This is a genomic window from Escherichia sp. KTE114 (assembly GCF_000407765.1).
Taxonomy (GTDB): domain Bacteria; phylum Pseudomonadota; class Gammaproteobacteria; order Enterobacterales; family Enterobacteriaceae; genus Escherichia; species Escherichia ruysiae.
Map to the genome: position 1 here is coordinate 2,809,215 of NZ_KE136626.1, position 115,343 is coordinate 2,924,557.

Sequence of the window (115,343 nt, forward strand, 5' to 3'; positions counted from 1 at the left end):
ATTTTATTCGTAAAAAAATAAAGTGTGCAGCAGGTTATAATTTTGCATTCCGCTATTTCCGCACGTCTTGTTTGCCGCGCATAATTCCTCGTTTTCTAAATATCCATTAAATATTGGCGAAGGATCGATCTATGGCTGGGAACGTTCAGGAAAAACAGTTGCGATGGTACAACATTGCTTTGATGTCATTTATTACCGTTTGGGGCTTTGGCAACGTTGTAAATAACTATGCCAACCAGGGACTGGTGGTTGTTTTTTCATGGGTATTTATTTTTGCGCTCTATTTCACACCTTATGCCCTGATTGTCGGCCAGTTAGGTTCGACCTTTAAAGACGGGAGAGGGGGCGTTAGTACCTGGATTAAACATACCATGGGGCCAGGGCTGGCTTACCTTGCAGCATGGACCTACTGGGTGGTGCATATTCCTTATTTGGCACAAAAACCGCAGGCAATACTGATCGCGCTCGGTTGGGCGATGAAAGGCGATGGTTCGTTAATCAAAGAATATTCGGTCGTAGCGTTACAGGGGTTAACGCTGGTGCTGTTTATCTTCTTTATGTGGGTTGCCTCCCGAGGCATGAAGTCACTGAAAATTGTTGGTTCTGTGGCAGGGATTGCAATGTTTGTCATGTCGCTCCTTTATGTGGCGATGGCGGTAACCGCGCCTGCGATTACTGAAGTGCATATTGCGACTACTAACATTACCTGGGAAACATTCATACCACATATCGATTTCACCTACATTACCACCATTTCAATGCTGGTTTTTGCGGTTGGTGGTGCTGAGAAGATTTCTCCTTACGTTAACCAAACACGCAACCCAGGAAAAGAATTTCCAAAAGGGATGTTGTGTCTGGCGGGGATGGTAGCAGTATGTGCGATTCTCGGCTCACTGGCGATGGGGATGATGTTTGACTCGCGTAATATTCCCGATGATTTGATGACTAACGGTCAGTATTACGCCTTCCAGAAGCTGGGGGAGTATTACAATATGGGTAATACCTTAATGGTGATTTATGCCATTGCGAACACTCTGGGGCAAGTTGCCGCACTGGTATTTTCGATTGATGCACCGCTTAAAGTGTTATTAGGCGATGCCGACAGCAAATATATTCCTGCCAGTTTATGTCGTACCAACGCTTCCGGTACGCCCGTGAATGGCTATTTTCTGACTCTGGTGCTGGTGGCGATCCTGATTATGCTCCCGACTCTCGGCATCGGTGATATGAACAATCTCTATAAATGGCTGTTGAATCTTAACTCGGTAGTGATGCCACTGCGTTATTTGTGGGTATTTGTTGCGTTTATTGCTGTCGTTCGCCTGGCGCAGAAATATAAACCAGAGTATGTCTTTATTCGTAATAAGTCGCTGGCAATGACCGTTGGGATTTGGTGTTTTGCCTTTACCGCGTTTGCCTGCCTGACAGGAATCTTCCCGAAAATGGAAGCCTTCACTGCAGAGTGGACATTCCAACTGGCACTGAACATTACTACGCCATTTGTCCTCGTTGGACTGGGGCTGATATTCCCGCTGCTCGCACGTAAAGCGAATATAAAATAGTCATCATGCCCCGGTTCTCCGGGGCTATGATATTAAATAGATTAAAATTAGAGCAGGTCTGCCAAGGCAAAAGTTAAGTTTTTCTTAAGGGATGAAAGAATATAAACGCTGCCGTGATAATACAAATTTTAGTTATCGGAGACCTTTATTTTTAGATATGGTGATAGTTTTAATTATTGGTTATTTTGCAAGTTATTATTTGGAGCTCTGGAGTAAACTCTTGCGCATCGTAATAACATGATTTTTACGGCTAAATTTTCAACAAAGAGTGGTAATGTAAACTCGGATTTTTTGATCTGTATCAATAAATTTGCACGTTGCTAATTATGGTTAAATTTTCTGAGAATGATTGCAATTATTGTTTGGTTATGCAGATGGTATATTGATTTCTTGGTGCAATATTCTGGTAAAGCTATATTTTATAGGATTTTAATCCAACAAGAATCATCTTCCGACAGAATCTTCTCATACCTGGTGTAGTTCACAGTCTTTTGTTTTAAAAATAAAATAGTGCTCTAATGTTGCATCTATTGTTTTATCGAACGTGTACTCCTGAAAATATTTATCTGTTAGGTTGATGGACAAATTACAGCCCTGGCAGTGAAATTTTCGCGATCACTTTCTGACTAAATTTTACTTTAAGGTTACTGATTAATATATTTTGGGCTAAGAGAGTCGTATTACACATGTCTTGAATAAGATAAATAAACAGAATGGATTACTGATAATAGATGCTAATACCTCTTTTGGATAATTATAGAGTAGATGTCACAACTCGGCAGGATGTGCTAGTTGTGTTGTTATAGGGTAATTTTTTCATATCTAAATTATTTCGTTGCAAATTTAACGAAAGGCGGTAGCGTGGATGAAAGATACAAAAATGAGCATTACATATAACAATATTGTTCTGGTTAAAATAAGAAGCATGATAATCACTTGTGGAAATTAAGAAAAAATCAATCTTCTCATCATGACATATTTGTTATATGGGAATAATGAAATTAAGAAAGTCATAAAGAGAAGGGTAACATCGTCTAATATACAGAACTTTATACGATATTATATTAAAGCAATTGATAACATTTTAGTCAGAACACCAGTATGTATAGCATTACCGAAAAATTAAACTCAAGATTTAACACTGCGGTTATATTAGCTGTTACTGTCTATATTGTCTTGTCATTTATTACCGCAATTGATTTCCATAAAAAAATAGCAGAAAACTCTTCACGGATTAACCTTATACTCATCAATAACAATTTGAATAATTTTTTTTCTAAAGTTGAAAAAGAGGCTGATGCATTAAAAGATGCAATTTATCTGTTAAATGATGAAGATGAGATAAAGCGAGCAGTCCTTCATCGCATGAAAAAAATAGACGCGGTTAATTTAGTGGGGATAATGCTCAATAATGGAAGCTATCTTAGCTTTATTCGAGCGGAGAATGGTGAGGTAAAATTCCTGGGAAAATCAGAACCCGGTAAACCTTTTATTGGGGACGATGGTAATATTAGCGATAACTACTTTAACCCGGAATCACGTCCCTGGAATAAATTACCGGCAGGGACTTATTCAAAATGGTCACCATGGTATAATTGTTATGGTATTGCCGGAAAAAAATGTTTTTCATTTTCTCTACGACCATCCGAAGAAGAAAAAGATTCATTTGCTCTGAAGTTAATACATCTGGATCTTGATGAAAGATATTTCAGTAATTTTTTAAATAAACTAGGTGGTGATGCTGATATTCTATTCATGGAACAAAATAAAAGGATTATGGTAGGTAATGAAAAATCAATGTTACATCTTATTGTCCGCGAGTCATCGGGAAGTTATAACATAAGTAATAATAGTGGCAACTATATAGACAATATTATCTCACTCCCCAGGCTTCCTGATGTCAGATTCCATTACTTTTACTATCAAAAAGCAGAAGATGCAAACATCAATAAATATTTTACATTGATGTTTTTATGTGGCTTGGTTTGTTTTTGTTTATTATGGTATATCGTTGAAAAAATAACAAAAAAAATTAAAGGCGAATCCAGCAAACTAATAGAACATCTGAAAAAATTAGCTAATTCAGTATATCGCAACGACACAATTGATATTGTGCAAAATGATAGTAGCGAGATTGTTGAACTCAAAAAAATCATTAATAATATCAGTTATAAATACAAGGAGCGTATGGATCGTTTACTTAATCTTGTGTCCTATGAACAAGGAAGTAGCTTCTATATAAATAAGGCTGTTATTGAAACTAATAATAAAACCTATTTGGCAGTTGGTATGCTTTGCATCTATGGATTAGAGTTTGTTGAGGCGATATATGGAAGTCAGAAATTTTATGAAATTGTTAATGATATAAAATCGAAGATATCACAAAAATATTCAAAATATTGTGATATCGTAAAAGTCTCAACTGAAACATACTTGTTGCTGTGCCACACTCACTGCGAAGAGTTCATCGAAAGATTATCTGTTTTAAACTTCCCTGAACATATATTTTGCATAAGAAATATTTATATTCATAAGATTGCCATTTGTGAAACTTTTTCAGGGGAAAATGTTTCGATTTATGAAGGGAAGCTGAAACTGGCATTAACAGCTATGCGGGAAAATAAAGAATCTGAATTTATGTTTTATGATGACATCAAAGTTCATGAACTTGATCAGAAGGTCTGGGTGGCAGGAAATATAAAAAAAGCGATTTCGAGTAGTGAAGTTTATTTAGTATATCAACCGATTGTTGATATGGATAATAATAGGGTTGTAGGCGCTGAGGCGTTATGCCGCTGGTTATCCGTCGAAAATGGGGCAATACCGCCATCAATTTTTGTACCTGTTGCTGAAGAAATAGGATTAATTAAAGAACTGGGTGATTTTGTTCTCGAAACGGCTATTAGCGAATTTGGTGTCTTTAGTCGTGAATATGAGGTTGCTAATGATTTTCTCCTGCATATCAATGTTTCTCCATGGCAATTAAATGAATTTGACTTCCACACTCGTGTTCTTACTTTAATTAATGCATTTGATGTAAATGCTGAACAAATCTGTCTGGAGATCACCGAGTCAGCAGTAAAAGATATAAATGATAGCTTTTACAATAATATAAAAATTTTAAAAGAAAACGGTATCAAGATTTCTCTTGATGATTTCGGTAGTGGATTAGCTGACCTGAAAAAACTTTATAAAGTAAGACCTGATAGTATTAAAATTGATTCAGAGTTTACCTCTGGTATTTTCAATGAAACTAACAAAATTGTGTATTTTATATCCAGTCTTGCTCGTGAAGAAAATATGCCGGTAATAGCAGAAGGTGTTGAAACTGAAAGTCAGGCCAGAGAATTGCAAAAATTAGGGTTCTCTCATGTTCAGGGATACTTATACCAGAAACCGTTACCGTTTTCAGAATGGCATATAGACAGCAAACCGAAAAAAAGAAAATAAAGCAATGTTCAAGTATAAGAAAAAGGCGGCAGTAATCTGTTTTTTGTATTTTTTGTTCGTCGCTGTAGTAACTTGTTATTTATACACCATTTATGTTAAGGGCCGCATTAATTCGGTGAAGGTATCTATTGTAGATAGTGGGCTTGCAATAGCTAATGTTTCTGAGTATCGCCGCTCAGTATCTAATAATATATTTTATGAACTAGATATTGCTCCAGAAGAATTGGTGAAAAAAATACGCAATGGCTTTGCTGGCTATGAAAATCCTGGATATTTGTATGATCTCGGTCCTTATATTATTAGCGATGGTAAATGTATCAAAGTTACAACGAAAGGGGATGATTTTTGTGGCGACATACTTTCCTCTATTCGGGTAATGAACGAATTTGAGAGAGGCGTTATTGGTTTAAAAGATAAGTACTATGTTTATTATGCTCATCCCATTGCCAAACGAACAAGTCTGATATCAGTGGTAGATCCTGAACGTTATTTATCTTTGATTAGAAATCAGTCAGGGGAACGAGAAGATATCTATATCTCATTTTATGATATTAATGATAATGAAAAGAAAATCGCAGGTGATGATTTTTTGATAAATGATGCTGTATTTGAGATGTCAGCTATCACTCTGTCGTATTCTTACCTTCCAGAAATGATGTTTATTGTTGCCTATAAAAAAAGTAAATATCTCTATATATGTATGCTATTCGTTTTTGCATCGGCAATATCTGCAATCATACTGTATATTAATTATATTAAATTACTACGGAATATTATAAATAAGGGTAGATTGGAAAAAGAATCTATATTGTCGAATCATCAATATGATTTACGTGGAGAAAATCTATTCTTTAATGCGGAAGAGATTAATGCAATTCGAGAGATATATGACTTTGGCACTTGTGATGCATTAACTCGGGCTTCTGGTCGCCGGAGTTTTGATAAGGAAATCAAGATGCTGAGCAAGAATTTTGGCTACCTGTGTCTATTTGATGTGGATAAATTTAAAACCATTAATGATAAGTTTGGTCATCTGTTTGGTGATGAAGTACTCATCAAACTTGTTAACCTTATTAAAGATGAGTTACCCCGTCGTGAAGGGGAAATATACCGGTTTGGCGGTGATGAATTTGCTATTATTTATTATGAGAAGGATAAAAATAAACTATCAAGAATTTTGCACAGAGTTGTTCATTTCGCAATCGGTGGGTTAAATTGTAGTTGCAGCATAGGGGTTGCCAGTACAGATGAGTGCATGAATAACATTGAACGGTTGAAATTGCTGGCAGATGAACGGTTATACAAAAGTAAGCAAAATGGTCGAGCGCAGATAACGTGGTGTTGATATTTTAATTTGCATAGCAATGGTCGTCTATGTTTATAAAACTCACACTGTTTAAGTTATAGTATTAATGAATCGTTAAGTGCAATGATCTTAAAAAATAAAGAAGTGTCAAACAAAATCCTTTTGGTTGTTGCTATATTGCTATGTTTTGTTTTTTTATCAATTGTTGAGCAGCCACTTGGATTTTATCAACAAACATTATTTTCAATTATTATTTGCATCGCTGTCATTTTCCTTAATTTGTTCAAGGGAAGGATGATTACCCTGATTTTAATGGGTGTTGGAATACTCATCTCATCCCGATATCTATGGTGGCGGTACTCTTCTTCAGTCATCCTGAATGAATTTCCAGACTGCTTATTTTCAGTCACGTTATTAGCTGCTGAAACGTATGCCTGGTTTGTTTTATTACTTGGTTACTTTCAGGTTTGCTTCCCGCTGAACAGAGAAAGTATACCCTTACCAGAGAATAAAGAAGAATGGCCCATCGTAGATATATTAATACCCACATATAACGAACCCTTTACAGTCGTGAAGAATACAGTTTATGGTGCGTTGGCTTTAGACTGGCCAAAGGATAAATTACATATCTGGATCCTTGATGATGGCGCCAGGGACGAGTTCAGGAAATTCGCGAACGAGTCAGGAATTTACTATGTCGCAAGAGAAACACATGAACATGCTAAGGCCGGAAATATAAATAATGCGCTTAAAATAGCTAATGGCGAATTTGTTGCTATTTTCGATTGCGATCATATACCGTCGGTATCTTTTTTAAAGAAAACGATGGGCTGGTTTATTGCCGATAAAAAATTATCGATGTTGCAAACACCACATCATTTTTTTTCCCCCGATCCTTTTGAGCGAAATTTGGGGCAGTTTCGGCAAAAGCCAAATGAAGGACACCTCTTTTATGGGTTAATCCAGAATGGTACGGATACATGGAATGCTTCATTTTTTTGCGGTTCATGTGCAATCATCCGTAGATCGGCTCTGGATGAGGTTGGAGGCATTGCAGTCGAAACAGTAACTGAAGATGCGCATACGTCGTTACGCTTGCATCGTGCAGGTTATAGCTCTGCATATCTTCGCTATCCTCTGGCTGCCGGGCTAGCCACAGAAACATTGTCTGCTCATATTGGGCAACGGATTCGATGGGCTCGAGGCATGATTCAAATCTTGCGTATTGACAATCCATTATTGGGCAAGGGGCTGACATTATCACAGCGCCTTTGCTATCTCAGCAGCATGATGCATTTTTTATCAGGTGTGCCACGACTGATTTTCTTGTTCGCACCTTTATGTCCTATTTTCTTTTCAGTCAACCTGATCGATGCATCAGTTGCAGATATTATGTCTTATGTTTTACCTTATCTATTTGTTATTATTTTAACTAATTCAAGAGTACAAGGTAAATACAGACATTCATTCTGGAATGAGATTTATGAAATGGTTCTGGCCTGGTATATTACGCTACCAACGCTTGTAGCTTTACTTGCGCCAGCAAAAGGGCGTTTCAACGTTACGGCCAAAGGAGGGCTGATAAAAAATAAGTTTGTTGACTGGCGAATTTCCTACCCCTATCTTATTTTTGCCATTTTAAATGTAATTGGACTGATAATAGGTATTGTTAATGTTTATAGTTTGCAAGGGCATATCGCCATCCTGAATTTGTTTTGTTTGATTTGGCTGTTTTATAATATAATTATTATTGGCGCAACTTTGGCTGTTTCTATTGAACAAAAGCAGGTGCGTTTTTCTCCCCGTATCGATGTTTCTTTCAAGGGCGTTTTACAACTGAAAGATGGACGGAACTATCCTTGTTCTGTTCTTGATTTTTCCGAAGGAGGATTAGGCGTTATCCTTGATAATATCTCCGACGTAAAAACTATTGTTAAAACACAGCGGTTGTCTCTTTATCTGGATGATAGTAACGAAAAGTGTGATATACCGGTAGAAATAGTTCATGCCTACAATAATAAAATTGGTCTGAAGATTATGCCAATGAGTCATGAACAAAATGTTAATTATGTAAGAGCAACGTTTTCTCGTGATTCACTATGGCAAGAGTGGAATGATAAAATTAAACGAGACAATATTCTAAAGAGTTTTATTGAAATATGTTTTATTTCTCTGAAAGGTTATTGCAATATGGTTTTTTATATTCTCAAGACACTGAAAGGCAGTTCCAAAAGTTAGTTCTAATTTCTAATTAAATATATTGTTTGTATTTATTATGGTTGTTGAATTTTTTAAAATGGAAAGAAAATTTTTGAGATTAAGTGCTGCAATAATTGGCTTGGGGTTATTATGTTTTTACCAGGCAAATACAGCATCGGCTACAGTAATTCATAAGCCTTCCTCAGGAGGAGTATTACCCGCTATCCAGAAGGAAAATATCTCTGCTTATGCGAAAGAACCATCTCGCCATTTTAAACTCCCATTTACACAAATCGCACCAACGCCAGGAAACATAGTCCTGAATGGAGTTAACCCACAGGGGCAAATTGAGTTTGGTATGCGTAGCGATGAAATAGTGTCAGAAGCGAAACTAAAACTTGAATACACTCCATCACCGTCGCTGATCCCTGTCCAGTCACAGCTTAAGGTCTATCTTAATGACGAGTTGATGGGGGTATTGCCGATTACCAAAGAACAACTGGGAAAGAAAACGCTGGCGGAAATAACTCTTAACCCATTGTATTTTTCGGATTTTAATCGCTTGCGCCTCGAATTAATTAGTCACAACCAGAGCGCCTGCGAAAACCCGACCAGCAGCAATTTGTGGCTTGATATTGGACGTACCAGTGAACTTGAACTGGTAGTTCAGAGACTCAATTTGAAAAATGATCTTTCATATCTTCCTGTACCGTTCTTTGATCCGCGAGATAACCGCCCTAATACATTGCCGATGGTTTTTGCCGGTACTCCTGGGACTGGTTTGCAGCAGGCATCAGCTATTGTCGCTTCGTGGTTTGGTTCGCAATCTGGCTGGCGTGGTCACCGATTTCCGGTTTTCTATAACCAGTTACCGGAAAGTAATGCAGTAGTCTTTGCCACTAACAATAGACGCCCAGACTTTCTGCGCGAGCATCCGTTGGTGAATGCGCCTGTTATTAAAATGATCAGTCATCCACAAAATCCCTTTGTCAAATTGCTGGTGCTTTTTGGCCGCGATGATAAAGATTTATTACAGGCGGCAAAAGGTCTTGCACAGGGAAATATACTATTTCGCGGCGATAGCGTGGTCGTAAATGACGTGAAGCCGTTACTGCCGCGTAAACCTTATGATGCGCCCAACTGGGTACGCACTGATCGTCCTGTAACTTTCGCAGAGCTTAAAAATTATGAAGGGCAGTTACAGGCAAGTGCCCTGGAGTCTGCGGCAATTAATGTTTCATTTAATTTGCCACCTGATCTCTTTCTATTGCGTAATCGTGGGGGTGAGATGAAGATTAACTATCGTTATACCACGCCAACGACAGGTGGTTCACGCATGGATGTCAGTCTTAATAACCAGTACCTTGAATCTTTCCGGCTAAGTCCGAAATCTGCTACCGATAGATTGTTGTTACGTTTACCGTTATTGCAAGAATTGTTGGATGGTAATAATGAAATTAACATTCCTGCCCTGACGTTAGGGGCGCTTAATCAATTGCGATTTAATTTCGAGTACGTTAATACTATGCCGCGCTCTGATGCCGATAGCTGTATTATTTCCCGGCCTCTAAAAAATCATGCGGTTATTGCAGATGATTCCACTATCGATTTTTCAAAGTACCATCACTTTATCGCAATGCCAGATTTACGCGCTTTTGCCAGCTCAGGCTTTCCATTTAGCCGCATGGCCGATCTATCAGAAACGGTTGTGGTTATGCCTGAAAATCCTGGCACAACGCAAGTTGAAACATTATTAAATACCCTTGGACTGATTGGTGCTCAAACTGGATTCCCGGCAATTAATCTGACAATTACTAATGATATAGGTTCTGTTCAGGGCAAGGATTCAGATATCCTGTTAATAGGAAGACTTCCGCAAGAATTTGCAGACAATCAGCAAATTAATCTGCTCATTGAGGCAACAACAAGTTGGGTAAAAAGCCCAATACGGCACTCTGATTACGCCAAAATTATGACAGATAACGACGATCAAAAACCTGAAATACAAACAACCATAAATTCTCCATTGCCAATGGCGGCGATAGTTGGTTTTCAGTCTCCATATCATACCCAACGTAGCGTAATTGCTTTAATGTCAGAGGGATCACGCGGCGATGCGCTACTTAACAATGCATTAGTTAATAGTACAAAACGCGGCAATATCTTTGGTTCAGTCGCGGTTATTCGTGAATCTGGCGTCAATAGTTTACGAGTTGGAGATACTTATTACGTTGGGCATCTCCCCTGGATTGAACGAGTGCAATATGTGTTAGCCAGACACCCCATTCTACTGGCAGTGCTGGCAACTCTCAGTGTGGTGCTATTGGCGTGGGTAGTATGGCGTCTGCTACGTATCATTAGTCGCCGTCGTTTGAACCCTCATCAACAGTAATTCATCGTCATTTCTATTTTGCGGCTCCATTCTGTCCTGACTTTATACAGGCAGGGAGCTGCGCCCGTTCAGTTTTTAATAAAAAGTGAGTTAACACCTGATTGAGGCAGGCATGTACAAATTCACCTTAAATTTACTCACAATATCCCTTGGTTTGGCGGTAATGTCGATGGCGAAAGCCACACCAACTGCACATAAGCTGTTAATGGCGCAGATTCGGTTGGGCGAAGACATTCACCGTGAAGATCTGGTCGAACAGTCGCTTTATCGCCTTGAATTGGCGGAACCTGATAATCCAGATGTCGTTGCGGCGCGTTTTCGCTATCTGATGCGTAAGGGGGATATTGAAGGCGCGCAAAAACAACTTGCCAGACTTTCCCTGCTCGCCCCTGATTCAAAAATATATAAAGCATCGCGCACGGCCATGCGACTTTCTTCGCCTGAGGGGCGTCAGGCACTGCAAATGGCACGCTTACAAGCTATCTCCGGGCGACATAAAGAGGCTATCGACAGTTACGACAAGCTATTTAACGGGGCACCGCCAGATATCGAAATGGCGCTGGAATACTGGGGGGCAATGACGCAAATTGCCTCCCGTCGCAACGAAGCGATTCGTCAGTTGAACATACTTAATATTGATAACCCTGACTCTGGTGCCATATTTGGGGCGCTGGGGCAGGCGTATTCCCAGAATGGCGATCGCGCTAATGCGGTGGCGAATCTGGAAAAAGCCCTCGCGCTGGATCCGAACAGCAGCAACAACGACAAATGGAACAGTCTGCTGAAGGTGAACCGCTACTGGCTGGCGATCCAGCAGGGCGATGCTGCGCTGAAAGCCAATAATCCCGACCGGGCAGAACGCCTGTTCCAGCAGGCGCGCAATGTCGATAACGCCGACAGCTATGCGGTACTGGGGCTGGGTGATGTGGCGATGGCACGTAAAGATTACCCCGCTGCCGAACGCTATTATCAGCAGACCTTGCGTATGGACAGCAGCAACACCAACGCCGTGCGCGGGCTGGCGAATCTTTATCGCCAGCAGTCGCCGGAAAAAGCCGAAGCGTTTATTGCCTCGCTTTCTGCCAGCCAGCGGCGCAGCGTTGATGACATCGAACGCAGCCTGCAAAACGACCGCTTATCACAGCAGGCGGAGGCACTGGAAAATCAGGGTAAATGGGCGCAGGCGGCAGCACTTCAGCGTCAGCGACTGGCGCTCGATCCCGGCAGTGTGTGGATTACTTACCGGCTTTCGCAGGATCTCTGGCAGGCCGGGCAACGCAGCCAGGCCGATACGTTAATGCGCAGCCTGGCGCAACAGAAGCCGAACGACCCGGAGCAGGTTTACGCTTACGGACTGTATCTTTCCGGTCACGACCAGGACAGAGCCGCGCTGGCGCATATCAACAGCCTGCCGCGCGCGCAGTGGAACAGCAATATTCAGGAACTGGCAAACCGCCTGCAAAGCGATCAGGTACTGGAAACCGCCAGCCGCCTGCGTGAAAGCGGTAAAGAGGCAGAAGCGGAAGCGATGCTGCGCCAGCAGCCGCCGTCCACGCGCATTGACCTCACCCTGGCAGACTGGGCACAGCAGCGACGTGATGACACCGCTGCCCGCGCGGCGTATCAGAATGTCCTGACGCGGGAGCCAGCTAACGTTGATGCCATTCTTGGCCTGACAGAAGTGGATATCGCTGCCGGCGACAAAGCGGCGGCACGCAGCCAGCTGGCGAAACTGCCCGCCACTGACAATACCTCACTGAATACACAGCGGCGCGTGGCGCTGGTACAGGCGCAGCTTGGCGATACCGCAGCGGCGCAGCAGACGTTTAACAAGCTGATCCCGCAGGCAAAATCTCAGCCACCGTCGATGGAAAGTGCGATGGTACTGCGTGATGGTGCAAGGTTTGAAGCGCAGGCGGGCGAGCCAAAGCAGGCGCTGGAAACCTACAAAGACGCGATGGTCGCATCCGGTGTGACGCCGACGCGTCCGCAGGATAACGACACCTTTACCCGTCTGACCCGTAACGACGAGAAAGATGACTGGCTGAAGCGCGGCGTGCGCAGCGATGCGGCAGATCTCTATCGCCAGCAGGATCTTAACGTCACCCTTGAGCATGATTACTGGGGCTCGAGCGGCACCGGTGGTTACTCCGACCTGAAAGCGCACACCACCATGTTGCAGGTGGATGCACCGTATTCTGACGGACGGATGTTCTTTCGCAGTGATTTCGTCAATATGAACGTCGGCAGTTTCTCCACTAATGCCGATGGCAAATGGGATGACAACTGGGGCACCTGTACATTACAGGACTGTAGTGGCAACCGCAGCCAGTCGGACTCCGGTGCCAGCGTGGCGGTCGGCTGGCGAAATGACGTCTGGAGCTGGGATATCGGTACCACGCCGATGGGCTTCAACGTGGTGGATGTGGTCGGCGGCATCAGTTACAGCGATGATATCGGGCCGCTTGGTTACACCGTTAACGCCCACCGTCGGCCTATCTCCAGTTCTTTGCTGGCCTTTGGCGGGCAAAAAGACTCCCCGGGTAATACCGGGAAAAAATGGGGCGGCGTGCGTGCCGACGGTGTGGGGCTAAGTCTGAGCTACGATAAAGGTGAAGCAAACGGTGTCTGGGCATCGCTTAGTGGCGACCAGTTAACAGGTAAAAATGTCGAAGATAACTGGCGTGTGCGCTGGATGACGGGCTATTACTATAAGGTCATCAACCAGAACAATCGCCGCGTCACAATCGGTCTGAACAATATGATCTGGCATTATGACAAAGACCTGAGTGGCTACTCACTCGGTCAGGGCGGTTACTACAGCCCGCAGGAATACCTGTCGTTTGCCATACCGGTGATGTGGCGTGAGCGGACGGAAAACTGGTCGTGGGAGCTGGGCGCGTCTGGCTCGTGGTCGCATTCACGCACCAAAACCATGCCGCGTTATCCGCTGATGAACCTGATCCCGACGGACTGGAAAGAGGATGCCGCCAGCCAGACCAACGCCGGCGGCAGCAGTCAGGGCTTTGGCTACACGGCGCGGGCGTTACTTGAGCGTCGCGTCACGTCCAACTGGTTTGTCGGCACGGCGATTGATATCCAGCAGGCGAAAGATTATGCGCCCAGCCATTTCCTGCTCTACGTGCGGTATTCCGCCGCCGGATGGCAGGGCGACATGGATTTACCGCCGCAGCCGCTGATACCTTACGCCGACTGGTAACGAGGTAGAATCAGAAGGTTAAAACTCGGAAATTATATCCAGTAAATCAGCGTCGAGCATGTTCTCAACGCTGATTTACTGATTACTACTAAAGGAAGGGGTGGCAGGTCGGAATTCAGCCTGCACATGATGTTTTAGAACATCACTTTATGACCATATTGCTCAAGAATCCCTTTCACTCGCTCCATGGTTTCTTTTTTCGGTGGTTTCACACCGTCGAGTTTGTACTCTTCGCCCATCGCCACCCACTTATGTTTGCCTAACTCATGGTAGGGGAGGAGCTCGATTTTTTCGACGTTACCCATATCGCGAGTAAATTCACCGAGGCGATGAGCTGAATCGTCATCGTCAGACCAGCCAGGTACTACGACATAACGTATCCAGACTTTCACATTTTTGTTCGCCAGATATTTAGCAAACTCGAGTGTACGATGGTTGGAAACGCCTACCAGATTCTGGTGGATTTCGTCGTTCATCTGTTTGAGATCGAGCATTACCAGGTCGGTCACTTCCAGAAGTTCATCAATTACTGGATCGTAACGACGAACAAAACCGTTAGTGTCCAGACAGGTATGAATGCCTTCTTTTTTGCAGGCGCGGAACCAGTCGCGAACGAACTCGGCTTGCAGGATTGCTTCACCACCGGATGCGGTAACGCCGCCGCCGGAAGCGTTCATAAAGTGGCGATAGGTCACCACTTCCTTCATTAAATCTTCAACGGTAACTTCTTTACCGCCATGCGTATCCCAGGTGTCGCGGTTATGACAATACAGGCAGCGCATCAGGCAGCCCTGGAAAAAGGTGATAAAGCGAATACCCGGGCCGTCTACGGTTCCACAGGATTCAAAGGAGTGAATGCGACCAATAACTGACATTGCGGTGTTTCTCCAGATGTGGCCCATCTGAGGCCGTGTTGGTGCGCAGCTCGAAGGCTACGTCGAGTCTGTTTTGGCAGTTACCTTAAAGTATAGATAGCTGACAAAAAAGGCTCTCTTGCTAAAAAAGGCCCCACTTTCGTGGAGCCTTTATTGTACGCTTTTTACTGTACGATTTCAGTCAAATCTAATTACATAGACTGAGTGAAGGTACGAGTAATAACGTCCTGCTGCTGTTCTTTAGTCAGCGAGTTGAAACGTACTGCGTAGCCAGATACACGGATGGTCAGCTGCGGATATTTTTCCGGGTTTTCCATCGCGTCGAGCAGCATTTCACGGTTCATCACGTTCACGTTCAGGTGTTGACCACCTTCGATGGACGCTTCGTGGTGGAAGTAACCATCCATCAGACCTGCCAGGTTGGTCTTACGAACTTCGTCGTCTTTACCCAGTGCGTTCGGAACGATAGAGAAGGTGTAGGAGATACCATCTTTAGCGTAGGCGAACGGCAGTTTAGCAACGGAAGTCAGAGACGCTACAGCACCTTTCTGGTCACGACCGTGCATCGGGTTAGCACCCGGTCCGAACGGCGCGCCAGCACGACGACCGTCTGGGGTGTTACCGGTTTTCTTACCATACACAACGTTAGAAGTGATGGTCAGAACAGACTGAGTCGGGATAGCGTCACGGTAGGTGTGCAGTTTCTGAATTTTCTTCATGAAACGTTCTACCAGATCAACAGCCAGGTCATCTACACGCGGATCGTTGTTACCAAACTGCGGGTATTCGCCTTCGATTTCGAAGTCGATAGCCAGACCGTCTTCGTCACGAATCGGTTTAACTTTCGCATATTTGATTGCAGACAGGGAGTCAGCAGCAACGGACAGACCAGCGATACCACACGCCATGGTGCGGATAACGTCACGGTCGTGCAGCGCCATCAGAGAGGCTTCGTAGCTGTACTTGTCGTGCATGTAGTGGATGATGTTCAGTGCAGTGATGTACTGTTTAGCCAGCCAGTCCATGAAGTGATCCATGCGTTCCATCACTTCATCGTAGTTCAGGAGATCGCCTTTGATCGGTTCAGATTTCGGACCAACCTGCATTTTCAGTTTTTCATCAACACCGCCGTTGATTGCGTACAGCATGGTTTTCGCCAGGTTTGCACGCGCACCGAAGAACTGCATTTGCTTACCAACGATCATCGGGCTTACGCAGCAAGCGATAGCGTAGTCATCGTTGTTGAAGTCCGGACGCATCAGGTCATCGTTCTCATACTGCAGAGAAGAGGTGTCGATGGACACTTTAGCGGCGAATTTCTTGAAGTTCAGCGGCAGTTTTTCAGACCACAGAATGGTCATGTTCGGTTCCGGAGACGGACCCATGGTGTACAGGGTGTTCAGGAAACGGAAGCTGTTTTTGGTAACCAGGGTACGACCGTCGAGGCCCATACCACCGATAGATTCGGTTGCCCAGATCGGGTCGCCAGAGAACAGTTCATCGTACTCCGGAGTACGCAGGAAGCGAACCATACGCAGTTTCATGACCAGGTGGTCAACCATTTCCTGCGCTTCTTGTTCGGTGATCTTGCCAGCTTTCAGGTCGCGTTCGATGTACACATCCAGGAAGGTGGAAGTACGACCGAAGGACATTGCAGCACCGTTTTGAGACTTAACAGCAGCCAGGTAGCCGAAGTAAGTCCACTGGATAGCTTCCTGAGCGTTGGTAGCCGGACCAGAGATGTCGTAGCCGTATTTAGCAGCCATTTCTTTCATCTGACCCAGAGCGCGGTGCTGTTCAGCGATTTCTTCGCGCAGACGGATGGTCTGTTCCAGGTTTACGCCGTTTTCCAGATCAGCCTGCAGAGAGGTGAACTGTGCCAGTTTGTCTTTCATCAGGTAGTCGATACCGTACAGCGCAACGCGACGGTAGTCACCGATGATACGACCACGGCCATAAGCATCTGGCAGACCGGTCAGAACACCAGATTTACGGCAACGCAGGATGTCCGGAGTGTAAACGTCGAACACGCCCTGGTTGTGAGTTTTACGGTATTCAGTGAAGATTTTTTTGATCATCGGATCCAGTTCGCGGTTGTACGCTTTGCAGGAACCTTCGATCATTTTGATACCACCGAACGGGATAAGAGCACGTTTCAGCGGAGCTTCAGTCTGCAGACCAACGATTTTCTCAAGCTGCTTGTTGATGTAGCCAGCGTCGTGAGAAGTGATGGTGGAAGCAACAGCGGTGTCAAAGTCAACTGGCGCGTGAGTGCGGTTTTCCAGTTTAACGCCTTCCATTACTTTGTCCCACAGGGAAGTGGTCGCTTCAGTAGCGCCAGCCAGGAAGGACTCGTCACCCTCATACGGAGTGTAGTTTTTCTGAATGAAGTCACGGACGTTTACTTCATTCTGCCAGTCACCTTTGGTAAAACCTTCCCAGGCTGTGGCTAACTTTTCATTAAGCTCGGACATGTAACACCTACCTTCTTAAGTGGATTTTTTATTTACTGCGTACTTCGACAACCATTAATGGTGATCGTTTTCACGCAGGTAAATGACCCAGTATGTCAACCCAACCAACAAACCACCGCCGATAATATTACCGATCGTAACCGGAATCAGGTTATCAGTGATGAAGTTCATCACGGTCAGGTGAGAAAAATTTTCCGGTGCTGAACCGACAGCGGTCCAGAATTCCGGAGATGCGAAGTCGCGGATTACAATACCCATCGGGATCATAAACATGTTTGCGATACTGTGCTCAAAACCGCTGGCAACAAACATCGCGACCGGCAGCACCATGATAAACGCTTTGTCCATCAGGCTGCGGCCAGAATAGCTCATCCATACCGCCAGGCATACCATCAGGTTAGCCAGGATACCGAGGCAAACCGCCTCAATAAAAGTATGGTGCACTTTGTGGTCGGCGGTTTGTAGGACGTTAAGTCCCCATTGACCATTGGCGGTCATATACTCGCCGGAAAGCCACATTAAAAGCACAAATAACAACGCGCCGACCAGGTTGCCAAAATAGACGTTCAGCCAGTTTTTCGCCAACTGGCCCCAGGTGATGCGCCCACTCGCCTTGGCAACAACAATCAACACTGTGGAAGTAAAGAGATCGGCTCCGCAGACAACACAAAGAATCAGCCCCAGAGAGAAGCAAATGCCGCCAACCAGTTTGGCCATGCCAAAGGGCATTGTGCCTGTGCCAGTAGTTGCTGTGATATAGAAGACGAATGCGATTGAGATGAAAACACCGGCGGTAATCGCCAGATAGAAAGTCTTAAGCGGATGTTTCGTTGCTTTATAGACACCTGCCTCTTCGGCCACTTTGGCCATTGCTGCAGGAAGTAAAAGATCAAAAGGGTTGTCAGCTTTCACACTAACTCTCTCTTTATTAAGTCGGCGACGAGATACTAACAAAGCATTATAGATGAGAAATTGATATAGATCATATCTCGCCTGGCTTATAGGCCCGTAACTCGCATGGTTTTTATGCAAATACGGAGTAAGTATTTGATTATCCAAATAAAAATAAATTTTAAAAATTAACAAATGAGTTGAATTTTTTCCGCATCCTCCGCTAAAACAGTTAATTAAAAGGGAGCAACAGGCAAATAAACTAACAATATCGATCGTATTTATTAAATATAAATTACCGATATTTAACCTTGTAATTACAATTATTTTATTAATGCAAATATATGTAAAGCGGGGCATTAAAAAAACGCCCCGTAATATAACTCAGCCAAATCATTAAGCCTACATTGCGTAGGCTATTTGATTTTATTTTGCCCAGAATGCCGCTTTGGCGCGCTGCAGCTTTTCGTAGGCTTTTAACAACGACTGATGCGCCGCAAATGCGTGCAGATCGCTATCTACCGGTTGCAAGCCATAAAACGCCGCTTCGCCACTCATTGCCGCACTGGCTGCTTCTACCGCATCTGCGCCGTACATACGAACGAAGGCATTCAGATATTGCAGCGGCTGGCGATCTTCTTCCTGCGCCAGCAATAACAATGTTTGCAGGCAGCGATAATAGTTGGCGCGTTCCGGACTGAACACCGATGAGTTAAACTCCATCGTCCATTCAGTCCAGATCAGAGCTTGTTCCATATCGCCGCCAGCCAGTGCTAGCATTGCTTTTAATTCACCGATACGCAGAGTGTACCAGCCGTTATCTGGTCCGGTCGCCAGACCTAACAGCTCACGCACGCGGGTAAAGTCGTCAAAACCTTCTTCATCCAGTTGCTCGATGAGGTTCAGGTAATCTTCTTTTTCCCACTCACTGCCTGGTAACGAAAGGATCGTTTCACGTAAATGGCTGCCCATACTGTTATTTGCCAGCCACAGATCTTCCGCCGGATAAATATCGGACATACCCGGCACGATAATGCGGCAAGCATAAACGCCCAGATGCTCGTAATCGGCAATATAAACTTCTTTATCCTCTTTGTTGAAGATAGCCATCAGCGTGGCAAACTCTTCTTCAGTGGTGCCAGAGAAATTCCAGTCCACAAACGGATAATCGGCATCTTGTTTGAAAAGATCCCAGGAGATCAAACCGCTGGAATCGATAAAGTGCGTTTCGAGGTTAGTATGTTCGGCGACTTCTTCATCATCGAAGGTCGGCGGAGTAAACACATCCAGATCCTTCAGGCTACGACCTTGCAGCAGCTCGGTCACGGTACGTTCCAGTGCAACGCCAAAATCAGGATGCGCGCCGAAGGAGGCAAAACAAGTACCATTGGTCGGGTTGAACAGTACGACGCAGATCACGGGATACTGACCGCCAAGCGAGCCGTCATAAGCAAAGATTGGGAAACCTTCCGCTTCCAGTGTTTCGATCGCTTCAACTACAGCCGGATAACGTGCAAGCACATCTGCCGGGATCTCCGGCAAGCTGATGCTTTCAGCAATAATGCGGTTTTTCACGTAGCGTTCGAAAACTTCGGACAATCCCTGAACGCGCGCTTCGTTGCGGGTATTACCGGCGGACATACCGTTGGAAACGTACAGGTTACCGATAATATTCATCGGAATATAAACGGTCTGATTGTCAGACTGGCGCGTAAACGGCAGGCCACATATACCGCGATCTTCATTACCGGATTGCAGATCAATCAGCATACTGCCGGTCAGTTCATTTTCCGGGTCGTAAAATGCACGCAGACGTTCATCCAGCAAACCTTCCGGCACATCGTCGTTTTCAGTCAGTGGAAACCATTTTTCGTTGGGATAATGGACGAACGGACCATTGGCGATAGTTTCGCCCAGCCAGAAATCAGCAAAAAAGTAGTTGGTTGAGAGACGCTCGAAATATTCGCCCAGGGCAGAAGCCAGCGCCGCTTTTTTGGTTGCGCCTTTACCGTTGGTAAAACACAGTGCGCACTCTTTGTCGCGAATATGTACAGACCAGACGTTAGGCACTGGATTCAGCCAGGAAGCTTCTTCAATCTGAAAACCGAGGTCGGAGAGTTTTTGCTGGAAGCGAGCGATGGAATCTTCCAGGGCGGCATCTTTGCCGGGGATAAATGTTTGTGTCATGAAAATCACTTTAGTCGTACGGAAAGCGCGCAATAATACGGGTTTTATCTCAAAGGCGCTATCACCGCCGCCACGCCGGTGAACTGTTGACTATGCTTTTAGCGGATAAATTACGATAAGAGCATAAAAATGAAGGCGTTCGATCTCCACCGTATGGCATTCGATAAAGTGCCGCTGGATTTTCTTGGCGAAGTCGCTCTACGGAGCCTCTATACCTTTGTTCTGGTCTTTCTGTTTCTTAAAATGACAGGAAGGCGTGGAGTGCGGCAAATGTCGCTATTTGAAGTGTTAATCATTCTGACGCTGGGGTCAGCTGCAGGGGATGTGGCGTTTTACGACGATGTGCCGATGATTCCGGTGCTTATCGTCTTCATTACCCTGGCGTTGTTATACCGCCTGGTGATGTGGCTGATGGCGCACAGTGAGAAACTGGAAGATCTGCTGGAAGGCAAGCCGGTTGTCATTATTGAAGATGGCGAACTGGCCTGGTCGAAACTCAATAACTCCAACATGACGGAATTTGAGTTTTTTATGGAGCTGCGACTGCGTGGTGTGGAACAACTTGGACAGGTACGCCTGGCTATTCTTGAAACCAACGGTGAAATCAGCGTCTATTTCTTTGAAGATGACAAGGTGAAGCCGGGGTTGCTTATTTTACCCAGTGATTGTACCCAACGTTATAAAGTGGTGCCGGAGTCGGCGGACTATGCCTGCATCCGTTGCAGTGAAATCATTCACATGAACGCGGGTGAAAAACAATTATGTCCGCGCTGTGCAAATCCAGAATGGACGAAGGCAAGTCGGGTAAAACGGGTGACCTGACAGCAAAAACATCGGTTTTTTGATAATGATTCGATATTTTATATTGTGTGACGCGTGCCGCATTTTTGCGCGCAACGGTTTTACCCATTGCGATGCGTGTCACTGAATGATAAAACCGATAGCCACAGGAATAACGTATTACCTGCGGTCGCAATCGATTGACCGGGGGTTAATAGCAACGCAACGTGGTGAGGGGAAATGGCTCAAATCTTCAATTTTAGTTCTGGTCCGGCAATGTTACCGGCAGAGGTGCTTAAACAGGCTCAACAGGAACTGCGCGACTGGAACGGTCTTGGCACGTCGGTGATGGAAGTGAGCCACCGTGGCAAAGAGTTCATTCAGGTTGCAGAGGAAGCCGAGAAGGATTTTCGCGATCTTCTTAACGTCCCCTCCAACTACAAAGTATTATTCTGCCACGGCGGCGGTCGCGGTCAGTTTGCTGCTGTACCTCTGAATATTCTTGGTGATAAAACCACAGCAGATTATGTTGATGCAGGCTACTGGGCGGCAAGCGCCATCAAAGAAGCGAAAAAATACTGCACGCCAAATGTGTTTGACGCCAAAGTGACTGTTGATGGCCTGCGCGCGGTTAAGCCAATGCGTGAATGGCAACTCTCTGATAATGCTGCTTATATGCATTACTGCCCGAATGAAACCATCGACGGTATCGCCATCGACGAAACGCCAGACTTCGGTAAAGATGTGGTGGTCGCTGCCGACTTCTCTTCAACGATTCTTTCCCGTCCGATTGATGTCAGCCGTTACGGCGTGATTTACGCTGGTGCGCAGAAAAATATCGGCCCGGCTGGCCTGACGATCGTTATTGTTCGCGAAGACTTGCTGGGTAAAGCAAATATCGCCTGCCCGTCGATTCTGGATTATTCCATCCTCAACGATAACGACTCCATGTTTAACACACCGCCTACGTTTGCCTGGTACTTATCTGGCCTGGTCTTCAAATGGCTAAAAGCGAACGGTGGTGTGGCTGCAATGGATAATATCAATCAGCAAAAAGCAGAACTGCTGTATGGCGTGATTGATAACAGCGATTTCTACCGTAATGATGTGGCGAAAGCTAACCGTTCGCGGATGAACGTGCCGTTCCAGTTGGCGGACAGTGCGCTCGACAAATTGTTCCTTGAAGAGTCTTTTGCGGCTGGCCTTCATGCGCTGAAAGGTCATCGTGTGGTCGGCGGAATGCGCGCGTCTATTTATAACGCGATGCCGCTGGAAGGCGTTAAAGCTCTGACAGACTTCATGGTTGAGTTCGAACGCCGTCACGGCTAATGCCGAAATTTTGCTTAATCCCCACAGCCAGCCTGTGGGGTTTTTATTTCTGTTGTAGAGAGTTGAGTTCATGGAATCCCTGACGTTACACCCCATCGCCCGTGTCGATGGCACTATTAATCTGCCTGGTTCCAAGAGCGTTTCTAACCGCGCTTTATTGCTGGCGGCATTAGCACACGGCAAAACAGTATTAACCAATCTGCTGGATAGCGATGATGTTCGTCATATGCTGAATGCGTTGCAGGCATTGGGGGTGAGCTATACGCTTTCTGCCGATCGTACGCGCTGCGAAATCATCGGTAACGGCGGTCCATTAGACGCAGAAAATGCGCTGGAGTTGTTCCTTGGTAATGCGGGCACTGCGATGCGCCCGCTGGCGGCAGCACTTTGTCTGGGAAGTAATGATATTGTCCTGACTGGTGAGCCGCGTATGAAAGAGCGCCCGATCGGTCATCTGGTGGATGCGCTGCTCCAGGGCGGGGCGAAAATTACTTACCTGGAACAAGAAAACTACCCACCGCTGCGTTTACAGGGTGGTTTTGTGGGGGGCAACGTAGAAGTTGATGGCTCCGTTTCCAGCCAGTTCCTTACCGCACTGTTAATGACCGCGCCGCTTGCGCCGGAAGATACGGTTATTCGTATTAAAGGTGAACTGGTTTCTAAACCTTATATCGACATCACGCTCAACCTGATGAAGACGTTTGGTGTTGAAATTGAAAATCAGCACTATCAAAAATTTGTCGTAAAAGGCGGGCAGTCTTATCAGTCACCGGGGACTTATTTGGTAGAAGGCGATGCCTCCTCTGCGTCTTACTTCCTTGCCGCAGCAGCGATCAAAGGTGGCACTGTAAAAGTGACCGGCATTGGACGCAACAGTATGCAGGGTGATATTCGCTTTGCTGATGTGCTGGAAAAAATGGGGGCGGCCATTAGCTGGGGCGATGATTATATTTCCTGCACTCGTGGTGAACTGAACGCTATCGATATGGATATGAACCATATTCCCGATGCGGCGATGACTATCGCGACGGCGGCGCTGTTTGCGAAAGGCACCACAACGCTGCGTAATATTTATAACTGGCGCGTTAAAGAGACGGATCGTCTTTTTGCGATGGCGACTGAACTGCGAAAAGTGGGGGCTGAAGTGGAAGAGGGGCATGACTTCATTCGCATTACGCCGCCGGAAAAACTGAACTTTGCCGAGATCGCCACTTATAACGATCACCGCATGGCGATGTGTTTCTCGCTGGTGGCCTTGTCAGATACGCCGGTGACGATTCTTGACCCAAAATGTACGGCCAAAACATTTCCGGATTATTTCGAGCAACTGGCGCGGATTAGCCAGGCAGCCTGAATGAAGAACGGGCAATAAATAGCCAAATCTTTCTTTATCAAAACGTCGGCGCATTGTCGGCGTTTTTTTTCGGACATTGTGAACCATTTTTATTGATGGTAGCGTTAACTGTCAATGTAAGTTGTTGATACATAATATTTATATATGATTAATCAACGGATGATTCACATGAAGAATACTAAATTACTGCTGGCGATTGCGACCTCTGCAGCATTACTGACAGGGTGTCAAAATACCCACGGTATTGATACCAATATGGCTATCAGCTCCGGTTTAAATGCATATAAAGCAGCAACGTTAAGCGATGCCGATGCAAAAGCGATTGCCAATCAGGGCTGTGCCGAAATGGACAGCGGCAATCAAGTCGCAAGTAAATCCAGCAAGTACGGTAAACGTCTGGCAAAAATCGCCAAAGCATTGGGTAACAATATTAACGGCACGCCGGTCAACTATAAGGTTTATATGACCAGCGACGTCAACGCATGGGCGATGGCGAACGGCTGTGTACGTGTCTACAGTGGCTTGATGGACATGATGAACGACAACGAAATTGAAGGGGTTCTGGGTCATGAACTGGGGCACGTTGCGTTGGGTCACTCGCTGGCTGAAATGAAAGCCTCTTATGCGATCGTTGCCGCACGTGATGCTATTTCCGCCACCAGCGGTGTTGCTTCCCAGCTTTCCCGTTCACAATTAGGTGATATCGCAGAAGGCGCTATCAATGCTAAATACTCCCGCGATAAAGAGTCTGAAGCAGATGATTTCTCCTTTGATCTGCTGAAGAAACGTGGCATCAGCACCCAGGGACTGGTCGGTAGCTTTGAAAAACTGGCTAGCCTGGATGGCGGTCGTACCCAGTCCATGTTTGACTCTCACCCACCATCAACAGAGCGTGCGCAACATATCCGTGATCGTATCGCCTCTGGTAAGTAAATCATTGTCATCTTTCGGGCTGGTCTTCTGCCAGCCCGCTATAATTGCGCAATAAATCCCCATCTGAATACAGACAAAACTGGTTTTTGCACACAACGTTAACGATTTGTGGCGCCGACGCGTATAATGCGCGCGGTTATGTTAACGGTACGCCTGTTTTAAGGAGATAAAGATGACGGCAATTGCCCCGGTTATTACCATTGATGGCCCAAGCGGTGCAGGGAAAGGCACCTTGTGTAAGGCTATGGCGGAAGCGTTGCAATGGCATCTGCTGGACTCGGGTGCAATTTATCGCGTACTGGCGCTGGCGGCATTACATCACCATGTTGATGTGGCGTCAGAAGACGCTCTGGTGCCGCTAGCATCCCACCTGGATGTACGTTTTGTGTCGACCAATGGCAATCTGGAAGTGATCCTCGAAGGGGAAGATGTCAGCGGTGAAATTCGTACTCAGGAAGTGGCGAATGCCGCTTCACAAGTCGCCGCATTTCCTCGTGTTCGTGAAGCATTATTGCGTCGCCAACGTGCGTTTCGTGAATTGCCAGGCCTGATTGCCGATGGCCGCGACATGGGAACAGTGGTATTCCCTGATGCGCCAGTGAAAATTTTCCTTGACGCCTCTTCGGAAGAACGTGCGCATCGCCGAATGCTACAGTTGCAGGAGAAGGGCTTTAGTGTTAACTTTGAACGCCTTTTGGCCGAGATCAAAGAACGCGATGACCGCGATCGTAATCGTGCGGTAGCGCCTCTGGTTCCGGCAGCCGATGCTTTAGTGTTGGATTCCACCACCTTAAGCATTGAGCAAGTAATTGAAAAAGCGTTACACTACGCGCGCCAAAAATTGGCTCTCGCATAAGCGACCGAATTTGCAGTACCCCCGTTGCAATGGAATGACAGCGGGTATGTTAAACAACCCCATCCGGCACGGAGCCAGGTGGACGTTAAATATAAACCTGAAGATTAAACATGACTGAATCTTTTGCTCAACTCTTTGAAGAGTCCTTAAAAGAAATCGAAACCCGCCCGGGTTCTATCGTTCGTGGCGTTGTTGTTGCTATCGACAAAGACGTAGTACTGGTTGACGCTGGTCTGAAATCTGAGTCTGCCATCCCGGCTGAGCAGTTCAAAAACGCCCAGGGCGAGCTGGAAATCCAGGTAGGTGACGAAGTTGACGTTGCTCTGGACGCAGTAGAAGACGGCTTCGGTGAAACTCTGCTGTCCCGTGAGAAAGCTAAACGTCACGAAGCCTGGATCACGCTGGAAAAAGCTTACGAAGATGCTGAAACTGTTACCGGTGTTATCAACGGCAAAGTTAAGGGCGGCTTCACTGTTGAGCTGAACGGTATTCGTGCGTTCCTGCCAGGTTCTCTGGTAGACGTTCGTCCGGTGCGTGACACTCTGCACCTGGAAGGCAAAGAGCTTGAATTCAAAGTAATCAAGCTGGATCAGAAGCGCAACAACGTTGTTGTTTCTCGTCGTGCCGTTATCGAATCCGAAAACAGCGCAGAGCGCGATCAGCTGCTGGAAAACCTGCAGGAAGGCATGGAAGTTAAAGGTATCGTTAAGAACCTCACTGACTACGGTGCATTCGTTGATCTGGGCGGCGTTGACGGCCTGCTGCACATCACTGACATGGCCTGGAAACGCGTTAAGCATCCGAGCGAAATCGTCAACGTGGGCGACGAAATCACTGTTAAAGTGCTGAAGTTCGACCGCGAACGTACCCGTGTATCCCTGGGCCTGAAACAGCTGGGCGAAGATCCGTGGGTAGCTATCGCTAAACGTTATCCGGAAGGTACTAAACTGACTGGTCGCGTGACCAACCTGACCGACTACGGCTGCTTCGTTGAAATCGAAGAAGGCGTTGAAGGCCTGGTACACGTTTCCGAAATGGATTGGACCAACAAAAACATCCACCCGTCTAAAGTTGTTAACGTTGGCGATGTAGTGGAAGTTATGGTTCTGGATATCGACGAAGAACGTCGTCGTATCTCCCTGGGTCTGAAACAGTGCAAAGCTAACCCGTGGCAGCAGTTCGCGGAAACCCACAACAAGGGCGACCGTGTTGAAGGTAAAATCAAGTCTATCACTGACTTCGGTATCTTCATCGGCCTGGACGGCGGCATCGACGGCCTGGTTCACCTGTCTGACATCTCCTGGAACGTTGCAGGCGAAGAAGCAGTTCGTGAATACAAAAAAGGCGACGAAATCGCTGCAGTTGTTCTGCAAGTTGACGCAGAACGTGAACGTATCTCCCTGGGCGTTAAACAGCTCGCAGAAGATCCGTTCAACAACTGGGTTGCTCTGAACAAGAAAGGCGCTATCGTAACTGGTAAAGTAACTGCAGTTGACGCTAAAGGCGCAACCGTAGAACTGGCTGACGGCGTTGAAGGTTACCTGCGTGCTTCTGAAGCATCCCGTGACCGCGTTGAAGACGCTACCCTGGTTCTGAGCGTTGGCGACGAAGTTGAAGCTAAATTCACCGGCGTTGATCGTAAAAACCGCGCAATCAGCCTGTCTGTTCGTGCGAAAGACGAAGCTGACGAGAAAGATGCAATCGCAACTGTTAACAAACAGGAAGATGCAAACTTCTCCAACAACGCAATGGCTGAAGCTTTCAAAGCAGCTAAAGGCGAGTAATTCTCTGACTCTTCGGGATTTTTATTCCGAAGTTTGTTGAGTTTACTTGACAGATTGCAGGTTTCGTCCTGTAATCAAGCACTAAGGGCGGCTACGGCCGCCCTTAATCAATGCAGCAACAGCAGCCGCTTAATTTGCCTTTAAGGAACCGGAGGAATCATGACCAAGTCAGAATTGATAGAAAGACTTGCCACCCAGCAATCGCACATTCCCGCTAAGACGGTTGAAGATGCAGTAAAAGAGATGCTGGAGCATATGGCCTCGACTCTTGCGCAGGGCGAGCGTATTGAAATCCGCGGTTTCGGCAGTTTCTCTTTGCACTACCGCGCACCACGTACCGGACGTAATCCGAAGACTGGCGATAAAGTAGAACTGGAAGGAAAATACGTTCCTCACTTTAAACCAGGAAAAGAACTGCGCGATCGCGCCAATATTTACGGTTAAGTTTTCACTCAAACTTGAACGCGAGAAAAGCACCTGTCGGGTGCTTTTTTCATTTCTGTAATCTGGAACTGGAAGCTGCCTCGCAGCGTTTTGTGTAGTTTTCACATTCCCGTTAAATTCTTCTGAACCTGTCTCGGGGAACGCAAAACTCCCGCCAGACAACCGTTCAACAAAGTTGCACACTTTCCGAAAACAGGGAGGGGTGCATGAAAATAACGACAGTTGGCGTATGCATTATTTGCGGAATTTTTCCGCTGCTGATTTTGCCACAATTGCCTGGGACATTAACCCTTGCGAGTCTGACCGTCTTCGCCTGCGTACTGGCATTTATTCCTGTTAAAGCCGTTCGTTATTTCACGCTGACATTGCTGTTTTTCCTTTGGGGCATATTGGCGGCAAAGCAAATTTTGTGGGCAGGAGAAAACTTAACTGGCGCGACGCAGGATGCAATTGTCGAGATTACTGCTACTGACGGCATAACCACTCATTACGCTCAAATTACCCATCTACAAGGTCGACGTCTTTTCCCTGCGCCAGGCATTGTGCTGTATGGCGAGTATCTGCCACAAGTGGTTTGTGCCGGACAACAATGGTCAATGAAACTCAGAGTTCGTGCGGTTCACGGTCAGCTTAATGATGGTGGCTTTGACAGCCAGCGTTATGCTATTGCCCAGCACCAGCCTCTAACCGGGCGTTTTCTTCAGGCAAGAATCATTGAACCGGGGTGTAGTCTGCGGGCGCAATATCTGGCCTCTTTGCAAACGACCCTGCAACCTTATCTGTGGAAAGCGGTGATTCTTGGCTTAGGTATGGGTGAACGGTTATCTGTGCCCAAAGAAATCAAAGATATTATGCGCAATACTGGTACAGCGCATTTAATGGCGATATCGGGATTGCACATCGCTTTTGCGGCGTTGCTGGCAGCCGGGCTCATTCGCGGTGGGCAAATTTTCCTCCCTGGTCATTGGATCCACTGGCAGATGCCATTAATTGGCGGAATTTTCTGTGCCGCTTTTTATGCCTGGTTGACTGGTATGCAACCTCCGGCACTGCGTACCATCGTGGCGCTTGCAACGTGGGGAATGCTTAAGTTAAGTGGGCGACAATGGAGTGGCTGGGATGTATGGATATGTTGTCTGGCGGCAATTTTGCTGATGGATCCTGTTGCCATTCTCTCGCAAAGTTTATGGCTCTCTGCTGCAGCGGTGGCAGCACTGATTTTTTGGTATCAGTGGTTTCCCTGTCCTGAGTGGCAACTGCCGCCGGTATTGCGTGCAGTTGTTTCCCTCATTCATTTGCAACTGGGAATCACACTCCTGCTTATGCCCGTGCAAATCGTCATATTTCATGGCATTAGTCTGACCTCGTTTATAGCAAATTTGTTCGCTATTCCCTTAGTGACATTTATCACGGTTCCGTTGATTCTCGCCGCGATGATAGTGCATTTAAGCGGACCATTAATCGTGGAACAAGGATTATGGTTTCTGGCCGACAGATCTTTGGCTTTACTTTTCTGGTTGTTAAAGAGCTTGCCAGAAGGATGGGTCAACGTTGCTGAACGTTGGCAATGGCTATCATTTTCTCCCTGGTTATTACTGGTAGGATGGCGACTAAACGCATGGCGAACGTTGCCTGCGCTGTGCGTGGCTGGAGGCATTATGATGTGTTGTCCACTGTGGCAAAAAACACGGTCTGACGAGTGGCAGGTGTATATGCTTGATGTCGGGCAAGGGCTGGCAATGGTGATTGCGCGAAACGGCAAAGCGATTCTCTATGATACGGGCCTCGCCTGGCCAGAAGGTGACAGCGGGCAACAACTGATTGTCCCCTGGCTACGCTGGCATAACCTTGAACCGGAAGGCGTCATTCTGAGTCATGAACATCTGGATCATCGGGGAGGGCTGGACTCGATATTACGTGTCTGGCCGACGTTATGGGTCAGAAGCCCTTTAAACTGGGAACATCATCAGCCCTGTGTGCGCGGTGAAGCGTGGCAGTGGCAAGGATTACGTTTTAGCGCACACTGGCCTTTACAAGGTAGCAACGATAAAGGAAATAACCATTCCTGTGTGGTTAAGGTTGATGACGGAACGTATAGCATTCTTTTAACCGGTGATATTGAAGCACTCGCTGAACAAAAAATGCTAAGTCGTTACTGGCAACATGTGCAGGCAACATTACTTCAGGTGCCCCATCATGGCAGTAATACCTCATCATCATTGCCATTAATTCAGCGTGTGAATGGAAAAGTGGCACTGGCATCGGCATCGCGCTATAACGCATGGCGACTACCCTCCAGCAAAGTTAAAAGACGCTATGAAATTCAGGGATATCAATGGGTTGATACCTCGCATCAGGGGCAAATAACCGTCGATTTTTCAGCGCAAGGCTGGCAGGTACGCAGCCTAAGGGAGCAAATTTTACCTCGTTGGTATCATCAGTGGTTTGGCGTGCCAGTGGATAACGGGTAGAATATGCGGCTATTTCAACAAATGCTGGTTTTTTGAATGCATAACGACAAAGATCTCTCTACGTGGCAGACATTCCGCCGACTGTGGCCAACCATTGCGCCTTTTAAAGCGGGTCTGATCGTGGCGGGCATAGCGTTAATTCTCAACGCAGCCAGCGATACCTTCATGTTATCGCTCCTTAAGCCACTTCTCGATGATGGCTTTGGTAAAACCGATCGCTCCGTGCTGATGTGGATGCCGCTGGTGGTTATTGGGCTGATGATTTTACGTGGTATCACCAGTTATATTTCCAGTTACTGCATTTCCTGGGTATCAGGAAAAGTGGTAATGACCATGCGTCGCCGTCTGTTCGGCCACATGATGGGAATGCCGGTGTCATTTTTTGACAAACAGTCTACCGGGACACTGCTTTCACGTATTACTTACGATTCTGAACAGGTTGCTTCGTCGTCTTCCGGCGCGCTGATTACGGTGGTGCGTGAAGGTGCTTCCATTATCGGTCTGTTCGCCATGATGTTCTATTACAGCTGGCAGTTGTCGATCATTTTGATTGTGCTGGCGCCGATCGTCTCGATTGCGATTCGTATCGTATCGAAGCGTTTTCGCAGCATCAGCAAAAACATGCAGAACACAATGGGGCAGGTGACCACCAGTGCTGAACAGATGCTGAAAGGCCACAAAGAAGTATTGATTTTTGGCGGCCAGGAAGTAGAAACGAAGCGTTTTGATAAGGTCAGCAACAAGATGCGTTTGCAGGGAATGAAGATGGTATCTGCCTCTTCCATCTCTGACCCGATCATTCAGCTGATTGCCTCTCTGGCGCTGGCATTTGTTCTCTACGCCGCGAGCTTCCCAAGTGTAATGGATAGCCTGACAGCCGGTACGATCACCGTTGTCTTCTCTTCGATGATTGCACTGATGCGTCCGCTGAAATCGCTGACCAACGTTAATGCCCAATTCCAGCGTGGTATGGCGGCCTGTCAGACGCTGTTTACCATTCTGGATAGTGAACAGGAGAAAGACGAAGGTAAACGCGAGATTGAGCGTGCTACTGGCGACGTCGAATTTCGCAATGTCACCTTTACCTATCCGGGGCGTGAAGTCCCTGCGCTGCGTAATATCAACCTGAAGATCCCAGCAGGGAAAACAGTGGCTCTGGTAGGGCGTTCGGGTTCGGGTAAATCAACTATCGCCAGCCTGATCACGCGTTTTTACGATATTGATGAAGGCGAGATCCTGATGGATGGTCACGATCTGCGCGAGTATACCCTGGCGTCGTTACGTAACCAGGTTGCACTGGTATCGCAGAATGTCCATTTGTTTAACGATACGGTTGCCAACAACATTGCTTACGCACGTACAGACCAGTACAGCCGTGAGCAAATTGAAGAAGCGGCGCGTATGGCTTATGCCATGGACTTTATCAATAAGATGGATAACGGTCTTGATACGGTGATTGGTGAAAACGGCGTGTTGCTCTCTGGCGGTCAGCGCCAGCGTATCGCTATCGCTCGAGCTTTGTTGCGTGACAGCCCTATTCTGATCCTTGATGAAGCCACCTCGGCACTGGATACAGAATCCGAACGTGCGATTCAGGCGGCGCTTGACGAGCTACAGAAAAACCGTACCTCACTGGTGATTGCTCACCGTTTGTCTACCATTGAAAAGGCAGACGAAATTGTGGTCGTTGAGGATGGTGTCATTGTGGAACGCGGCACGCATAACGATTTGCTTGAACACCGTGGTGTCTACGCGCAACTTCACAAAATGCAATTTGGTCAATGATCGAAAAAATCTGGTCTGGTGAATCTCCTTTGTGGCGGCTGTTGCTGCCACTCTCCTGGTTGTATGGTCTGGTGAGTGGCGCTATCCGTCTTTGCTATAAACTAAAACTGAAGCGCGCATGGCGTGCCCCAGTGCCTGTTGTGGTGGTCGGTAATCTCACCGCAGGTGGTAACGGGAAAACACCGGTCGTTGTCTGGCTGGTAGAACAACTGCAAAAACGCGGTGTTCGTGTTGGTGTTGTATCCCGGGGCTATGGCGGTAAGGCCGAGTCGTATCCGATGTTATTGTCGGCAGAGACTACCACAGCACAGGCGGGTGATGAACCGGTGCTGATTTATCAGCGTACTGGCGCGCCTGTTGCAGTTTCTCCCGTCCGTTCTGATGCGGTAAAAGCCATTCTTGCGCAACATCCTGATGTGCAGCTCATCGTAACCGACGACGGTCTACAACATTATCGTCTGGCACGAGATGTGGAAATTGTCGTCATTGATGGTGTGCGTCGCTTTGGCAATGGCTGGTGGCTGCCTGCGGGGCCAATGCGCGAGCGCGCAGGGCGTTTAAAATCGGTTGATGCGGTAATCGTCAATGGCGGCGTACCGCGTGATGGTGAAATTCCGATGAATTTAATACCGGGTCAGGCAGTGAATTTGCGTACCGGTGCTCGTTGTGACATTGCACAGCTTGAACATGTGGTGGCAATGGCGGGGATTGGTCATCCGCCGCGCTTTTTTGCCACGCTGAATATGTGTGGTGTGCAACCGGAAAAATGTGTGCCGTTGTCCGATCATCAGTCTTTGAATCATGCGGATGTCAGCGCATTGTTAAGTGCCGGGCAAACACTGGTTATGACTGAAAAAGATGCGGTGAAATGCCGGGGCTTTGCAGAAGAAAATTGGTGGTATTTGCCCGTTGACGCACAGTTTTCGGGCGCTGAGCCAGAGAAACTGCTCGCGCAACTTTCCTCGCTGGCTTCTGGCAACTAATTCGCAGCAGCAGCGTTCAATTGATGGAGCCATGAATGACGCTGCCGTATATCTCTCTTGCTGATGCGCGTAATCTTCATCTCGCTGCGCAAGGCCTGTTAAAAAAATCTCGTCGTCGCGCGTTGCCGCAAGATATTCTGGCAGCTATTTCCCGCATGTCCTTGCTGCAAATCGACACTATCAATATCGTTGCCCGCAGCCCTTATTTGGTGCTTTTTAGTCGTCTGGGTAATTATCCTCCGCAGTGGCTGGACGAGTCGCTGGCGCATGGCGAATTAATGGAATACTGGGCGCATGAAGCCTGCTTTATGCCGCGTAGTGATTTTCATCTCATTCGCCACCGGATGCTGGCGCCAGAAAAAATGGGCTGGAAATATCAAGACGCCTGGATGCGGGAACATGCGGAAGAAATTGAACAGTTACTTCAGTACATTCAGGATAACGGACCCGTACGTTCAGCCGATTTTGCTCATCCCCGCAAAGGGGCAAGCGGTTGGTGGGAGTGGAAGCCGCATAAACGCCATCTGGAAGGGCTGTTTACTGCTGGAAAGGTTATGGTGATTGAAAGGCGTAATTTCCAGCGCATTTATGATTTAACCCATCGCGTCATGCCGCACTGGGATGATAAGTGTGACCTCGTTTCGCAAACAGAAGCAGAAATCACGATGCTGGATAACAGCGCGCGTAGCCTGGGAATATTCCGCGAACAGTGGCTGGCGGATTACTATCGTCTTAAACGCCCGGCGCTGGCTGCCTGGCGTGATGTGCGTGCTGAACAGCGGAAAATTATCCCCGTAAATGTGGAGAGGTTAGGACAACTCTGGCTGCATACTGATTTGTTGCCTCTTCTCGAAACAGCTCTCGCGGGAAAACTCACCGCGACGCATTGCACTGTACTGTCACCCTTTGACCCTGTCGTCTGGGATCGTAAACGTGCAGAGCAGCTTTTTGATTTTAGCTACCGGCTGGAATGCTACACGCCGGCACCGAAACGTCAGTATGGCTATTTCGTTCTGCCGTTACTGCATCGTGGACAATTAGTCGGGCGAATGGATGCCAAAATGCATCGCCAGACGGGCGTCCTTGAAGTTATCTCCCTTTGGTTACAGGATGGCATCAAACTGACTGCTTTTCTTCAAAAAGGATTGCGCCAGGCGATTACCGATTTTGCTGGTTGGCAGCAGGCAACGCGAGTGACATTAGGGCGCTGCCCACACGGTCTCTTTAGTGATTGCCGCACAGGCTGGGAAATAGCCCCCTGGGCATAAATGATTATGATAAGATTTATGCATTCATAACCCGATCCATCTGGAGGAACTATGGATCATCGTCTGCTCGAAATCGTTGCCTGCCCGGTTTGCAACGGCAAACTTTGGTATAACCAGGAAAAACAAGAACTGATTTGCAAACTGGATAACCTGGCTTTCCCGCTGCGCGATGGCATCCCAGTGCTGTTGGAAACGGAAGCCCGCGTACTGACTGCTGATGAGAGTAAATCATGAGTTTTGTGGTGATTATTCCTGCACGCTACGCTTCTACGCGTCTGCCAGGTAAACCGTTGGTCGATATTAACGGTAAGCCGATGATCGTTCATGTTCTTGAACGCGCCCGCGAGTCAGGAGCCGATCGCATCATTGTAGCAACCGATCATCAAGATGTTGCCCGCGCTGTTGAAGCTGCTGGGGGGGAAGTGTGCATGACGCGCGCCGATCATCAGTCAGGCACCGAACGCCTGGCGGAAGTTGTCGAAAAATGCGCGTTCAGCGACGACACGGTGATTGTTAATGTGCAGGGCGATGAGCCAATGATCCCTGCGACAATCATTCGTCAGGTTGCTGATAATCTCGCCCAGCGTGAAGTAGGCATGGCAACCCTTGCTGTACCTATCCACAGTGCGGAAGAAGCCTTTAATCCGAATGCGGTTAAAGTGGTGCTTGACGCTGAAGGTTATGCGCTTTACTTCTCGCGTGCCACCATTCCGTGGGATCGTGACCGTTTTGCAAAAGGTCTGGAAACCGTTGGTGATAACTTCCTGCGTCATCTTGGTATTTATGGCTACCGTGCAGGCTTTATCCGTCGTTATGTCAACTGGCAGCCAAGTCCGTTAGAACACATCGAAATGTTAGAGCAGCTTCGCGTACTGTGGTATGGCGAAAAAATCCACGTTGCTGTTGCCCAGGAAGTTCCTGGTACAGGAGTGGATACCCCTGAAGATCTCGAGCGCGTTCGCGCTGAAATGCTCTAAGCTAATTTCACGACACTCCACCTGATTTTGGGGGAGTGTCGTACCGTTACGATTTTCCTCATTTTTCTTTTCAACAATTGATCTCATTCAGGTGACATCTTTTACATTGGCGCTCATTATGAAGGCAGTAGCTTTTATGAGGGTAATCTGAATGGAACAGCTGCGTGCCGAATTAAGCCATTTACTGGGCGAAAAACTCAGTCGTATTGAGTGCGTCAATGAAAAAGCAGATACGGCGTTGTGGGCTTTGTATGACAGCCAGGGAAACCCAATGCCGTTAATGGCGAGAAGCTTTAGTACGCCAGGACAAGCTCGCCAGTTGGCATGGAAAACCACCATGCTGGCACGCAGTGGGACTATTCGTATGCCAACCATCTATGGCGTGATGACACATGAAGAACATCCTGGCCCCGATGTCCTGTTACTGGAGCGGATGCGTGGTGTTTCTGTGGAAGCACCCGCGCGTACACCGGAACGTTGGGATCATCTGAAAGAGCAAATTGTTGAAGCTCTGCTGGCCTGGCACCGACAGGACAGTCGCGGTTGCGTCGGTGCAGTCGACAATACTCAGGAAAATTTCTGGCCCTCCTGGTATCGGCAACATGTTGAAGTGCTATGGACCACGCTCAATCAGTTCCATAACACCGGTCTAACGATGCAGGATAAGCGTATCCTGTTCCGCACCCGCGAATGTCTTCCGGCATTATTTGAAGGATTTAACGACAATTGTGTGCTGATCCATGGCAATTTCTGTTTGCGCAGCATGTTGAAAGATTCTCGTAGCGATCAATTACTGGCGATGGTAGGGCCGGGCCTCATGCTTTGGGCGCCACGTGAGTATGAGTTGTTCCGGTTGATGGATAACACTCTGGCAGAGGATTTACTCTGGAGTTACCTGCAACGCGCGCCAGTGGCGGAGTCGTTCATCTGGCGGCGTTGGCTGTATGTGTTATGGGATGAAGTTGCGCAACTGGTCAATACCGGACGGTTTAGCCGGCGCAACTTCGATCTGGCATCAAAATCACTCCTTCCCTGGCTCGCCTGACGAACCTTTCAGCCACTGCCAGATGCGACCAAGCGTTTCATAGCCGACTCGGTCGCTATGCATCAACCAGACCGGAGAGGGAATTGCCCGTTCCCACGGATTAAGCGGTGAGTCGATTGCCAGCTGATTCGCCGGGGCTGGCAGCGGATTCAGACCTTCCCGTTGGAAAAAGATCATCGCGCGCGGCAAATGAGACGCAGATGTCACCAGCAGGAAAGGGGCGTCACCAATTGCCTGTTTCACTGCGGCTGCTTCTTCTTCGGTATCTTTTGGCAAATCCAGCGTAATAATTTGTTCGCGCGGTACGCCCAGCGATTGCGCTACTCTGGCACCCACTTCGGCTGTACTCACCGTATTGGTTTTTGCCACGCCTCCCGTGAAGATCAGTTTTGATCCCGGATTCTCGCGCCATAAACGAATACCTTCATTCAGGCGCGGCAAACTATTATTGATTAAATTTGAACTTGGTGCCCACTGCGGGTTCCAGGTATAACCACCTCCTAGCACCACGATATAGTCCACTTTTTGTGCATTATTCCATGTCGGATAAGTACTTTCGATGGGACGCAGCAGGCGGTCGGCTACCGGTTGCAAACTTAATAACAAAAGCGCCAGCCATCCTGCGCTAATAAATATCTTTCCGGTTTTTTGAAAACGGCTAAACCACAGTAGCACCAGACCCACACCGATAATCAACAACATTAGCGGAAGTGGCAGTAGCATACCGCCAATCACTTTTTTCAGTGTAAAAAGCATCCTTTCTGGTTCCTTTTTTAACCATATAGTGAGGGATCGGCAGTGATATTACACCAGACGGGTTCATTCTCGCCGTGGCTGTGACAAAATAGCGCCTTTATCAGAAAACGTCTTAGCCAACCGGTGGAGAAAGCAATGCAGGATCGCAATTTTGATGACATTGCGGAAAAGTTTTCCCGTAACATTTACGGCACCACCAAAGGACAGCTTCGACAGGCTATTCTGTGGCAGGATCTTGATCGTGTACTGGTGGATATGGAGCCGCAAAAACTGTGCGTGCTGGATGCCGGTGGTGGAGAAGGACAGACCGCGATCAAAATGGCCGAACGTGGGCATCAGGTCATTTTATGCGATCTCTCCGCCCAGATGATCGACCGCGCAAAGCAGGCGGCAGAAGCTAAAGGTGTGAGCGATAACATGCAATTTATACATTGCGCCGCTCAGGACGTTGCTTCGCATTTGGAAACGCCCGTTGATCTGATATTGTTCCATGCGGTGCTGGAATGGGTGGCTGACCCCCGCAGCGTATTGCAAACATTGTGGTCAGTGTTGCGCCCAGGCGGCATGTTGTCATTAATGTTCTACAATGCGCACGGCTTGCTGATGCATAACATGGTCGCAGGAAATTTTGATTACGTGCAGGCGGGAATGCCGAAAAAGAAAAAACGGACGCTTTCGCCAGACTATCCACGCGACCCGGCGCAGGTATATCAGTGGCTGGAAGAAGCTGGCTGGCAAATTATGGGTAAAACCGGCGTTCGCGTGTTTCATGATTATCTGCGTGAAAAGCACCAGCAGCGCGACTGCTACGAAGCATTACTTGAATTAGAAACGCGTTATTGCCGCCAGGAACCGTATATCAGCCTGGGGCGTTATATTCATGTCACCGCGCGCAAACCGCAGAGCAAGGATAAAGTATGAGTGAATTTTCCCAGACAGTCCCCGAACTGGTTGCCTGGGCCAGAAAAAATGACTTCTCCATCTCGCTGCCGGTAGACCGACTCTCTTTTCTGCTGGCGGTTGCCACGCTGAATGGCGAGCGTCTGGATGGTGAGATGAGTGAAGGCGAGCTGGTGGATGCATTCCGCCATGTGAGTGATGCGTTTGAGCAAACCAGCGAAACCATCGGCGTGCGCGCCAACAACGCGATCAACGACATGGTGCGTCAACGTCTGCTGAACCGCTTTACCAGTGAGCAGGCGGAAGGGAACGCTATATATCGTCTGACGCCGCTCGGCATCGGCATTACTGACTACTATATCCGTCAGCGCGAGTTTTCTACGCTGCGTCTTTCTATGCAGTTGTCGATCGTTGCAGGCGAACTGAAGCGTGCGGCGGATGCGGCAGAAGAGGGCGGTGATGAGTTTCACTGGCACCGCAATGTCTATGCGCCGCTGAAATATTCTGTAGCAGAAATTTTCGACAGCATCGATCTGACGCAACGTCTGATGGATGAGCAGCAGCAGCAGGTGAAAGATGACATCGCTCAGTTGCTGAATAAAGACTGGCGGGCGGCGATCTCCAGCTGCGAATTGTTGCTTTCAGAAACCTCCGGTACGCTGCGTGAATTGCAGGATACGCTGGAAGCGGCAGGTGACAAATTGCAGGCTAACCTGTTGCGCATTCAGGATGCGACCATGACGCATGACGATCTGCATTTTGTCGATAGTCTGGTGTTCGATCTGCAAAGTAAGCTCGATCGTATTATCAGCTGGGGACAGCAATCTATCGACTTGTGGATTGGCTACGATCGCCACGTACACAAATTTATCCGTACTGCTATCGATATGGATAAAAACCGCGTCTTTGCCCAGCGTTTACGTCAGTCGGTACAAACCTATTTTGATGAGCCGTGGGCGCTGACTTACGCGAATGCCGATCGTCTGCTGGATATGCGTGACGAAGAGATGGCACTGCGCGACGAAGAAGTGACCGGGGAGCTTCCGCCAGATTTAGAGTACGAAGAGTTCAACGAGATCCGCGAACAACTGGCGGCGATCATCGAAGAACAGCTCGCCGTGTACAAAACCAGACAAGTACCGCTGGATCTTGGTCTGGTGGTACGCGAATATCTGGCGCAGTATCCACGTGCGCGTCACTTTGACGTTGCGCGTATTGTTATTGATCAGGCGGTACGCCTCGGCGTAGCGCAAGCAGATTTCACCGGACTGCCAGCGAAATGGCAGCCGATTAATGATTACGGAGCCAAGGTACAGGCGCATGTCATCGACAAATATTGAACAAGTGATGCCGGTTAAGCTGGCGCAGGCGCTGGCGAATCCGTTATTTCCGGCGCTGGATAGCGCCCTGCGTTCAGGCCGCCATATCGGTCTTGACGAACTGGATAATCATGCATTCCTGATGGATTTTCAGGAATATCTGGAAGAGTTTTACGCACGTTATAATGTGGAGCTTATTCGCGCGCCGGAAGGTTTTTTCTATTTGCGCCCACGTTCTACCACTATTATCCCGCGCTCCGTATTGTCGGAACTGGACATGATGGTCGGGAAAATCCTCTGTTATCTCTATCTCAGCCCGGAACGGCTGGCGAACGAGGGGATTTTTACTCAGCAGGAATTGTATGATGAACTGCTCACCCTGGCCGATGAAGCGAAACTGCTGAAACTGGTAAACAACCGTTCTACCGGTTCGGACGTGGATCGCCAGAAGTTGCAGGAAAAAGTACGCTCTTCGCTCAACCGTCTGCGCCGCTTAGGCATGGTGTGGTTTATGGGGCACGACAGCAGCAAGTTCCGCATTACTGAATCGGTGTTCCGTTTCGGTGCGGATGTCCGTGCGGGCGACGATCCGCGCGAAGCCCAGCGTCGCCTGATTCGCGATGGTGAAGCTATGTCGCTGGAAAACCACCTGCAACTCAACGACGAAACTGAAGAGAATCAGCCAGATAGCGGAGAGGAAGAATAATGATTGAACGCGGTAAATTTCGCTCACTGACGCTGATTAACTGGAACGGCTTTTTTGCCCGTACCTTTGACCTTGATGAGCTGGTCACGACGCTTTCCGGCGGTAACGGTGCGGGTAAATCCACCACTATGGCGGCGTTCGTTACGGCGCTTATCCCCGACCTGACCTTGTTGCATTTCCGTAACACCACGGAAGCCGGGGCTACCAGCGGTTCGCGAGATAAAGGCCTGCACGGTAAGCTAAAAGCGGGTGTCTGTTATTCGATGCTTGACACCATCAACTCGCGCCACCAGCGCGTGGTGGTTGGTGTGCGTCTACAACAGGTTGCCGGGCGCGATCGTAAAGTTGATATCAAACCGTTTGCCATTCAGGGCTTGCCGATGTCGGTGCAGCCGACACAGCTGGTGACCGAAACCCTGAACGAACGTCAGGCGCGCGTGCTGCCGCTTAACGAGCTGAAAGACAAACTCGAAGCGATGGAAGGCGTGCAGTTTAAGCAGTTCAACTCCATCACCGATTACCATTCGCTGATGTTCGATCTGGGCATCATCGCGCGCCGTCTGCGTTCTGCTTCTGATCGTAGTAAATTCTATCGTCTGATCGAAGCCTCGCTGTACGGCGGTATTTCCAGCGCCATTACCCGTTCCCTGCGCGACTACCTGCTGCCAGAAAACAGCGGTGTGCGTAAAGCGTTCCAGGACATGGAAGCGGCGCTGCGTGAAAACCGCATGACGCTGGAAGCGATTCGTGTCACCCAGTCTGACCGTGACTTGTTCAAGCATCTGATTAGCGAAGCTACCAACTATGTGGCGGCGGACTACATGCGTCACGCCAACGAGCGCCGTGTCCATCTCGACAAAGCTCTGGAGTTTCGTCGTGAGCTACATACTTCGCGTCAGCAACTGGCGGCGGAGCAGTACAAACACGTCGATATGGCGCGTGAGCTGGCAGAGCACAACGGTGCCGAAGGCGATCTGGAAGCGGATTATCAGGCGGCCAGCGATCACCTGAACCTGGTGCAGACTGCACTGCGTCAGCAGGAAAAGATCGAACGTTACGAAGCGGATCTTGATGAGCTGCAGATCCGTCTGGAAGAGCAAAACGAAGTGGTGGCAGAAGCCATCGAGCGCCAGGAAGAGAACGAAGCGCGTGCGGAAGCCGCCGAACTGGAAGTGGATGAGCTGAAAAGCCAGCTTGCTGACTACCAGCAGGCGCTGGACGTCCAGCAAACGCGCGCGATCCAGTACAACCAGGCGATTGCTGCGCTTAATCGTGCCAAAGAATTGTGTCATCTGCCGGACTTAACCGCCGACAGCGCCGCCGAATGGCTGGAAACCTTCCAGGCGAAAGAGCTGGAAGCGACCGAAACAATGCTCTCTCTTGAGCAGAAAATGAGTATGGCGCAAACTGCGCACAGCCAGTTTGAGCAGGCTTATCAATTGGTAGTAGCAATCAACGGTCCGCTGGCGCGTAACGAAGCGTGGGAGGTCGCCCGCGAATTGCTGCGCGAAGGGGTCGATCAGCGCCACCTGGCAGAACAGGTTCAGCCGCTACGGATGCGCTTAGGCGAACTGGAACAGCGTCTGCGCGAGCAGCAAGAAGCCGAACGACTGCTGGCAGAATTCTGCAAACGTCAGGGCAAGAATTTCGATATCGACGAACTGGAAGCCCTGCATCAGGAACTGGAAGCGCGCATTGCCTCTCTTTCTGACAGCGTGTCTAACGCCCGTGAAGAGCGCATGGCGCTGCGTCAGGAACAGGAACAACTGCAATCACGCATTCAGAGTCTGATGCAGCGTGCGCCGGTTTGGCTGGCGGCGCAAAACAGCCTCAATCAGTTGAGCGAGCAGTGCGGTGAAGAGTTCACTTCCAGTCAGGACGTCACTGAATACATGCAACAGTTGCTGGAGCGTGAGCGCGAAGCGATTGTTGAACGTGACGAAGTGGGCGCGCGTAAAAACGCCGTTGACGAAGAGATTGAGCGTTTAAGTCAGCCGGGCGGCTCTGAAGATCAGCGCCTGAATGCGCTGGCAGAACGTTTTGGTGGCGTGCTGCTGTCAGAAATTTATGACGACGTTAGCCTTGAAGATGCGCCGTACTTCTCTGCACTATATGGCCCGTCTCGCCACGCGATCGTTGTGCCGGATCTGTCGCAGATTGCCGAACAACTGGAAGGTTTAACCGATTGCCCGGAAGATCTCTATCTGATCGAAGGTGATCCGCAGTCATTCGATGATAGCGTGTTCAGCGTTGATGAGCTGGAAAAAGCGGTGGTGGTGAAAGTTGCCGACCGTCAGTGGCGTTACTCACGCTTCCCGGAAGTTCCGCTGTTTGGTCGTGCGGCGCGCGAAAGCCGTATTGAAAGTCTTCATGCCGAGCGTGAAGTGCTCTCTGAACGTTTTGCTACGCTCTCCTTTGATGTACAAAAAACCCAGCGCCTGCATCAGGCATTTAGCCGTTTTATCGGCAGCCATCTGGCGGTGGCGTTTGAGTCCGATCCGGAAGCCGAAATCCGCCAACTCAACAGCCGTCGCGTCGAGCTGGAGCGTGCGTTGAGTAATCATGAAAATGATAACCAGCAGCAGCGTATTCAGTTTGAGCAGGCGAAAGAGGGCGTTACGGCGCTAAATCGCATTCTGCCGCGTCTCAACCTGTTGGCTGATGACAGCCTGGCGGATCGCGTCGATGAAATCCGCGAACGTCTGGATGAAGCACAGGAAGCCGCGCGTTTTGTTCAGCAGTTCGGTAATCAACTTGCAAAACTGGAGCCGATGGTTTCGGTGTTGCAGAGCGACCCGGAACAGTTCGAACAGTTAAAAGAAGATTACGCGTACTCCCAGCAAATGCAGCGAGATGCCCGTCAGCAGGCATTTGCCCTGACTGAAGTGGTGCAGCGTCGTGCGCACTTTAGCTACTCCGACTCGGCAGAAATGCTCAGCGGTAACAGCGATCTCAACGAAAAACTGCGTGAGCGTCTGGAGCAGGCGGAAGCGGAACGTACCCGCGCTCGTGAAGCGTTGCGTGGTCACGCAGCGCAGTTGAGCCAGTACAACCAGGTACTGGCCTCGCTGAAAAGTTCTTACGACACCAAAAAAGAGCTGCTTAACGATCTGCAACGCGAATTGCAGGATATCGGGGTGCGTGCCGATAGCGGGGCAGAAGAACGGGCGCGTATTCGCCGTGACGAATTACATGCGCAACTGAGCAATAACCGTTCACGTCGCAACCAACTGGAAAAAGCACTTACCTTCTGCGAAGCGGAGATGGACAACCTGACCCGCAAACTGCGCAAGCTGGAACGTGATTACTTTGAGATGCGCGAGCAGGTGGTGACCGCCAAAGCGGGCTGGTGTGCAGTCATGCGCATGGTGAAAGATAATGGCGTTGAGCGCCGCTTACACCGTCGCGAGCTGGCTTATCTCTCCGCTGATGATTTGCGTTCCATGTCGGATAAGGCGTTAGGTGCGCTGCGTCTGGCGGTAGCGGATAACGAACATCTACGCGACGTGCTGCGTATGTCGGAAGATCCAAAACGTCCGGAACGTAAAATTCAGTTCTTCGTGGCGGTTTACCAGCATCTGCGCGAACGTATTCGTCAGGATATTATTCGTACCGATGATCCGGTGGAAGCTATCGAGCAGATGGAAATCGAACTTAGCCGTCTGACTGAAGAGTTAACTTCCCGCGAACAGAAACTGGCGATCAGTTCCCGCAGCGTGGCGAACATTATTCGCAAAACCATTCAGCGCGAACAGAACCGTATCCGTATGCTCAACCAGGGATTGCAGAACGTGTCGTTCGGTCAGGTGAACAGCGTGCGTCTGAACGTGAACGTGCGTGAAACTCACGCCATGCTGCTGGATGTCCTTTCTGAACAGCATGAACAACATCAGGATCTGTTTAACAGCAACCGTCTGACCTTCTCGGAAGCTCTGGCGAAACTGTATCAGCGCCTTAACCCGCAGATTGATATGGGCCAGCGCACACCGCAGACCATTGGTGAAGAACTGCTGGATTACCGCAACTACCTGGAGATGGAAGTTGAGGTTAACCGTGGTTCCGATGGCTGGCTGCGTGCGGAATCGGGCGCACTATCTACCGGTGAAGCAATTGGTACAGGTATGTCGATTCTGGTTATGGTGGTACAGAGCTGGGAAGATGAATCACGCCGCCTGCGCGGTAAAGACATTTCTCCTTGCCGCCTGTTGTTCCTCGATGAAGCAGCGCGACTGGATGCTCGTTCTATCGCCACGCTGTTTGAATTGTGTGAGCGTTTGCAAATGCAGCTCATCATCGCGGCGCCAGAAAATATTAGCCCGGAGAAAGGCACCACCTACAAACTGGTGCGTAAGGTATTCCAGAATACCGAGCACGTACATGTGGTTGGTTTACGTGGCTTTGCGCCGCAGCTTCCTGAGACGCTTCCAGGAGCTGACGAAGCGTCTTCCCAGGCAAGTTAAGATTAAGGCGGCAGCGATGTCGCCTTTTTTCCGAAAACTCCGTTTCTGCACTAAAAAAATGCCGCATTACGGCGCGCTTTTCTTTAAACTTCTTTACATTAGGTTGTGTAAAAACGTATCGGTGTTTATATACTGAAGGTAAGCCTGATAAGTAACAGGCTTGCTCGTCATACTTTCGTGAGTATTGGCGTTGTACAGGCAAGTAGAGAAAAGCAGCCTGGCTATTCAAAGTATGATAAAAACAGGGGGCAAGGGATGTTGCTTAACATGATGTGTGGTCGTCGGCTTTCGGCAATGAGTTTGTGTCTGGCCGTAACATTCGCTCCACTGTTCAGTGTGCAGGCTGATGAGCCTGAAGTAATCCCTGGCGACAGCCCGGTGGCTGTTAGCGAACAGGGAGATGCACTGCCGCAAGCGCAAGCTACGGCAATTATGGCGGGACTTCAGCCGCTACCAGAGGGTGCGGCGGAAAACGCTCGCACACAAATCGAATCTCAATTACCCGCAGGTTATAAGCCGGTTTATCTTAACCAACTTCAACTGCTGTATGCCGCACGTGATATGCAGCCGATGTGGGAAAACCGTGATGCGGTAAAAGCCTTCCAGCAGCAACTAGCAGAAGTGGCGATTGCTGGTTTTCAGCCGCAGTTTAACAAATGGGTAGAGTTACTGACTGATCCTGGCGTTAACGGTCTGGCACGCGACGTAGTGTTGTCGGATGCAATGCTGGGCTATCTCCATTTCGTTGCTAACATTCCGGTCAAAGGTACGCGCTGGTTGTACAGCAGTAAACCTTATGTGCTCTCTACACCACCGCTCTCGGTCATTAACCAATGGCAGGTGGCGCTAAATAATGGTCAGTTGCCAACGTTTATTGCAGGACTGGCTCCGCAGCATCCGCAATATGCCGCGATGCATGAATCTTTATTGACCTTACTCAGCGATACTAAACCGTGGCCACAACTGACCGGTAAAGCAACGCTGCGTCCTGGCCAGTGGAGTAATGATGTACCAGCACTGCGCGAGATTTTGCAGCGAACGGGAATGCTCGAAGGCGGACCGAAAATTGCGCTCCCTGGCGATGAAACACCCGCTGATGCAGTCGTGAGTCCGTCCGCCGTTGCCGTCGAAACAGCGGAAACTAAGCCGATGGACAGGCAAACTACGGCTCGCAGTAAACCGGCACCAGCCGTGCGCGCCGCCTACGATAATGAGCTGGTGGAAGCCGTTAAACGTTTTCAGGCATGGCAAGGATTGGGGGCAGATGGCGCTATCGGCCCGGCAACGCGGGACTGGTTAAATGTAACGCCAGCTCAGCGTGCAGGTGTGCTGGCACTCAACATCCAGCGTTTACGCTTGCTGCCTGCGGAGCTTTCTACTGGCATCATGGTCAATATACCCGCCTATTCTTTGGTCTATTACCAGAACGGTAATCAGGTGCTGGACTCGCGGGTAATTGTCGGTCGTCCTGACCGAAAAACACCGATGATGAGCAGTGCTTTAAACAATGTGGTGGTGAATCCGCCGTGGAACGTACCGCCGACGCTGGCACGCAAAGATATTTTGCCAAAAGTGCGTAACGATCCGGGTTATCTGGAAAGTCATGGCTATACGGTGATGCGCGGCTGGAACAGCAAAGAAGCGATTGATCCGTGGCAGGTTGACTGGTCAACGATTACTGCGTCGAATTTACCGTTCCGCTTCCAGCAAGCTCCTGGCCCACGAAATTCGCTAGGACGGTATAAATTTAATATGCCGAGTTCAGACGCTATCTACTTGCATGACACGCCTAATCACAATCTGTTCAAGCGTGATACACGCGCGTTAAGCTCAGGGTGTGTGCGGGTGAATAAGGCATCGGATCTGGCAAATATGCTGTTGCAGGATGCAGGCTGGAATGACAAGCGTATTTCCGACGCCCTGAAGCAGGGAGATACCCGTTACGTCAATATCCGTCAGTCGATTCCGGTTAATCTCTACTACCTGACCGCGTTTGTCGGTGCAGACGGTCGTACTCAATATCGTACAGATATTTACAATTATGATCTGCCTGCGCGATCCAGCTCGCAAATTGTATCGAAAGCGGAACAATTAATCAGATAAATGAAGTAGTTCGGGTAAATCAGTTGTCGTAATAATTGGCATGATTGGGGGCTATTCTCGGTAGCCCCCATTACTGCTGGGATTGAGTCATCTTGACGTTAGCTTTATGGACGGTTAAGGTGCCTCTTGTGCGCCAGAAGTGCATATAAACGATAACATTGACCTGTAGACTTGATTATCATGGACAAATTCGACGCTAATCGCCGTAAACTGCTGGCGCTTGGTGGCGTTGCACTTGGTGCCGCCATCTTGCCGACCCCTGCGTTTGCGACACTCTCTACCCCACGTCCGCGTATTTTGACACTCAATAATCTCCATACCGGAGAGTCAATTAAAGCGGAGTTTTTCGATGGCAGAGGCTATATTCAGGAAGAATTGGCAAAACTAAACCATTTTTTCCGCGATTTCCGCGCGAACAAAATAAAGTCCATCGACCCAGGATTATTCGACCAGTTGTATCGCCTGCAAGGGCTGTTAGGCACCCGCAAACCGGTGCAACTCATTTCCGGTTATCGCTCTATTGATACCAACAATGAACTACGCGCGCACAGCCGTGGGGTAGCGAAGAAAAGCTATCACACCAAAGGCCAGGCGATGGATTTCCATATTGAAGGTGTCGCGTTAAGCAATATTCGCAAAGCCGCGTTATCTATGCGTGCAGGTGGTGTAGGATATTACCCACGTAGTAACTTTGTGCATATTGATACCGGGCCAGCACGGCACTGGTAACAATCGCTTAACGAAACAGGGGCAGTATGAATTATCGTATTATTCCGGTCACTGCATTCTCCCAGAATTGCTCATTGATCTGGTGTGAACAAACTCGCCTGGCTGCACTGGTTGATCCTGGCGGCGATGCAGAAAAAATCAAACAGGAAGTTGATGCCAGCGGCCTGACGCTAATGCAGATCCTGCTTACGCATGGTCACCTGGATCATGTTGGCGCGGCGGCGGAACTGGCGCGACATTACGGCGTGCCGGTTCTTGGTCCGGAAAAGGAAGATGAGTTCTGGCTGCAAGGCTTGCCTGCGCAAAGCCGTATGTTTGGCCTGGATGAGTGTCAGCCACTAACACCGGATCGTTGGCTGAACGAAGGCGACACTATCAGCATAGGGAATGTGACTTTACAGGTGTTACATTGCCCTGGGCATACGCCGGGTCATGTGGTCTTCTTTGATAATCAGTCAAAACTGCTCATTTCTGGCGACGTTATTTTCAAAGGTGGAGTGGGGCGCAGTGACTTCCCGCGTGGCGATCACAATCAACTGATTTCTTCAATCAAAGATAAATTGCTGCCACTGGGGGATGACGTGACATTTATTCCGGGTCACGGACCATTATCCACTCTTGGTTATGAGCGCCTGCATAATCCCTTCCTGCGAGATGAAATGCCCGTCTGGTAAAGGCGTATAAAAAAGCCCGCTTTCAATGCGGGCCTGGATTTCTGGCAAAGTGCGCTTTGTTTATGCCGGATGCGGCGCGAGCGCCTTATCCGGCCTACAAAATCGTGCAAATTCAAAATATTGCAGGGGACGCGTAGGCCTGATAAGCGTAGCGCATCAGGTAATGCTGCATTTGTCATCAGTCTCAGCCCGCTTTCAGCGGGCTTTATTGGTTTTAACGCTTACAGCACTGCCACAATCGCTTCGCACAGCGGAGCCATGTTGTCTGGCGTCATCCCGGCTACGTTCACACGACCGGAAGCTACTGCATACACGCCAAACTCTTCACGCAGACGCAGTACCTGTTCTTTAGTCAGACCGCTAAAGGAGAACATGCCATTCTGTTTGATGATAAAGCTGAAGTCGCGGTTTGCACCTTTCTCCTGCAGCGTATTAACGAACAACTGACGCATACGCTGAATGCGCTGGCGCATATCGGTCAGCTCTTGTTCCCAAATAGCACGTAACGCATCATTGCTCAGGATAGTGGCAACAACCGAAGCTCCGTGCGCTGGTGGGTTAGAATAGTTCGCACGAATCGCTGCCTTCATCTGGCTGAACGCGCGATCAACGGTTTCACTGTCAGCAGCAACCAGCGTACATGCGCCTACACGCTCGTTGTACAGACCAAAGTTTTTAGAGTAGGAACTGGCGACGATAAGTTCTTTATGCAGACCAGCGAAAACGCGCAGACCTTCAGCATCTTCTTCCAGACCGCGAGCAAAACCCTGGTAAGCGAAGTCAAACAGCGGTAACCAGCCTTTCTCAACGGAAAGCTGCGCCAGCGTTTGCCATTGCTCCAGTGTAGGATCGATACCGGTTGGGTTATGACAGCAGCCGTGGAACAGAACCACATCGCCAGCCTGGGCCTCGTTCAGACTGTTAATCAGGGCGTCGAAGTCCAGAGTATGTTTTTCTGCGTCGTAATAAGCGTATTCACGTACTTCCAGACCAGCAGAGTTGAATACGCTCTTATGATTTGGCCAGCTTGGGTTACTTACCCACACACGCTTAACACTGGTATTTTTCGCCAGGAAATCGGCAGCCACGCGTAACGCACCAGTACCACCTGGAGTCTGAGCTGTGCGGGCGCGTTTGTCGTTGATCAGGGCGCTACCTTTACCAAACAGTAATTCCTGGGTGCAACGACCAAATTCAGGGATACCGTCAATGCCGAGGTAGTTTTTGGTGGTTTCATTTTCGAGCAGATACTGTTCAGCCTTTTTAACGCTGGTCAGTACCGGAGTTTTGCCCGTCTCATCTTTATAGACACCAATCCCGAGGTTAATTTTGCCAGGACGTTCATCGGCACGAAACAGATCGGCCAGACCCAGAATCGGGTCGGCAGGAGCGGCGGTAATGTTCTCAAACATGACGAGGTTCCATTATGGTTACAGAAGGGAAGTCCGCTATCAGGGTAACGGGAGATTTACAAAATTCCAACTATTACTGATGAAAACGCCGGCTGTTTTTGCAAGACGTGAGATTGCTCTGGAAGGCATAAAAAAAACAGGACCAAAGTCCTGTTTTTTCGGCATTTAACAAAGAGGTCTGCTATTAGAACTGGTAAACGATACCCACAGCAACGGTGTCGTCAGAACCTACGCCCAGTTTGTTGTCAGAATCGATCTGGTTGATGATGTAGTCAACATAGGTGGACATGTTTTTGTTGAAGTAGTAGGTTGCGCCCACTTCAACGTAGTTCACCAGATCAACATCACCGATACCTTCTACGTCTTTCGCTTTAGATTTGGTGTAAGCGATGGACGGACGCAGACCGAAATCGAACTGGTATTGCGCAACTAACAGAACGTCTTGCGTTTTGTTGGCAAAGCCGCCAGTGATCGGCGTAGCGTTACGGGTTTCACCGTAGTTTGCTGCCAGGTAGATGTTGTTTGCATCATACTTCAGACCAGTAGCCCACTGTTCAGCTTTTTTACCCTGGCCGAGAGGCTGAGCTTCCTGCAGGTTGGTACGGTCAGCGGCACCATAAGCACCAACGATACCAAAGCCTTCGAATTCGTAGCTGATGGAGCCGCCAACGCCGTCGCCGTTAGAACGACGTGCGGTGTCACGCTCGTTTTTACCCAGGTACTGAACAGCGAAATTCAGGCCGTCAACCAGACCAAAGAAGTTGGAGTTACGGTAAGTTGCAACGCCGCCAACACGACCAACGAAGAAGTCATCGCTGTATGCAGTGTCACCACCAAATTCTGGCAACATATCGGTGTAACCCAGTGCATCATAAACAACACCATAGTTACGACCGTAATCGATTGAGCCAGCATCAGCAAATTTCAGACCAGCGAACGCCAGACGGGTTTTGTTGCCATTTTGGGCATCAGAACCCTCAGAGTTGTTACCCTGGAAGTTGTATTCCCACTGACCGTAACCTGTCAGATCGGAATTGATTTGAGTTTCCCCTTTAAAACCAAGACGGGCATAGGTCATATCGCCATTGCCACCGTAACTGTTTTCACCGTTACCCTTGGAAAAATAGTGCAGACCGACAGCTTTACCGTACAGATCTACTTTGTTGCCATCTTTGTTATAGATTTCTGCAGCGTTTGCAGTACCTGCTACTAACAGAGCAGGGACGATCACTGCCAGAATGTTGCGCTTCATCATTATTTATTACCCTCATGGTTTTTTTTATGACACCTGCCACTGCCGTCAATAAGTTTCGTCAATAAATATTTACGGAGCTATTGATGAAAGTTTGGTGTCTTTATGTATCTGCAGGCATCTTTCCATTCAAACTAACGTTTCGCTACCGTGAAAGTGCTACAAAGATAAAGATATAGTTACAAAAAGAAAAAATATGTAACTAAAGGTAAATTTTAAGGAACTTTGTGAACGCCGTCATATTTCCATTGGACTTTAATGATATTTGCAGCGAGTTTGATCTATTTATATGATTTCCTTATATTAAATTTAGCTAAACGGAAATTTTCGCTCTGATGATTTCTCTCAGTGGCTTCGCTAAAACACACGTTCAGACATCCAGAAAGCCAATAAGAGTTATGGAAATTGTGCTATTGGCTAAGAAATAACTAATCCGCAATAAGAATGCGGATTATTTTTGTTCACAAATGTTACGTGGAAATATTCCGTAACAGGAAGGCTGTTGTGACAGGGTTGCAAATAGATTGATTGACTTAACAAACAGATAACTTGACAGAAGGGAATAGAAAAGAGCCAGCGGGCGCTGGCTCTCGGAAAAACTAAATTAGAAGCTGGCGTTACGCGGGGTACGCGGGAACGGAATCACGTCACGCACGTTTTGCACACCAGTCACGTAGGCGATCAGGCGTTCAAAACCAAGACCGAAACCGGAATGCGGAACAGTACCGTAGCGACGCAGATCGCGATACCACCAGTAATCTTCTTTGTTCAGACCCATCTCCAGCATACGTTCGTCCAGCACGTCCAGACGCTCTTCACGCTGGGAACCACCAATGATCTCACCGATGCCCGGTGCCAGTACGTCCATTGCTGCAACGGTTTTACCGTCTTCGTTAAGACGCATATAGAACGCCTTAATATCTTTCGGATAGTTTTTCACCACGACCGGCGCTTTAAAGTGTTCTTCTGCCAGGTAACGTTCATGCTCGGAAGAGAGATCCACGCCCCAGTAAACCGGGTTTTCAAATTTCTTACCGCAATTTTCAAGGATGGTTACCGCGTCGGTGTAATCAACCTGCGCAAAGTCGGCTTCAATGAAGCGTTCCAGACGGCTGACAGCATCTTTATCTACGCGTTCAGCGAAGAATTTCATGTCGTCAGCACGTTCTTCGAGAACCGCTTTGAAGACATATTTCAGCATGGCTTCAGCCAGACCGGCGATATCGTTCAGGTTAGCAAACGCCACTTCCGGCTCCAGCATCCAGAATTCCGCCAGGTGACGGCTGGTGTTGGAGTTTTCTGCACGGAAAGTCGGGCCAAAGGTATAAATTTTGGACAATGCGCAAGCGTAGGTTTCGCCGTTCAACTGACCAGATACGGTCAGGAAAGACTCTTTACCGAAGAAGTCTTTGTCGAAATCGACTTTGCCCTGATCGTTACGCGGCAGGTTTTCCAGATCCAGCGTTGAAACGCGGAACATTTCGCCAGCGCCTTCGGTATCAGATGCGGTAATCAGTGGTGTTGAAACCCAGAAGAATCCCTGCTCGTTAAAGAAGCGATGCAGCGCCTGTGCCAGCGTGTGGCGAACGCGCGCAACGGCACCAATCAGGTTGGTACGTGGACGCAGGTGAGCGACTTCACGCAGATACTCAATGCTGTGGCGTTTTGCTGCCATCGGGTAAGTGTCTGGATCCTCAACCCAGCCGGCAACTTCAACGTTGCTGGCCTGAATTTCAAATTGTTGCCCCTGGCCCGGCGACGCCACGACTTTACCCGTCACAATGACCGAGCAACCGGTGGTCAGACGCAGGACGTCTTCATTGTAATTGGGCAGAGAATTATTGATGACAGCCTGTACAGGATCAAAGCAGGAACCGTCATAAACGGCGAGGAAGGAGATGCCAGCTTTTGAATCTCGGCGGGTACGCACCCATCCGCGCACGGTGACTTCGCTGTCAACGGCTACGCGGCCCTGGAGTACGTCGGCTACAGGCACAACGCTCATAATATTCTCTCTGTTAATAGTCGGAAAAAATAAACACTTGTCCACCCGTCAATGGGGGGATACCTATGTTACCTGGCATCTGCAATCAGACAAGCAGAATTCGCAGATGGGACAAAAGATTTCGGAATAAAAGGCAAAAAAGGGAGCCGTTATGGCTCCCTGATGATATTAACTGGCTTTTTTAATGTGCGGAAGGTCGAACGCTTTACGCAGCGCACGGACAAACGCTTTGTCATGGCAGATAGTTTTGCCAGGACTGTCAGAAAGTTTCGCCACCGGTTTACCGTTACACTCCACCAGCTTAATCACAATATTCAGTGGTTTGACCTGGGGTATATCGCAGGTCAGGCGCGTACCGATACCAAAGCTTAATTGCACACGGGAAGAGAAGTGGCGATAAAGCTCGACCGCTTTGCGTAAATCCAGATTGTCAGAGAAAACCAGCGTTTTGCTCTGCGGATCAATTCCCAGCTTCTCATAATGTGCAATGGCTTTTTCGCCCCATTCAACCGGGTCGCCGGAATCATGGCGAAGCCCCTGGTAACGACTGGCAAACTCCACGCCGAAATCACGCAGAAAGGCATCCATAGTAATGCAGTCGGTTAACGCAATGCCAAGTTGGTCAGGATATTCTTCCAGCCACGCAGCAAGTGCGGCGCGCTGACTATTGGCAAGATCCGGGCTGATTTGTTGATGCGCCTGGAACCATTCATGCGCTTGCGTTCCCATAGGGGTGAGGGAAAGCCGACGCGCCAGATCGTAATTACTGGTGCCAACGAACCAGGGTTCCTGTTGCAAACGTTTAACGATGGTTTCTTGTACTTCGCGGGAAAAACGGCGGCGAGTGCCGAAATCCATCAGATGGAAGCGCGACATCTCGAGATCGGCGGTTAATGCCGAAAAGTCGACTAATTTGCTTTCCAGCGTATCGAGGGCTTGCGCAACGTCGGCCTGCGGTGAGCGATAGCGATGTACCAGTTCACTGATGACCGCCAGCAGAGGAACTTCCCAGAGGATGACTTCACGCCACGGGCCGGTTAAACGAATATCCAGCTTACCGTTATCGTTGGTGACGGTGACCTGTTCCGGGTTAAAGCGGAACTCGCGTAGCCAGTTGAGATAGTCGGCCTTAAAAAAAGGCAGGGCAGAGAGCCATTGATATTCATCATCCTGCAGGCGCAGGTGCTGCATCGCCTGAACCTGTTCACGAATAGCATCGGCATAAATACCCAGCAGATCGTCACCTCGGCAACGAAACTCCGCCGCGACATGCACATCATAATAGTGATGAAACACGGCTTGCTGCATATGCAACTTATAAGCATCTGTATCCAGCAACGAGTGCAGAACAGGAGAAGCGAATTGTGTCATAGGTGCGCAGTAGCGTCCTCGTACGGGAGCGTTTAGTACAATAAACATCTTCAGGAACTGCTGGAGTATACCTTGTTTCGCAATTTATTGAACCCCGATCACACCATATGCCACCTTTATGGTCGATGGTATTGCGCCCTGTATGTTATAAAAATGTAGCAATAAAAGCGTTTGTACCTGAAAAGATGAAGATTCTGCGTAGCGAGATTTATGCAACAGGAATAGACTGAACACCTGACTCAATAAAAGATGCTAAAGGTTATTTATGACTCAACAGCCACAAGCCAAATACCGTCACGACTATCGTGCGCCGGATTACCAGATTACTGATATTGACTTGACCTTTGACCTGAACGCGCAAAAGACGGTGGTTACCGCGATCAGCCAGGCTGTCCGTCATGGTGCATCAGATGCTCCGCTTCGTCTGGACGGCGAAGACCTTAAACTGGTCTCTATTCATATTAATGATGAGCCGTGGACAGCCTGGAAAAAAGAAGAGGGCGCACTGATCATCAATAATTTACCGGAACGTTTTACGCTCAAGATTGTTAATGAAATTAGCCCGGCCTCCAACACCGCGCTGGAAGGGCTTTATCAGTCAGGCGATGCGCTCTGCACCCAGTGTGAGGCTGAAGGTTTCCGCCATATTACGTACTATCTCGATCGCCCGGACGTGCTGGCGCGTTTTACCACCAAAATTGTTGCCGATAAAACTAAATACCCGTTCCTGCTTTCCAACGGTAACCGCGTTGCGCAAGGCGAACTGGAAAACGGACGTCACTGGGTACAGTGGCAGGATCCGTTCCCGAAACCGAGCTATCTGTTTGCGCTGGTAGCTGGTGACTTCGATGTACTTCGCGACACCTTCACTACCCGCTCCGGTCGCGAAGTGGCGCTGGAGCTGTATGTCGATCGCGGCAATCTTGATCGCGCGCCGTGGGCGATGACCTCGCTGAAAAATTCCATGAAGTGGGATGAAGAACGCTTTGGCCTGGAGTATGACCTCGACATCTATATGATCGTTGCAGTGGATTTCTTCAACATGGGCGCAATGGAGAATAAAGGTCTTAACATCTTTAACTCCAAATATGTGCTGGCGCGTACCGACACCGCAACCGATAAAGATTACCTCGATATTGAACGCGTTATCGGCCATGAATATTTCCATAACTGGACCGGTAACCGTGTGACCTGCCGCGACTGGTTCCAGCTCAGTTTGAAAGAAGGATTGACCGTTTTCCGCGATCAGGAATTCAGCTCTGACCTTGGTTCCCGCGCGGTAAACCGTATCAATAATGTGCGCACCATGCGCGGATTGCAGTTTGCGGAAGATGCCAGTCCGATGGCGCACCCAATCCGTCCGGATATGGTCATTGAAATGAACAACTTCTACACTCTGACCGTTTACGAAAAGGGCGCAGAAGTGATTCGTATGATCCACACCTTGCTGGGCGAAGAAAACTTCCAGAAAGGGATGCAGCTCTATTTCGAGCGTCATGATGGTAGTGCTGCGACCTGCGACGATTTCGTTCAGGCGATGGAAGATGCGTCAAATGTCGATCTTTCCCATTTCCGTCGCTGGTACAGTCAGTCCGGTACGCCGATTGTGACCGTTAAAGACGACTACAATCCGGAAACCGAGCAGTACACTCTGACCATCAGCCAGCGCACACCAGCCACGCCGGATCAGGCAGAAAAACAGCCACTGCATATTCCGTTTGTTATTGAATTGTATGACAACGAAGGCAAAGTGATTCCGTTGCAGAAGGGTGGCCATCCGGTCAATCCGGTATTGAATGTCACCCAGGCGGAACAGACCTTTGTCTTCGATAACGTCTACTTCCAGCCTGTGCCTGCGCTGCTGTGCGAATTTTCTGCGCCGGTGAAACTGGAATATAAGTGGAGCGACCAGCAACTGACTTTCCTGATGCGCCATGCGCGTAATGATTTCTCTCGCTGGGATGCGGCACAAAGCCTGCTTGCAACCTACATCAAACTGAACGTTGCCCGTCATCAGCAAGGGCAGCCGCTATCTCTGCCGGTGCATGTTGCAGATGCTTTCCGTGCGGTATTGCTCGATGAGAAGATTGACCCGGCGCTGGCGGCAGAAATCCTGACGCTGCCTTCTGTCAATGAAATGGCTGAACTGTTCGATATCATCGACCCGATTGCTATTGCCGAAGTACGAGAAGCACTCACTCGTACTCTGGCGACTGAACTGGCGGATGAGCTGCTGGCTATTTACAACGCGAATTACCAGAGCGAGTACCGTGTTGAGCATGAAGATATTGCGAAACGCACTCTGCGTAATGCCTGCCTGCGCTTCCTTGCTTTTGGTGAAACGCATCTGGCTGACGTGCTGGTGAGCAAGCAGTTCCACGAAGCGAACAATATGACCGATGCGCTGGCGGCGCTTTCTGCGGCGGTTGCCGCACAGCTGCCATGCCGTGATGCGCTGATGCAGGAATACGACGATAAGTGGCATCAGGACGGTCTGGTGATGGATAAATGGTTTATCCTGCAAGCCACCAGCCCGGCGGCGAATGTGCTGGAGACGGTGCGCGGTCTGTTGCAGCATCGCTCATTTACCATGAGCAACCCGAACCGTATTCGTTCGTTGATTGGCGCGTTTGCGGGCAGCAACCCGGCTGCGTTCCATGCCGAAGATGGCAGCGGTTATCAGTTCCTGGTGGAAATGCTCACCGACCTGAACAGCCGTAACCCGCAGGTGGCTTCGCGCCTGATTGAGCCGCTAATTCGCCTGAAACGTTACGATGCCAAACGTCAGGCAAAAATGCGTGCGGCGCTGGAACAGTTGAAAGGGCTGGAAAATCTCTCTGGCGATCTGTACGAGAAAATCACCAAAGCTCTGGCTTGATACAAACATGCCTGATGCGACGCTTGCAGCGTCTTATCAGGCCTACAAACCTGTTGAAACTGCTGGTTTTATGCGCCGCATCCGGCATATTAACCATGACGCCGAATCGGTTGTTCAGAATGCCCACGCTGCATCACCCGCTGCAACACTTCCGCTTCCAGCTCCGCTAATCGTACCGACCCTAACCGGCGCGGACGGGGTATATCCACCGTCAAATCCAGACCAATTTTTCCTTCTTCAATTAACAGCACCCGGTCAGCCATCGCCACCACTTCGCTCACATCATGCGTTACCAGCAAGACGGTAAAACCGTGCTCCTGCCAAAGTGACACAATCAAATCCTGCATCTCCAGTCGCGTTAAGGCGTCCAGTGCCCCGAGCGGTTCATCAAGCAACAATAAACCCGGTCGATGAATCAACGCTCTTGCCAGTGCCACACGCTGTTTTTGCCCGCCAGAAAGTGCGGCAGGCCATTCCCCAGCCCGATTCTCCAATCCTACCGCAGCCAACGCCCGACGCGCGGCATCGCGCCACTGGCCTTTAAGGCCTAACCCGACGTTATCAATCACCGATTTCCACGGCAGTAAACGGGCATCCTGAAACATCATGCGTGTATCGTCCTGAATTTCGGCAAGTGGCGTTGTGCCCGCTAACACATCGCCTGCGGTTGGTGTTTCCAGCCCCGCCAACAGGCGCAGCAGAGTACTTTTACCACCGCCGCTGCGACCGACCACAGCCACAAACTGACCAGCCGGAATATGTAGATCAAGTTGATTCAGAACGATATTTTCTGCGTAATGTTTGCTTACCGCATTGAGCAATAGCGGTGTGCCCTGGTTCAATCGTGCAGTATTCATACCGTGGCCTCCTTCAGATGATAAGCCGGGTTCCAGCGTAGCCAGACGCGCTCTAACAATTGGGCGCTGACGTCAGCAAGTTTGCCGAGCAGGGCGTAAAGAATAATGGCGACTACCACCACGTCCGTTTGCAGAAACTCCCGCGCATTCATCGCCAGATAACCAATGCCGGAATTAGCAGAAATGGTTTCGGCAACAATCAGCGTCAGCCACATCAGACCTAACGCAAAGCGCACACCGACCATAATTGAGGGCAGGGCACCGGGCAGGATCACATGGATAAACAGCGGCACGCCGGATAAGCCATAGCTGTGCGCCATCTCTACCAGCCCGCGATCGATATTACGGATCCCGTGCCAGGTGTTGATATAAATGGGGAATAGCGTGCCAAGCGCCACCAGGAAAATCTTTGCGGACTCATCAATGCCAAACCACAAAATCACCAGTGGGATCAGCGCCAGATGCGGCACGTTGCGCAACATCTGAATTGAGGTATCCAGTAGTCGCTCACCCCAGCGCGACAGACCGCTAATCAGCCCCAGAATCAATCCCAGCGATCCGCCAATGGAAAAACCGATTAGCGCCCGCCAGGAGCTGATCGCCAGATGCTGCCATAATTCGCCGCTGGCTGAGAGCGTCCAGAACGCCGTCACCACCCCTTCCGGTGAGGGCAAAATACGCGTCGACAACCAGCCAACTGACGAGGCCAGTTGCCACACCGCCACGATGCCCACCGGTAAAAACCAGGGGGCAACGCGCAATAACCACTTTTTCACTGGCGTTGCCATCATCTTGTTCCTTAGCTTTGCGCGACTTTACGTGGGATAAACTCATTTGCCACTGCTTCGCCTTGCAGGTTCAGCGGCTGCGGTTGGGGAATCTGTGGGATGGCGACATCCAGATGTGGGAACAACAACTCGCCAACCCGATACGCTTCTTCCAGATGTGGATAGCCAGAAAGTACAAAACTGTCGATGCCAAGCGCGGCGTATTCGTTGATTCGCGCAGCGACTGTCGGCCCATCGCCCACCAGCGCCGTCCCGGCACCGCCGCGCACTAAGCCAACACCCGCCCATAAATTGGGGCTGATCTCCAGGTTGTCGCGCTTACCGTTATGCAGCGCCGCCATTCGTTGTTGACCTACGGAATCCGTCCGGGCAAACGCTTCTTGTGCTTTGGCAATCGTCTCATCGTCAAGATGGGAGATTAACCGTTCGGCGGCCTGCCAGGCTTCGTCGTTGGTTTCGCGGACAATTACATGCAGACGAATACCGAAACGGATTTTGCGCCCATGTGCGGCAGCTTTTTCTCGCACTTGTTCGATCTTCTCTTTTACCCGCTCCGGCGGCTCGCCCCAGGTAAGATAAAGATCAACCTGTTCGGCAGCCAGATCCTGAGCGACGTCGGACGATCCGCCAAAGTAAAGAGGAGGATACGGCTGTTGGATCGGTGGAAAGAGCAGTTTTGCTCCTCGCACATGAATATGTTTGCCGTTGAAATCGACGGTTTCCCCCTGCAATAACCGCCGCCAGACCTGAGTAAATTCCGCCGAGGCTTCGTAACGCTCGCTATGATCAAGAAACACGCCGTCGCCTGCCAGCTCTTGCGGATCGCTGCCTGTAACCAGGTTAAACAACGCGCGTCCATTAGAGAGGCGATCAAGCGTGGCAGCCTGGCGAGCGGCTACGGTAGGCGATGTCACACTTGGGCGTAGGGCGACGAGGAACTTAAGCCGTTGCGTCACCGGGATCATCGATGCCGCCACCAGCCACGCATCTTCGCAGGAACGGCCTGTTGGGATCAGCACGCCGGTATAGCCAAGACGATCCGCCGCTTGCGCAATCTGTTGCAGATACCCATGATCAACCGGGCGAGACCCTTCTTCCGTTCCCAGATAATGACCGTCACCGTGCGTGGGTAAAAACCAGAATATATTCAGACTCATAATTGTTTTCCTTCCAGTTGAGTGGGTTGCCAGATGCGTTGACGGATATCGACTTTTTTCGGCACCAGACGATTTTCATAAAACAGGTCGGCAGTGTGTTGCTGTAAAGCAGCAACCTCGGCGTTCACGGGTTTGATGGTGGTAGGGGGGCGATGATCCAGATACGAGGCAATCACCGGTGCCGGTAAGCCCATCGTTTTTGCCAGTAAAGAGATACTTTGCTCGCGCTGGCTGCGGGTTAACGCATCAGCTTCGCTAAAGGTTGTCAGTACGCCCTGAATAAATGCGCCGTTTTTTTCCGCATAGGGACGGGCTGCCAGATAAAACGATCCTGTTTGATTGAGATCGGTGCCATCTTTCAGCACCCGCACGCCGCCCTGTAATAACGCGGCAGAGTAGTAAGGATCCCAGATAGCCCAGGCGTCGACGTTACCCTGCTGGAATGCAGCGCGCGCATCGGCAGGCGTCAGATAGGTCGGCTGGATATCAGTGAATTTAAGCCCGGCCTGTTGCAGTGCGCGCAGTAAAAGGTTGTGCGAACTTGAACCTTTCTGAAACGCGACTTTGTGGCCCTTTAGTTCAGCCACAGTTTTGATCGGACTGTTTTCGGGCACCAGAATCACTTCGGCTTTTGGTTTCGGCGGCTCGACACCGACGTAAACCAAATCAGCACCGGCGGCCTGAGCAAAGATTGGAGGAATGTCCCCCGTACTGCCCAGATCGATACTGCCGACGTTTAACGCCTCCAACATTTGCGGACCAGCGGGAAACTCAACCCACGAGATTTTGGTTTGCGGATAGCGTGTTTCCAGTAACTGGTGGCTTTTTGCCAGCACCATGCTGATGCTGCCTTTCTGATAACCTATCCGTAACGCTTCAGGAGAAGACTCCGCAGCAATCGCGAGCGTAGAGACGCTGAATAATCCCACCAGCACCAGTTTAAAAATATTACGCATGGGCGTTACCTCGCAGAGAGAGAAGGTCAGGAACCTGGACATCACGGCGGTGCAACGCCTGCCAGAAGGTATCGAGCGCGGTATCAAGACGGGATTGCAGATTCGGCGTGAATTGCGGCTTATGTTGGAAATCAAGCACCTGTGAGTCATCGGCAAATACGCCGTGTAGGATCTCCTGGGCTTTTAGTGCGCTTAAAACTGGTTTAAGTGCGTAATCAACCGCCAGCAGGTGAGCCACCGTGCCACCTGTCGCCAGCGGCAACACCACTTTTCCTTGCAGTGCGCGTTCTGGTAGCAGGTCGAGAAGCGTTTTCAGTGCGCCGGAATAGGCGGCTTTGTAGACGGGCGTGGCGACAATCAGCCCATCAGCCTCTTGCAACTGATCGGTGAAGGTCTTGAGTGCCGGACTATCGAAACGGGCATAAAGCAAATCTTCCGGGGAGAAGTTTTGCAGATTCCAGTGATAAACCTCGACATCCAGGCCATTCAATTTTTCTCGCGCATATTCCAGCAAAGAACTGGAGCGAGAGGGAAAGCGAGGACTTCCTGCCAGGGTGATGACACGCATATTCTCTCCTTATAACCAATTGTTCTTGTTTTGTTAACATTGATAACAATTCGCTCAGTCTGTCGGAGGGAAAAGCAAATGCCAAATATAATTTTTGTGTATGTTTTTCTAAAAATGAACTAAAGGATGTTATTAAAATATCACTTGTATTTATTTATTGGGCTGTCGTTTTATATTGAATCAATATATTGCCAATGAGTACCATGAAATTATATTCACTAAATCTATAAGTTAAGAAAATGTCATTTATTTGGGTGAATAGACCCGGTTTAAATAGCGGACAATTATTGATATTATTAAATGCGATGTCATTTATAGGCATTATCATATTTACGAAGAAATCAGGATGATAACGATGAAAAAAAGTGTATTGACGGCGTTTATAACTGTGGTATGTACAACTTCCAGCGTTATGGCGGCTGATGATAATGCCATCACGGACGGTACAGTAACGTTTAATGGTAAAGTCATCGCACCTGCCTGCACGCTGGTCGCTGCGACGAAAGATTCAATAGTCACATTGCCAAATGTCAGTGCAACGAAGTTGCAAAGTAATGGCGCAGTCTCTGGTGTAAAAACTGATGTACCAATTGCATTAGAAGACTGTGATGTTACTGTAACTAAAAATGCTGCTTTCACCTTTAGCGGTACGGCTGACGCCACACAGACTACAGCATTCGCCAACCAGGCTTCTACCGATGCAGCGACTAATGTCGCTCTACAAATGTATATGCCGGATGGTACTACAACAGTGACTCCCGGTACGGAAACTGAAAATATTCAGTTAGCGGATTCTGCTGAGCAAACAGTGACCTTTAAAGTTGATTATATCGCTACGGGTAAAGCGACTTCAGGTAATGTTAATGCGGTAACTGATTTCCATATTAACTATTATTAATAGAACTCATTAATTGTTTTATTAATTAGTACCCCTCCAGTATTCTGGAGGGGATATTCATATTTTTTAAGAGCACCTATTTATGAAAACTTGCATAACAAAGGGAATTGTGACCGTAAGTTTAACGGTAATATTACTAAACTGTATGTCCGTCTGGGCCGCAGGTAAAGGTGGGGTAGGACTTGCCGCCACGCGTCTGGTTTATTCTGAAAGTGAAGAACAAATTTCACTTGGCGTGCGTAACACCAGTCCTGATGTTTCTTATCTTATTCAGTCATGGGTGATGACGCCGGATAATAAAAAATCAGCAGATTTTATTATTACGCCACCGCTATTTGTGCTGAATCCGGCAAATGAGAATCTGTTACGCATTATGTATATTGGTGCACCGTTAGCAAAAGACAGGGAAAGCCTTTTCTATACCAGTGTGCGTGCCGTTCCTGCCACAACAAAGCGGGAAGAGGGCAATACCCTGAAGATTGCCACGCAAAGTGTTATCAAACTGTTCTGGCGACCAAAAGGTTTACCGTATTCCGTTAGTGAGGCTCCGGCAAAACTGCGTTGCACCTCGTCAGCCGACGTGATTACAGTCAGTAATCCAACGCCTTACTTCATTACCCTTACAAACCTGAAAATAGGTGGGAAAACGGTTAAAAATCAAATGATCTCCCCCGTTGATAAATATCAATTCTCTCTGCCTAAGGGAGCCAAAAACAGCAGCGTAACGTACCAAACAATCAATGACTATGGGGCGGAAACGCCGCAACTCAACTGTAAATCGTAAGTCGTCTTCAGTTAAGAGAGCGAGATGCATAGAACTCAACGACAACACAGCCTGTTAAGCTCTGGTGGAGTGCCATCGTTTATTGGTGGGCTGGTGGTGTTTGTGTCGGCGGCGTTCAATGCACAAGCTGAAACCTGGTTCGATCCTGCCTTTTTCAAAGATGATCCCTCAATGGTGGCCGATTTGTCCCGTTTCGAAAAAGGACAAAAAATAACGCCAGGGGTTTATCGTGTCGATATTGTTCTGAACCAGACAATTGTAGATACGCGCAACGTCAATTTTGTTGAGATAACGCCAGAGAAGGGGATTGCTGCCTGTTTAACGACTGAAAGCCTGGATGCAATGGGCGTGAATACTGACGCGTTTCCGGCTTTTAAACAACTGGACAAACAAGCGTGCGCGCCGTTGACGGAAATTATTCCCGATGCCAGCGTGACCTTTGATGTGAATAAACTCCGTCTGGAAATTTCAGTACCGCAAATCGCCATCAAAAGTAACGCTCGTGGCTACGTTCCCCCTGAACGTTGGGATGAAGGGATCAACGCGCTATTACTGGGATATTCATTTAGCGGTGCTAACAGCATTCACAGCAGTACAAGCAGTGATTCTGGTGACAGCTATTTTCTGAATTTAAACAGTGGCGTGAATTTAGGTTCGTGGAGATTGCGCAACAATTCAACATGGAGTCGTAGTAGCGGACAACCCGCAGAATGGAAGAATCTCAGCAGCTACCTGCAGCGGGCAGTTATTCCATTAAAAGGCGAATTGACCGTGGGTGATGATTATACAGTAGGCGATTTTTTCGATAGCGTCAGCTTTCGTGGCGTGCAACTGGCGTCAGATGACAACATGCTGCCAGACAGTTTGAAAGGCTTTGCGCCAGTGGTGCGTGGTATCGCAAAAAGCAATGCTCAGATAACAATTAAACAAAACGGCTATACCATCTACCAAACCTATGTTTCGCCTGGTGCTTTTGAAATTAGTGATCTCTATTCCACGTCGTCTAGTGGTGATTTGCTGGTTGAAATTAAAGAAGCTGACGGCAGCGTCAATAGTTACAGCGTACCTTTTTCCAGCGTGCCATTGCTCCAGCGTCAGGGGCGAATCAAATACGCGGTGACACTGGCGAAATACAGAACCAATAGCAATGACCAACAAGAAAGTAAATTTGCTCAGGCTACGCTGCAATGGGGTGGGCCGTGGGGAATGACCTGGTATGGCGGTGGGCAATATGCTGAATATTACCGTGCTGCGATGTTTGGCATGGGGTTTAACCTCGGCGATTTCGGGGCAATTTCGTTCGATGCAACCCAGGCGAAGAGTACACTGGCAGATCAAAGTGAACATAAAGGTCAGTCGTATCGTTTCCTGTATGCCAAAACGCTTAACCAGTTTGGCACTAATTTTCAGTTGATGGGCTATCGCTATTCTACTTCCGGTTTCTACACACTTTCCGACACCATGTATAAACACATGGATGGTTACGAATTTAATGACGGTGATGACGAAGACACGCCGATGTGGTCGCGTTATTACAATTTGTATTACACCAAACGCGGCAAACTTCAGCTCAATATCTCCCAGCAATTAGGCGAGTACGGTTCGTTTTATTTAAGCGGCAGTCAGCAGACATACTGGCATACGAATCAACAGGATCGGTTATTACAGTTTGGTTATAACACGCAAATTAAAGATGTTTCCCTGGGACTATCGTGGAACTACAGTAAATCACGTGGCCAGCCTGAAGCCGACCAGGTATTTGCGCTGAATTTTTCCTTACCGTTCAGTTTATTGCTTCCAAAGACTAATGATAGCTATACCGCGAAAAAGAATTACGCCTGGGTGACCTCAAATACCAGCGTCGATAACGAGGGACATATAACGCAAAACCTGGGTTTAACGGAGACATTACTCGACGACGGTAATCTGAGTTATAGCGTGCAACAGGGTTATAACAGCGAAGGAAAAACCGCCAACGGCAGCGCCAGCATGGATTACAAAGGTGCGTTTGGTGATGCCCGAGTGGGATATAACTACAGCGATAATGCCCGACAGCAACAGCTTAATTATGCACTTTCAGGCGGTTTAGTTGCCCATTCGCACGGTATTACGTTGGGTCAATCATTGGGCGAAACAAATGTTTTGATTGCTGCTCCGGGCGCAGAAAATACCCGGGTAGCAAATAGCACTGGCCTGAAAACCGACTGGCGCGGCTATACCGTTGTCCCTTATGCCACTTCTTACCGGGAAAATCGCATTGCGCTCGATGCCGCGTCGTTGAGACGTAATGTGGATATTGAAAATGCAGTGGTAAACGTGGTGCCCACCAAAGGGGCGCTGGTATTGGCGCAATTCAGTGCCCATGTTGGGGCCAGAGTATTAATGAAAACATCAAAGCAGGGTATGCCGCTGCGCTTTGGCGCGATGGCAACACTGGATGGCGTACAGACAAATAGCGGCATTATTGATGATGATGGTTCGCTCTATATGTCAGGTTTACCGGCGAAGGGAACGATAACCGTACGCTGGGGCGAAGCTTCCGATCAGGCTTGCCGAATAAGTTATCAACTAACCGAACAGCAAATTAACTCAGCGATTACGCGTATGGAGGCCATATGCAGATAAATTCTATTTCATTATTACGACTGATTTTTGCTGCCGTGTTAATACTTTGGGGCGCTCAAGCCGCTGCTTATACCGGACAGTGCCATGTTACGCAGGGGAACCCTTATATTGGCGTTAATTTTGGCGTTAAAACTCTCGACGAAGAAGAAAATACAGCAGGAGTTGTCAAAGATAAATTTTATCAGTGGAACGAATCGAATGATTATTATGTTTCCTGTGATTGCGATAAAGACAATGTCAGAAGTGGCCTGTGGGCATTCGCTGCTGATTCACCGTTACCCTATTTAGGCGACAGCTGGTACAAAATCAACGACTATCTGGCGGCTAAGGTATTGCTCCAGGTGAAAGGGAATTCTCCAACTGCAGTACCGTTTGAAAATATTGGTACAGGGTCTGACAACCGATGGCATATTTGCGATCCTGGTGGGCAACGATTAGGTGGCCAGGGAGCAAGCGGCAATAGCGGGAGTTTTTCCCTGAAAATATTACAGCCGTTTGTCGGTTCGGTAACCATTCCGCCGATGGCGCTGGCGCGATTATTCGAATGTTACAACATACCCGCAGGTAATTCCTGTACGGCCACAGGTACACCGGTTCTGGTGTATTACCTGTCAGGTACTATCAATTCTTTGGAATCATGCTCTGTTAACGCCGGAGAGACCATCGAAGTGGATTTGGGGGATGTATTTGCCGCTAACTTTCGGGTTGTGGGTCATAAACCACTGGGAGCCAATACCGCAGGTCTATCGATTCCTGTCAGGTGTAATACCGGAAACTCCGGACTGGTTAACGTTAATTTAAGTCTGACGGCAACCAGCGATCCCAATTATCCCCAGGCGATTAAGACTTCACGTCCCGGTGTCGGTGTTGTAGTCACTGACAGCCAGAACAATATTATTTCCCCGTCAGGAGGAACGCTACCGCTCTCAATTCCTGATGATGCGGACAGTATCGCGCGAATGAATGTTTATCCGGTCAGCACGACGGGCGTACCACCGGAAACCGGGCGCTTTGAAGCCACGGCGACGGTAAGAATAAACTTTGACTGACGCGTGAATACATGAAGAAAAATACAATAATTCAGTATGTTGTCTTGTCGTTGACTCTGCTTAATGCACATGTCGGGACGGCTGGACCTGAGCAGGTCAGTATGCATATTTATGGCAATGTGGTCGATCAGGGCTGCGATGTCTCTACTAAAAGCGCATTACAAAATATCCATATTGGTGATTTTAATATCAGCGATTTTCAGACCGCGAATACCGTAAGCACTGCTGCTGATTTGAATATTGATATTACCGGCTGTGCCGCTGGTATTACTGGCGCGGATGTCCTTTTTAGCGGCGAAGCTGATTCCCTTGCACCGACATTACTCAAATTAACCGACACAGGCGGAAGCGGTGGAATGGCAACGGGGATTGCCGTGCAAATTCTCGATGCACAAACCCAGCAAGAAATCCCGCTCAACCAGGTTCAGCCGCTCACCCCCTTAAAAGCAGGGGATAACACACTCAAGTATCAACTGCGTTACAAGTCTACAAAGACGGGAGCAACGGGCGGTAATGCGACTGCTGTCCTGTATTTTGATCTGGTTTACCAGTGAAGGAGTGATGTTGAAACGGATAATCTTGATTCTGTGTTTGCTGGGATTAACGGGAGGCGGCACGGTGTTTGCTCATGATGGCACGGTAAACATCAGTGGATCGTTTCGCCGTAACACGTGCGTACTGGCACAGGATAGCAAGCAAATTAATGTACCGTTAGGTGATGTCTCGCTGACGCGTTTTTCTCATGGGAATTATGGTCCGGAGAAATCTTTCATGATTAATTTGCAGGATTGCGGAACAGATGTCAGCACGGTAGACGTCACCTTTTCAGGAATACCCGACGGAATGCAGAGCGAAATGCTGTCCATTGAAAGTGGTACGGATGCAGCCAGTGGGCTGGCTATTGCGATTCTGGATGATGCGAAAATATTGATACCGCTTAATCAGGCGAGCAAAGACTACAGCTTACATAGCGGTAATGTGCCATTAACGTTTTATGCGCAACTGCGACCTGTCGGTGGCGGTGTGCAGTCGGGCAATGTGAGTGCCAGCGCGACATTTGTACTTCATTATGACTAATATCTGGAACAGATTTACGCTGTCTATTTTTGTCGTCTTACTCCTGCTGGTAGCGGGAGAGTTACAGGCGGGGGTTGTGGTTGGGGGAACGCGATTTGTCTTTCCTGCTGACAGAGAATCGATTTCGATTTCACTGACCAATACCAGTCAGGAATCCTGGCTTATCAACAGTAAAATTAATCGCCCTGTACGCTGGGCGGGGGGAGATGCACCTGCCACATCAGCACCATTACTGGCAGCTCCGCCGCTTTTTCTGTTGAAGCCGGGAACCACAGGAACGTTGCGCTTGCTGAAAACTGAAAGCAATTTATTACCTGCGGATCGTGAAACGCTATTCGAATTAAGCATTGCCAGCGTGCCTTCTGGCAAAGTGGAAAATCAAAGCGTGAAAGTGGCGATGCGTTCAGTATTTAAACTGTTCTGGCGACCCGAAGGTTTGCAAGGCGATCCGTTGGAGGCTTATCAACAATTACGCTGGTCACGGACTTCGCAGGGGGTGCAACTGATTAACCCCACGCCTTACTACATCAACTTGATTCAGGTTAGCGTAAATGGTCAACCGCTAAGCAACGCGGGGGTTGTGGCTCCTAAAAGTCAGCGTCAGACAAGTTGGTGCCAGTCAGTGGCACAGTGCCAGGTCTCCTGGCGGACGATAAATGATTACGGCGGTTTGAGTGAAAAGAAGGAGCAAAATCTGCCCTAAAACAGGTTCAGAAAACGTTTGCGCTTTTTTTGCCACAGGTCAATTCCCTTTTGATCCGAACTCGCACATAATACGCACCCGGTTTGCACACCGGGAATCCAGGAGAGTTCATGTACTACCCCTTCGTTCGTAAAGCCCTTTTCCAGCTCGATCCTGAGCGAGCTCATGAGTTTACTTTTCAGCAATTACGTCGCATTACCGGAACGCCGTTTGAAGCACTTGTTCGACAGAACGTTCCAGCGAAACCGGTTAACTGCATGGGACTGACCTTTAAAAATCCGCTTGGTCTGGCTGCCGGTCTTGATAAAGACGGGGAGTGTATTGACGCTTTAGGCGCAATGGGATTTGGATCGATCGAGATCGGCACTGTCACCCCTCGTCCACAACCAGGAAATGACAAGCCACGTCTCTTCCGCCTGGTGGATGCTGAAGGTTTGATCAACCGTATGGGCTTTAATAACCTCGGCGTTGATAACCTCGTTGAGAACGTTAAAAAAACACATTATGATGGTGTACTGGGAATTAATATCGGTAAAAATAAAGATACACCGGTTGAGCAAGGCAAAGATGACTATCTGATTTGTATGGAGAAAATCTACGCCTATGCAGGATATATCGCCATCAATATTTCATCACCGAATACCCCAGGATTACGTACTCTGCAATATGGCGAAGCACTGGATGATTTATTAACGGCAATTAAAAATAAGCAAAATGATTTGCAAGCGATGCACCATAAATATGTGCCGATCGCAGTGAAGATCGCGCCGGATCTTTCTGAAGAGGAGTTGATCCAGGTGGCCGATAGTTTGGTACGTCATAATATTGATGGCGTTATTGCGACTAATACCACCCTCGATCGTTCTTTAGTTCAGGGAATGAAAAATTGCGATCAAACCGGTGGCTTAAGTGGTCGTCCGTTACAATTAAAAAGCACAGAAATTATTCGCCGCTTGTCGCAGGAATTAAATGGTCGTTTACCGATCATTGGTGTTGGTGGTATTGACTCGGTTATCGCTGCCCGTGAGAAGATAGCCGCAGGGGCCTCACTGGTGCAAATTTATTCTGGTTTTATTTTTAAAGGGCCGCCGCTGATTAAAGAAATCGTTACTCATATCTAATTATTTCTTTCACTTTCTCTTTATAAGATAATCAGGGCTTTATTTTCAGCCCTGGTTGTTTTATATTCATTCCTGTTACTTATTTAGACATTTTGTACTTTTCTTGTTGAGGTTATTAAGCAAAGCGACAATGGAATGTGTTGCAGTGAATTTATAGGGTAGAGGAGAGGCATATGCGAATTAAACCAGACGATAACTGGCGTTGGTATTACGATGAAGAGCATGATCGAATGATGCTTGATTTAGCCAATGGTATGCTGTTTCGCTCACGTTTTGCGCGTAAAATGTTGACGCCGGATGCTTTTTCTCCTGCGGGATTTTGCGTTGATGATGCCGCGCTCTATTTCACGTTTGAAGAAAAATGCCGCGACCTTAACTTATCAAAAGAACAAAAAGCTGAACTGGTGCTTAATGCACTGGTAGCGATTCGTTATCTCAAACCGCAAATGCCGAAAAGCTGGCATTTTGTTTCTCATGGCGAAATGTGGGCACCAGCGTCGGGTGATGCTGCCTGTGTCTGGTTAAGCGACACCAATGAGCAGGTCAATTTACTGGTTATTGAATCTGGCGAAAATGCCGCACTGTGCCTGCTGGCGCAACCTTGCGTCATTATCGCCGGGCGCGCCATGCAACTGGGTGACGCCATCAAAATTATGAATGACAGGCTGAGACCGCATGTAAGTTATGACAGCGTCAGCCTTGAACAAGCCGTTTAACTTTTCAGTTTCAATGCAGTCTTCGGTACGCAACTACAGCAAAGAATTGTTCCATCGTCGCTCATAGCTGATTTTTTCAGCGGGGTGACTTCGCCTTCGAGAAGCTGAACACGACAACTTCCACATATGCCGGCACGGCAAGAATAGGGAATACGAATCCCTTGATTTTCTAATTGTTCCAGCAGTACCTGTTGGTTATTACCGCGAAATGCCCGCCCTTGCCAGTTGATATCAACATTCGCATTCGGTTGTTGGGGCGCAGGGAAAGTATCGTCCGTTGCGGCCGCACCGTAGACTTTTGCCGGTGCTGTCGCCAGGATTTCCACCTCATCGCCAACACGGATAACACCACTGTTACGGACAATTAAGTTCTGACCGAAATCGACATCGCCGTTATCCTGGGCTGTACGGAAAGATTGCAGCGTTTTTAATGGTTCGCCAGCCGGGTGCTTTTGCCCTTTTTCCGGGCTAACGGTGGTGAAAATACAACGGCTACAAGGTTTCACCACATCGAACACCACATCGCCAATACGAATCACTTTCCAGGTGTCTTCTTCCCACGCGGCTACGCCAGAAACAACCAGATTGGGGCGGAATTGTTCTATTTTGACACTTGCCGGACAGCGTTGTTGGAGATCGCGCAATGAAGCTTCATTGACGAGCAGATACGGATAGCCATCAGCGAATGACAGGGGTACAGTGTTGTGGCGTTTTACGCGCCGCGTCATCTGCGGCCCCACCCAGCGCAATTGCACGTCGCGGGAGAAAAATCCGCTTAACCATTTGTTAATCTCATCTGGCGCAATGCGCGCAGTAAAATGGTTACCCCACACTTCCGTTGGTGCGTCCTGTTTGGCGAAATCGGCAAAGCGGACCCACGCGCTGCTACCATCGGGCGCGGTGAGATGTAAGCCGTCATGCACGGGAGAAGGGGTAAACCGTACCATTTGCGGAAACTGACGAGCGGTAATAAACGTACCGTCAGGTTCTGTCAGCATAAAAATGCGATCGAAGGCCAGTCCGCTGATATCTGTAAGAGCGTGTGTCAGACCGATGCCACGCATGGATTTAACAGGATGAATAAAAAGCCGGGTTAATGTCGCCACGGTGCGGTCCCCAAATGAAAATAAGCCCTCAACTTTATGACATGACGGACTTATTAGCTATAATGCGCAACAATTTTCTTAGAGTAAAAGTGACGATATGAATTCTCTGTTTGCCAGTACGGCCCGTGGGCTGGAAGAGCTGTTAAAAACTGAACTGGAAAACCTGGGGGCCGTTGAATGCCAGGTGGTTCAGGGTGGGGTCCATTTCAAGGGCGACACGCGGCTTGTATACCAGAGCCTGATGTGGAGCCGCCTGGCCTCGCGTATTATGTTGCCGCTGGGCGAGTGTAAGGTTTACAGCGATTTAGACCTCTATCTCGGCGTTCAGGCGATCAACTGGACAGAGATGTTTAATCCTGGCGCGACCTTTGCTGTCCACTTTAGCGGTCTGAATGACACTATCCGCAACAGCCAGTACGGCGCGATGAAAGTTAAAGACGCAATTGTTGATGCTTTCACGCGTAAAAATCTGCCGCGACCAAATGTTGATCGCGATGCGCCGGATATCCGCGTTAACGTCTGGCTGCATAAAGAAACCGCCAGTATCGCCCTTGATCTGAGTGGTGATGGTTTACATCTGCGTGGCTATCGCGATCGTGCTGGTATTGCGCCGATTAAAGAAACCCTGGCAGCCGCTATTGTGATGCGATCCGGCTGGCAGCCAGGAACACCTCTGCTCGATCCGATGTGTGGTTCCGGTACGTTGCTGATTGAAGCGGCGATGCTGGCGACCGATCGCGCACCAGGCCTGCACCGTGGGCGTTGGGGCTTTAGCGGCTGGGCGCAGCATGATGAAGCTATCTGGCAGGAAGTGAAAGCGGAAGCGCAAACTCGCGCCCGTAAAGGCCTGGCTGAGTATAGCTCTCATTTTTACGGTTCGGACAGCGACGCACGGGTGATTCAACGTGCGCGCACTAACGCCCGTCTTGCGGGGATTGGTGAACTGATCACCTTTGAGGTGAAAGATGTCGCGCAACTGACCAATCCGCTGCCAAAAGGACCGTATGGTACAGTACTGAGCAACCCGCCGTACGGTGAGCGTCTGGACAGCGAACCGGCGCTGATTGCGCTGCATAGTCTGTTGGGCCGAATCATGAAAAACCAGTTCGGTGGCTGGAATCTCTCTTTATTCAGCGCCTCGCCGGATTTGTTAAGTTGTCTGCAATTGCGCGCAGACAAACAGTACAAGGCGAAAAACGGCCCGCTGGACTGCGTGCAGAAAAATTACCACATTGCTGAAAGTACTCCGGACAGCAAACCGGCGATGGTGGCGGAAGATTACGCCAACCGTCTGCGTAAGAACCTGAAGAAATTCGAAAAATGGGCGCGTCAGGAAGGGATTGAATGTTATCGTCTGTATGACGCCGATTTGCCGGAATACAACGTCGCTGTTGACCGCTACGCCGACTGGGTGGTCGTGCAGGAGTACGCGCCGCCGAAGACCATCGATGCGCACAAAGCGCGTCAACGTCTGTTCGATATTATCGCTGCGACCATTTCGGTACTGGGGATTGCGCCAAACAAACTGGTACTGAAAACCCGCGAACGCCAGAAGGGCAAAAACCAGTATCAGAAACTGGGCGAGAAGGGCGAGTTTCTTGAAGTTACCGAATATAACGCTCACTTGTGGGTGAACCTGACGGATTATCTCGATACCGGTCTGTTCCTCGATCACCGTATCGCCCGTCGTATGCTCGGTCAGATGAGTAAAGGCAAAGATTTCCTCAACCTTTTCTCCTATACCGGTAGCGCCACCGTGCACGCGGGATTAGGCGGTGCACGCAGCACCACCACCGTGGATATGTCGCGTACTTATCTGGAGTGGGCAGAACGCAACCTGCGTCTGAATGGCTTAACCGGTCGTGCGCATCGCCTGATTCAGGCCGATTGCCTGGCGTGGTTGCGTGAAGCTAATGAACAGTTCGATCTGATCTTTATCGATCCGCCAACCTTCTCTAACTCAAAACGAATGGAAGATGCGTTTGATGTTCAGCGCGATCATCTGGCTCTGATGAAAGATCTGAAGCGCCTGCTGCGCTCAGGTGGGACTATCATGTTCTCGAACAACAAACGTGGCTTCCGTATGGATCTCGATGGCCTGGCAAAACTGGGGCTGAAAGCACAAGAAATTACGCAAAAAACGCTCTCCCAGGATTTCGCCCGTAACCGCCAGATCCACAACTGCTGGCTGATTACCGCAGCCTGAAAGGAATAGTAATGTCATTAATCAGTATGCATGGCGCATGGCTGTCGTTCAGCGACGCGCCGCTTCTCGATAACGCAGAATTGCACATCGAAGATAACGAACGTGTTTGTCTGGTGGGCCGCAACGGCGCAGGCAAATCGACGTTAATGAAAATCCTCAACCGTGAACAAGGGCTGGATGACGGTCGCATTATTTACGAGCAAGATTTGATTGTAGCTCGTCTGCAACAGGATCCGCCGCGTAACGTTGAGGGTAGCGTTTATGATTTCGTTGCCGAAGGCATTGAAGAACAGGCTGAATACCTGAAACGCTATCACGATATTTCGCGCCTGGTGATGAACGACCCGAGCGAGAAAAATCTCAACGAACTGGCGAAGGTTCAGGAACAGCTGGATCACCACAACCTGTGGCAGCTGGAAAACCGCATCAACGAAGTGCTGGCGCAACTGGGGTTAGATCCTAACGTTGCGCTGTCGTCGCTTTCCGGCGGCTGGTTGCGTAAAGCGGCATTAGGACGCGCGCTGGTGAGCAATCCGCGCGTATTGCTGCTGGACGAACCGACTAACCATCTGGATATCGAAACCATCGACTGGCTGGAAGGGTTCCTTAAAACCTTCAATGGGACGATTATTTTCATCTCCCACGACCGTTCGTTTATCCGCAATATGGCGACGCGTATTGTCGATCTCGATCGCGGCAAGCTGGTGACCTATCCAGGGAATTACGACCAGTATTTACTGGAAAAAGAAGAAGCCCTGCGCGTGGAAGAGCTGCAAAACGCCGAGTTCGACCGCAAACTGGCGCAGGAAGAGGTGTGGATCCGTCAGGGGATCAAAGCGCGTCGTACCCGTAACGAAGGTCGCGTGCGTGCATTGAAAGCGATGCGTCGTGAACGTAGCCAACGCCGCGAGGTAATGGGTACGGCAAAGATGCAGGTGGAAGAGGCCAGCCGCTCCGGTAAGATCGTTTTCGAAATGGAAGACGTTTGCTACCAGGTTGACGGCAAGCAACTGGTGAAAGATTTTTCTGCCCAGGTTCAACGTGGCGACAAAATTGCCCTGATTGGCCCGAATGGCTGTGGTAAAACCACGCTACTGAAACTGATGCTCGGTCAACTTCAAGCGGACAGCGGGCGTATTCATGTCGGCACCAAACTGGAAGTGGCTTACTTCGACCAACACCGCGCGGAACTCGATCCCGATAAAACGGTAATGGATAACCTGGCAGAAGGTAAGCAAGAGGTGATGGTTAACGGTAAACCACGCCACGTGCTGGGCTATTTGCAGGACTTCCTGTTCCATCCGAAACGAGCGATGACGCCGGTGCGTGCGCTTTCTGGCGGGGAACGTAACCGTCTGCTGCTGGCGCGCTTGTTCCTTAAGCCAAGCAATTTACTGATCCTCGACGAACCGACCAACGACCTTGACGTCGAAACGCTCGAACTGCTTGAAGAGCTAATCGACAGCTACCAGGGGACAGTGTTGTTAGTAAGCCACGATCGTCAGTTTGTCGATAACACCGTTACAGAATGCTGGATTTTCGAAGGCGGCGGCAAAATTGGTCGTTATGTTGGCGGTTATCATGATGCCCGTGGTCAGCAAGAACAGTATGTGGCGCTTAAACAGCCTGTGGTAAAAAAAACCGAAGAAGCGGCAGCGCCAAAAACAGAAACTGTAAAACGCAACACTAGCAAACTAAGCTATAAATTGCAGCGCGAACTGGAACAGCTTCCTCAATTGCTTGAAGATCTGGAATCGAAGCTGGAAGCCTTACAGGCGCAGGTGGCGGATGCCTCCTTCTTCAGCCAGTCTCATGAACATACGCAAAAAGTGCTCGCTGATCTGGCTGCTGCGGAGCAGGAGTTGGAGCAGGCTTTTGAACGCTGGGAGTATCTTGAAGCGTTAAAAAATGGTGGCTGATCGCAAAACAGTTGATTGATATAGAGGCTGATGACAAAGGTAAAATTGCCTGATGCGCTACGCTTATCAGGCATGGGGGAAACTATTTGTATTCTCTCAGACCGGTAAAGGCACCTATGCTGCATCCGGCATGAAAAAAGGACACTTTGTCAGCAATCTGTAGAATAGCGCATCATTAAGGAGTACCAATGTGCGAACATCATCATGCCGCGAAGCATATCTTATGCTCGCAGTGTGACATGCTGGTGGCATTACCCCACCTTGAGCATGGTCAGAAAGCGGCATGTCCTCGGTGTGGCACAACGTTAACCGTTGCGTGGGACGCGCCCCGGCAGCGTCCTACCGCCTATGCGTTGGCCGCACTGTTCATGCTGTTGCTGTCCAACTTATTCCCTTTTGTGAATATGAACGTCGCAGGAGTTACCAGTGAAATTACATTACTGGAAATTCCGGGCGTGCTGTTTTCTGAGGACTACGCCAGCCTCGGCACTTTTTTCTTGTTGTTTGTGCAACTGGTTCCTGCATTTTGCCTGATTACCATTCTGCTTCTGGTGAATCGCGCCGAATTACCGGTACGTCTGAAAGAGCAACTGGCACGGGTGCTCTTTCAACTCAAAACCTGGGGAATGGCAGAGATTTTCCTCGCGGGTGTGCTGGTCAGTTTCGTCAAACTGATGGCCTACGGCAGTATTGGTGTGGGCAGCAGTTTTCTCCCCTGGTGTTTATTTTGTGTGCTGCAACTGCGCGCCTTTCAGTGCGTTGATCGTCGCTGGTTGTGGGATGATATTGCGCCGATGCCAGAACTACTTAAGCCGTTAAAACCGGGCATTACGGGTATCCGACAAGGATTGCGCTCTTGCTCTTGCTGTACGGCGATCCTTCCCGCCGATGAAACGGTGTGCCCGCGTTGCGGCACGAAAGGATACGTTCGGCGCAGAAATAGCCTGCAATGGACGCTGGCGCTGCTTGTTACGTCCATCATGCTGTATCTCCCGGCTAATCTATTACCCATCATGGTGACCGATTTATTAGGTTCGAAGATGCCGTCGACAATTCTCGCCGGGGTCATCCTGTTGTGGAGTGAAGGTTCTTACCCTGTTGCTGCGGTTATCTTTTTAGCCAGTATCATGGTGCCAACGTTAAAGATGATCGCCATCGCATGGTTGTGCTGGGATGCCAAAGGGCACGGCAAGCGTGACAGCGAAAGAATGCATTTAATTTATGAAGTTGTTGAGTTTGTAGGCCGCTGGTCGATGATTGACGTTTTCGTGATTGCGGTGCTCTCGGCGCTGGTGCGTATGGGAGGTTTAATGAGTATTTATCCGGCAATGGGTGCGTTAATGTTTGCTTTAGTCGTCATAATGACAATGTTTTCTGCGATGACGTTTGATCCACGCTTGTCGTGGGATCGTCAACCTGAATCAGTGCATGAGGAGTCCTGACAGTATGGAATCTAATAATGGGGAAGCCAAAATCCAGAAAGTGAAGAACTGGTCTCCCGTGTGGATATTTCCTATCGTCACGGCGCTTATAGGGGCGTGGGTTCTTTTTTATCATTACAGCCATCAGGGACCGGAAGTTACCCTGATCACCGCGAATGCGGAAGGGATTGAGGGCGGCAAGACTACCATTAAAAGCCGTAGTGTTGACGTCGGCGTGGTCGAGAGCGCAACGCTAGCCGATGATTTGACGCACGTTGAAATCAAAGCGCGCCTGAATGCCGGTATGGAGAAGCTGCTGCATAAAGATACCGTCTTCTGGGTGGTAAAACCGCAGATAGGTCGAGAAGGTATTAGTGGCCTGGGCACACTGCTTTCCGGTGTGTATATCGAACTGCAACCGGGGGCGAAAGGCAGCAAACAGGCAAGTTATGATTTGCTCGATTCGCCACCGCTGGCACCGCCTGATGCGAAAGGTATTCGTGTGATTCTTGATAGCAAAAAAGCCGGACAACTCTCGCCGGGAGATCCGGTGCTGTTCCGTGGCTATCGGGTAGGTTCGGTTGAAACCAGCACCTTCGATACGCAAAAACGCAATATCAGCTATCAACTGTTCATCAATGCGCCTTATGACCGGTTGGTGACCGGCAATGTTCGCTTCTGGAAAGATAGTGGCATTGCGGTTGATCTGACGTCAGCGGGAATGCGCGTAGAGATGGGCTCGTTGACAACGCTACTCAGCGGCGGCGTCAGCTTTGACGTGCCGGAAGGTCTGGATTTAGGGCAGCCTGTTGCGCCGAAAACCGCATTCGTTTTGTATGACGACCAGAAGAGCATTCAGGATTCGCTATATACCGATCACATTGACTATCTGATGTTCTTTAAAGATTCGGTACGAGGCTTGCAGCCTGGCGCTCCGGTAGAATTCCGGGGTATTCGCCTGGGTACAGTAAGTAAAGTACCTTTCTTTGCGCCGAATATGCGTCAGACATTTAATGATGATTACCGTATTCCGGTACTTATTCGCATTGAACCGGAACGGCTGAAAATGCAGCTTGGCGAAAATGCGGATGTCGTTAAGCACCTTGGAGAGTTGTTGAAACGTGGTTTACGCGGATCGCTGAAGACCGGAAATCTGGTCACTGGCGCGCTCTATGTTGATCTCGATTTCTATCCAAATACGCCAGCAATAACCGGTATTCGTGAATTTAATGGTTATCAGATTATCCCGACCGTTAGCGGCGGTCTGGCGCAAATCCAGCAACGTCTGATGGAAGCATTAGATAAGATCAACAAGCTGCCGTTGAATCCGATGATTGAGCAGGCGACCAGTACGCTGTCTGAAAGCCAGCGCACGATGAAAAACCTGCAAGCGACGCTGGATAGCATGAACAAGATCCTTGCCAGCCAGTCGATGCAGCAGTTGCCGACGGATATGCAGTCAACGTTGCGTGAGCTGAATCGCAGTATGCAGGGCTTCCAGCCTGGCTCCGCAGCCTACAACAAGATGGTGGCGGATATGCAGCGGCTTGATCAGGTGTTGCGTGAACTGCAACCGGTGCTGAAAACGCTTAATGAGAAGAGTAACGCGCTGGTATTTGAAGCGAAGGACAAAAAAGATCCAGAGCCGAAGAGGGCGAAACAATGAAAAAGTGGCTAGTGACGATTGCGGCACTGTGGCTGGCCGGATGCAGCTCCGGCGAGATCAATAAAAACTATTACCAGTTACCTGTTGTGCAGAGCGGTACGCAAAGTACCGCCAGCCAGGGCAATCGCCTGTTATGGGTAGAGCAAGTCGTTGTTCCAGACTATCTGGCGGGGAATGGGGTGGTTTATCAGACCAGCGATGTGAAGTATGTGATTGCCAATAACAACCTGTGGGCCAGCCCGCTGGATCAACAGTTGCGCAACACCCTGGTTGCTAATCTGAGTACGCAACTCCCCGGTTGGGTGGTTGCCTCCCAGCCTCTGGGAAGCGCCCAGGACACGCTCAACGTAACCGTAACGGAGTTTAACGGTCGCTATGATGGCAAGGTCATTGTCAGTGGCGAGTGGCTGTTGAACCACCAGGGACAATTGATCAAACGACCGTTCCGTCTGGAAGGGGTGCAAAATCAGGATGGCTACGATGAAATGGTCAAAGTGCTGGCCAGTGTCTGGAGTCAGGAAGCCACTGCTATTGCGCAAGAGATAAAGCGTCTACCTTAATTATAAATATTTGTAAATATAACCGTCTCCGGCATGTAGCCTGAGGCGGTTTTTTTGTTTAATCCATCGAGAAAAACTTGTTCCGCTTCACATTTTTTGTACAACCAACATGCCTGTATGGCTCACAAATATGACAGTGGCGTGAATTTTGCGCATTGACGGCAGTTATGATTCGCGGTATTGCTTAACTGTGATTGCACATTTAGTAATCACTGTTTTCTTTTCCACCAGAAACCAGTATGAGGGAAACGAGGCATGAAGAGACAAAAACGAGATCGCCTGGAACGGGCACATCAACGTGGTTATCAGGCCGGCATCGCCGGACGCTCAAAAGAAATGTGTCCCTATCAGACGCTGAATCAAAGGTCACAATGGCTGGGAGGCTGGCGAGAAGCCATGGCGGACAGGGTAGTAATGGCCTGATTCTGTCTCTTTAAAAAGAAACCTCCGCAATGCGGAGGTTTCGCCTTTAATATGTAGCCTGATTTAAATCAGAATGCAGAAGTATCCTGGAACAGACCGACTTTCAGGTCGCTGGCGGTATAGATTAGACGACCATCTACCAGCACTTCGCCGTCTGCCAGACCCATGATCAAGCGACGGTTAACAATGCGTTTAAAGTGAATACGGTAGGTCACTTTTTTCGCGGTAGGTAGAACCTGACCAGTGAACTTCACTTCGCCTACACCCAGTGCGCGGCCTTTACCTTCGCCGCCCAGCCAGCCAAGGTAGAACCCTACCAGCTGCCACATCGCATCCAGACCCAGACATCCCGGCATTACCGGATCGCCGATGAAGTGGCAGCCGAAGAACCATAGGTCTGGATTGATATCCAGTTCTGCTTCGACATAGCCTTTGTCGAAGTTACCGCCGGTCTCGGTCATTTTGACCACTCGATCCATCATCAGCATGTTTGGTGCTGGCAATTGCGGGCCTTTAGCGCCAAACAGTTCTCCGCGACCAGAGGCAAGAAGGTCTTCTTTTGTATAGGATTCGCGTTTATCTACCATGTTCTCTGTAAGCCTTATTTTAGTGAAGCACGCAGGATAGCTAACACGTGTACGCTGAACAAGTCCGATCAGTTCGGAATAAACCAGTTCAGCCAACGTAATGGCCATGGAAAACGGTGACGTCCTTCCTGTTGCGATGCTTGCGCAATACGTTCCTGGATAGTTTGCATCAGCGTTGTCTGGCCTTCGCCATCCCACACAAGATTTAATAATAACGGCAGTGCGTCAGTCACATCGTCTACTGCCCAGATGGTGAATTTGCCTTCCTCTACCGCTTTCACAAGTTCACTGTGAAGACTTAAATGGCGAACGTTAGAGGTAGGGATAATGACACCTTGTTTCCCCGTTAACTCACGTTGCTGGCAAATCGCAAAGAAGCCTTCGATTTTCTCATTCAAACCACCGACCGGTTGGGCGCGACCGAACTGATCGACTGAACCCGTAATAGCGATACTCTGATTCACCGGCACATCGGCAAGGGCGCTTATCAGGGCGCAGAGTTCAGCCATCGAGGCACTATCGCCGTCCACTTCACTGTATGACTGCTCAAAAGTTAGCGATGCTGAGAAAGGGATCTGTTGCTCAAGCTGAAGCTCCGACATCAGGAACGCCTGCATGATCATCATCCCTTTAGCGTGTATGTTGCCGCCAAGCTCGGCTTTGCGTTCGATATCGGTAAACTCGCCATCACCTATATGCACAACGCAGCTAATGCGAGAAGGTTCGCCAAAAGCGCGCGGATGGCCCGGAAATTCGATGACCGAAAGGGCGTTAATTTGCCCGATGCGTTCGCCTTCGGTTTCAATCAGGATCTGCTCCTGAAGGATCTCATCCTGCATCCGTTCGGCGAGGAAACCTTCGCGCCATTCACGCTGCTGTAGCATTAAGTTTAGCTGCTCGCCGGAGAAGGTATCGCCATCGCACAAGGAAGCGACTTCTTTACACTGGCGGAGGATCCACTGCGGGCTAAGCGGCAGCGTTTCTTGTTCACCGGTGTAGCGGACGGCTTCGCGGATAAGTACCGGCCAGGCATCAGTTCCCGGCGCAGGCAAGTGGTTATGTCTGGCGGTGAATGTCACCCAGCGACACCACTGGCTTACTGACTCGGCGTCGATAATCTGAAGGGTATCTTCAAATTCACTATAAATAGCCTGCTCAGAGAGTTCTGGCTCCATCTCCTGGAAATCGGCCAATGATTCGCGTTCGCCGACCAGAACGACTTTCAGCTTCAGTGGCATTGAAGGAACGGAGACAGGGAGAGGACGCGACTCATCAAACGCTACCCAGTCAAAATATTCGCGGTTAACGATATTTTTCAGCCGCATCCACAGCAGAGGTTGCGCCAGCAGAGTACGCAAAGAGATGATGAGAATACCGCCATTTGCCTGATGCACCAGGCCTGGCTGCAAGGTAATGTCGCCATTAAACTGGCGCAGGCAGCCAAAGAGTTGTTCTGCTTCTACCCAGTCGGCAGCGACAACCTGCGTTAAAGTCGCAAAATTATCATCTGCGCTAACTGCGTTACGTAAGCGAATGGTGTGGCCGGAAATCTCATAATGACCGCCCACCAGTTGGCCTGCATCGCTTTGTAGCGCACGTGCGGCATCGGCAATAAGATTCAGATACTCAGACTCATTCGGGGCCTTTGCCAGCATAAAAGAGGAGGATGCTCGCGTATGCAGTAGCTGTTCCAGCGCAAATTGCAGTCGCGGTTGAGTATCACTGAATAAAGGATCGTTTTCGTCAATCAAATGTGGCTGTGCAAATACTTCCTGATAGCTTTCGGTATCAGGCACTAAGTCACGCCATGCAAGTTTCGTAATGGTCAAAGTTGATGTTTTTTAGTCTGTTGTCAAAGATGCGATTATACCGTAACCGGCACTTCAGCACACGTGGAAAGCGATGACAAAAGACCTGTCGTGCGCGCGAAAGCTCACAGGATGGAGATTCTTTTCATCACACAGTTAAAAAACTGATATTCTGTAAAGAGTTACACGGTAACATTGAGATCGCTATGAAATATCAACAACTTGAAAATCTGGAAAGCGGTTGGAAATGGAAGTATCTGGTGAAGAAACACCGTGAAGGGGAGTTAATTACCCGTTACGTAGAAGCCAGTGCCGCCCAGGAAGCCGTTGACGTGTTGCTATCGCTGGAAAATGAACCCGTGCTGGTAAATGGCTGGATTGACAAGCATATGAATCCAGAGCTGGTCAATCGCATGAAGCAGACAATTCGGGCCAGACGGAAACGCCATTTTAATGCGGAACATCAGTACACGCGTAAGAAATCAATCGATCTGGAATTTATTGTCTGGCAACGGCTGGCAGGTCTTGCACAGCGGCGCGGTAAAACACTTTCCGAAACGATTGTCCAGCTGATTGAAGATGCGGAAAACAAAGAGAAATATGCAAATAAAATGTCTTCTTTGAAGCAGGATTTGCAGGCCTTACTGGGTAAGGAATAACTTGCCAGGGTTATTTACTTTACTGAAGACGAAAAAAACCCCGCATGAAGCGGGGTTTTTTACCAGACGAGAACTTAAGCCTGCGGCTGAGTTACAACGTCTTTGATGCCTTTAACTTCGATCTCTACGCGACGATCCGGAGCCAGGCAGTCAATCAGTGCAGCGCGTTGTTTCACGTTGTCACAGGTGTTGCCGGTAACCGGGTTGGATTCGCCCATACCACGTGCGGAGATCTTGTCAGACGGGATACCTTTAGAGATCAGGTAATCAACGACGGACTGAGCACGACGCTCGGACAGACCCTGGTTGTAAGCATCAGAACCGATGCGGTCAGTGTAACCCAGAACAACTACGGAACCGTCTTTCGGATCCAGGTTGCTCAGCTGGCTGTACAGCTGATCCAGAGCAGCCTGACCTTCCGGTTTCAGGGTTGCTTTGTTGAAGTTGAACAGAACGTCAGACTTCAGAGTGAAGTGCTTGGTCTGTACTTCTGGAGCCGGAGCCGGAGCCGGAGCAACTACCGGAGCTGCTTCGCCCTGACCGAAACGGTAGGAAACACCCAGGCTCAGCAGACCGTTGTCCGGACGAGTACCGATGGTGTGTGCGTCACCGATGTTGTTGGTCCACTGGTATTCCAGACGGGTAGCGATTTCAGGAGTGATCGCGTACTCAACACCACCTGCGAATACCGGGGAAACGCCGGTGTCGTGGTCTTTAAAGGATGCGCCACCAGGTACGTTAGCCTTGGTGTCTGCACGCCATACCATACCACCCAGACGAGTGTAGATGTCCAGATCGTCAGTGATTGGGTAACCCAGTTTAGCGGTCAGCTGAACGCCCTGAGCTTTGTATGCGCCATTGATGTTGTCGCCTTTGTACGGCATACGACCTAACCAGTCGTAACCCATTTCAAAGCCAACATACGGGTTAACCTGGTAACCACCAAAAGCACCTGCACCCAGTTGGTTTTCGTGGGTCGGACCATTGTTAGGAATGAAACCAGTGTCATGGTACTGGGACCAGCCCAGTTTAGCACCAGTGTACCAGGTGTTATCTTTCGGAGCGGCCTGCGCTACGGTAGCGAAACCAGCCAGTGCCACTGCAATCGCGATAGCTGTCTTTTTCATTTTTTGCGCCTCGTTATCATCCAAAATACGCCATGAATATCTCCAACGAGATAACACGGTTAAATCCTTCACCGGGGATCTGCTCAATATTAACTCTACCGATATCTTCGGCTTATGCCGAGCACCCCTGGCGATGTAAAGTCTACAACGTAGTTGAAAACTTACAAGTGTGAACTCCGTCAGGCATATGAAAAAAAAGATTTGTATAAGGCGCGTTTAACCTTTTTTGTTAACGACACTTTACAGCATAAAATCGCGGAAACCGCTTCAGACAAGCCTCCGCAGGGAAAGTTAGCCATGAGTGAAATCGTCAGACGGGCGATAAAAAAAGTTCCAGGATTAATCCTAAATTTACTTAATGATACAAATTAGAGTGAATCTTTACCCCGGAAAGTTGTCTCGTGGCGTGAGAGGATGTGCTCACTGGACGCATAATAAACCCCATTGCGTTACCTTCATTAGCGGCATCCACAAGCTCTGCATGTTCTTCTTCTGTCAGATCATCTGTTAACCAACCGATCACCACGCTGTAATTTCCCGTGCGTAAAGCGCGAACCATTGATTCCACTGTATGGCAAGGGGAAAGCTGGTTTATCTGCATCACTTTCGTTAAAGGTAGTCCAGCGGCCTGAACCCATTCACGACTCAGTTTTTGTTTTGGTGTTAACCATAGTTGCCAACGTGATTGCTGGCCGAGTTGCTGCAACAATGGCAAAAGCAGCAGTTGCGTCATCATGGGCTGATCTTCGCGATAGACAACTTCACTAATTAGCCCGGCTGTTGTGTTTTCCGTGGAGACACGCGCAATTTTGTTTGCTGCGGATGAGAACAACGAAGAACGATGTGCATAGCCTGAAGTGTACATAATCAATCCAGCCCTGTGAGTTACTGTATGAATATACAGTACATCCGGTGGCAACAAAGATCAACCCTAATTTCGGAAAGAGCCTCGCAAATTTTGTCGTTGGTGACCTGAAAACTTAAATTAATCTTGCCCCTTGATAATAAGTTGCCTATTTTCGTATTTAACGGATCCGTTAATGTGAATCATTCTTTTATATTATGATTTTAAAAGGAATTTTATGAAAAGCCTCTCTTATAAGCGGATCTATAAGTCACAAGAATACCTGGCTACGCTGGGCACTATTGAATACCGATCATTGTTTGGTAGTTACAGTCTGACCGTTGATGACACGGTATTTGCAATGGTTTCTGATGGCGAGTTGTATCTTCGGGCTTGTGAACAAAGTGCACAATACTGTGTAAAACATCCGCCAGTATGGCTGACATATAAAAAGTGTGGGCGGTTTGTTACCCTCAATTACTACCGGGTCGATGAAAGCCTATGGCGAAATCAACAAAAGCTGGTGCGCCTGTCGAAATATTCTCTGGACGCTGCGCTTAAAGAGAAAAGTACGCGCAATATCCGGCAACGGCTGAAAGATTTACCCAATATGTCTTACCATCTTGAGGCTATTCTTGGGGAAGTGGGGATTAAGGATGTACGGGCGTTACGTATTCTTGGGGCGAAAATGTGTTGGTTGCGACTGCGGCAACAGAACAGTCTGGTGACAGAAAAAATCTTATTTATGCTTGAAGGCGCAATTCTCGGTATTCATGAAGCTGCGCTCCCGGTGGCACGCCGCCAGGAGCTTGCAGAATGGGCAGATTCAATTACGCCGAAACAGGAGTTTCCTGCGGAACTTGAGTAATTCTGCGCTGCAGACGACCAATTTCTGGTAGTAATGCAATCAATAATCCGACTTGCTGTACAACCAGAGGTTCTTTGCTGTCTGCCCGTGGTTCAAGTTGCTGCATCTGTTGTTTCAGGTCAGCTAATGCCTGATTGACGCGTTCTTCATCGGCTGGTTGATGATGTAGCGCGTCATCCACATAGCAGACTGCGTCATCAAGAAACGCCAGAATTTCAGGGTTAGTTAACTGCTCACGGTGTGCGCCGAGGGCAGAAATGTAACTGGTAAACGTATGGTTAAGGCACAGTAACCGGAACGCGTCCTCGCGAATTTGCGGTGTGACATTCGGTTCGCTGGACATATTCGACACCACCGACGCCAGCTCTGCATCACGATTGTGCGCATCGCGACGAGCAATACGATATGCCAGACGGTTATCGCGCCCCTGGTGGTATTGTTCGAGAATAGCATCGAGATAACGGCAGTTAGCATCGGTTGCGCGCTCAAGCATTCGGGGCAGATTACGAAACCGCCAGTCTGGCCAGATGTAACTTACCGCAGCCCATGCAATGGCACATCCGATCAGCGTATCGATTACGCGAGGCAATGCCACTTCAAAACCTTCACCCAGCAAGTTAAAGCACAGTAGCACCAGAAGCGTAATGAACATTGTTGCATGAGCGTATTGCACGTTACGGAAGGCAAAAAAGAGAACACCGGTAATAACCAGCAGCACCAGCTGCCCTTCCAGTGATGGCACAAACCACAGCACAGGAATGCCAATGGCGATACCTACCAGCGTACCAATAATCCTTAACTTCAGGCGGTGGCGCGTGGCGTTATAGTTTGGCTGGCAGACAAACAAACTTGTCAGCAAGATCCAATACCCGTGATGCATTCCGGTTATCTGAATGATGGCGTAGCCGAAGCACAACACCAGCGACATTCTTACCGCATGACGGAAGAGGGCGGATTCCGGCGTGAAGTGACGGCTAAGACGCAGCCAGATATCACTCAATCCGTGCGGGCTGTCATCAGCGAGCTCATTTTCGTCATTATTATGGGGTAGTGCCTGGGCCTGTTCTGATTCAATTGTTGCCAGTTGGGCATCAATGGCGCGTAAATTGTTCAGCAAAAATCCCAGTGTTTTGAGTAAATCAGCAGGCGCGCCGTTATCGCGCATCCGCTCCAGCGCAGCATCAATATGCGTAAAAGCGCGCTCAAAATGCGGATCATGTTGATAAAGCTGACGCAACAAAATACAGCGTGACAGTTGCTGGCACGCCTGGCCTTGCATCGACATCAGCCGCTGAAAACGGAACAGCACGTCGCTGTGACGAAAATGTTCACGTAATGTTTGATACTGAATATGAGAAGAGCTGGCACGCTCGTGAATATCCTGCGCGACAAAGTAATAATGCAGTGTGCGACGCGTTCCCCGTTGACCACGATCGCCACGTAAGCGGGTCAGCAGCGAGAGTTTCGTCTGATTCAATGTCGCCATCAGCTGACCGTTGGCGAGAGCCAAATCGTACAGCGGTGCCTGGCTTTCATCTTCAATATCAGGATCAAACATGCGCGACTTGAGCTCAAGATAACGCGCCAGTTGTTCATAGCAACGCGCCAGGTTGTCCTGCAGCGGGCGGACCGGGAACAGCAGATGACCAATAAGTGTCAGGACGTTGTACCAGACGGCACCGGCCAGCAGATACATCGGCTGCTGATACCAGTGCTCATACAGAGACGTTCCCAGCATGGTGTAGATAGCGATCAGCAACGCGCCAAAAGCGATTGTTGCATAGCGTTGACCCAGACCGCCGAGCAAAATGAAACCGCTGGTGGAGAGCGTTAAGCCAATGGCAAACAGCCAGGGCCAGGGAAACAGCAATTCTACCGAGGCCGAGGCGATAAAAAAGCAGAATAGCGTAATGATAAGGTTACGCAGACGCCCAGCCAGTCGGTCGTCGAGATCGGTCAGCGCCGCTGCCACCATCCCCAGGGTCAGCGGAATCGTCAGTTTTACATCACCCAGCCACCACGGAAATGCAGTAGTACCACAAAGCGCAATAAAAATACGCGCGTAATACAGCCAGGCGCTGTTCCAGGTATAGCGTTTGAGCAAAGGACTTAGCATAAAAGCCATAATGTTAGATTATTCAAAACGACGTCGCGCATTGGCTTCACGCGCAGCACGAGCTGTTTCCACAGAAACTACGCGGCGACCGACTGGCCACAGTGCAATAGCGGCAATTTTAAAATTCGCAATGCCAACCGGAATGCCAATGATGGAAATGCATTGTGCGATACCTGTCGCAATGTGCATCAGGCATAACCACCAGCCAAAGAAAATCAGCCAGAAAATATTCAGTACCGTACCGCCAGTATTCAGCAGCACATTTTTACCTGCCGGATTCAGTTCATCGACATGAATGGCCTCATTGCCATAAGGCACCAGAGACAGTTTGGTGATCTCCCAGCAGGATCGTGTCAGCGGTAAGGTAAAAATCAGCACAATACTGACCAGGGTCGCCAACAGCCAGCCCAGAGTGGTGGCAAATCCGCCAAGCACAAAGTTCAGAATGTTCAAAACGGTACGCATAAAACCTCGCTTTACTGTGGTTTTCAGTAATGGGCGGCAATTGTAACGTTTTTTTGGGCTGGAGCACGTTTTCTCTGACGGTTACACTGATAAGAAATAACATCGTGTGGATCTACAGAGTCATGGAACTGAAAGCGACAACTCTTGGCAAACGTCTGGCACAGCACCCTTACGATCGGGCGGTGATCCTCAATGCCGGGATAAAAGTCTCCGGCGATCGTCACGAATATCTCATTCCTTTCAATCAATTACTGGCGATTCACTGTAAACGCGGTCTGGTATGGGGTGAGCTGGAATTTGTACTGTCTGATGAAAAAGTAGTGCGTCTGCACGGCACCGAATGGGGTGAGACGCAGCGTTTTCACCGTCATCTTGATGCTCTCTGGCGGCGCTGGAGCGAAGAGATGAGCGAAATTGCGGCTGGTGTATTACAGCAGCAATTGGATCTTATTGCCGCGCGCACCAACGATAATAAATGGCTGACGCGGGAGCAAACTTCTGGCGTGCAGCAACAAATCCGCCAGGCTTTGTCGGCGTTGCCGTTGCCGGTCAATCGACTGGAAGAATTCGATAACTGCCGTGAGGCGTGGCGCAAATATCAGGCCTGGTTGAAAGATATTGAAGGCGCTCGGTTGCAGCATAATCAGGCGTATACCGAAGCCATGCTTAACGAGTATGCGGATTTTTTCCGTCAGGTTGAATCTTCACCACTTAATCCGGCACAGGCTCGGGCAGTCGTTAATGGCGAACATTCCCTGTTAGTGCTGGCAGGCGCAGGAAGCGGTAAAACGTCGGTGCTGGTAGCGCGTGCAGGCTGGTTGCTGGCGCGTGGTGAAGCGTCCCCTGAGCAAATTTTATTGCTGGCGTTTGGTCGCAAAGCCGCTGAAGAGATGGACGAGCGTATTCGCGAACGGCTGCATACCGAAGACATTACCGCACGCACGTTTCATTCACTGGCGCTGCATATTATTCAGCAATGTAGCAAAAAAGTACCCACAGTCAGCAAACTGGAAAATGACACCGCTTCCCGGCATGAACTCTTTATTGCTGAGTGGCGCAAGCAATGCAGCGAGAAGAAAGCGCAGGCGAAGGGCTGGCGGCAATGGCTGACGGAAGAAATGCAGTGGTCAGTGCCAGAAGGTAACTTCTGGGATGATGAAAAATTACAGCGTCGTCTTGCCTCTCGCCTCGATCGCTGGGTAAGTCTGATGCGGATGCACGGCGGTGCACAGGCAGAAATGATTGCCAGCACGCCCGAAGAAATCCGTGATCTGTTCAGCAAACGAATCAAGTTAATGGCTCCGTTGCTGAAAGCCTGGAAAGGTGCGCTGAAAGCAGAAAACGCCGTCGATTTTTCTGGCCTTATTCATCAGGCGATTGCTCTCCTTGAGAAAGGTCGCTTTATCAGCCCGTGGAAACATATTCTGGTTGATGAGTTTCAGGATATCTCGCCGCAGCGCGCAGCGTTGTTAGCGGCATTACGCAAGCAAAACAGTCAGACGACGTTGTTTGCCGTTGGCGATGACTGGCAGGCGATTTACCGCTTCAGCGGTGCACAAATGTCGCTCACCACGGCTTTCCATGAAAACTTTGGTGACGGCGATCGCTGTGATTTAGACACGACTTACCGTTTTAACAGCCGTATCGGTGAGGTGGCTAATCGGTTTATTCAGCAGAACCCGAGTCAGTTGAAAAAGCCGCTAAACAGTTTAATCGCTGGCGATAAAAAGGCCGTCACGTTATTGGATGAGAGCCAGCTTGATGCGTTGCTGGATAAGCTCTCTGGTTACGCTAAACCGGAAGAGCGCATCCTGGTTCTGGCGCGTTACCACCACATGAAGCCCGCCAGCCTGGAAAAAGCGGCAACGCGCTGGCCGAAGTTGCAAATCGATTTTATGACTATTCATGCCAGCAAAGGGCAACAGGCGGATTACGTGATTATTGTTGGCTTGCAGGAGGGGAGTGATGGCTTCCCGGCCGTGGCACGTGAGTCGATTATGGAAGAGGCGCTACTGCCGCCGGTTGAGGATTTCCCGGACGCCGAAGAACGACGGTTAATGTACGTTGCGTTGACCCGCGCACGACATCGGGTATGGGCGCTGTTCAACAAAAACAATCCTTCCCCCTTTGTGGAAATACTGAAAAATCTGGATGTGCCGGTGGTGAGAAAACCGTAAGAAACAGGTGGCGTTTGCCACCTGTGCAATATTATTTCAGGCGATCCGCGAGATAACGCTGATAATCGGGGATCAGGATATCTACCGCGTCGTTGAAATGCGGCGACTGGATAATGAAATCAGCCGTTGCCACGTTGGTGGCGACCGGAATGTTCCACACCGTCGCCAGACGCAGCAACGCTTTCACGTCAGGATCGTGCGGCACGGCATTTAGTGGATCCCAGAAGAAAATCAGCACATCAATTTTCCCTTCCGAAATCAATGCGCCCACCTGCTGGTCACCGCCCATTGGGCCGCTCAACATGGCGTTAACATTCATACCGGTAGCGCGGGAAATTAAGTTACCCGTGGTGCCCGTTGCATAAAGTTCGTGCTGTTCCAGTAATGGTTGATGCCGTTCCACCCAGCTCATGAGCATTTGTTTACAGTGATCGTGTGCCACCAGCGCAATATGTTTCCGCGCTGGTAAAGTGCGAGTCGTCAGTTCCATAATTTACATCCATAGTTAACTTTCCTACAGATTACTGTAAGCACTTATCGCTGCAAGATAAAGACCGAAAAAGCCTGCGCACAGGCACAAAAATCTCAGGAAGATGGTTGTTTTTCCGCCCATTGCAGGAAGTTATTGCGCGTTTGCGGATCTGCCAGTTTAAACCAATACTTCAGCCGTTGTTCAGTGAGCACCTGGGACTGTGGCGGAATAGCATCCAGTTCGGAAACACCAGAAAGCAGTGTACTGTCATCTGCCATCATGGTGGCAAATTGCGGTAGAGAAGCGCGTTTCGCGGATTTGTTATAACGCTCGACCTCGACTTCATAATCAATCGTTTTTGCGGTTGAAGTAATAGCCAGAATATCCAGCTTTACCGGAATCGGCGTCGCATCGCCATCTAACAATTCAAGGCGCGGCGTTGTGTCGAAATGGTTGGCTTCCCGTTCATTCTCCAGGCGTGGCAGGCGAAAGTTCACCTGGCTAATGAGCTGGGTATTAAAACTCACCACCAGCGGCGGGGAGATATAAAGCCGTTCTTCACTACTGGAAAGATGGATAGTTTTCTCGACGCGAAACACTAACTGATGCGGTCCATTATCCAATTCAATGCTGTCCGCACCGCGCAGCAAAGAGCTTGAAACCTTCTTGCCGTCGAGTACCAGAAGATCAATATCGCTGGACAGCCGTAGCGTGGTGGCAAAAACGGATACCGGCAAACATAATGCAATCAAGGTGGTCAAAATGCCGGTTTTCATAGATAGCTCCTGTCTAATGACCGCCTGAATAATAATGTATCAAAATTTTTCTTTAATCATACTTACTAACATATAGACATGTTTTCCGCTTTTGCTCTCATTCATTCGTATTAGCTGCATGGTTGGTATGTTGGGATTGTCGTACACTTTGATAAATAGTCTGGAGGAAATGATGAAAGAGACCGATATTGCAGCCATTTTAACGTCCACTCATACCATTGCGCTGGTAGGGGCAAGTGATAAACCCGACCGTCCAAGTTATCGCGTGATGAAATACTTGCTTGATCAGGGCTATCACGTCATCCCGGTCTCACCTAAAGTCGCCGGTAAAACGCTGTTGGGTCAGCAGGGCTACGGCACGCTGGCAGAAGTTCCGGAAAAAGTCGATATGGTTGATGTTTTTCGTAATTCAGAAGCCGCGTGGGGCGTGGCGCAGGAAGCTATCGCCATTGGGGCAAAAACCTTATGGATGCAGCTAGGGGTGATTAATGAGCAAGCGGCAGTACTGGCACGTGATGCCGGGTTACAGGTAGTTATGGATCGCTGTCCGGCAATTGAGATCCCTCGCCTGGGGCTGGCTAAATAAAAAATACCCGGAAGGTTTTTGCCTTCCGGGTATTTGTATGGGGATTAGTTACGCAGACGCGGCGCCTGGAGTTGTTTGCGGATGGTCTGCGCCAGCTCATCCATGGATGGCTGTTCAGGATGTTCATCCTGCAATTCGCTACTTAGCTGGGCTTCAGCCAGGTAGGTATGAACCGGTAGGCCGTTGTCATCCTCCATCACCACGTGATACCACGGAGCGGCGCGAAGCTCATCGTTCACCGCCAGCTCATCAGGCGACGGTTCAGAGAGCGAATAAACCGGGTCGATATCCACGACCACTCCGAGATAACCTAACAGGGAATGGCGGACCTGCTGGCCGATACCGAATTTGCTGGCAATCATAGTCACCTCCCGGGAAATCTTCACCTTTGATATAAGGGTAAAATTCCACATTTCAAGTTACATGACGCGACAGGCAAACCCTTTCAGATATAGCCCTTCCGGGTAGGTAGCGATCACCGGATGATCGGCTGCCTGACGGAACTGCTCTATAAATTGTATATCACGACCGGCATCTATTGCGGCATCAGCGATGATTTTCTGAAATAAATCGCTGGTCATCAGGCCTGAACAGGAGAAAGTCAGGAGAACACCGCCCTCATTCAGCAACTGAATCGCCAGCATGTTGATGTCTTTATAGCCACGACATGCGCCCATCAACTGGCTTTTGTTCTCAACAAACTTCGGCGGGTCCATTACGATAACGTCAAATTTCTCCCCACGATCGCGATAAGTACGCAGCAATTTAAAGACGTCATCACGCACGAACTCTGCTTTGCTCAGATCCAGTTTGTTCAGCTCAACGTTCTGCCGTGCAATATCCAGTGCTTCCTGGGAGGTATCAACGCTGACAACCTGGCTGCAACCGCCCATTAATGCCGATACCGCGAAACCACCGGTATAGGAGAAACAGTTCAGTACGCGTTTATTTTCAACGTAGCGGCGCGTTGCCAGTCGGCTGTCGCGCTGATCCAGGTAGTAGCCTGTTTTGTGTCCGTGTTGAATGTCCACCAGCAGTTTCATGCCGTGTTCTTCAATCGGCAGCAGGGCTGGTGGCAGTTCGCCAGTGACTGGCCCCTGGGTCAGCTCCATTCCTTCTTTTTTACGTACTGCGACGTCGCTGCGATCGTAAATCGCACATTCCGGGTACAGCGTTTGCAGGGCGCTGATCAATGCCGCCCGCTGATATTCTGCGCCAGCACTCAGCAGTTGCAGCACCAGAAAATTACCGAAACGATCGATAGTTATACCTGGCAGTCCATCAGACTCACCGGCAATTAAACGATAGCTATCGAGGCCATCTTTTTTCGCCAGCCAGTCGCGCCACTTTTGCGCCTGTTGTAAGCGTCGGGTGAAAAAGGCAATGTCGATGGATTCCGAGGGATCGAAAGTCCAGACGCGAGCACGGATTTGCGAAGCCGGCGAATAAGCGCCGCGTGCTAACCATTTTCCCTGATGATCAACAATATCGATGGTTTCACCGAGGCTGGCTTTACCTTCCATACGGGCAACGGCTCCGGAAAAGACCCACGGATGGCGACGAAGTAATGATTTTTCGCGCCCTTTGGCTAACACTAAACGTACACTCATAATTTACTATTCTGTCGATGCAAAGAAATGGGCGCCATTGTCCGGAGTTTTCCATGGATTTGCAACGCAGCTATAAGGATAAGGAGAGCGGTAATGTCGAAAGTATGCATAATTGCCTGGGTCTATGGGCGAGTTCAGGGGGTAGGCTTTCGCTATACCACGCAGTATGAAGCGAAAAAACTGGGATTAACCGGCTATGCCAAAAACCTTGACGATGGCAGCGTGGAAGTGGTCGCGTGTGGTGAAGAAGGACAGGTGGAAAAATTAATGCAGTGGTTAAAGAGTGGCGGCCCGCGTTCTGCGCGTGTGGAACGGGTACTTAGCGAGCCGCATCATCCCTCGGGGGAATTAACTGATTTTCGTATCCGTTAAATACATTTTACTGGTTTTGGCAGGCCAGCAATTTTGGTGGCTTGCTTTGCCGGGCCTTTGGGGAACAGTCGGTATAAATAGCGGCTGTTACCTTTTTCTTCGCCAAACTTATTCGCCATCGCTTTTACCAGCATACGAATCGCTGGAGAAGTATTGAATTCCAGATAGAAATCACGCACAAAACGCACCACTTCCCAGTGTTCTGGCGACAGCGTAATTCCTTCGTTCTCTGCAATCACCACCGCCAGCGGTTCACTCCACTGGCTGCTTTCTTTGAGATAGCCTTCGGTATCCGTTTCTATCTCTTTACCTTCGAAGATCAGCATAATTTTTTACTACCTTAATCAGACTGGCGGCAGTGTAACAAAAAACAAAGCCCCGCATAAAGCGAGGCTCTGTAAGTGGCATAGGGCGAGATTAATCGCGGCTGGCGAAGCCCAGAATGCTCAACAGGCTAACGAAGATGTTGTACAGCGACACATACAGGCTAACCGTGGCACGAATGTAGTTCGTTTCACCGCCATGAATGATGTTGCTGGTTTCAAACAGAATCGCGCCAGAAGAGATCAGAATGAATACCGCACTGATTGCCAGATGCAGAGCAGGTAGCTGCAGGAAGATATTCGCTACCATTCCAATCAATACCACCACAATACCTGCCATCAGCATACCGCCGAGGAAAGACATGTCTTTGCGGGTAGTCAGCACATACGCAGAGCAGCAGAAGAACACTAATGCTGTGCCGCCCAGCGCCATAGCGATTACGTCGCCCATTCCGGCAGACAGGTAAGTGTTCAGAATTGGTCCGAGGATATAACCGAGAAAACCGGTAAAGGCGAACGCGGAGATAATCCCGGTCGGCTTATTCGCCGTTTTATAGGTCAGGAACATTAAACCATACATCCCCACCAGCGTCAGAATCAGACCCGGAGATGGCAGCATCAGAACTGTACTGGCCGTTGCGGTAATCGCCGAAAAGGCCAGCGTCAGGCTCAGCAAGAAATAGGTATTACGCAGCACCTTATGGGTGCTAAGTAGCGATGTACGGTCATGTGAAGAACTAACTATACGATCCATGGAGTCACTCTCTATGACAGGTGTAATTAATAAAGCAGCATAATGATATTGCCGAAAGCTACCCAGAGGTTTTACCCATCTTTACGCATTTGATCTGGAACAGATTTAGCAAAGACAGATTAAGTCATTGGGATGGCATAACGGCATGGCGATTTTGACAGGTAAAAGAAAAAGGGGTTAGCATTTAGCTAACCCCTTATCTTATTTGGCGGAAGCGCAGAGATTCGAACTCTGGAACCCTTTCGGGTCGCCGGTTTTCAAGACCGGTGCCTTCAACCGCTCGGCCACACTTCCGGAATGACGCGAACTATAAACATCCCGATGCGTCGTGTAAACCCCCAATGTGTTTGTTTGCCTGAAAAACAGACAAAATCGTGTTGATTGCGTGAAATAACAGCAATTTGCGCATTCCATCGCCATAAAAATCGCTTCATAACCTTCCTGCGGCAAACCTTAAGGAAAATAAGGTTCATTTTTATCGTTAAAAGATAAATCCACACACTCTGTATTGTTTTGTGCAAAAGTTTCACTACGCTTTATTAACAATACTTTCTGGCGACGTGCGCCAGTGCAGAAGGATGAGCTTTCGTTTTCTGTCTCTCTCGTGAAGCGATGGTTTGCCTTGCTCCAGGGACGTCGCTTGCCGACCAAAAGCGCCCGGCACTCCAGCCGGTGTCGCAAGGAGAAGAGACGTGCTATATGAATAACGAGGAAACCTTTTACCAGGCTATGCGACGTCAGGGGGTTACCCGGCGAAGTTTTCTTAAATATTGCAGTCTGGCTGCCACGTCGCTGGGATTAGGCGCGGGGATGGCACCAAAGATTGCCTGGGCGCTGGAGAATAAACCCCGCATTCCAGTGGTGTGGATCCACGGTCTTGAATGCACCTGCTGTACCGAATCTTTTATCCGTTCTGCTCATCCGCTGGCGAAGGATGTCATTCTTTCCCTTATTTCTCTCGACTACGACGATACTCTGATGGCTGCCGCAGGCACTCAGGCAGAGGAAGTCTTTGAAGACATCATCACGCAATACAACGGCAAATATATCCTCGCAGTAGAAGGTAACCCGCCGCTGGGCGAGCAGGGGATGTTCTGTATCAGTAGCGGTCGACCGTTTATTGAGAAACTCAAACGTGCCGCCGCCGGAGCCAGTGCGATTATCGCCTGGGGAACCTGCGCTTCCTGGGGTTGCGTGCAGGCCGCGCGGCCCAATCCTACGCAGGCAACACCCATCGACAAAGTTATTACCGACAAACCTATTATCAAAGTACCTGGCTGCCCACCGATCCCGGATGTGATGAGCGCCATCATTACCTACATGGTGACGTTTGATCGCCTGCCGGATGTCGACAGAATGGGGCGTCCGCTAATGTTCTATGGTCAGCGAATCCACGATAAATGTTATCGCCGCGCCCACTTTGATGCCGGAGAGTTCGTGCAGAGTTGGGATGATGACGCCGCGCGCAAAGGTTACTGCCTGTACAAAATGGGCTGCAAAGGGCCAACCACTTATAACGCCTGTTCCTCTACCCGCTGGAATGATGGGGTCTCCTTCCCGATTCAGTCTGGTCACGGCTGCCTGGGCTGTTCTGAAAATGGCTTCTGGGATCGCGGTTCGTTTTACAGTCGCGTGGTCGATATTCCGCAAATGGGCACCCACTCCACCGCCGATACCGTCGGTTTAACCGCACTTGGCGTCGTGGCAGCGGCTGTTGGTGTACATGCAGTCGCCAGCGCCGTTGACCAGCGCAGACGTCATAACCAGCAACTTGCAGAAGCCGAACAACAGCCGGGCAACGAGGATAAACAGGCATGAGCACTCAGTACGAAACTCAGGGATATACCATCAATAATGCCGGACGTCGCCTGGTGGTCGATCCGATTACGCGCATCGAAGGTCATATGCGCTGCGAAGTGAATATTAACGATCAGAATGTGATCACCAATGCAGTTTCCTGCGGCACTATGTTTCGCGGGCTGGAGATCATCCTGCAAGGCCGCGATCCGCGCGATGCGTGGGCGTTCGTTGAACGTATCTGCGGCGTCTGCACTGGCGTACATGCTCTGGCTTCGGTCTATGCAATTGAGGATGCCATCGGCATTAAAGTGCCGGACAACGCCAATATCATCCGCAACATTATGCTGGCGACCCTCTGGTGCCACGACCATCTGGTCCACTTCTATCAGCTCGCCGGGATGGACTGGATAGATGTGTTAGATGCGCTGAAAGCCGACCCACGAAAAACGTCAGAACTGGCGCAAAGCCTCTCCTCGTGGCCGAAATCATCCCCTGGCTATTTCTTCGACGTACAAAACCGACTGAAGAAATTTGTTGAAGGCGGGCAGTTGGGGATTTTCCGCAACGGCTACTGGGGACACCCGCAGTACAAACTGCCGCCAGAAGCCAACCTGATGGGCTTTGCCCACTATCTCGAAGCCCTCGATTTCCAGCGGGAGATCGTCAAAATTCACGCCGTTTTTGGTGGTAAAAACCCACATCCGAACTGGATTGTCGGCGGGATGCCGTGCGCCATTAACATTGACGAAAGCGGCGCGGTCGGGGCGGTCAATATGGAACGCCTGAACCTGGTGCTGTCGATTATCACCCGCACGGCGGATTTCATTAACAACGTGATGATCCCCGACGCCTTAGCCATCGGTCAGTTCAACAAACCGTGGAGCGAAATCGGCACTGGTCTTTCTGATAAATGTGTCCTCAGCTACGGCGCATTCCCGGATATTGCCAACGACTTTGGCGAGAAAAGTCTGCTGATGCCTGGCGGCGCGGTGATTAACGGCGACTTCAACAATGTGCTGCCAGTGGATTTGGTTGATCCGCAGCAGGTGCAGGAGTTTGTCGATCACGCCTGGTATCGTTATCCCAACGATCAGGTCGGGCGTCATCCGTTCGATGGCATCACCGACCCGTGGTACAACCCTGGCGATGTCAAAGGCAGCGATACCAACATTCAGCAACTGAATGAACAGGAACGTTACTCGTGGATCAAAGCGCCACGCTGGCGCGGTAACGCGATGGAAGTAGGGCCGCTGGCACGCACATTGATCGCTTATCACAAAGGCGATGCAGCGACCGTTGAGTCGATCGATCGTATGATGTCGGCGCTGAACCTGCCGCTTTCCGGTATCCAGTCAACGTTGGGCCGCATTTTGTGCCGCGCACACGAAGCGCAGTGGGCCGCAGGCAAGTTGCAATATTTCTTCGACAAGCTGATGACCAACCTGAAAAACGGCAATCTTGCCACTGCCTCTACCGAAAAATGGGAGCCTGCGACCTGGCCGAAAGAGTGCCGTGGCGTCGGTTTTACCGAAGCACCGCGCGGGGCGTTAGGTCACTGGGCCGCCATTCGCGATGGCAAGATTGATCTCTACCAGTGCGTGGTGCCGACCACCTGGAACGCCAGCCCGCGCGATCCCAAAGGGCAGATTGGCGCTTATGAAGCGGCGCTGATGAACACCAAAATGGCGATCCCCGAGCAACCGCTGGAGATCCTTCGTACTCTGCACAGCTTTGACCCGTGCCTCGCCTGTTCAACACACGTGCTGGGCGACGACGGTAGCGAGCTTATCTCCGTGCAGGTGCGTTAACAGCGAAGGAGAATCATCATGCAACAGAAAAGCGACAACGTTGTCAGCCATTATGTCTTTGAAGCACCTGTGCGGATATGGCACTGGCTGACGGTGTTATGCATGGCGGTGTTGATGGTCACCGGTTACTTTATCGGCAAGCCGCTGCCTTCGGTCAGCGGCGAGGCGACGTATCTGTTCTATATGGGCTACATCAGGTTAATTCACTTCAGCGCCGGGATGATTTTTACCGTGATATTGCTGATGCGGATTTACTGGGCGTTCGTTGGTAATCGCTATTCACGCGAGCTTTTCATCGTACCGGTATGGCGTAAAAGCTGGTGGCTGGGCGTGTGGTATGAAATCCGCTGGTATCTGTTTCTGGCAAAACGCCCGAGTGCCGATATTGGTCATAACCCCATCGCCCAGGCGGCGATGTTCGGCTATTTCCTGATGTCTGTCTTTATGATCGTCACCGGTTTTGCGCTGTTCAGCGAACACAGTCAGTACGCTATCTTCACACCGTTCCGTTACGTGGTGGAATTTTTCTACTGGACGGGCGGCAACTCAATGGACATTCACAGCTGGCATCGGCTGGGCATGTGGTTGATTGGCGCTTTTGTGATCGGTCATGTCTATATGGCGCTGCGTGAAGACATTATGTCCGACGACACGGTGATCTCCACGATGGTGAACGGCTACCGCAGCCACAAATTTTTTAAAGTCAAAAGCAACAAGGAGCGTTCATGAGCGAGCAGCGCGTGGTGGTGATGGGGCTGGGAAATCTGCTATGGGCCGATGAAGGTTTCGGCGTGCGGGTGGCGGAACGGCTATATGCCCATCATCACTGGCCCGAAAACGTGGAGATTGTCGATGGCGGCACTCAGGGGCTGAATTTGCTGGGCTACGTTGAAAGCGCCAGCCACTTGTTGATCCTCGATGCCATTGATTATGGGCTGGAGCCAGGAACGCTACGGACGTATGCCGGAGAGCGCATTCCGGCATACCTCAGCGCGAAGAAAATGAGTCTGCACCAGAACAGTTTCTCCGAAGTGCTGGCGCTGGCGGATATTCGTGGGCATTTGCCTGCACAAATCGCCCTGGTCGGGCTGCAACCGGCAATGCTCGACGACTACGGCGGAAGCCTGAGCGAGCTGGCGCGTGAACAACTGCCAGCAGCAGAACAGTTGGCGCTGGCGCAACTGGCTGAGTGGGGAATAGTGCCGCATCTGGCAGAGGAATCACGCTGTCTCAACTATGACTGTCTGTCGATGGAAAATTATGAAGGCGTTCGCTTACGCCAGTACCGGATGACGCTGGAGGAGCAGGGATGATCAATGACTCTCCTTTTAATGCGTTGTGGCAGCGTATGCTGGCGCGTGGATGGACACCTGTCACAGAATCCAGCCTTGATGACTGGCTATCGCAGGCACCAGACGGCGTAGTGCTGTTAAGCAGCGATCCGAAACGCACGCCGGAGGTCAGCGATAATCCGGTAATGATTGGCGAATTACTGCGCGAATTTCCAGACTATGTTTGGCAGGTGGCGGTAGCCGATCTTGCACAGAGCGAAGCCATCGGCGATCGCTTTGGTGTTTTTCGCTTTCCCGCCACACTGGTGTTTACTGGCGGTAGCTATCGCGGCGTGCTGAATGGTATTCACCCGTGGGCGGAGCTGATAAACCTGATGCGTGGGCTTGTCGAACCGCAACAGGAGCGAGCCTCATGAGTGACACTTTTTTCCATTTGCTGGGGCCAGGAACGCAACCTGACGACGACAGTTTCAGTATGAATCCGCTGCCGATCACCTGCCAGGTGAATGATGAACCGAGCATGGCGGCACTGGAACAGTGTGCACATAGCCCGCAGGTGATTGTGCTGTTAAACGAACTGCAACAACAGCTAAGTCAACGTATCCCCCCTTTGGGCGAGGTGCTGGCAGTCGATCTGTTCAATCTCAACGCTTACGATCGCCACTTTATCAATACGCTTCTCGGGGAAGGGGAAGTGTCAGTTCGCATCCAACATGTTGATGGCAGTGAAAGTGAAATTCAGGAGGCGATCATCTGCGGATTATGGCGAGTGCGCAGACGTCGCGGCGAACAGTTGCTGGAGGACAAACTGGAGGTGGGCTGCGCGCCGCTGCCGTTGTGGCAGGCGGCAACGCAAAACGTCTTGCCGACAGATTCGCTGTTACCGCCGCCTGTTGATGGCCTGATGAACGGACTGCCGTTGGCTCATGAATTGCTGGCGCATGTGCGTACCCCTGACACGCAGCCGCACAGTATTAACCTGACGCAATTGCCCATCAGCGAGGCTGACCGACTTTTTCTCTCGCGCCTTTGCGGGGCGGGGAATATTCAGATTCGCACTATTGGCTATGGCGAGAGCTATATCAACGCCACCGGGTTACGCCATGTCTGGCATTTACGCTGCACGGACACCCTAAAAGGCCCGCTGCTTGAGAGTTATGAAATCTGCCCTATACCGGAAGTTGTGCTGGCAGCGCCGGAAGATTTGGCGGATTCTGCGCAGCAGTTGGGCGAGGTGTGCCAGTGGCTGGTGGAAAACGAGCAACAGTGAAAACGGCGGCAAATGTCGCTTTCAGTCTTATGAATATCGCAATCAGCGAATACAACCACCTACAAACTGTAAGGGTAAAAAGGGAGATCTACTATTAAAGGGTTATTTCCCTCTCTTCGCCTACAGGAGTTCGCATGTGGGATGTTATTGACTTATCGCGCTGGCAGTTTGCACTGACCGCGCTGTACCACTTTTTATTCGTGCCCCTTACCCTGGGGCTGATTTTTTTGCTGGCTATCATGGAAACCATTTACGTGGTCACCGGCAAAACAGTCTACCGCGATATGACGCGTTTCTGGGGTAAGCTCTTCGGTATCAACTTCGCTCTCGGCGTGGCCACCGGCCTGACGATGGAGTTTCAGTTTGGTACTAACTGGTCATTCTATTCCAACTATGTGGGCGACATTTTTGGCGCACCGCTGGCGATGGAAGCATTAATGGCCTTCTTCCTCGAATCCACCTTTGTCGGTCTGTTCTTCTTCGGCTGGCAACGGCTGAATAAATACCAGCATCTGCTGGTTACCTGGCTGGTGGCATTCGGTTCCAATATCTCCGCATTGTGGATTTTGAATGCCAACGGCTGGATGCAGTTCCCGACCGGCGCGCATTTCGATATCGACACCCTGCGTATGGAGATGACCAGTTTCAGCGATCTGGTTTTTAACCCTGTCAGCCAGGTGAAGTTTGTCCATACGGTGATGGCGGGTTATGTGACCGGGGCGATGTTCATTATGGCGATCAGCGCCTGGTATTTACTGCGCGGACGGGAGCGTGATGTTGCGCTACGTTCGTTTGCCATCGGCTCGGTCTTTGGCACACTGGCGATAATCGGCGCGCTGCAACTTGGAGACAGTTCTGCTTATGAAGTCGCACGCGTTCAGCCGGTAAAACTGGCAGCAATGGAAGGGGAGTGGCAAACCGAACCCGCACCTGCGCCGTTCCATCTTGTTGCCTGGCCGGAACAGGATCAAGAACGTAATGCCTTTGCCATCAAAATTCCCGCACTGTTAGGGATCCTCGCCACTCACTCATTAGATAAGCCCGTTCCGGGGCTGAAAAATTTGATGGCTGAAACCTATCCACGCTTGCAACGCGGACGTATGGCCTGGCTGCTGATGCAGGAGATCTCGCAGGGCAACCGTGAGCCGCATGTTCTGCAGGCGTTTCGTAATCTGGAAAGCGATCTCGGTTACGGCATGTTGCTCTCCCGCTATGCGCCGGATATGAATCATGTCACACCTGCGCAGTATCAGGCGGCGATGCGTGGCGCTATTCCACAGGTTGCGCCGGTGTTCTGGAGTTTCCGCATCATGGTGGGCTGCGGTTCGCTGCTGTTACTGGTAATGCTGATTGCGCTCGTTCAGACGCTGCGCGGCAAAATCGACCAGCATCGTTGGGTGCTGAAAATGGCGCTCTGGAGTTTGCCGTTGCCGTGGATTGCGATTGAAGCCGGGTGGTTTATGACCGAGTTTGGTCGTCAGCCGTGGGCGATTCAGGACATTTTACCGACATACTCCGCGCACTCCGCATTAACCACGGGCCAACTGGCTTTCTCACTGATCATGATCGTAGGGCTTTATACCCTGTTCTTAATCGCCGAAGTCTACCTGATGCAGAAATATGCCCGTCTGGGGCCGAGCGCGATGCAGAGTGAACAACCGACGCAGCAACAGGGGTAAAGGAGAGAATCATGTTTGATTATGAAACATTGCGCTTCATCTGGTGGCTGCTGATTGGCGTCATCCTGGTGGTCTTTATGATCTCCGATGGATTTGACATGGGGATTGGCTGTCTGCTGCCGCTGGTGGCGCGTGATGATGATGAACGTCGGGTATTGATTAACAGCGTTGGCGCGCACTGGGAAGGCAACCAGGTCTGGTTGATTCTTGCGGGCGGGGCATTATTTGCCGCCTGGCCCAGAGTCTATGCAGCGGCGTTTTCCGGCTTTTATGTGGCGATGATTCTGGTGCTGTGCTCGCTGTTCTTTCGCCCGCTGGCTTTTGATTATCGTGGAAAAATCGCCGATGCACGCTGGCGTAAAATGTGGGATACCGGTCTGGTCATCGGTAGTCTGGTGCCGCCGGTGGTCTTCGGTATCGCGTTCGGTAATTTGTTACTTGGCGTGCCGTTTGTCTTCACGCCGCAATTACGCGTGGAGTACCTCGGTTCTTTCTGGCAATTGCTGACACCGTTCCCATTACTGTGTGGTTTGCTCAGTCTGGGCATGGTGATTTTGCAAGGGGGCGTCTGGTTACAACTAAAAACAGTCGGTGCTATTCACCTGCGTTCGCAACTGGCGACCAAACGCGCTGCGCTGTTGGTCATGCTGTGCTTTTTGCTGGCGGGGTACTGGCTGTGGGTGGGTATTGATGGCTTCGTATTGCTTGCCCAGGATGTTAACGGCCCGTCCAATCCGTTAATGAAACTGGTTGCCGTACTGCCCGGTGCCTGGATGAATAATTTTGCTGAATCGCCGATATTGTGGATCTTCCCGCTGCTGGGTTTTTTCTGCCCGTTACTGACGGTGATGGCGATTTATCGTGGTCGCCCCGGTTGGGGATTTCTGCTGGCATCATTGATGCAATTTGGCGTTATCTTCACGGCAGGTATCACTCTGTTTCCGTTTGTCATGCCTTCGAGCATCAGTCCGATCTCCAGCCTGACGCTGTGGGACAGCACCTCCAGTCAGCTGACGTTGAGCATTATGTTAGTAATTGTGCTGATATTTTTGCCTATTGTGTTGCTCTACACTGTGTGGAGCTACTACAAAATGTGGGGGCGCATGACAACTGAAACTCTTCGCCGTCACGATAGTGAGCTGTACTAAGGAGGGATGATCAATGTGGTATTTATTGTGGTTCGTCGGAATTTTGTTGATGTGTTCACTCTCCACCGTGGTGTTGGTATGGCTGGAACAGCGTCTGAAAGGTTGATTTGACGCACAACGAACGTAGGCCTGATGAGACGCATCAGCGTCGCATCAGGCAATAATGCGAAACATGAAAAACGGAAACCTGGCGATGAAAGCGATTTTGATCCCCTTTTTTTCTCTTTTGCTTCCGTTAACACCGCTACCTGCATTTGCTCAGGGGGCGCCGGAACTGAAGCTGGAAAGTGTAGTGATTGTCAGCCGTCATGGTGTGCGAGCACCCACCAAATCTACGCAACTCATGCAGGACGTTACTCCAGACACCTGGCCTGGCTGGCCGGTGAAGCTGGGTTGGCTGACACCACGAGGCGGTGAGCTGATCTCTTATCTCGGACATTACCAACGCCAACGCCTGGTGGCTGACGGTTTACTGGCAAAAAATGGTTGCCCGAAAGCTGGGCAGGTCGAGATTATTGCCGATGTCGACGAGCGCACTCGTAAAACAGGTGAAGCCTTTGCTGCCGGGCTGGCTCCCGATTGTGCAATAACCGTACATACTCAGTCAGACACTTCCCGTCCCGATCCGTTATTTAATCCCCTGAAAACCGGTGTTTGCCAATTGGATAAAGTGAACGTGACTGAGGCGATTCTCAGCAGGGCAGGCGGCTCTCTCGTTGATTTTACCGATCATCGGCAAACGGCATTTCACGAACTGGAGCGGGTACTCAATTTTCCGCAATCAAGTCTGTGCCTCAAACGAGAGAAACAAGACGAAAGCTGTTCGTTCACGCAGGCATTACCCTCTGAACTCAAGGTGAGTGCTGATAACGTCTCATTAACAGGTGCGGTAAGCCTCGCATCCATGCTGACGGAGATCTTTCTCCTGCAACAAGCACAGGGAATGCCGGAGCCTGGCTGGGGACGAATCACTGATTCACATCAGTGGAACACCTTGTTAAGTCTGCATAATGCGCAGTTTTATTTACTGCAACGTACCCCTGACGTGGCTCGTAGCCGTGCCACACCGTTGTTGGATTTAGTTCTGACGGCGCTGACGCCAAACAACCCGCAAAAATCGATCTATGGAATTACGCTACCGACTTCACTGTTGTTTATTGCCGGGCACGATACCAACCTGGCGAATCTCGGCGGCGCACTGAAGCTTAACTGGACGCTGCCGGGCCAACCGGATAACACCCCGCCGGGTGGTGAACTGGTATTTGGACGCTGGCGGCGGCTAAGTGATAACAGTCAATGGATTCAGGTTTCGCTGGTATTCCAGACCTTGCAGCAGATGCGTGATAAAACGCCGCTATCGCTAAAAACGCCGCCTGGAGAGGTAAAACTGACACTGGCAGAATGTGAGGAGAGAAACGCGCAGGGCATGTGTTCACTGGCGGATTTTACGCAAATAGTGAATGAAGCGCGCATTCCGGCATGTAGTTTACATCAGGATAAATAAACATTTGCCGCTGTTGGTCCACGCAGGCCATTAATGCGGCAAAATTCTACGCGTAATCCTGGGATGAGCACTTCTGCGTCGCGGGGACTGAATGCGGAAATATGAACCTGGACTTCTTTACGACCGTCGGAGGGGATGATGAATCCTTTGCCGCTTTTGCGATCAAAGGTTTTGACAATTCCTGTCATTTTACGGGACAAACAAATTCCTTACTAAAAATACTGCGCTGCACTATACGGGGTTAATAAAATAAAGCCAGCGATATTTAAGACCGCCGGACGGCTAAAATAAAATTTGCTTAATCATATTTATCATGCGTTAATAGCTGCGTCGGTTTGAAAGACAGACAGCATACAAAGTAGTTTACTAAAGCAGTTCTCATTATCAGGCATTATCCCCTTCTTTTGAGTCTCTCTCCTGAACACTAAGTAGTTTCTGTAATAAAGCCCTGTTTGCCGAAAGGCCCAAAATGAAGGAAGTAAAATATGTCTAATAAAATGACTGGTTTAGTAAAATGGTTTAACGCAGATAAAGGTTTTGGCTTTATCACTCCTGATGATGGCAGCAAGGACGTTTTCGTTCATTTCACCGCCATCCAGAGCAATGAATTCCGCACGCTGAATGAAAATCAGAAAGTCGAATTTTCTATTGAGCAGGGGCAGCGTGGTCCCTCGGCAGCGAACGTTGTTACGCTCTAAGGTTGCCGTTATTACTCAACATCTCCATTTCCGCTGTCCATGTTGTCATGGTTCACAGTACCGCACATCGGCATTCGATGTGACGGAGCGAAACCCTTTGGGCGCTAAGTGTATTTTCTGTAAATCGACGATGATCACCTTTGATAACGTTGCCTTGCAAATACGCACTGACCATGCGCCGCTGGATTTCACAAAATAATATCAGGCTCCCTCGCGGAGCCTTTTTTATATCTTCTGTTTGCACTTATCCCTGTACGCATATTGAGCGATAACCTACTGATTATTGAATCTTTCATGCAGATGGCTTATAACATTTCTAACCTGACCAGGGGATCGGAACCAACACCTTGCTGGCGTGTTGCTGTCTTTTAAGACCAGAAGAGGTTAACAGTGAATATTGAAGAGCTAAAAAAACAAGCCGAAACGGAAATCTCCGAGTTTATTGCGCAAAAAATCGCCGAATTGAATAAGAACACAGGGAAAGAAGTCTCTGAAATTCGCTTTACTGCGCGGGAGAAAATGACCGGGCTTGAAGGTTATGACGTCAAAATCAAAATAATGTGATTTTGTGAACATCACCCCGCACGAGGTGATGTTCCGCTTGTTGCTATTTTAATGACCAATCATTGGTGCTTGCGGAATTAAGCGTCGATACAATTCTTCTGGCACCGGGCTTTGCCATACGCCCGCATACATCGCATAACCAATCACCGCAAACATAATCCCCAGAACCAGTAGCGTCATTAACCAGCCAGACAACGCAAAGGCTTTTTTATTTGCCGCAGGTTTTTGCAGCGAAAAAGTTAATGTTGAAGCGACCGGACATGACTCGACACAGGTCATACAGCCGGTACATTCCACCGTTCTAACCTGGATTAATTTATCGACAGGTATCCGTGACGGACAATTACTTGCGCATTTGCCGCAGTCGATACAACTTTCGGCATTGCGACGAATCTTAAACGGCGAAAATAATGAAACCAGTCCCATCAGCGCACCATATGGGCAAAGATAACGACACCAGGCATGGCGAATAAACAGGCTGGCAATCAGTAAAACGATCACGCTGATTAACGTCGCTGTTCCCATATGGCGAAAGAAATCGAGCATTTTAACGTCCATCACCACGCTGTAGGGCGATAGCATAAAATAGTGAATCGCCTGAGCGGGCATCAATAACGCGATATAGAGAAAAAAACTCAACAGCAAATATTTCACTGCGCGCAGAGGAATATCCAGCCAGCGGGGAAGGGCAAATTGCCGACCAAACAGTTTTTTCCCGAGATCGCCGATTAATTCAGAAAGCGTACCAACCGGACATAGCCATGAACAAAAGGCTTTTTTCAGCAACAGACTGATGATGATAAAAGCGACCAGCAACAGCATCGCAGCGGCATGGACGGAAGGTAATTGACCTGTCTCAAGGCTGTATTTCAGATTCATCAGACCGGCAATCGGTAGCCAGCCTTCGATGCCTCCCGGTCTGGCGACAAATGTCGTACTACCTGCCGTTTCGTAATAGCGCACCCAGTACCAGAAGGTGACGGCAATATAAATATTGATTGCTAACAGTAATAATTGCGTTGCTTTACGCCAGGTCGTGGCATTGCGCCAGTCATTCCACGGTAATTTGCCGCCCGTCGTGCCTGGCCGCCGCTGCCAGCGGGTTCTTTTTTTCTCTGTCATGATTTTGCCAGCCCGTTAAGTTGCATACTAAATGCCACTATTCTAAATATTCTTAACTGGCTGATATTGATTCAAATCGCGTTCAGGTCTTTCTTATTCAACCACGCTTCCAGAGCGGCAACACTGCGTGTAATTTCTTCGTGTGGGAGGGGCGCAGATAATGGTTGCTGCTCCAGTTGCGCGCATAGCTGGCAGGCGCTACGCATTCCCAGACTCGAGCAGCTGCTTTTTAGCTGGTGCGCGGCACGTTTAATTTTTTCGCCGTCCCGTCTGGCGCGGGCCGCGTCTATTTCATCGAGAAGTGGCAGGGCATGTTGTTTAAATAATGTCAGCCATTCGCGAATCTTCTTCGTCCCCATTAACTGAGCATCTTCATGGAGTTGCGATACATCCAGCGATTGATCGTTATTGGTTTGTAGTTGGAGATAGTGCGCCAGTAACTGACCGAGCACTTCACGCGGCACCGGTTTAGGGATTATCCCGCGAAAGAGCGAACTGGTACGCTGGCGCAACGTTTCGTCGATGACATGGGCGCTAAAGCCAATCAAAACCAGCGACGGATATTGCTGTGCCAGTTGCCGGGCAAGGGTAATGCCGTCGATATCCGGCAGATCAAAATCCACCAGTGCGGCAGCAAACGGTTCACTATTTTGCAACGTCTCTATTGCCTGCGCGGCATTTCCCACGGCAACGACCTGCGCACCACTGGTGTTCAGCATCTCAACGGTAATTCGCTGGGTTAGCGGGTTATCTTCAATTAACAGCAAACGTACACCATCCAGACGTACAGCCTGATTGACTGTTTTGCACACGGGTGCAGTGGCAACACGTAACGGCAAGCGTAAACAAAAACAGCTTCCAACCTCCGGCGTGCTGGTGGCGCTCAGTTCGCCACCCATCGCCTGGGCCAGACTGCTACTGATAGTCAGCCCCAGCCCGGTGCCGCCGCGTTTGCCGCTCACCTGAACGAATGGTTGGAAGATTTCTGTCAGTTTCGCGGGATCAATACCGCAGCCGCTGTCTTCCACTTCGACCAGCCATTGCTTGCCATCAGTGCGACTGCGCAGGATAATCTGCCCCTTGTCAGTGAAACGCAGGGCGTTGCTCAACAGATTGGTAATAACCTGGCGAATACGTCGCGGATCGCCCATTAACGCGGTCGGCATATCATCGGCAATTTCCATTGCCAGTCGAATCGGACGACCTTTCACCCGTCCGCCCATTAATTGCAGGGTACTTTCCAGCAGCGGGCGTGGTTCAAAGGGTTCATCGCTGACCGAAACATTCTTGCCGCCTGCTTCGATAGCCGAATAATCGAGAATATCGTTAAGGATGGTCAGCAGCGATTCTCCAGAGTCGGTAATTGCCCGCAAATCATCACGCTGGGCGTTAAGTGCGGGGTTATCTGCCAGCAGTTGCGCGGTGCCGAGAATACCGTACAGCGGTGTGCGGATCTCATGACTCATCGCCGCCAGAAATGCCGATTTTGCCTGGCTGGCTTTTTCTGCTTCCGCCCGTGCCTGTCGGTGTTCTACTACCAGCTCCTGCAATTCGGCCGTGCGTGCTTTGACCTGCGCCGCCAGTTGTTCGCGGTGGCGATTAAGCGCATGAACACTGCTGCGAAACGCATCCATCAGCCGCCCAATGGTATCCAGTTCCCGCACGCCAGCGGTTTCCGGGAAAGGGGAGTCGATATCGCCGTCCAGCAAGCGTTGCAGCGCCTGCGTTTGTTCGGCTAGTGGGCGAGTGACTGAACGATAAACCACACGCCAGAGGATCAGAATCAGTGCGCAAAGTGAAACTATTCCCAGCAATAACAGGCTGTATTGCCCGCGTGTACTGGCTTTTTCCAGATGCGCCAGTCCGTGCTGATTACGCAGCTCAATGGTGTCGACCAGCTGACTGACTTCGCTACTAAACTGCGCGAACTGGGCGATGTTATTTTGGGTGAGAGTTTGCAGGCGATTGCTGATTTCATTGTCCTGCTGATAAAGCACCAGTAAATCGCTATAACGGCGAACGGTAGATAACGTAGTTGCGACCTGCGCACGAACCCCCGGATCTTCAACACGTATTTGCCGACGTTGCAGAATTTTCACTGCATTATTGAGCTGATTTTCCAGCATTGACGAATTTTTCTGGATCTGCTCCAGCCCCAGATTCATCACCATTTGCTGTACCCGCAGGGCGCTAAGGCGCAGTTCATTCATCTGGTTAACATACTCAAGATCGATATCAATCAGCCTGTCGAGTGCGCTTTCTGCGGCCTGACGCTGATGTTGTTCGATCAAATCGTAAATCCCGGCCTGGGTAGCTCCGGCGGAGGTTGCAGCGTTATTCGCCTGACCTTGCGCCAGGCGTGCGATTTCATCGGCGGCGGCGACAATCTGCTGACTGAGTTGCTGTTGTTGCTGGCGCAGTTGCAAACGCTGCCCCACCAGCTCCCCTTGTTGACGTAACGAACGGGAGATCTCCTGCTCCTGTTGTTCAATCGCGGAGGTGTCAAAACCTTGTTCCCGTAACGCTTGCAGCAATGCGTTAATCTTCAGGCTTTGTGCGGTGAGCATTCGCCCCTGAGCCTGCCACATCTTTTCGTTATCGGCACTGGTCAGGTTCTGCGCGGCGAAAAGTTCCCAGGCGCTGGCTTCGCTCAACTGGCGCGCCATATTCATGGTAGGAATCAATGCCTGAGTATTGGCTTTTTCCACCTCGCTGACAAAACGCAGGTTGTACCATCCCACCAGGGTACTGGTCAGGGTTAACAGCGCCATCAGGGCAAAGCCCATCCAGAGTCTTCGGGTCAGGGTTAAATTCACGGCCGGTGCACTAAGGTGAAAAAGGTTGAGTCGCAAAGCGGAATGCATCTAGCATAAAGCCTTATTATTGATGAGGCTATCATGCGCGTACTGCTATTTTTACTTCTTTCTCTTTTCATGTTGTCGGCATTTTCGGCTGATAACCTGTTGCGCTGGCATGATGCGCAGCATTTCATGGTGCAAGCCTCTATGCCGCTTAAAGCCAAACGCGCATGGAAACTGTGTGCGCTTTACCCCAGCCTGAAAGATTCATACTGGTTATCGTTGAACTATGGAATGCAGGAGGCCGCTCGCCGCTACGGTGTGGATTTAAAAGTGCTGGAGGCAGGCGGTTACAGTCAGTTAGCTACCCAGCAGGCGCAAATCGACCAGTGTAAACAGTGGGGCGCAGAGGCCATTTTGCTCGGTAGTAGCACGACGTCATTTCCCGATCTGCAAAAGCTGGTAGCAAGTCTGCCAGTGATCGAACTGGTGAATGCCATTGACGGCTCACAGATAAAAAGCCGCGTTGGCGTGCCCTGGTTTCAGATGGGTTATCAGCCAGGGCGATATCTGGTGCAATGGAGCCACGGAAAACCACTGAACGTACTGTTGATGCCTGGCCCCGATAACGCAGGGGGCAGTAAGGAGATGGTCGAGGGATTCCGCACAGCCATTACCGGAAGTCCGGTACGTATTGTTGATATTGCGCTAGGTGACAACGATATTGAAATCCAGCGCAACCTGTTGCAGGAGATGCTGGAGCGCCATCCAGAAATCGACGTCGTTGCCGGAACGGCCATTGCGGCAGAGGCGGCAATGGGCGAAGGGCGCAACCTGAAAACGCCGCTTACCGTGGTGTCGTTTTATCTTTCACATCAGGTGTATCGCGGGCTGAAGCGGGGAAGAGTGATTATGGCTGCCAGCGATCAAATGGTCTGGCAGGGGGAACTGGCGGTCGAGCAGGCTATCAGGCAATTACAGGGACAATCGGTGTCTGATAATGTCAGCCCACCGATTTTAGTTCTGACGCCGAAAAATGCTGACCGTGAACATATCCGCCGCTCGCTGTCGCCAGGGGGATTTCGTCCGGTCTATTTTTATCAGCACACATCAGCGGCTAAGAAATAACCTTCGCCATGTTGCGTCACCAGTAAATCCGCGCTGAGTTTATGGCGTAAACGACGAATTAACACATCGACGGTGCGCAGGTCAGGGTTTTCCACCCGACGCGCAGAGAGCATACGCAGCAGACGTTCACGGCTGAGAATTTCGCCGGGATTGGTCACAAACGCCACCAGCATTTCATACTCTGCGCGGGTCAGTTTAATCGGCTCGCCATCCCGCTCCAGCGTATGGCGCGACACATTCAGGCAATAACCGGCAAAGCGATAGCAGTTGTCCTGAGTGTGCGGTTGCGCCTGTCGCGCGAGGTCGATTCGCCAGAGCAAATTTTTCACTCGTACCACCAGTTCGCGCAGTTCCAGCGGTTTGGTGACGTAATCGTCTGCGCCCATTTCCAGCCCAACAATACGGTCAATCCGATCGCTGCGTCCGGTCACCAGAATAATCCCCACCGTTGAGCGTTCTCGCAGGGCGCGGGTTAACATCAGGCCATTTTCATCGGGCAAATTGATATCCAGCAGAATCAAATCCACTGGCTGATTCTGCATAATTTCCCGCAGTCCGGCACCGCTCGCCGTAACGGAAACGGTATACCTCTCCTGAGTGAAGTAGGTTTGTAATCGCGCCTGGGTAACCGGCTCATCTTCAACAATAACAATATGATGTGGCATCAGAGGGTTTTACTCATTCTGTTCATATCTGTTCATATTCTGCCGTAAGCCGTTCATCCTGACCAGTGCCGCTGTTCATATTTGCTCATTAAGATCGCTTCACTAAACCATAATTTTACAGGGGCTATTATGCGGAAACTCTGGAACGCGCTACGCCGACCCAGTGCTCGTTGGTCGGTACTGGCGCTGGTCGCTACTGGGATTGTGATTGGCATTGCGCTGATTGTATTGCCACACGTTGGGATCAAAGTCACCAGCACAACCGAATTTTGTGTCAGTTGCCACAGTATGCAACCGGTGTATGAAGAATATAAACAGTCGGTGCATTTCCAGAACGCCTCCGGCGTGCGAGCTGAATGCCATGACTGTCATATCCCGCCGGATATTCCAGGCATGGTGAAGCGCAAACTGGAAGCGAGCAACGACATTTACCAGACCTTTATTGCCCACTCCATTGATACACCTGAGAAATTTGAAGCCAAACGCGCGGAACTTGCCGAGCGTGAATGGGCGCGAATGAAAGAAAACAACTCGGTAACCTGCCGCTCCTGCCATAACTACGACGCGATGGATCATGCGAAGCAGCATCCTGAAGCGGCACGTCAGATGAAGGTGGCAGCGAAAGATAATCAATCCTGTATCGACTGTCATAAAGGTATTGCCCACCAGTTACCGGATATGAGTAGTGGCTTCCGTAAGCAGTTCGATGAGCTGCGCGCCAGTGCTAATGATAGTGGTGACACGCTGTACTCCATTGATATTAAGCCGATTTATGCGGCGAAAGGCGATAAAGAAGCGTCTGGTTCTCTGCTGCCTGCTTCGGCAGTGAAAGTCATTAAACGTGACGGCGACTGGCTGCAAATTGAAATCACTGGCTGGACGGAAAGTGCAGGACGTCAGCGTGTACTCACCCAATTCCCAGGTAAACGCATCTTTGTTGCCTCGATTCGTGGTGATGTGCAGCAGCAGGTGAAAACGCTGGAGAAAACCACCGTTGCCGACACCAATACCGAGTGGAGCAAGTTGCAGGCCACTGCGTGGATGAAGAAAGGCGACATGGTGAACGATATCAAACCGATCTGGGCTTATGCGGATTCGCTGTACAACGGCACCTGTAACCAGTGCCACGGCGCACCGGAAATATCCCACTTTGACGCTAACGGTTGGATCGGCACGCTCAACGGCATGATTGGCTTTACCAGCCTCGATAAACGTGAAGAACGCACCTTGTTGAAATATCTGCAAATGAATGCGTCTGACACCGCAGGTAAGGCTCACGGCGATAAGAAGGAAGAAAAATAATGAACAATAACGATCTCTTTCAGGCATCACGTCGGCGTTTTCTGGCACAACTCGGCGGCTTAACCGTCGCCGGGATGCTGGGGACGTCATTGTTAACGCCGCGCCGTGCGACTGCGGCGCAAGCGGCGACTGAGGCTGTCATCTCGAAAGAGGGTATTCTTACCGGGTCGCACTGGGGGGCTATCCGCGCGACGGTGAAGGATGGTCGCTTTGTGGCAGCAAAACCGTTCGAACTGGATAAATATCCGTCGAAAATGATCGCCGGATTGCCGGATCATGTACACAACGCGGCGCGTATTCGTTACCCGATGGTACGCGTGGACTGGCTGCGTAAGCGCCATCTGAGCGACACCTCCCAGCGCGGTGATAACCGTTTTGTGCGCGTGAGCTGGGATGAAGCCCTCGACATGTTCTATGAAGAACTGGAACGCGTACAGAAAACTCACGGGCCGAGTGCCTTGCTGACCGCCAGTGGTTGGCAATCGACGGGGATGTTCCATAACGCTTCGGGGATGCTGGCGAAAGCTATTGCCTTACATGGTAATAGCGTTGGTACGGGCGGAGATTACTCTACCGGTGCTGCGCAGGTGATCCTGCCGCGCGTAGTCGGTTCGATGGAAGTGTATGAACAGCAAACCTCCTGGCCGCTGGTATTGCAGAACAGCAAAACCATTGTGCTGTGGGGCTCCGATTTGCTGAAAAACCAGCAAGCGAACTGGTGGTGCCCGGATCACGATGTTTATGAATATTACGAGCAGCTAAAAGCGAAAGTCGCCGCCGGTGACGTTGTGGTCATCAGCATCGATCCGGTTGTCACATCCACCCATGAGTATCTGGGGCGCGAGCATGTGAAGCACATTGCGGTTAACCCGCAAACTGACGTGCCGCTGCAACTGGCGCTGGCACATACGCTGTACAGTGAAAACCTGTACGACAAAAACTTCCTCGCTAACTACTGTGTGGGTTTTGAGCAGTTCCTGCCGTATCTGCTGGGCGAGAAAGACGGTCAGCCGAAAGATGCCGCATGGGCTGAAAAACTGACCGGCATTGATGCCGAAACCATTCGTGGGCTGGCGCGGCAGATGGCGGCGAACAGAACGCAAATTATTGCTGGCTGGTGCGTGCAGCGTATGCAGCACGGTGAACAGTGGGCGTGGATGATTGTCGTTCTGGCGGCGATGCTGGGGCAAATTGGCCTGCCAGGTGGTGGCTTTGGTTTTGGCTGGCACTATAACGGCGCAGGCACGCCGGGGCGTAAAGGCGTTATTCTGAGTGGTTTCTCCGGCTCTAC

General features: G+C 49.7%; 95 protein-coding genes, 1 tRNA gene and 1 pseudogene (1 of these 97 only partly in view). 65 read left to right on the plus strand and 32 right to left on the minus strand.

Features of this window, described 5'->3' with window-relative positions:
* Positions 1–131 precede the first annotated feature (131 nt).
* The 6 genes from WC5_RS07800 to bcsC all read left to right on the plus strand — a co-directional run bounded on the left by WC5_RS07800 (position 132) and on the right by bcsC (position 14,129).
* A complete protein-coding gene (locus WC5_RS07800) occupies positions 132–1,562 on the plus strand; it encodes an APC family permease (RefSeq protein ID WP_000918533.1) in 1,431 nt (476 codons plus the stop codon).
* Positions 1,563–2,663: 1,101 nt separating this feature from the next.
* On the plus strand, positions 2,664–5,012 hold the full coding sequence (locus WC5_RS07795) for a sensor domain-containing phosphodiesterase (protein ID WP_000286959.1): 2,349 nt from the start codon (positions 2,664–2,666) through the stop codon (positions 5,010–5,012).
* Between the two features lie 4 nt (positions 5,013–5,016).
* Positions 5,017–6,357, plus strand: a complete 1,341-nt coding sequence (locus WC5_RS07790) for a GGDEF domain-containing protein (protein WP_000477639.1) — start codon at positions 5,017–5,019, stop codon at positions 6,355–6,357.
* Between the two features lie 84 nt (positions 6,358–6,441).
* On the plus strand, positions 6,442–8,556 hold the full coding sequence (bcsA, locus tag WC5_RS07785) for a UDP-forming cellulose synthase catalytic subunit (protein ID WP_024192216.1): 2,115 nt from the start codon (positions 6,442–6,444) through the stop codon (positions 8,554–8,556).
* A gap of 58 nt (positions 8,557–8,614) precedes the next feature.
* Positions 8,615–10,909 (plus strand): cellulose biosynthesis cyclic di-GMP-binding regulatory protein BcsB, encoded by a 2,295-nt coding sequence (bcsB, locus tag WC5_RS07780; RefSeq protein ID WP_024192217.1) that lies wholly within the window; start codon positions 8,615–8,617, stop codon positions 10,907–10,909.
* 112 nt (positions 10,910–11,021) lie between these two features.
* A complete protein-coding gene (gene bcsC / locus WC5_RS07775; RefSeq protein ID WP_016231652.1) occupies positions 11,022–14,129 on the plus strand; it encodes a cellulose synthase complex outer membrane protein BcsC in 3,108 nt (1,035 codons plus the stop codon).
* A 134-nt stretch (positions 14,130–14,263) separates the two neighbouring features.
* On the opposite strand, the gene pflA is transcribed toward bcsC, so the two are convergent.
* From pflA to ycaO, 4 genes are all read right to left on the minus strand, one after another.
* Positions 14,264–15,004, minus strand: a complete 741-nt coding sequence (pflA, locus tag WC5_RS07770) for a pyruvate formate lyase 1-activating protein (RefSeq protein WP_000111043.1) — start codon at positions 15,002–15,004, stop codon at positions 14,264–14,266.
* Positions 15,005–15,195: 191 nt separating this feature from the next.
* Positions 15,196–17,478: a formate C-acetyltransferase gene (gene pflB, locus WC5_RS07765; protein ID WP_001292807.1), complete on the minus strand. Its 2,283-nt coding sequence runs from the start codon at positions 17,476–17,478 to the stop codon at positions 15,196–15,198.
* Positions 17,479–17,532: 54 nt separating this feature from the next.
* Positions 17,533–18,390, minus strand: coding sequence for a formate transporter FocA (gene focA, locus WC5_RS25355; RefSeq protein WP_000642546.1), 858 nt, complete (start codon positions 18,388–18,390; stop codon positions 17,533–17,535).
* A 405-nt stretch (positions 18,391–18,795) separates the two neighbouring features.
* A complete protein-coding gene (gene ycaO, locus WC5_RS07760; protein WP_010349596.1) occupies positions 18,796–20,556 on the minus strand; it encodes a 30S ribosomal protein S12 methylthiotransferase accessory factor YcaO in 1,761 nt (586 codons plus the stop codon).
* Between the two features lie 129 nt (positions 20,557–20,685).
* On the opposite strand from ycaO, the gene WC5_RS07755 reads away from it, so the two are divergent.
* The 14 genes from WC5_RS07755 (at position 20,686) to WC5_RS07690 (ending at position 36,565) form a co-directional block, all read left to right on the plus strand.
* On the plus strand, positions 20,686–21,378 hold the full coding sequence (locus WC5_RS07755) for a DUF421 domain-containing protein (RefSeq protein WP_000642858.1): 693 nt from the start codon (positions 20,686–20,688) through the stop codon (positions 21,376–21,378).
* Between the two features lie 198 nt (positions 21,379–21,576).
* Positions 21,577–22,665: a 3-phosphoserine/phosphohydroxythreonine transaminase gene (gene serC / locus WC5_RS07750; RefSeq protein WP_000057144.1), complete on the plus strand. Its 1,089-nt coding sequence runs from the start codon at positions 21,577–21,579 to the stop codon at positions 22,663–22,665.
* Between the two features lie 70 nt (positions 22,666–22,735).
* A complete protein-coding gene (aroA, locus tag WC5_RS07745; RefSeq protein ID WP_000445175.1) occupies positions 22,736–24,019 on the plus strand; it encodes a 3-phosphoshikimate 1-carboxyvinyltransferase in 1,284 nt (427 codons plus the stop codon).
* Between the two features lie 168 nt (positions 24,020–24,187).
* Positions 24,188–24,952, plus strand: a complete 765-nt coding sequence (gene ycaL, locus WC5_RS07740) for a metallopeptidase YcaL (protein ID WP_001295345.1) — start codon at positions 24,188–24,190, stop codon at positions 24,950–24,952.
* 172 nt (positions 24,953–25,124) lie between these two features.
* Positions 25,125–25,808, plus strand: coding sequence for a (d)CMP kinase (cmk, locus tag WC5_RS07735; protein WP_000125014.1), 684 nt, complete (start codon positions 25,125–25,127; stop codon positions 25,806–25,808).
* A 110-nt stretch (positions 25,809–25,918) separates the two neighbouring features.
* Positions 25,919–27,592, plus strand: coding sequence for a 30S ribosomal protein S1 (rpsA, locus tag WC5_RS07730; protein WP_000140327.1), 1,674 nt, complete (start codon positions 25,919–25,921; stop codon positions 27,590–27,592).
* A 159-nt stretch (positions 27,593–27,751) separates the two neighbouring features.
* A complete protein-coding gene (gene ihfB / locus WC5_RS07725; RefSeq protein WP_000167336.1) occupies positions 27,752–28,036 on the plus strand; it encodes an integration host factor subunit beta in 285 nt (94 codons plus the stop codon).
* A gap of 206 nt (positions 28,037–28,242) precedes the next feature.
* Positions 28,243–30,507 carry a ComEC family protein gene (locus tag WC5_RS07720; protein ID WP_000705720.1) on the plus strand — a complete coding sequence of 755 codons (2,265 nt, stop codon included), beginning with the start codon at positions 28,243–28,245 and terminating at the stop codon, positions 30,505–30,507.
* Positions 30,508–30,543: 36 nt separating this feature from the next.
* Positions 30,544–32,292, plus strand: coding sequence for a lipid A ABC transporter ATP-binding protein/permease MsbA (gene msbA, locus WC5_RS07715; protein ID WP_000551252.1), 1,749 nt, complete (start codon positions 30,544–30,546; stop codon positions 32,290–32,292).
* Positions 32,289–33,275 (plus strand): tetraacyldisaccharide 4'-kinase, encoded by a 987-nt coding sequence (gene lpxK, locus WC5_RS07710; RefSeq protein ID WP_000570521.1) that lies wholly within the window; start codon positions 32,289–32,291, stop codon positions 33,273–33,275. The genes msbA and lpxK overlap by 4 nt, the downstream gene beginning before the upstream one ends.
* Positions 33,276–33,310: 35 nt before the next feature.
* A complete protein-coding gene (gene ycaQ, locus WC5_RS07705; RefSeq protein ID WP_000174807.1) occupies positions 33,311–34,543 on the plus strand; it encodes a crosslink repair DNA glycosylase YcaQ in 1,233 nt (410 codons plus the stop codon).
* Between the two features lie 51 nt (positions 34,544–34,594).
* Complete coding sequence (gene ycaR, locus WC5_RS07700; RefSeq protein WP_000350069.1) at positions 34,595–34,777, plus strand: protein YcaR; 183 nt, start codon at positions 34,595–34,597, stop codon at positions 34,775–34,777.
* On the plus strand, positions 34,774–35,520 hold the full coding sequence (kdsB, locus tag WC5_RS07695; protein ID WP_000011597.1) for a 3-deoxy-manno-octulosonate cytidylyltransferase: 747 nt from the start codon (positions 34,774–34,776) through the stop codon (positions 35,518–35,520). The genes ycaR and kdsB overlap by 4 nt, the downstream gene beginning before the upstream one ends.
* A 151-nt stretch (positions 35,521–35,671) precedes the next feature.
* Positions 35,672–36,565, plus strand: a complete 894-nt coding sequence (locus WC5_RS07690; protein WP_000436929.1) for a YcbJ family phosphotransferase — start codon at positions 35,672–35,674, stop codon at positions 36,563–36,565.
* Here WC5_RS07690 and elyC read toward each other — a convergent pair.
* Positions 36,542–37,321: an envelope biogenesis factor ElyC gene (elyC, locus tag WC5_RS07685; protein ID WP_000899559.1), complete on the minus strand. Its 780-nt coding sequence runs from the start codon at positions 37,319–37,321 to the stop codon at positions 36,542–36,544. The two genes, WC5_RS07690 and elyC, sit on opposite strands and share 24 nt — an antisense overlap.
* 135 nt (positions 37,322–37,456) lie before the next feature.
* Here elyC and cmoM point away from each other — a divergent pair, with 135 nt between their 5' ends.
* The 7 genes from cmoM to gloC all read left to right on the plus strand — a co-directional run bounded on the left by cmoM (position 37,457) and on the right by gloC (position 48,212).
* Positions 37,457–38,242 (plus strand): tRNA uridine 5-oxyacetic acid(34) methyltransferase CmoM, encoded by a 786-nt coding sequence (gene cmoM, locus WC5_RS07680; RefSeq protein ID WP_010349584.1) that lies wholly within the window; start codon positions 37,457–37,459, stop codon positions 38,240–38,242.
* Positions 38,239–39,561, plus strand: coding sequence for a chromosome partition protein MukF (gene mukF / locus WC5_RS07675; RefSeq protein ID WP_001288859.1), 1,323 nt, complete (start codon positions 38,239–38,241; stop codon positions 39,559–39,561). The genes cmoM and mukF overlap by 4 nt, the downstream gene beginning before the upstream one ends.
* Positions 39,542–40,246 carry a chromosome partition protein MukE gene (gene mukE / locus WC5_RS07670; protein ID WP_010344468.1) on the plus strand — a complete coding sequence of 235 codons (705 nt, stop codon included), beginning with the start codon at positions 39,542–39,544 and terminating at the stop codon, positions 40,244–40,246. Before mukF ends, mukE begins: the two co-directional genes overlap by 20 nt.
* Positions 40,246–44,706, plus strand: a complete 4,461-nt coding sequence (mukB, locus tag WC5_RS07665; protein ID WP_000572687.1) for a chromosome partition protein MukB — start codon at positions 40,246–40,248, stop codon at positions 44,704–44,706. The genes mukE and mukB overlap by 1 nt, the downstream gene beginning before the upstream one ends.
* A 255-nt stretch (positions 44,707–44,961) precedes the next feature.
* Positions 44,962–46,809, plus strand: a complete 1,848-nt coding sequence (gene ldtD, locus WC5_RS07660) for a L,D-transpeptidase (RefSeq protein ID WP_000926043.1) — start codon at positions 44,962–44,964, stop codon at positions 46,807–46,809.
* 180 nt (positions 46,810–46,989) lie between these two features.
* On the plus strand, positions 46,990–47,538 hold the full coding sequence (gene mepK, locus WC5_RS07655; RefSeq protein WP_001516120.1) for a peptidoglycan L,D-endopeptidase MepK: 549 nt from the start codon (positions 46,990–46,992) through the stop codon (positions 47,536–47,538).
* Between the two features lie 26 nt (positions 47,539–47,564).
* Positions 47,565–48,212, plus strand: coding sequence for a hydroxyacylglutathione hydrolase GloC (gene gloC, locus WC5_RS07650; RefSeq protein ID WP_001109465.1), 648 nt, complete (start codon positions 47,565–47,567; stop codon positions 48,210–48,212).
* Positions 48,213–48,433: 221 nt separating this feature from the next.
* Here the strand turns inward: gloC and aspC are convergent, their stop codons facing one another.
* The 4 genes from aspC to pncB form a co-directional block, all read right to left on the minus strand.
* Positions 48,434–49,624 (minus strand): aspartate transaminase, encoded by a 1,191-nt coding sequence (aspC, locus tag WC5_RS07645; RefSeq protein ID WP_000462677.1) that lies wholly within the window; start codon positions 49,622–49,624, stop codon positions 48,434–48,436.
* Positions 49,625–49,808: 184 nt separating this feature from the next.
* On the minus strand, positions 49,809–50,879 hold the full coding sequence (gene ompF, locus WC5_RS07640) for a porin OmpF (RefSeq protein WP_000977931.1): 1,071 nt from the start codon (positions 50,877–50,879) through the stop codon (positions 49,809–49,811).
* 601 nt (positions 50,880–51,480) lie between these two features.
* Positions 51,481–52,881: an asparagine--tRNA ligase gene (asnS, locus tag WC5_RS07635; protein WP_000117892.1), complete on the minus strand. Its 1,401-nt coding sequence runs from the start codon at positions 52,879–52,881 to the stop codon at positions 51,481–51,483.
* 168 nt (positions 52,882–53,049) lie between these two features.
* Positions 53,050–54,252 carry a nicotinate phosphoribosyltransferase gene (pncB, locus tag WC5_RS07630; protein ID WP_010349583.1) on the minus strand — a complete coding sequence of 401 codons (1,203 nt, stop codon included), beginning with the start codon at positions 54,250–54,252 and terminating at the stop codon, positions 53,050–53,052.
* Between the two features lie 265 nt (positions 54,253–54,517).
* Here pncB and pepN point away from each other — a divergent pair, with 265 nt between their 5' ends.
* The gene (pepN, locus tag WC5_RS07625; RefSeq protein ID WP_000193882.1) at positions 54,518–57,130 is read left to right on the plus strand and encodes an aminopeptidase N; all 2,613 of its coding nucleotides are present in this window, start codon (positions 54,518–54,520) and stop codon (positions 57,128–57,130) included.
* A gap of 89 nt (positions 57,131–57,219) precedes the next feature.
* On the opposite strand, the gene ssuB is transcribed toward pepN, so the two are convergent.
* The 5 genes from ssuB to ssuE are packed head-to-tail and all read right to left on the minus strand — an operon-like array spanning position 57,220 to position 61,456.
* Positions 57,220–57,987 carry an aliphatic sulfonates ABC transporter ATP-binding protein gene (ssuB, locus tag WC5_RS07620; RefSeq protein ID WP_016231653.1) on the minus strand — a complete coding sequence of 256 codons (768 nt, stop codon included), beginning with the start codon at positions 57,985–57,987 and terminating at the stop codon, positions 57,220–57,222.
* The gene (gene ssuC / locus WC5_RS07615; protein WP_000235200.1) at positions 57,984–58,775 is read right to left on the minus strand and encodes an aliphatic sulfonate ABC transporter permease SsuC; all 792 of its coding nucleotides are present in this window, start codon (positions 58,773–58,775) and stop codon (positions 57,984–57,986) included. Before ssuC ends, ssuB begins: the two co-directional genes overlap by 4 nt.
* Before the next feature lie 11 nt (positions 58,776–58,786).
* Positions 58,787–59,932 (minus strand): FMNH2-dependent alkanesulfonate monooxygenase, encoded by a 1,146-nt coding sequence (ssuD, locus tag WC5_RS07610; RefSeq protein ID WP_000055822.1) that lies wholly within the window; start codon positions 59,930–59,932, stop codon positions 58,787–58,789.
* Positions 59,929–60,888, minus strand: a complete 960-nt coding sequence (gene ssuA / locus WC5_RS07605) for an aliphatic sulfonate ABC transporter substrate-binding protein SsuA (protein WP_001244253.1) — start codon at positions 60,886–60,888, stop codon at positions 59,929–59,931. The genes ssuD and ssuA overlap by 4 nt, the downstream gene beginning before the upstream one ends.
* On the minus strand, positions 60,881–61,456 hold the full coding sequence (ssuE, locus tag WC5_RS07600; RefSeq protein WP_001263941.1) for an NADPH-dependent FMN reductase: 576 nt from the start codon (positions 61,454–61,456) through the stop codon (positions 60,881–60,883). Before ssuE ends, ssuA begins: the two co-directional genes overlap by 8 nt.
* Positions 61,457–61,811: 355 nt before the next feature.
* On the opposite strand from ssuE, the gene WC5_RS07595 reads away from it, so the two are divergent.
* The 9 genes from WC5_RS07595 (at position 61,812) to zapC (ending at position 70,429) form a co-directional block, all read left to right on the plus strand.
* Entirely contained in the window at positions 61,812–62,354 is a 543-nt protein-coding gene (locus WC5_RS07595; RefSeq protein ID WP_000750302.1) for a fimbrial protein, read from the plus strand.
* Between the two features lie 82 nt (positions 62,355–62,436).
* Positions 62,437–63,138, plus strand: coding sequence for a fimbrial biogenesis chaperone (locus WC5_RS07590; protein ID WP_016158009.1), 702 nt, complete (start codon positions 62,437–62,439; stop codon positions 63,136–63,138).
* 24 nt (positions 63,139–63,162) lie between these two features.
* Complete coding sequence (locus WC5_RS07585; protein ID WP_016231654.1) at positions 63,163–65,763, plus strand: fimbrial biogenesis usher protein; 2,601 nt, start codon at positions 63,163–63,165, stop codon at positions 65,761–65,763.
* Positions 65,754–66,812, plus strand: a complete 1,059-nt coding sequence (locus tag WC5_RS07580; protein WP_001166724.1) for a fimbrial protein — start codon at positions 65,754–65,756, stop codon at positions 66,810–66,812. Before WC5_RS07585 ends, WC5_RS07580 begins: the two co-directional genes overlap by 10 nt.
* A gap of 11 nt (positions 66,813–66,823) precedes the next feature.
* Positions 66,824–67,366, plus strand: coding sequence for a fimbrial protein (locus tag WC5_RS07575; protein ID WP_016231655.1), 543 nt, complete (start codon positions 66,824–66,826; stop codon positions 67,364–67,366).
* 7 nt (positions 67,367–67,373) lie between these two features.
* Positions 67,374–67,889 (plus strand): fimbrial protein, encoded by a 516-nt coding sequence (locus WC5_RS07570; RefSeq protein ID WP_000919390.1) that lies wholly within the window; start codon positions 67,374–67,376, stop codon positions 67,887–67,889.
* Positions 67,882–68,592, plus strand: coding sequence for a fimbrial chaperone (locus tag WC5_RS07565; protein WP_010348853.1), 711 nt, complete (start codon positions 67,882–67,884; stop codon positions 68,590–68,592). The genes WC5_RS07570 and WC5_RS07565 overlap by 8 nt, the downstream gene beginning before the upstream one ends.
* Before the next feature lie 110 nt (positions 68,593–68,702).
* Positions 68,703–69,713 (plus strand): quinone-dependent dihydroorotate dehydrogenase, encoded by a 1,011-nt coding sequence (gene pyrD / locus WC5_RS07560; RefSeq protein WP_010348855.1) that lies wholly within the window; start codon positions 68,703–68,705, stop codon positions 69,711–69,713.
* A gap of 173 nt (positions 69,714–69,886) precedes the next feature.
* Positions 69,887–70,429 (plus strand): cell division protein ZapC, encoded by a 543-nt coding sequence (zapC, locus tag WC5_RS07555; RefSeq protein ID WP_001220664.1) that lies wholly within the window; start codon positions 69,887–69,889, stop codon positions 70,427–70,429.
* Here zapC and WC5_RS07550 read toward each other — a convergent pair.
* Positions 70,426–71,535: a YcbX family protein gene (locus tag WC5_RS07550; protein ID WP_000224298.1), complete on the minus strand. Its 1,110-nt coding sequence runs from the start codon at positions 71,533–71,535 to the stop codon at positions 70,426–70,428. The two genes, zapC and WC5_RS07550, sit on opposite strands and share 4 nt — an antisense overlap.
* A gap of 97 nt (positions 71,536–71,632) precedes the next feature.
* Here WC5_RS07550 and rlmKL point away from each other — a divergent pair, with 97 nt between their 5' ends.
* From rlmKL to rmf, 6 genes are all read left to right on the plus strand, one after another.
* Positions 71,633–73,741 (plus strand): bifunctional 23S rRNA (guanine(2069)-N(7))-methyltransferase RlmK/23S rRNA (guanine(2445)-N(2))-methyltransferase RlmL, encoded by a 2,109-nt coding sequence (gene rlmKL / locus WC5_RS07545; RefSeq protein WP_001086513.1) that lies wholly within the window; start codon positions 71,633–71,635, stop codon positions 73,739–73,741.
* A gap of 11 nt (positions 73,742–73,752) precedes the next feature.
* Entirely contained in the window at positions 73,753–75,660 is a 1,908-nt protein-coding gene (locus WC5_RS07540) for an ABC transporter ATP-binding protein (protein ID WP_000053105.1), read from the plus strand.
* Positions 75,661–75,848: 188 nt separating this feature from the next.
* Entirely contained in the window at positions 75,849–77,102 is a 1,254-nt protein-coding gene (gene pqiA, locus WC5_RS07535) for a membrane integrity-associated transporter subunit PqiA (RefSeq protein ID WP_000333155.1), read from the plus strand.
* Between the two features lie 4 nt (positions 77,103–77,106).
* On the plus strand, positions 77,107–78,747 hold the full coding sequence (gene pqiB / locus WC5_RS07530; RefSeq protein WP_000445526.1) for an intermembrane transport protein PqiB: 1,641 nt from the start codon (positions 77,107–77,109) through the stop codon (positions 78,745–78,747).
* A complete protein-coding gene (gene pqiC / locus WC5_RS07525; RefSeq protein WP_000759127.1) occupies positions 78,744–79,307 on the plus strand; it encodes a membrane integrity-associated transporter subunit PqiC in 564 nt (187 codons plus the stop codon). Before pqiB ends, pqiC begins: the two co-directional genes overlap by 4 nt.
* Positions 79,308–79,562: 255 nt before the next feature.
* Positions 79,563–79,730: a ribosome modulation factor gene (gene rmf / locus WC5_RS07520; RefSeq protein WP_000828648.1), complete on the plus strand. Its 168-nt coding sequence runs from the start codon at positions 79,563–79,565 to the stop codon at positions 79,728–79,730.
* Between the two features lie 68 nt (positions 79,731–79,798).
* On the opposite strand, the gene fabA is transcribed toward rmf, so the two are convergent.
* Together fabA and WC5_RS07510 are read right to left on the minus strand one after the other, a co-directional pair.
* Positions 79,799–80,317 (minus strand): bifunctional 3-hydroxydecanoyl-ACP dehydratase/trans-2-decenoyl-ACP isomerase, encoded by a 519-nt coding sequence (fabA, locus tag WC5_RS07515; RefSeq protein WP_000227927.1) that lies wholly within the window; start codon positions 80,315–80,317, stop codon positions 79,799–79,801.
* A gap of 68 nt (positions 80,318–80,385) precedes the next feature.
* Positions 80,386–82,146, minus strand: coding sequence for an AAA family ATPase (locus WC5_RS07510; protein WP_000156539.1), 1,761 nt, complete (start codon positions 82,144–82,146; stop codon positions 80,386–80,388).
* Positions 82,147–82,331: 185 nt separating this feature from the next.
* Between WC5_RS07510 and matP the strand changes: the two genes are divergently transcribed.
* On the plus strand, positions 82,332–82,784 hold the full coding sequence (gene matP, locus WC5_RS07505) for a macrodomain Ter protein MatP (RefSeq protein ID WP_000877169.1): 453 nt from the start codon (positions 82,332–82,334) through the stop codon (positions 82,782–82,784).
* 74 nt (positions 82,785–82,858) lie between these two features.
* On the opposite strand, the gene ompA is transcribed toward matP, so the two are convergent.
* Together ompA and sulA are read right to left on the minus strand one after the other, a co-directional pair.
* Complete coding sequence (gene ompA / locus WC5_RS07500) at positions 82,859–83,911, minus strand: porin OmpA (protein ID WP_016158018.1); 1,053 nt, start codon at positions 83,909–83,911, stop codon at positions 82,859–82,861.
* A 355-nt stretch (positions 83,912–84,266) separates the two neighbouring features.
* Entirely contained in the window at positions 84,267–84,776 is a 510-nt protein-coding gene (sulA, locus tag WC5_RS07495) for an SOS-induced cell division inhibitor SulA (protein WP_000288696.1), read from the minus strand.
* 217 nt (positions 84,777–84,993) lie between these two features.
* Between sulA and sxy the strand changes: the two genes are divergently transcribed.
* A complete protein-coding gene (gene sxy, locus WC5_RS07490) occupies positions 84,994–85,623 on the plus strand; it encodes a CRP-S regulon transcriptional coactivator Sxy (protein ID WP_000839140.1) in 630 nt (209 codons plus the stop codon).
* Here sxy and yccS read toward each other — a convergent pair.
* Complete coding sequence (gene yccS, locus WC5_RS07485; protein ID WP_000875028.1) at positions 85,586–87,748, minus strand: YccS family putative transporter; 2,163 nt, start codon at positions 87,746–87,748, stop codon at positions 85,586–85,588. The genes sxy and yccS overlap by 38 nt on opposite strands.
* Positions 87,749–87,757: 9 nt before the next feature.
* Complete coding sequence (locus WC5_RS07480; RefSeq protein ID WP_001261238.1) at positions 87,758–88,204, minus strand: YccF domain-containing protein; 447 nt, start codon at positions 88,202–88,204, stop codon at positions 87,758–87,760.
* A 122-nt stretch (positions 88,205–88,326) separates the two neighbouring features.
* On the opposite strand from WC5_RS07480, the gene helD reads away from it, so the two are divergent.
* Entirely contained in the window at positions 88,327–90,381 is a 2,055-nt protein-coding gene (gene helD, locus WC5_RS07475) for a DNA helicase IV (protein ID WP_010348867.1), read from the plus strand.
* A gap of 31 nt (positions 90,382–90,412) precedes the next feature.
* Here helD and mgsA read toward each other — a convergent pair whose 3' ends face one another.
* Both mgsA and WC5_RS07465 read right to left on the minus strand, forming a co-directional pair.
* Entirely contained in the window at positions 90,413–90,871 is a 459-nt protein-coding gene (gene mgsA / locus WC5_RS07470) for a methylglyoxal synthase (RefSeq protein ID WP_000424179.1), read from the minus strand.
* Between the two features lie 95 nt (positions 90,872–90,966).
* Positions 90,967–91,629: a DUF2057 family protein gene (locus WC5_RS07465; protein ID WP_000847775.1), complete on the minus strand. Its 663-nt coding sequence runs from the start codon at positions 91,627–91,629 to the stop codon at positions 90,967–90,969.
* 172 nt (positions 91,630–91,801) lie between these two features.
* Between WC5_RS07465 and WC5_RS07460 the strand changes: the two genes are divergently transcribed.
* Positions 91,802–92,215: a CoA-binding protein gene (locus WC5_RS07460; RefSeq protein ID WP_010348869.1), complete on the plus strand. Its 414-nt coding sequence runs from the start codon at positions 91,802–91,804 to the stop codon at positions 92,213–92,215.
* A 44-nt stretch (positions 92,216–92,259) separates the two neighbouring features.
* On the opposite strand, the gene hspQ is transcribed toward WC5_RS07460, so the two are convergent.
* Together hspQ and rlmI are read right to left on the minus strand one after the other, a co-directional pair.
* Positions 92,260–92,577, minus strand: a complete 318-nt coding sequence (hspQ, locus tag WC5_RS07455) for a heat shock protein HspQ (protein ID WP_001295356.1) — start codon at positions 92,575–92,577, stop codon at positions 92,260–92,262.
* A 57-nt stretch (positions 92,578–92,634) separates the two neighbouring features.
* The gene (gene rlmI, locus WC5_RS07450) at positions 92,635–93,825 is read right to left on the minus strand and encodes a 23S rRNA (cytosine(1962)-C(5))-methyltransferase RlmI (protein ID WP_000116312.1); all 1,191 of its coding nucleotides are present in this window, start codon (positions 93,823–93,825) and stop codon (positions 92,635–92,637) included.
* A gap of 93 nt (positions 93,826–93,918) precedes the next feature.
* On the opposite strand from rlmI, the gene yccX reads away from it, so the two are divergent.
* Positions 93,919–94,197, plus strand: a complete 279-nt coding sequence (yccX, locus tag WC5_RS07445; RefSeq protein ID WP_000048236.1) for an acylphosphatase — start codon at positions 93,919–93,921, stop codon at positions 94,195–94,197.
* On the opposite strand, the gene tusE is transcribed toward yccX, so the two are convergent.
* The 3 genes from tusE to WC5_RS07430 form a co-directional block, all read right to left on the minus strand.
* Entirely contained in the window at positions 94,194–94,523 is a 330-nt protein-coding gene (gene tusE / locus WC5_RS07440; RefSeq protein ID WP_000904443.1) for a sulfurtransferase TusE, read from the minus strand. The two genes, yccX and tusE, sit on opposite strands and share 4 nt — an antisense overlap.
* A 91-nt stretch (positions 94,524–94,614) precedes the next feature.
* Positions 94,615–95,274, minus strand: a complete 660-nt coding sequence (yccA, locus tag WC5_RS07435) for an FtsH protease modulator YccA (RefSeq protein ID WP_000375136.1) — start codon at positions 95,272–95,274, stop codon at positions 94,615–94,617.
* A 206-nt stretch (positions 95,275–95,480) separates the two neighbouring features.
* A tRNA-Ser gene (locus WC5_RS07430) sits at positions 95,481–95,568 on the minus strand.
* Between the two features lie 405 nt (positions 95,569–95,973).
* Here WC5_RS07430 and hyaA point away from each other — a divergent pair.
* From hyaA to WC5_RS07380, 10 genes are all read left to right on the plus strand, one after another.
* Positions 95,974–97,092, plus strand: a complete 1,119-nt coding sequence (hyaA, locus tag WC5_RS07425) for a hydrogenase 1 small subunit (protein ID WP_010344442.1) — start codon at positions 95,974–95,976, stop codon at positions 97,090–97,092.
* The gene (gene hyaB / locus WC5_RS07420; protein ID WP_000107361.1) at positions 97,089–98,882 is read left to right on the plus strand and encodes a Ni/Fe-hydrogenase large subunit; all 1,794 of its coding nucleotides are present in this window, start codon (positions 97,089–97,091) and stop codon (positions 98,880–98,882) included. The genes hyaA and hyaB overlap by 4 nt, the downstream gene beginning before the upstream one ends.
* 18 nt (positions 98,883–98,900) lie before the next feature.
* The gene (gene hyaC / locus WC5_RS07415) at positions 98,901–99,611 is read left to right on the plus strand and encodes a Ni/Fe-hydrogenase b-type cytochrome subunit (protein ID WP_001186409.1); all 711 of its coding nucleotides are present in this window, start codon (positions 98,901–98,903) and stop codon (positions 99,609–99,611) included.
* Entirely contained in the window at positions 99,608–100,195 is a 588-nt protein-coding gene (gene hyaD / locus WC5_RS07410; RefSeq protein WP_000003625.1) for a hydrogenase 1 maturation protease, read from the plus strand. The genes hyaC and hyaD overlap by 4 nt, the downstream gene beginning before the upstream one ends.
* Entirely contained in the window at positions 100,192–100,590 is a 399-nt protein-coding gene (gene hyaE, locus WC5_RS07405; protein ID WP_000606444.1) for a hydrogenase-1 operon protein HyaE, read from the plus strand. Before hyaD ends, hyaE begins: the two co-directional genes overlap by 4 nt.
* A complete protein-coding gene (locus tag WC5_RS07400) occupies positions 100,587–101,444 on the plus strand; it encodes a hydrogenase expression/formation protein (RefSeq protein ID WP_001285387.1) in 858 nt (285 codons plus the stop codon). The genes hyaE and WC5_RS07400 overlap by 4 nt, the downstream gene beginning before the upstream one ends.
* A 134-nt stretch (positions 101,445–101,578) precedes the next feature.
* Positions 101,579–103,123, plus strand: a complete 1,545-nt coding sequence (appC, locus tag WC5_RS07395) for a cytochrome bd-II oxidase subunit 1 (protein WP_000263591.1) — start codon at positions 101,579–101,581, stop codon at positions 103,121–103,123.
* 11 nt (positions 103,124–103,134) lie between these two features.
* Entirely contained in the window at positions 103,135–104,271 is a 1,137-nt protein-coding gene (gene appB / locus WC5_RS07390; RefSeq protein WP_000460784.1) for a cytochrome d ubiquinol oxidase subunit II, read from the plus strand.
* 13 nt (positions 104,272–104,284) lie between these two features.
* Positions 104,285–104,377 carry a cytochrome bd-II oxidase subunit CbdX gene (cbdX, locus tag WC5_RS07385; RefSeq protein ID WP_000270308.1) on the plus strand — a complete coding sequence of 31 codons (93 nt, stop codon included), beginning with the start codon at positions 104,285–104,287 and terminating at the stop codon, positions 104,375–104,377.
* Positions 104,378–104,464: 87 nt separating this feature from the next.
* Complete coding sequence (locus WC5_RS07380; protein ID WP_024192220.1) at positions 104,465–105,775, plus strand: AppA family phytase/histidine-type acid phosphatase; 1,311 nt, start codon at positions 104,465–104,467, stop codon at positions 105,773–105,775.
* On the opposite strand, the gene cspH is transcribed toward WC5_RS07380, so the two are convergent.
* The gene (cspH, locus tag WC5_RS07375) at positions 105,763–105,975 is read right to left on the minus strand and encodes a cold shock-like protein CspH (protein WP_000087759.1); all 213 of its coding nucleotides are present in this window, start codon (positions 105,973–105,975) and stop codon (positions 105,763–105,765) included. The two genes, WC5_RS07380 and cspH, sit on opposite strands and share 13 nt — an antisense overlap.
* Positions 105,976–106,260: 285 nt before the next feature.
* Here cspH and cspG point away from each other — a divergent pair, with 285 nt between their 5' ends.
* The 4 genes and pseudogenes from cspG (at position 106,261) to WC5_RS07365 (ending at position 107,037) form a co-directional block, all read left to right on the plus strand.
* Positions 106,261–106,473 carry a cold shock protein CspG gene (gene cspG / locus WC5_RS07370; protein ID WP_000066493.1) on the plus strand — a complete coding sequence of 71 codons (213 nt, stop codon included), beginning with the start codon at positions 106,261–106,263 and terminating at the stop codon, positions 106,471–106,473.
* Between the two features lie 10 nt (positions 106,474–106,483).
* Positions 106,484–106,672: a cold shock small protein YmcF gene (ymcF, locus tag WC5_RS24185; RefSeq protein WP_071524879.1), complete on the plus strand. Its 189-nt coding sequence runs from the start codon at positions 106,484–106,486 to the stop codon at positions 106,670–106,672.
* Positions 106,647–106,874: pseudogene (locus tag WC5_RS25670) on the plus strand (protein YmcE). Before ymcF ends, WC5_RS25670 begins: the two are co-directional and overlap by 26 nt.
* A complete protein-coding gene (locus WC5_RS07365; RefSeq protein ID WP_001019202.1) occupies positions 106,864–107,037 on the plus strand; it encodes a GnsA/GnsB family addiction module toxin in 174 nt (57 codons plus the stop codon). Before WC5_RS25670 ends, WC5_RS07365 begins: the two are co-directional and overlap by 11 nt.
* Positions 107,038–107,085: 48 nt before the next feature.
* On the opposite strand, the gene WC5_RS07360 is transcribed toward WC5_RS07365, so the two are convergent.
* On the minus strand, positions 107,086–108,159 hold the full coding sequence (locus WC5_RS07360) for a 4Fe-4S binding protein (protein WP_000136747.1): 1,074 nt from the start codon (positions 108,157–108,159) through the stop codon (positions 107,086–107,088).
* A gap of 71 nt (positions 108,160–108,230) precedes the next feature.
* Positions 108,231–110,975, minus strand: coding sequence for a TMAO reductase system sensor histidine kinase/response regulator TorS (torS, locus tag WC5_RS07355; RefSeq protein ID WP_072024118.1), 2,745 nt, complete (start codon positions 110,973–110,975; stop codon positions 108,231–108,233).
* A gap of 81 nt (positions 110,976–111,056) precedes the next feature.
* On the opposite strand from torS, the gene torT reads away from it, so the two are divergent.
* Positions 111,057–112,085 (plus strand): TMAO reductase system periplasmic protein TorT, encoded by a 1,029-nt coding sequence (gene torT / locus WC5_RS07350; RefSeq protein ID WP_001264945.1) that lies wholly within the window; start codon positions 111,057–111,059, stop codon positions 112,083–112,085.
* On the opposite strand, the gene torR is transcribed toward torT, so the two are convergent.
* Positions 112,058–112,750, minus strand: a complete 693-nt coding sequence (gene torR / locus WC5_RS07345; RefSeq protein ID WP_001120134.1) for a two-component system response regulator TorR — start codon at positions 112,748–112,750, stop codon at positions 112,058–112,060. The genes torT and torR overlap by 28 nt on opposite strands.
* A 129-nt stretch (positions 112,751–112,879) precedes the next feature.
* Between torR and torC the strand changes: the two genes are divergently transcribed.
* Positions 112,880–114,052, plus strand: coding sequence for a pentaheme c-type cytochrome TorC (torC, locus tag WC5_RS07340; protein WP_010348882.1), 1,173 nt, complete (start codon positions 112,880–112,882; stop codon positions 114,050–114,052).
* On the plus strand, positions 114,052–115,343 hold the 5' portion of the coding sequence (torA, locus tag WC5_RS07335; RefSeq protein WP_001063181.1) for a trimethylamine-N-oxide reductase TorA. It continues 1,255 nt past the right edge of the window; the window shows 1,292 of its 2,547 coding nt (coding positions 1–1,292); the start codon lies at positions 114,052–114,054; its stop codon lies off the right edge, out of view. Before torC ends, torA begins: the two co-directional genes overlap by 1 nt.

Bases quoted from the DNA above. Each gene is read 5' to 3' on its own strand.
- mukE (WP_010344468.1), top strand. From the start codon at position 39,542: ATGTCATCGACAAATATTGAACAAGTGATGCCGGTTAAGCTGGCGCAG.
- WC5_RS07480 (WP_001261238.1), bottom strand. From the start codon at position 88,204: ATGCGTACCGTTTTGAACATTCTGAACTTTGTGCTTGGCGGATTTGCC.
- mukF (WP_001288859.1), top strand. From the start codon at position 38,239: ATGAGTGAATTTTCCCAGACAGTCCCCGAACTGGTTGCCTGGGCCAGA.
- WC5_RS07590 (WP_016158009.1), top strand. From the start codon at position 62,437: ATGAAAACTTGCATAACAAAGGGAATTGTGACCGTAAGTTTAACGGTA.
- cspG (WP_000066493.1), top strand. From the start codon at position 106,261: ATGTCTAATAAAATGACTGGTTTAGTAAAATGGTTTAACGCAGATAAA.
- bcsB (WP_024192217.1), top strand. From the start codon at position 8,615: ATGGAAAGAAAATTTTTGAGATTAAGTGCTGCAATAATTGGCTTGGGG.
- mepK (WP_001516120.1), top strand. From the start codon at position 46,990: ATGGACAAATTCGACGCTAATCGCCGTAAACTGCTGGCGCTTGGTGGC.
- sxy (WP_000839140.1), top strand. From the start codon at position 84,994: ATGAAAAGCCTCTCTTATAAGCGGATCTATAAGTCACAAGAATACCTG.
- cmoM (WP_010349584.1), top strand. From the start codon at position 37,457: ATGCAGGATCGCAATTTTGATGACATTGCGGAAAAGTTTTCCCGTAAC.
- hyaC (WP_001186409.1), top strand. From the start codon at position 98,901: ATGCAACAGAAAAGCGACAACGTTGTCAGCCATTATGTCTTTGAAGCA.
- pflA (WP_000111043.1), bottom strand. From the start codon at position 15,004: ATGTCAGTTATTGGTCGCATTCACTCCTTTGAATCCTGTGGAACCGTA.
- rlmI (WP_000116312.1), bottom strand. From the start codon at position 93,825: ATGAGTGTACGTTTAGTGTTAGCCAAAGGGCGCGAAAAATCATTACTT.
- WC5_RS07565 (WP_010348853.1), top strand. From the start codon at position 67,882: ATGACTAATATCTGGAACAGATTTACGCTGTCTATTTTTGTCGTCTTA.
- WC5_RS07575 (WP_016231655.1), top strand. From the start codon at position 66,824: ATGAAGAAAAATACAATAATTCAGTATGTTGTCTTGTCGTTGACTCTG.
- WC5_RS07720 (WP_000705720.1), top strand. From the start codon at position 28,243: ATGAAAATAACGACAGTTGGCGTATGCATTATTTGCGGAATTTTTCCG.
- cmk (WP_000125014.1), top strand. From the start codon at position 25,125: ATGACGGCAATTGCCCCGGTTATTACCATTGATGGCCCAAGCGGTGCA.
- pqiB (WP_000445526.1), top strand. From the start codon at position 77,107: ATGGAATCTAATAATGGGGAAGCCAAAATCCAGAAAGTGAAGAACTGG.
- hspQ (WP_001295356.1), bottom strand. From the start codon at position 92,577: ATGATTGCCAGCAAATTCGGTATCGGCCAGCAGGTCCGCCATTCCCTG.
- sulA (WP_000288696.1), bottom strand. From the start codon at position 84,776: ATGTACACTTCAGGCTATGCACATCGTTCTTCGTTGTTCTCATCCGCA.
- WC5_RS07595 (WP_000750302.1), top strand. From the start codon at position 61,812: ATGAAAAAAAGTGTATTGACGGCGTTTATAACTGTGGTATGTACAACT.
- elyC (WP_000899559.1), bottom strand. From the start codon at position 37,321: ATGCTTTTTACACTGAAAAAAGTGATTGGCGGTATGCTACTGCCACTT.
- cbdX (WP_000270308.1), top strand. From the start codon at position 104,285: ATGTGGTATTTATTGTGGTTCGTCGGAATTTTGTTGATGTGTTCACTC.
- ompA (WP_016158018.1), bottom strand. From the start codon at position 83,911: ATGAAAAAGACAGCTATCGCGATTGCAGTGGCACTGGCTGGTTTCGCT.
- pqiC (WP_000759127.1), top strand. From the start codon at position 78,744: ATGAAAAAGTGGCTAGTGACGATTGCGGCACTGTGGCTGGCCGGATGC.
- pepN (WP_000193882.1), top strand. From the start codon at position 54,518: ATGACTCAACAGCCACAAGCCAAATACCGTCACGACTATCGTGCGCCG.
- WC5_RS07790 (WP_000477639.1), top strand. From the start codon at position 5,017: ATGTTCAAGTATAAGAAAAAGGCGGCAGTAATCTGTTTTTTGTATTTT.
- WC5_RS07795 (WP_000286959.1), top strand. From the start codon at position 2,664: ATGTATAGCATTACCGAAAAATTAAACTCAAGATTTAACACTGCGGTT.
- matP (WP_000877169.1), top strand. From the start codon at position 82,332: ATGAAATATCAACAACTTGAAAATCTGGAAAGCGGTTGGAAATGGAAG.
- torR (WP_001120134.1), bottom strand. From the start codon at position 112,750: ATGCCACATCATATTGTTATTGTTGAAGATGAGCCGGTTACCCAGGCG.
- rmf (WP_000828648.1), top strand. From the start codon at position 79,563: ATGAAGAGACAAAAACGAGATCGCCTGGAACGGGCACATCAACGTGGT.
- WC5_RS07360 (WP_000136747.1), bottom strand. From the start codon at position 108,159: ATGACAGAGAAAAAAAGAACCCGCTGGCAGCGGCGGCCAGGCACGACG.
- pyrD (WP_010348855.1), top strand. From the start codon at position 68,703: ATGTACTACCCCTTCGTTCGTAAAGCCCTTTTCCAGCTCGATCCTGAG.
- rpsA (WP_000140327.1), top strand. From the start codon at position 25,919: ATGACTGAATCTTTTGCTCAACTCTTTGAAGAGTCCTTAAAAGAAATC.
- hyaB (WP_000107361.1), top strand. From the start codon at position 97,089: ATGAGCACTCAGTACGAAACTCAGGGATATACCATCAATAATGCCGGA.
- ycaQ (WP_000174807.1), top strand. From the start codon at position 33,311: ATGACGCTGCCGTATATCTCTCTTGCTGATGCGCGTAATCTTCATCTC.
- hyaD (WP_000003625.1), top strand. From the start codon at position 99,608: ATGAGCGAGCAGCGCGTGGTGGTGATGGGGCTGGGAAATCTGCTATGG.
- WC5_RS07800 (WP_000918533.1), top strand. From the start codon at position 132: ATGGCTGGGAACGTTCAGGAAAAACAGTTGCGATGGTACAACATTGCT.
- WC5_RS07380 (WP_024192220.1), top strand. From the start codon at position 104,465: ATGAAAGCGATTTTGATCCCCTTTTTTTCTCTTTTGCTTCCGTTAACA.
- ldtD (WP_000926043.1), top strand. From the start codon at position 44,962: ATGTTGCTTAACATGATGTGTGGTCGTCGGCTTTCGGCAATGAGTTTG.
- ihfB (WP_000167336.1), top strand. From the start codon at position 27,752: ATGACCAAGTCAGAATTGATAGAAAGACTTGCCACCCAGCAATCGCAC.
- rlmKL (WP_001086513.1), top strand. From the start codon at position 71,633: ATGAATTCTCTGTTTGCCAGTACGGCCCGTGGGCTGGAAGAGCTGTTA.
- pflB (WP_001292807.1), bottom strand. From the start codon at position 17,478: ATGTCCGAGCTTAATGAAAAGTTAGCCACAGCCTGGGAAGGTTTTACC.
- ycaL (WP_001295345.1), top strand. From the start codon at position 24,188: ATGAAGAATACTAAATTACTGCTGGCGATTGCGACCTCTGCAGCATTA.
- WC5_RS07570 (WP_000919390.1), top strand. From the start codon at position 67,374: ATGTTGAAACGGATAATCTTGATTCTGTGTTTGCTGGGATTAACGGGA.
- appC (WP_000263591.1), top strand. From the start codon at position 101,579: ATGTGGGATGTTATTGACTTATCGCGCTGGCAGTTTGCACTGACCGCG.
- torT (WP_001264945.1), top strand. From the start codon at position 111,057: ATGCGCGTACTGCTATTTTTACTTCTTTCTCTTTTCATGTTGTCGGCA.
- ssuC (WP_000235200.1), bottom strand. From the start codon at position 58,775: ATGGCAACGCCAGTGAAAAAGTGGTTATTGCGCGTTGCCCCCTGGTTT.
- msbA (WP_000551252.1), top strand. From the start codon at position 30,544: ATGCATAACGACAAAGATCTCTCTACGTGGCAGACATTCCGCCGACTG.
- torC (WP_010348882.1), top strand. From the start codon at position 112,880: ATGCGGAAACTCTGGAACGCGCTACGCCGACCCAGTGCTCGTTGGTCG.
- asnS (WP_000117892.1), bottom strand. From the start codon at position 52,881: ATGAGCGTTGTGCCTGTAGCCGACGTACTCCAGGGCCGCGTAGCCGTT.
- appB (WP_000460784.1), top strand. From the start codon at position 103,135: ATGTTTGATTATGAAACATTGCGCTTCATCTGGTGGCTGCTGATTGGC.
- ycaR (WP_000350069.1), top strand. From the start codon at position 34,595: ATGGATCATCGTCTGCTCGAAATCGTTGCCTGCCCGGTTTGCAACGGC.
- ssuB (WP_016231653.1), bottom strand. From the start codon at position 57,987: ATGAATACTGCACGATTGAACCAGGGCACACCGCTATTGCTCAATGCG.
- zapC (WP_001220664.1), top strand. From the start codon at position 69,887: ATGCGAATTAAACCAGACGATAACTGGCGTTGGTATTACGATGAAGAG.
- helD (WP_010348867.1), top strand. From the start codon at position 88,327: ATGGAACTGAAAGCGACAACTCTTGGCAAACGTCTGGCACAGCACCCT.
- aroA (WP_000445175.1), top strand. From the start codon at position 22,736: ATGGAATCCCTGACGTTACACCCCATCGCCCGTGTCGATGGCACTATT.
- fabA (WP_000227927.1), bottom strand. From the start codon at position 80,317: ATGGTAGATAAACGCGAATCCTATACAAAAGAAGACCTTCTTGCCTCT.
- WC5_RS07585 (WP_016231654.1), top strand. From the start codon at position 63,163: ATGCATAGAACTCAACGACAACACAGCCTGTTAAGCTCTGGTGGAGTG.
- kdsB (WP_000011597.1), top strand. From the start codon at position 34,774: ATGAGTTTTGTGGTGATTATTCCTGCACGCTACGCTTCTACGCGTCTG.
- ssuD (WP_000055822.1), bottom strand. From the start codon at position 59,932: ATGAGTCTGAATATATTCTGGTTTTTACCCACGCACGGTGACGGTCAT.
- tusE (WP_000904443.1), bottom strand. From the start codon at position 94,523: ATGCTGATCTTCGAAGGTAAAGAGATAGAAACGGATACCGAAGGCTAT.
- lpxK (WP_000570521.1), top strand. From the start codon at position 32,289: ATGATCGAAAAAATCTGGTCTGGTGAATCTCCTTTGTGGCGGCTGTTG.
- WC5_RS07465 (WP_000847775.1), bottom strand. From the start codon at position 91,629: ATGAAAACCGGCATTTTGACCACCTTGATTGCATTATGTTTGCCGGTA.
- mukB (WP_000572687.1), top strand. From the start codon at position 40,246: ATGATTGAACGCGGTAAATTTCGCTCACTGACGCTGATTAACTGGAAC.
- ycaO (WP_010349596.1), bottom strand. From the start codon at position 20,556: ATGACACAAACATTTATCCCCGGCAAAGATGCCGCCCTGGAAGATTCC.
- bcsA (WP_024192216.1), top strand. From the start codon at position 6,442: ATGATCTTAAAAAATAAAGAAGTGTCAAACAAAATCCTTTTGGTTGTT.
- yccS (WP_000875028.1), bottom strand. From the start codon at position 87,748: ATGGCTTTTATGCTAAGTCCTTTGCTCAAACGCTATACCTGGAACAGC.
- gloC (WP_001109465.1), top strand. From the start codon at position 47,565: ATGAATTATCGTATTATTCCGGTCACTGCATTCTCCCAGAATTGCTCA.
- pqiA (WP_000333155.1), top strand. From the start codon at position 75,849: ATGTGCGAACATCATCATGCCGCGAAGCATATCTTATGCTCGCAGTGT.
- WC5_RS07690 (WP_000436929.1), top strand. From the start codon at position 35,672: ATGGAACAGCTGCGTGCCGAATTAAGCCATTTACTGGGCGAAAAACTC.
- ompF (WP_000977931.1), bottom strand. From the start codon at position 50,879: ATGATGAAGCGCAACATTCTGGCAGTGATCGTCCCTGCTCTGTTAGTA.
- yccA (WP_000375136.1), bottom strand. From the start codon at position 95,274: ATGGATCGTATAGTTAGTTCTTCACATGACCGTACATCGCTACTTAGC.
- hyaE (WP_000606444.1), top strand. From the start codon at position 100,192: ATGATCAATGACTCTCCTTTTAATGCGTTGTGGCAGCGTATGCTGGCG.
- WC5_RS07755 (WP_000642858.1), top strand. From the start codon at position 20,686: ATGAAGGCGTTCGATCTCCACCGTATGGCATTCGATAAAGTGCCGCTG.
- serC (WP_000057144.1), top strand. From the start codon at position 21,577: ATGGCTCAAATCTTCAATTTTAGTTCTGGTCCGGCAATGTTACCGGCA.
- WC5_RS07400 (WP_001285387.1), top strand. From the start codon at position 100,587: ATGAGTGACACTTTTTTCCATTTGCTGGGGCCAGGAACGCAACCTGAC.
- WC5_RS07580 (WP_001166724.1), top strand. From the start codon at position 65,754: ATGCAGATAAATTCTATTTCATTATTACGACTGATTTTTGCTGCCGTG.
- pncB (WP_010349583.1), bottom strand. From the start codon at position 54,252: ATGACACAATTCGCTTCTCCTGTTCTGCACTCGTTGCTGGATACAGAT.
- mgsA (WP_000424179.1), bottom strand. From the start codon at position 90,871: ATGGAACTGACGACTCGCACTTTACCAGCGCGGAAACATATTGCGCTG.
- yccX (WP_000048236.1), top strand. From the start codon at position 93,919: ATGTCGAAAGTATGCATAATTGCCTGGGTCTATGGGCGAGTTCAGGGG.
- ssuE (WP_001263941.1), bottom strand. From the start codon at position 61,456: ATGCGTGTCATCACCCTGGCAGGAAGTCCTCGCTTTCCCTCTCGCTCC.
- bcsC (WP_016231652.1), top strand. From the start codon at position 11,022: ATGTACAAATTCACCTTAAATTTACTCACAATATCCCTTGGTTTGGCG.
- aspC (WP_000462677.1), bottom strand. From the start codon at position 49,624: ATGTTTGAGAACATTACCGCCGCTCCTGCCGACCCGATTCTGGGTCTG.
- WC5_RS07540 (WP_000053105.1), top strand. From the start codon at position 73,753: ATGTCATTAATCAGTATGCATGGCGCATGGCTGTCGTTCAGCGACGCG.
- WC5_RS07460 (WP_010348869.1), top strand. From the start codon at position 91,802: ATGAAAGAGACCGATATTGCAGCCATTTTAACGTCCACTCATACCATT.
- ssuA (WP_001244253.1), bottom strand. From the start codon at position 60,888: ATGCGTAATATTTTTAAACTGGTGCTGGTGGGATTATTCAGCGTCTCT.
- hyaA (WP_010344442.1), top strand. From the start codon at position 95,974: ATGAATAACGAGGAAACCTTTTACCAGGCTATGCGACGTCAGGGGGTT.